The sequence below is a fragment of the Clostridium sp. OM02-18AC genome (genome assembly GCF_003481825.1).
Classification (GTDB): Bacteria; Bacillota; Clostridia; order Lachnospirales; family Lachnospiraceae; genus Brotaphodocola.
Window position 1 is genome coordinate 1 of record NZ_QULW01000013.1, and the last position, 113,422, is coordinate 113,422.

Sequence of the window (113,422 nt, forward strand, 5' to 3'; positions counted from 1 at the left end):
GTTTTAAACACTGTTGAATCTTTGATAAAAAGGTTCCAAGATTTCCGGTGCCGATGCGCTTAGGGGAAACACCCGTTCCCATCCCGAACACGACGGTTAAGACTTAAGCGGCCGATGGTACTATGCTGGAGACGGCATGGGAGAGCAGGTGGGTGCCGGAATAAAAATGAAAAAGTGCTTGACAAAGCAAAGAAAACCTGATAAAATATTTACTCGCTGAGTTAATTTACCAGTGATTAGAGAGCTTAAAAGACTTTGAGTTTTCTAATGACTGATAAAACATCAGTCAGACATGTACCTGTACATTGCAGTTCGAAAGCTTCGCTTTCTCACTCACGTGCAGGCACGTTATGAAAACAAAATATTCCGAAAGCTTATGAAAGCAAGCTTTCAACGCATTCGAAACATTTTTGTTTTCGCAATGTACCTTGAAAACTGCATATTGAATATATCTAGAATAAATTCTTTAAGAATAATTATTCAAGACATCCGAGGTGTTACATCGCAAGATGTAACCAAACAATAACTCGTTTTAAATAACGAACCTAAGACCAGCGATACAACGCTATGTATCGTAGATAAGTAACCCGCACCCGCAGGTGAACATCAATTGGTTAAGCTATAAAGAGCGCAGGGTGGATGCCTTGGCACTAAGAGCCGATGAAAGACGTGATAAGCTGCGAAAAGCTTCGGGGAGGAGCAAATATCCATTGATCCGGAGATATCTGAATGGGGAAACCTGGCTGAGAAGACCTCAGTCGTCGTATGGTGAATCCATAGCCATGCGTCGGGAACCGCCTGAACTGAAACATCTAAGTAGGGCGAGGAAAAGAAAGAAAACTCGATTTCCAAAGTAGCGGCGAGCGAAATGGAAAGAGCCTAAACCGGAGCGCGTGCGTTCCGGGGTTACGGACTGCAACAAGTGAGTCGATTTGTTAGTGGAACGGTCTGGGAAGTCCGGCCACAGAGGGTGAAAGCCCCGTACACGAAAGCAATAGACAGCGAGCAGGATCCAAAGTACCACGAGACACGAGAAACCTTGTGGGAATTCGGGGGGACCACCCCCCAAGGCTAAATACTCCTTAGTGACCGATAGCGCATAGTACTGTGAAGGAAAGGTGAAAAGGACCCCGGGAGGGGAGTGAAAGAGAACCTGAAACCCTGTGTTTACAAGCTGTGGAAGCACTTTATATGTGCAACCGCGTACTTTTTGTAGAACGGTCCGGCGAGTTACCTGTACTGGCAAGGTTAAGCACTCAAGGTGCGGAGCCGAAGGGAAACCAAGTCTTAATAGGGCCAAAGTCAGTATGGGTAGACCCGAAACCGGGTGATCTATCCATGTCCAGGTTGAAGCTGCCGTAAAAGGCGGTGGAGGACCGAACACACATCCGTTGAAAAGGGTGGTGATGAGGTGTGGATAGGGGAGAAATTCCAATCGAACCCGGAGATAGCTGGTTCTCCTCGAAATAGCTTTAGGGCTAGCCTCGTGTTAGTCTCCTGGAGGTAGAGCACTGAATTCTTAAGGGGGCGTCAAAGCTTACCAAGAGATATCAAACTCCGAATGCCAGAGAGATGATGCACGGGAGTCAGACGGCACGAGATAAGTTGGGTCGTCAAAAGGGAAAGAGCCCAGACCACCAGCTAAGGTCCCAAAGTGCGTGTTAAGTGGAAAAGGATGTGGGATTTCGAAGACAACTAGGATGTTGGCTCAGAAGCAGCCACACATTCAAAGAGTGCGTAATAGCTCACTAGTCGAGAGGTCCTGCGCCGAAAATGTCCGGGGCTGAAACACGACACCGAAGCTGTGGACTTGTCATTGGACAAGTGGTAGAGGAGCATTCTTAACTGCGGCGAAGCAGTACCGATAAGGAGCTGTGGAGTGTTAAGAAGAGAGAATGCCGGAATGAGTAGCGAGATGGAGGTGGGAATCCTCCAGGCCGAATATCTAAGGTTTCCAGAGTAAAGCTGATCTGCTCTGGGTAAGTCGGGACCTAAGGCAAGGTCGAAAGACGTAGTCGATGGACAACAGGTTGAAATTCCTGTACCACATATCATCAGAACTGTGGGGACACAGGACGATAACCAGACCCGGGAATGAAAAGACCGGGGCAAGCGAAGAAGGAGTTAAGCTGGCAAATCCGCTTAACAATCCGAAAGCGTGATGCGGACCGAACAAAAGTAGGGAAGCTGGTAATTCGAACTGTCAAGAAAAGCCGCTATTGTGTGATATGTGCCCGTACCGTAAACCGACACAGGTGGATGAGGAGAGAATCCTAAGGCCGGCGGGAGAAGCATTGTTAAGGAACTCGGCAAAATGACCCTGTAACTTCGGGATAAAGGGTGCCTGCGCAAGCAGGCCGCAGAGAATAGGCTCAAGCAACTGTTTAGCAAAAACACAGGTCTATGCAAAACCGAAAGGTGAGGTATATGGGCTGACGCCTGCCCGGTGCTGGAAGGTTAAGAGGAGAGGTTAGAGCAATCGAAGCTTTGAATTTAAGCCCCAGTAAACGGCGGCCGTAACTATAACGGTCCTAAGGTAGCGAAATTCCTTGTCGGGTAAGTTCCGACCCGCACGAAAGGCGTAATGATTTGAGCGCTGTCTCGACAATGCACCCGGTGAAATTGAAATACCAGTGAAGATGCTGGTTACCTGCGCCAGGACGGAAAGACCCCATGGAGCTTTACTCCAGCTTGATACTGGGATTCGGTTATACATGTACAGGATAGGTGGGAGGCTAAGAAATGAGGACGCCAGTCTTCATGGAGCCGCTGTTGGGATACCACCCTTGTGTGACTGGGTTTCTAACCTGCAGCCGTGACCCGGCTGGGGGACAATGTCAGGTGGGGAGTTTGACTGGGGCGGTCGCCTCCGAAAGGGTATCGGAGGCGCTCAAAGGTTCCCTCAGAATGGTTGGAAACCATTTGCAGAGTGCAAAGGCATAAGGGAGCTTGACTGCGAGACCGACGGGTCGAGCAGGTAGGAAACTAGGACTTAGTGATCCGGTGGTATAAAGTGGGATTGCCATCGCTCAACGGATAAAAGCTACCCTGGGGATAACAGGCTTATCACTCCCAAGAGTTCACATCGACGGAGTGGTTTGGCACCTCGATGTCGGCTCATCGCATCCTGGGGCTGAAGTAGGTCCCAAGGGTTGGGCTGTTCGCCCATTAAAGCGGTACGCGAGCTGGGTTCAGAACGTCGTGAGACAGTTCGGTCCCTATCCGGCGTGGGCGTAGGATATTTGAGAGGAGCTGTCCTTAGTACGAGAGGACCGGGATGGACTGACCTCTGGTGCATCGGTTGGGTATCAAACCCATGGCCGAGTAGCCAAGTCGGGACGGGATAAACGCTGAAGGCATCTAAGCGTGAAGCCCCCCTCAAGATGAGATATCCCATACGCAAGTAGTAAGACCCCTTGAAGACGACGAGGTAGATAGGGCAGAGGTGGAAGTGTGGTAACACATGCAGCTGACTGTCACTAATAGGTCGAGGGCTTATCCAATATGGTTTAGGGAGCGGTTCGGACAAGACAGGAAAGGCCGTTGGAAGTTTACTTCCATAAGGACTTGAGTGGATTGGACGAAACATTGGCGAAGCTAATGTTATGAAATAGGTCGAAGACCTATGAATAACCGCGAAAACGAAGAAAACGGATGAAATTCAATATGTGGTTTTGAGGGTACATAGATGAGAGGCTGGAAGAGATTCCAGTCTTTTTTTGTTATGAAGAACAATCGGCGAAAATTCCTCAGTTTTGTTTCTTAGGCAGTCGGCGAAAAAGAAAGCAGTTTATGCGAAAAAACGAAGGAAAGTTTCAATATTTGAAGTATCGTTGACTTTTATTATTTCTTCTCTTAATATACTTAGGAACCGAACTATTACGAAGGCTATTACAACTATCAGAAGCGGAAACGCAACAATTGGTGAAGCAATAAGGTATTGACGAAAAGAAACTACGGACAAACAAAAGTCTGCAAAGGCGGAGTCAGAAACAAAGGCAGAAAGGTGTGACATGGATTTATGGAAACAGGAAAAATGATCAACTGTATTTCGAACCGGCTTCGGAACCGCTCGCAGGAAGTACATACGCAGCTGGGCATCGGAAGTGCGCAGGGGAAAATCCTGAACTATGTTCTGGTTGAGTCAGAGGCACATTCCGTATATCAAAAAGATCTGGAGCGGGAATTTGGTCTGCGACCATCTACGGTAACGGAAATGCTGAATGCATTGGAGCAGAAAAAATTGATCCAGCGGGTATCGGATGAATGGGACGGACGATATAAAAAAATCGTATTTACCGAAAAAGCGAGAAGCATGAAAGACCGGATTCGGCAGGAGGTTGAGGAGACGGAGCATTTGTTATTACAGGGAATCACGGAACAGGAAAAGCAGGAATTTCTGCGTATTGCAGGAAAAATGCTTCAAAATCTGGAGGCAGAAAGGACGAATGAAAAATGAATGCAAATGAGAATGCGGAAAATGAATTAATGGCCCGGATGAAGGTTTCTAAGGCAGTTGCGACGATGGCGATCCCAAGTGTGATCAGCAGCCTGGTTACGGTTGTTTATAATATGGCGGATACCTTTTTTGTTGGTCAGACGGGAGATCCGCTTCAGGTTGCTGCAGTCAGTCTTACGAATCCCATCTTTATTTTATTTATGGCGGTTGCGAATATGTTTGGCATGGGCGGCAGCGCTGTGGCATCTATGGCACTTGGAGAGCAGAATCAGAAGCGTATGAAACAGGTTTCTGCATTTATCACGTATGCGTCATTGGCGGTTGGGATTCTCTTTGCACTTGTGTTAGTGGGATTTATGCAGCCAATCCTGAGTATTTTTGGCGCAAATGAAGAAACTTATGCGCTGGCACGCGGATATGTTTTTCATATTTCTTATGGAGCACCGTTTATCATCTGGTCTGCAGCAGCCAGCTTTGTAGTGCGTTCTGAGGGCGCCAGCAAAGAGGCGATGATCGGCAGCATGATCGGTACCATTGCCAATATTGTTCTGGATCCGGTTCTGATCAGTGGATTTCATCTCGGTGCAGCTGGTGCAGCAGTTGCTACTACTTTGGGAAATATACTGGCGAGCCTGTATTATCTCTGGTATTTCGTGAAAAAAAGTAATAATTTTTCTATTGGGATCCGTAATTTCACATGTCGGTACGGTATTTTCAGCGGCATTTGTTCCTGCGGTCTCCCAACCGCTATTTTTTCAACTTTAATGAGCGTTTCCACAATTGTATTAAATCAGATTTTAGTCGCATATGGAAATGCACCGGTAGCGGCAATCGGAATCGTATTCAAGGCAAATATGTTTATCACATTTCTGCAGATGGGACTTGCAAACGGAGTGCAGCCCCTGCTTGGTTATAATTTTGGATCCGGCGATAAAAAACGTTTTCAGGACATTGCGGCATACACAAAAAAATGCTGTATCGTGATTGGAATTCTGGCGACACTTCTGTTCTTTGTATTCCGCAGACAGATTATCGGCTTGTTTATCCAGGATGAGGAAGTCATCATGTATGGTGTCAGAATGCTGATTGCATACATGCTTTCTGGGCCTGTCATCGGAATCCTTTTTATGAATATGAACTGTATGCAGTCTGTAGGAAAAGCGTTTTGGGCGACTATTTTATCGGTGCTTCGTCAGGGGGTACTTCTGATCCCGCTTTTATTTCTGCTAAATGCGCTTGGTGGTTTAACCGGCGTTATTTACGGGCAGGCACTGACGGATTATATTGCAGTCATTTTATCGGTTTTGATGTGGAGAAAATGCATTGCGCAGTTGCCGTAGAATCATAAATCATTACTTTCTTCCATAGAATTCTGCAAGAAAATCTTAAATCAATGTAAGGGAAAACCTACTTGAACCAAATGGATTCCGTGCTATGATAATGGGGTGAAAATGGCAAGTCGAAATATTTTGCTGTTTATGACATGGATTGACAGAGATTGGAGGCAGAAAATTTGAGAAAAATATGGAAGTATTGTATCTCGTTATGCTGTATGGCTGCGGTATTTGCCGGGGCCGGCAGCGTAACAGCAATGGCAGAGACTGCGGATACAGCTGCGGCGGAAACTCAGGCAGAAAGTCAGGCGGCAAAGCCTGCACCGGCAGAATTTGCCCATATAACAAGCTGCGAAGTGACAGGTGGCAATCAGGTAAGCATCAAAGGTCAGATGGAAGGAAGCTGGTCGGATCCGGCATACTATGATAATTATCTGTATCTTTTTGAAATGAAACCGTATCAGAGGGATTTAAAAGGCCGGACGGATTACGCTGCATGGATCACAAAGGGAGACGAATTATCGTTTCAGCTTCCGCTGAATCATGGAACGCAGGAAGACAGACTGTATTCCAGTTTTGTTGTAGCTGTCTATGATGGAAGTGAATATACCATTGTCAGTAATGAGGCTTATGTGGCAAATCCGGAAAGTGTTGCAAAATACACAGATCCGTATAAGACTGCGCAGACAAAAAAGGGACTTCTGATCCAGACGACACCGGCTATGCTTTCGGATGCGTTTTCCCTTGGCGTAAACCATGTGATCGTCAATATTCCGTTCAACCACATTTTGGGCAGCGGAATTGATTATGAGTATGATGGGAAAACTTACCATTTTAATAAAGATGTGCTTGCCGTATACGATGACACCATTAAGAGAATGTCGGAAAAAGATATGACCGTTACGGCGGTTATCTTAAATGGCTGGAACGACAGCACGCCGCAGTTGTATTATCCGGGGGTTACAAAGCAGCCGGCTTCCGTTGCAAACTATTATGGTTTTCATGTTGCGACGGAGGAAGGATATGAGTCCTTGCGTGCGATTGCTGCATTTTTGGCAGACCGTTACGGAAGCAAATCTTCTCCATATGGGAGAGTGTCCAACTGGGTCATCGGCAATGAGATTAATAATCAGCTTTGGAACTATATGGGACCTATGAGTCTGGAAAGCTATATCAATGAATATCAGCGGGCATTCCGCGTGTTCTACACAGCAATCCGCAGTACCAGCCAGAGCAGCCGTGTCTTCTTCTCAACGGATTATAACTGGATGCACGAAGCGGATGGCTCGTTGACATATAATGCCAAAGATCTGCTGGATACATTTAATAACCAGATGATCCCGGGCGGTTCCATGGACTGGGGATTAGCATATCATCCGTACTCGATTCCGTTAACGGAACCGGAATTCTGGAATGACCGCGAAACCGGACTGATCAAGGATGATGCGTCTTCACCGGTTGTAAATATGCTGAATTTAAGCGTTCTGACAGATTATCTGCAGCAGGCCCAGTTCCGTACCCGTTCTGGTGAAGTACGCCATGTGATTCTTTCTGAACAGGGCTTTACATCCACCAGTGCAACGCGTGGCACGACAGAAGACCTGCAGGCAGCAGCCATTGCTTATGCATATTACATTGCCGACAGCAATCCGTATATCGATGCATTTATCATGAGCCGTCAGGTTGATGCGCCTTCTGAGATGGCAGCATCCCAGGCGTTTGGTTTGTGGCATTGCGATACCAGCAAGACCAATGATATCGTAGCAACGATGCAGAAGCCGTCCTGGCTGGTATATAAAAATATCGACAACAAGGCATCCACCCTGGAGACCACAGAGAAATACAAAGCACTGATCGGAATCAGCAAATGGAGTGATGTGGTTCCGAACTTCCGTTGGAAGAGTCTTGAAAAGTAGATTTTCATACGAGTGAGGATTTTGCTGTAAGCAAAAACAGAATGAATAAACGAACAGAATCGTGGCAAACTAAGAAAGCACCGGAGTTCCTCCTGAAAGGATAGGAACCTAGTGCTTTCTTATTTCGCAGGAAACCGCGCCTCAGTGAAGAAGTATGCCAAGGTATATTCTTTTTATACCAGGTAAATTAAAAAATGTGTCTTTTGAAGTGAAAATGAACGTGTTACTCAAGCAAATAAAAATTTTAAAAATTTTGAAACAAATTGCTTGACAAAAAAGCACCCATATCATATAATACCTTTGTTGCCTGTCAACGAGCAGCGTATTCCTCGATAGCTCAGTCGGTAGAGCACGCGGCTGTTAACCGCGCTGTCGTAGGTTCAAGTCCTACTCGGGGAGCTCACATAGCTTCTATGTGTTAATGAATTTCATATAAGAGGCCCCATGGTCAAGCGGTTAAGACATCGCCCTTTCACGGCGGTAACACGAGTTCGAATCTCGTTGGGGTCATTTATCAGAGAAATCTGATAAGCAATTAAATATGGCGACATAGCCAAGTGGTAAGGCGTGGGTCTGCAACACCCTGATCACCAGTTCAAATCTGGTTGTCGCCTCTGAGGAATCATCGAAAGATGGTTCCTTTTTTTGTCTGGAAAAGCCAGTAAAAATCAAGGCTTCCGGGGTTTTTGCTTACTCAAAAAAGTGTTTGCGTAACTTTTCATGCATTTCACCATAGTCATAATCTTGGATAAACTCAAGCACTTTCCTGACGGCCGGCGCTAGATCATGCGCGTTCCGGACACATGCACCGATCACGCGCTCTTCTGCCGGGACGATGGGCAGCATTTTCACTTCATCCTCAAAGCCGTACATGGTCAAAAGAGGCATGATCGCAAAGCCAAAACCAGCTTTGACCATCTCAATCGTTGTTTTATCATCGACTACGTGGCATACGGTGCGGATGTCGAGATTCAGCTTGTCTATGATGCGTCTGGCATCTGCATCGCAGGATTCACGCTGCATGACAAAGCGCTCGTTTGCAAGGCTTTCAAGGGAAATTCCGGTGTCTGACGCGGTTATCGTTCCTTTGCGCAAAATACAGATCAGCGGATCGGCGAAAATACGGTAAAAAGGAAAATGTGGATTTACTGTCTGGGACAGGAAACCGATGTCAACCACTCCGGTTTTTAGCCAGTCAATGATATTCTCATAGGAGCCTTGGTAGATCTCGAAGGTGATATTGGGATACTGCGCTTTGAAACCATAGATCAGATCGGACAGATATTTGCACATCGAATTGAAAATGCCAAGGCGGACATGTCCTTTCTTCAGACCGTTCAGATCGGACAGATACTGAAGGAGCATATCTTCTTTTTGGATCAGGGAGGAAATCAGGGGCAGGACCTGTTCGCCGGAGGTGGTCAGGACAACGCCGCGCCGGTTCCGGATAAACAGGGAGACTCCGAATTCCTGTTCCATCTGCTTTACAATGTGACTGACGGCAGGTGGTGTAACGTTGTGAAGTTCCGCTGCTTTTTGAAAGCTGCTGTATTGTACGATCGTGAGAAATATACGGTAATTAAATGTGTCCATGCTTTCGTCCTTTTGTCCTTGTTACAATATAAAATGAAAATAATTAAAGTATAAGATAAATAACTTTATATTTATTTATTATAATTTTAGTAATATGATGTGGCTATGTCAAGTGAAGGGATGAAATGAGTGGGATACAATGAAGAAAAAAAGTAGTTTTACAGGGCAGCTGGGGTTTGTTTTCGCGGCAGCAGGAAGCGCAGTTGGTGTTGGTAATCTCTGGCGCTTTCCTTTTTTGGCGGCGAAGGATGGTGGTGGTGTTTTTCTGCTGATCTATCTGGTCCTGATCTTTACGGTTGGTTTTGTGTTGTTGACCACGGATATTGCTATCGGCCGCAGAACTGGTAAAAGTGCGATCTATGCCTATACAAGCATGAATCAGAAATGGAAATTTCTCGGTGTGATCACTTTTTTTGTACCTGTTCTGATCATGACGTACTATGCGGTGATCGGCGGTTGGATTCTTAAATATATCCTGCTGTTTCTTAGTGGGAATGTGGAGGCTGCCGCGCAGGACAACTGTTTCACATCGTTTATTACTGCGCCGGGATCCGTGTGGTATGGGCTGATTTTCATGCTGGTGACAGCGTTTATCGTGTATCACGGTGTCGAAAAAGGAATTGAGCGAGTCTCCAAAACCATGATGCCGATGCTTTTGTTGATCGTGGTTGGAATTGCGGTGTACTCTTTAACGTTGAAAAATACGGCAGATGATGGAAGTATCCGGACGGGTATGCAGGGATTAAAGGTTTATCTGACTCCGGACTGGTCCGGGATGACGGTATCAAGATTTCTGCAGATCACACTGGATGCCATGAGTCAGCTGTTCTTCTCTTTGAGTGTATCGATGGGGATTATGATTACCTACGGTTCTTATGTAAAACCGGAGGTTGATCTGGGAAAATCCGTATCCATGATCGAACTTATGGACACTGGTGTTGCGCTACTTGCGGGAGTTATGATCATTCCGGTTGTTTATGTATTCTTTGGCGTGGATGGAATGTCTGCGGGCCCTGGCCTGATGTTCATTTCTCTGCCGAAAGTATTCTATCGTATGGGCATTACGGGAAGAATCATTGGACTTTTCTTCTTTATCCTTGCAGCATTCGCAGCGTTGACCTCCTGTATTTCCGTTCTGGAATCCATCACTGCAAACTGCATGGAGATTTTCCATACAGAGCGTAAAAAAACAACAGGAGTTCTGTCGGTTATTTATCTGGCTGCAACTGCCGTGATTGCGCTTGGATACAGCATTTTTTACGTTGAGGTCATGCTGCCAAACGGAAGCACTGGACAGCTGCTGGATATCATGGATTATATCAGCAACAGCTTTATGATGCCGTTTATTGCCTTCTTGTCAGCCATCTTTATTGGCTGGATCATGAAACCGGCCTGGATTGTGGAAGAGATGGAACGCGGTGGAAAGAAGTTTGGGCGGAAGTGGCTTTACGTAGTGATGATCAAGTACCTAATGCCGATCATCATGCTGGTGCTGTTTTTGCAATCTACCGGTATCCTGAACCATGTTTGATCTATGGACTGAAAAAGCTGCCTTAAGCAGAACGTGCTGTTGCCGCTGGTGATATAGGAGTTGTCGGATAAGTGCTTGTTCTTAATCAAAAGCAACACGTTGTGGGTACTACAATCTATTGACTTTGAATCGAGCCTGTGATACGATTTGAAAAATAAAAATGCAGGATGAGAACAGGAGGTCATATAGATGAAGAGAACAATCACGGTGTTTAAGGGAGACGGCATTGGACCAGAGATCACAGACTGTGTTCTGGAAATTTTAGAAGCAGCCGGTGCAGAACTGGAGTATGAGGTTTACAATGTCGGTGAGGCTGAATGGAAGAGAAATGGTGCATTGATTCCGGCGGAAGCATATGCTTCGTTTGACCGGAATCATGTTTTATTGAAGTCTCCGATCACAACTCCGATCGGTCACGGATTCCGTTCCTTGAATGTAACCCTGAGAAGTAAATATGACCTTTATGCAAATATTCGTCCTGCAAAATCGAATATCGCAGTGAAAACACCATTTCATGATGTGGATATGGTAATTTTCCGGGAAAACACGGAAGACCTGTATGTAGGTGTGGAAGAGCAGATCGATGAAAATACGGTTCATGCAACGAAAATTATCACCAGAAAAGCCAGCACCCGAATTATCCGTGACGCATTTGAGTATGCACGGGCACATGGCAGAAAAAAAGTGACTTGTGTACATAAGGCAAATATCCTGAAAATGTCAGATGGCCTGTTTTTGAGCATTTTCCATGAGATTGCAAAGGAATATCCGGAGATTCAGCACGATGACAAGATCATTGACAATACCTGCATGCAGATGGTTATGAATCCGAATCAGTTTGATATCATTGTAACACCGAATCTGTATGGCGATCTGTTATCAGATCTGGCAAGTGGACTGATCGGAGGACTTGGACTTTTGCCATCCAGCAATCTCGGAACAGATTATGCCATGTTTGAGGCGGTTCATGGCAGTGCGCCGGATATTGCCGGACAGCACATTGCGAATCCAACCGCATTTTTATGGTCAGCCTGCATGATGCTGGAATACTTAGGGCAGCGTGATTGCGCAGCAAAGATCCGAGGGGCAGTGGATGAGGTACTGGAAGCGGGAATCTGTCTGACTCCGGATCTTCATGGAACTGCGACAACCGAGGAATACCGGGATGCGATCATTCGGAGAATGAACGGTAATAAAGATTGACGAGTTAATCTGAAAACAATCTGCAGGAGTTTCCAAATAAGCAGATAAAACTTCTATCATGGATGTGTAGGAGGTTTATCTGCTTATTTGTTTTTGATAAGTTCATAGTGTGATTTCCTTCTTTCTATAATAATATCATGGCAGGAGTTTGCAGTTTTTCACTGAATTTCTTCATAGTTGAAGTTGCGGATGAACGCCAATGGTTTCATGACAGCCGGAAAAAATTGTATTGCCATGTTGCAATGTACGAGCGTATAATTGAGATAAAAATAATGAGTATGGTTTTTGCAAGGCATAACGGAGACATCATTCATGGGATATCAAAAATGTGATGCAATCCATTGATCGTATAATCTGCGAAATGTGTCTTTTTACAGATCATTGCAAGGGTATCATCTGTCTTGCCAACGAGAAATGGCGCAGTGAAATGAGAGAGGCTCTTCTTCGTGTGGGTACGGTAAACGAGTAAACAGGGAGGATATCGTGAGAAGCTTTATAAAAGAGCAAGAGGAAAGATACATATGAGTGAAAAGCATGTTGCGGTGGTTGTAGGTGGAATTTTACTTCTTCTGGTGGTGCTCTTATTTATCCGGATCCGGCGGAGCATTTGCAGATTCTTAAATTCTGCAGAAATCCGTTTTCTCCGGGAATTCCTGCGGAGTGCGCAGAGCGCAGGAGAAGAGCAGGAAGAACAGCCAAAATCGCTTGGTGGGATGACAAGCATCTACTTGCCGCAGATCCTGCGGGATTTCCCGGAATGGAACTGGGAGGAACTGCGAACGGAAGTGGAACGGGCAGTGAAGGAATTTCTGGAAAAAGAAAATATCCAGACAGCCGGGGCAGTCAGAATCCATAAAACCGTGATCAACCGGTATCAGCGTTATGGCGGCAGTGCGAGTATTTTCTGTGAAACTGCGGCAGAATATTGGAGAGAGGCAGAGCCTGCCGGGAAAAATGGGATGAAGGCGCAGAAACTTTCCAGAAGCCGGACCAAAGAGAGCCATCAGACAGATAGACCGGCACCTTACAAAAGGCAGACGGTCTGCGAGACCGAGCTGGTTTACATTTATGACTCCGGAAAGGCGGGGGCAGCAGCATCGGTGGTATGCCCGAATTGTGGAGCGCCGGTGGAACAGCTTGGGGTAAAACAGTGCCGTTATTGTGGTTCTGCACTGGAAATATCCGGAATGCGGGCATGGAAGGTTCATCAGGTTACAGAAAAGGTCCGGTAGCTGCTGGCTGCTGGACCTTTTCTGAGCAGTAACGAGAATAAATGGTTGGAAATGGGAATTTCGCTATATTGATTCTGGAACGGACTCACGCTATAATAATAAAACGCGAAAGACGTGAAAGAAAGCTTAAGATAAGAAACATGCTGTCTTATCTTATATGGAAGGACTAAAGGAATAGAAATGACAGATTTGAATTTTAAACCAGTAGAAGCAGCAGATATGAAGATTCTGGCACCGTATTTTGGGCTGCGTCCCAATAAGACTTGTGACAGTGTGCCGTTAGACAGTTTCATCTGGCGGAAATATTATCATGTGCAGTATGCCATTCATGAGAACAGGGCACTCTTGTGGCTGATGAAGGAAGAAGGGGTGATGCATAGTGCCATGCCTCTTTGCAAAGAAGAGAACTTAAAAAAGTATTTTGATATGACGGTGGAATATTTTAATAATGTCTTGCATATTCCGCTTAAAATTTATCTGGCCGATGAGGAGGCGGTAGAGTTTCTTCATTTAAAGGAGTCGGATGATTTTGTGGTGACGGAACAGGAGGATTTAAAGGATTATCTGTACGACGGCGAAGCCATGCGCAAACTGTCCGGCAAGAAGCTGCATAAGAAGAAAAATCATCTGAATGCATTTTTGAAGGAGTATGAGGGCCGCTATGAGTTCCGGCGCCTTCGCTGTTCTGACCGGGATGATGTCTGGCGTTTCCTGGACCGCTGGAGAGAAGGCAAGGGCGATGAGGTAGAAGAGCATCTGGATTATGAAGTAGAGGGAATCCACGAGATTTTAAAGCAGTGTCTGGATCTGGATATCCGGATGTCTGGTGTATACATTGATGGAACACTGGAAGCATTTACCATTGGAAGCTATAATCCGGCGGAAAATATGGCAGTCATTCACATTGAAAAGGCAAATCCGGAAATCCGGGGTTTATATCAGTTTATTAACCAGCAGTTTCTGGTGCAGGAATTCCCGGATGTGGCGCTGGTAAACCGGGAGGACGACCTGGGACAGGAAGGCTTGCGGCACGCAAAAATGTCGTATAATCCGTGTGGCTTTGCAAGAAAATATCTGGTGCAGCAGAAGAACTTCAGCAGATAGGGGTTGTGGCGGAAAAGAGAGGCAGCTATGATAAGATATCTGGATAATCAGGAAAAAGTCCTGACAAAGAATTTATGGAGAGAAGCTTTCCCGGAGGATTCTGAGGAGTTTCTTACTTATTATGATCAGGAAAAAATGACAACAAACCAGGTTTTGGTCCGTGAGGAGGATGGAATTCAGGCGATGCTCCACCTCAATCCATACCGGCTTTTGGTGCGGGATGCCTGTTGGAATGTGGACTATATCGTGGCCGTAGCGACGAAGAGTACGATGCGTCACCGGGGATATATGCGCAGTCTGCTTCTTCGGATGATGCAGGATATGCGGGAACGCCAAATGCCATTCTGTTTTTTGATGCCGGCGGCAGAGGCAATCTATACGCCGTTTCAGTTTACGTTTATTTATGACCAGCCAGTCTGGAAACTGAGTGGAAATAAAGATTTGAAACGTGTCTGTGTGGAAGAAGACACCGTAGAGCTGGCAGCGGACTGGATGCAGCATTGGCTGGAATCGCGCTATGAGGTATTTGCCAAGCGGGATGCAGCGTATGTAAAAAGTCTGGTGCGTGAGGTTCAGAGTGAGCTTGGCAAGCTGGAACTGTTGTATGACGGGGAGCAGCCGGTTGGAATCCAGGGCATCTGGGGACGCGAAAAGAAAGAACAGCGCCTTTTGTATACAGAAACTGGTTACTCGGAACTGGAGACCAAGAAACCGGCGATCATGGCCCGGATCGTAACACCGGAAGCGTTTGTACCAGTGATCCGCTTAAAACAGGATGCCCAGACGGAACAGCTTCGGATCTGCCTGGAACTGGAAGATCCGCTGATCCCGCAAAATGCGGGACGCTGGGTGTGGACACTAAATCATACGGAATCCGAACTGGAAAAACTGGACGGTCCGATCGATACGATGGAGGAAGCATTGGCACGGACCCAGTGGGATGAGCGTCGGGTGCTGCATCTGCGGATTGAAGCGTTTACGGCATGGCTGTTTGGTTACCGGATTCCGGAGGCAGTCCGGGCCTATCCGGGAGCGGAGCAGATCGATGTGCTGAGCCGTGTTTTTCTGGATGAGGTTGTATAAAGAAAAGTGCCAGGCTGCCAGTTGATAAATAGAAGAAAATATAGAAAAGAACTACATGGAATGAAACTGGAAAGGAGCATGCAGGATGGATCAGAAAATGTCAGAGCGAGTGGATCTTTTGGAACAGTGGATCAAAGAAAGCGACAATGTGGTGTTCTTTGGCGGTGCGGGTGTTTCAACCGAGAGCGGAATCCCGGATTTCCGAAGTGTGGACGGACTTTATAACCAGCAGTACGATTATCCGCCGGAAACCATCATCAGCCACAGTTTTTACCGGAAGAACCCGGAAGAGTTTTACCGGTTTTACAAAAACAAAATGCTGTTCCCGGATGCGCAGCCGAATGCAGCACACAAGGCACTGGCTAAACTGGAGCAGCAGGGCAAGGTGCGTGCAGTGATCACCCAGAACATCGACGGCCTGCATCAGGCAGCCGGAAGTAAAGAGGTTTTGGAACTGCATGGATCTGTCCACAGAAATTACTGCACCCGCTGTGGGAAATTCTTCGGACTTTCCGATATTTTGGGGATGAACGATGTGCCGCGGTGCGAGTGCGGCGGCATCATCAAGCCGGACGTGGTTTTATATGAAGAAGGACTGGACCAGGAAACGCTGCAGAAGGCGGTGCGCTACATACAAAATGCGGAGATCCTGATCATTGGCGGTACTTCCCTGACCGTTTATCCGGCAGCGGGCCTGATCGATTATTACCGGGGAAAGAAACGGGTGCTGATCAATAAAACAGCAACGCCGATGGATGAACGGGCAGATCTGGTGATCAGTGCGCCGATCGGTGAGGTGTTTGAGCGCTTTTTGACGGAGGGAAAATAAATGTATAGAGCAGACGAGGCGAGATACGACAAAATGAGCTACAAACGCTGTGGGAACAGCGGCATTCTGCTTCCGAGGGTATCTCTGGGCATGTGGCAGAATTTCGGTGCGGAAAAGCCGTTATCCGAGCAGAAGGAGATCATTTTTAAGGCATTTGATCTGGGAATCACGCATTTCGATCTGGCAAACAATTACGGTGCTCCGAATATCGGAATGGCAGAGGAAAATTTTGGAAAGATCTTTCTGGAGGATCTGAAGTCTTACCGGGAGCAGATCCTGGTATCCACCAAGGCGGGCTATGACTTCTGGCCGGGGCCTTACGGAAACTGGGGCTCCAGAAAATATCTGATGTCCAGTCTGGATGCAAGCCTGAAGCGCATGAATCTGGATTATGTTGATATCTTCTATCATCACCGCCCGGACCCGGAGACACCTCTGGAGGAGACGATGGGTGCCCTTTCTGATATGGTTCGCCAGGGCAAGGCATTGTATGTCGGCATTTCCAATTATCAGGCAGATGAAGCTGCGCGTGCCATTGCTATTTTGAAAGAAAACAAAACGCCGTGTCTGCTTCACCAGGCGAGATACAATATGTTTGAACGCTGGTCGGAGCAGGGCCTGTTTGATGTGCTGACAGAGACCGGAACCGGCTGCATCGCATACAGTCCGCTGGCGCAGGGCGCATTGACGGACCGGTATTTAAAGGGCATTCCGGCAGACTCCCGTGCCTCCCGCAAAGGAACTACGATCGGCAAGCGCTACATGAATGAGGAACAGCTTGCGAAGGTAGCAAAGCTGCATGAGATTGCCGTGGAGCGCGGACAGAGCCTGGCGCAGATGGCGCTGGCCTGGGTACTGAGACGGCCGGAGGTAAGCAGTGTGCTGATCGGGGCAAGCCGTGTCAGCCAGCTCGAAGATAACGTGGAGGCACTTGAGCATCTGGACTTCTCAGAAGAGGAGCTTGCAAAGATTGATGCGATCCTGGGAAAAGATCCGGGACATATGATCCGGTAAGCCTGGGAATACAGAAACAGAGTCGGGAAAGATGAAAACGAAAGGAGTGCGATGCATGGACCAGCGCTGGAATTTTGAAGTTGGAGATATCGTAAAATTGAAGAAGCCGCATCCCTGCGGAAGCCATGAGTGGGAAATCCTGCGCGTTGGGGCAGATTTCCGCCTGAAATGTATGGGCTGCGGTCATCAGGTGATGACAGAGCGGAAAATGGTAGAAAAAAATGCCCGTGGACTGACGAAGGCAGGAAATGCGGAAAACGCGTGAAGACGCGAAAAAACCGCAAAAAAACTTGCATAAATCGCAAAAAAGTGCTTGCATTTATGCACCGCTTCTGGTAAAATATTTATCCGTGACACATTAAAATCCTTGCTCTTGAGACTGAAGTCAAGGGCCAGAGACCACAAGGAGGTAAAGCAATGAACAAATACGAATTAGCAGTTGTTCTGAGCGCAAAACTCGAAGACGAAGAGAGAGCTGCAGCACTGGAGAAGGTACAGGGTTATATCACCCGCTTCGGTGGCACTGTAACAGGCGTTGATGATTGGGGCAAGAAGAGACTTGCTTACGAGATTCAGAAAGCAAAAGAGGCTTTCTACTACTTCATCAAGTTCGAGTCTGAGAACTCTGACTGCTCTAACGAAGTGGAAGCACACATCCGCATCATGGAGCCGGTTGTCAGATATCTTTGCGTAAAGCAGGACGAGCAGTAAGTAATAGATAACGACCAGCTTAAAAAAGGAAGAGTGATGGTATGAATAGAGTAATCCTTATGGGAAGATTGACCAGAGACCCGGAAGTTCGTTACACCCAGGGAGAGCGTTCCATGGCTGTTGCGAGATATACCCTTGCAGTGGACCGCAGAGGACGCCGTAACCAGGACGGAAACGAGCAGACTGCCGATTTTATTAACATCGTGGCATTTGACAGAGCAGGCGAGTTTGCAGAGAAGTATTTCCGTCAGGGGATGCGCGTACTGGTGTCCGGACGTATCCAGACTGGCAGTTACACCAACAAAGAAGGTCAGCGTGTTTATACCACAGACATCATCGTGGATGATCAGGAGTTCGCAGACAGCAAGAACTCTGGAAGCGGCAATAACGACAATGGCGGTTACGGCTATCAGCCAACCTCCAGACCGGCGCCGACCAGCGCGATTGGCGATGGCTTCATGAACATTCCGGATGGTGTGGAAGACGAAGGACTGCCGTTTAACTAAATCAGATTTAGCTTAAGACGGCACGAATCATTTGAAGAAGGAGGCAGTACCAATGGCATTCAATAAGACTGATAAAGCAGATGGCGCTAAGGTAAGAAGAGGCGGCATGCGTAGAAGAAAAAAAGTTTGTGTATTCTGCGGCGATAAGAACGGCGTAATCGATTACAAGGATACCAACAAGCTGAAAAGATATGTATCTGAGAGAGGTAAAATTCTTCCGAGAAGAATTACCGGTAACTGTGCAAAGCACCAGAGAGCTCTGACCGTTGCTATCAAGAGAGCACGTCACATCGCTCTGATGCCGTACACCATGGAGTAATCCTAAGATACGGACTTAAGAATTCAGGAGAGGTTTTATGCGAGAAATCGTGTAAGGCCTCTTTTTGCATAAGAACAGTTTGGATTATTGTCCATAAACAGGGATTTTCTGAATTTTGTAGAAAAGCCAGAGACTTATCGCTGGAATAATCAGATTGTATATGCTGTATATAGAGGAGATTGCGTAATATGGAAGTATTAATGGGAATATTTTTAAAAGCCTGTGTAGCGGTGCTGGTCGGTGTGATATGTCTGGTCGGATTGCTTCTTTACTCTAAGAAAAAAGATAAGGAAGAAGCACAGAACGGAAACCGTGCGGATTGCCCGGAAAAAGAAAACGCTGGCGCAGGGCATCTGACCTGCAATGGGGACTGCAGTCATTGTGGCAGCCACCACTAAATATAACAATTTCATGGAAAAAACGATGGACCGTGAAAGTTGCCGAAGGCAACTTTCACGGTCCTATTACGTTAACAATATTGTTATTCTTCTGGAGCAGCCGCACTCGGACTCACCGCAATTCCATTAACTTCGACGCCGCCGTCGATCGCGATGACGAGGCACTGGCGGCCATCAATCTCGCGGGTTTCAATGAGGTCGGTGCGGTCCGGATTGACTTTGATGATGACATCCGGGGTTTTGACCTCGAAGGCGCGGGTGTTGGCGATATTGCTTGCGTAGATCGAGGTTTTTTCTCCTGCGGTCTCATCGAAGTTCTGGTCAAAGGTTTCCAGGTGCTCTTCTTCGACACCGCTTTGCTCTAACAGGCTGCGTACCTGGTATTTGTCAAGTACCAGTGGCTCCGGCTCATCTTTGTGTTCTTCAATCAGTTCGCTTAAATTTTCATGGATTGTTTTTACCGTTTCATAGTTGCAGGCATCTCCCAGGGTGTCTTCGATGATGGTCTGGAAGGATTCTTTCTGGTATCCAGCTGGCAGCGGGAGCGGGCAGCCCAGGAGCTGCTCGATAAAGGCATCGTGCAGGTCATTGCTGTCTTTGGAGTAGTAAAGGGTGCTGTGCAGGTCGGTGGAGCGGTCGTTGAAGGCTGGGAATAAAAAGCCGAGCTCCGGCATCTGTACTACCCAGTCGCGGATGCGGTTCTGGAAGCTGCCTTCCAGTTCGTTGTAGCTGAGCCCTGGTTTGGACAGATCGACCGGGCAGATGGAACACAGGATGTAGCTGTAAACTTCATCGGAGGCATCTTCCATTTCGATGCCGTCGGAGGTCTTGCCCGGAATGTCGTAGGCGTCGTGGATCAGCAGGATGAGGTAGTTGCCGACGTAGTCGTAGTTTTCAATGATCCGGTCGTAGAAAGCGTCTAAAAGAGCATCGTCCTGGAGACGGCTGTTGCGCAGCTTTAACAGGAATTCATGCGGTCCGCCCTCTTCCTCGGCAGCCAGCGGGAACTCCAGGTTCATGAGATTTTTTCCCAGTGTGCCGGACAGATTTTTGCGGAGCAGTTCAAAATACTTGAACATATCCTCTTCCGGAAGAGATAAAAAGGCTTCCTTGAATTCGGCTTTTTTGTTTTTTTCACCATCCACGTAGCAGCCGCAAATGCGGGAAATGGAGCAGTTTGCAGGGGTGAACTGGCGCTTGATTTCAGCGATTTCTTTTTTTATCATAAAGTGAGTCTCCTTTACAGCGGTATCGATCTTACTGCATATGTATGCACAGTGATATGTTAATGTATAACGTGTTATTTCGCGCGTAACTGCTTTAGAAATTTGCAGTTGCTTCGGATTATTATTCTATCACGGAACGACTGTTCTGGAAAGATAAAGTCAAAAAATCTGCAACGACAACGGTGTTGTGCGGAACTATATCATTGCAAAGTGTCGAAGGCTGTGAACGATAAGGCTTACGGGTATGCGCTGTGCCCGGAAGCGGAACGATAGTAGACGAAATAAGTCGGCTATGGTATAATCGAAAGATAAGCGGCGGCAAAATGCTGACTGCAAGCGGCAGATCCCCTGGGGTCTGGGTAACTGTGATGCTGCAGGTTTCTGTCTGCGCAATGCATGGACAGGAACGATTGCAGGAACAGTTGCGAATCGAATAAGGAGAAAACGTATGAAAGAGAACATAAAGGTTCATGGGCAGCTGAAGGGTTATTTGAGCTGGCCCCTGCTTCTTTCCCTGTTTTTAGTCTGCGCCAACATTGCGACCGGGTGTGTCAGTCATATTGGCGGACTGGTCATGCTTCCGTTCACGATCGGCTATCTGGCGGTTGCCATGTGGATCTTTCTTTACAGCAGAAAGCGCATCCTTGGCGGGCTGGTAGACTTTTCAGCGGAATATGCATGGATTCAGAAGCAGCTGCTCACGGGGCTGGCTCTGCCTTACGCGTTAGCCGATGAAGACGGCAGGATCGTCTGGGCGAACGAGGAGTTTCGGGCAGTAACCGCCCTGGAAAAAGGAAACTGGAAAAATCTGCTTTCCATGTTTCCGGAGGTAACAAAAGAGGATCTGGCGACGGATGAAGATCCGGTCAAGGTGCACACTGTTTTTGGTGAGCATCGCTTCCGCATGGAGATCCAGCCGATCTATGTGAGCAGTTCGGAGGAAGAGGAGATTCAGGCAGTTGTCAGCCAGCAGAAGCTGTTGGCGGTTTATCTGTTTGATGAGACGGAGATTTTGCGTTACCGTCAGCAGATCACCGATGAGAAGATGGTGGCAGGTATTATTTATCTGGACAACTACGATGAGGCACTGGAGAGCGTGGAAGAGGTGCGCCGTTCCCTGCTGACTGCGCTGATCGACCGTAAGATCAATAAGTACATCGGCGCGGTGGACGGAATCCTGAAAAAGATTGAGAAAGATAAGTATTTCTTTGCAGTAAAGCAGAAATACATGGAGCAGATGCAGGAGGAGCGTTTCTCGATCCTGGAGGATGTTAAGACCGTCAATATCGGCAACGAGATGGCAGTGACCTTAAGTATCGGTATCGGTATGAATGGAGATGGCTACGCCCAGAATTACGAGTCTGCGCGTGTTGCCATCGATATGGCCCTGGGCCGCGGCGGTGACCAGGCGGTTGTAAAAGATGGCAGCCGTATCCAGTATTACGGCGGCAAGTCCCAGCAGCAGGAGAAATCCACCCGCGTTAAGGCCCGCGTTAAGGCACATGCGATGCGTGAGCTTATGGAGACGAAGGACCGCATCCTGATCATGGGTCATAAGCTGAGCGACAGCGATGCCTTTGGCTCTGCGATCGGAATTTACCGGATCGCAACGGCATTAAACAAAAAGGCGCATGTCATCATCAACGAGGTGACAACATCCGTCCAGCCGATGATGAACCGCTTCCTGGACAATCCGGATTATCCGGAGGACCTGTTTCTGACCGGTGCCCAGGCGGCAGAACTGGTAGATGCCAGTACCATGCTGGTCGTGGTCGATGTAAACCGGCCAAGCATCACCGATGCGCCGGAGCTGTTGAAGCTGGTGAAGACGATCGTGGTGATGGATCACCACCGCCAGAGCAGCGAGGTCATCAGTAACGCAGTGCTTTCGTATGTGGAGCCGTATGCTTCCTCGGCCTGTGAGATGGTCGCTGAGGTATTGCAGTACATTGCAGACGGTATCCGCATGAAATCTGCCGAGGCAGATGCCATGTATGCCGGTATCGTGATCGATACCAACAACTTTACCAACCAGACCGGTGTGCGTACCTTTGAGGCAGCAGCGTTCCTGCGCCGGAACGGAGCCGATGTGACTCGTGTGCGCAAGCTGTTCCGGGATGATATGCAGGATTACAAGGCGAAGGCGGCAGCCATTGCCTCTGCAGAGATTTACCGGGATGCCTTTTCCATCGGCGTCTGTCCGTCGGAAGGGCTTCCGAGTCCGACCATTGTCTGTGCCCAGGCGGCAAATGAACTGCTGGAGATCAAGGGCATTAAGGCCTCTGTGGTTATGACGGAATATCATGGTCTGATCTATTTAAGTGCCCGTTCCATTGACGAGGTCAATGTGCAGGTTATGATGGAAAAACTGGGCGGTGGCGGTCACCGGACCATTGCCGGTGCGCAGCTTTCCGGCATCAGCATGGATGAGGCAAAGGACCGCGTGAAAGCGGTGATTGATGAGATGTTACAGAAGGGAGATATATCATAATGGAAATCGTATTATTAGAGGATGTTAAGGCATTAGGAAAGAAAGGCCAGATCGTAAAGGTTAATGACGGATACGCAAGAAACTTTATCCTGCCGAAAAAGCTTGGGGTTGAGGCAACTTCCAAGAACTTAAACGACTTAAAGCTTCAGAAGGCAAACGCAGCAAAGGTGGCAGCAGAGCAGCTGGCAGCAGCAAAAGAACTGGCAGAGAAGATCGAGGCTGTTTCCGTAACCCTGAAAATGAAAGCCGGAGAGGGCGGAAAGGCATTTGGTTCCGTATCCAGCAAGGAGATTGCAGCAGCGGCAGCAGAGCAGCTGAATCTGGATATCGACAAAAAGAAACTGGTTCTTCCGGAGCCGATCAAGACCTTCGGAAACCATGAGGTGCCGGTAAAGCTTCACAAGGATGTAACCGCGAAGCTGACTGTCAAAGTAACGGAGGCGTAAATTTTTATGGATGAGGCATTGATGAAGCGTGTGCTTCCCCACAGTGTGGAAGCAGAGCAGTCGGTAATCGGCTCGATGTTGATGGACAAGGATGCCATCATTGCCGCATCGGAGATCATCACGGCAGCGGACTTTTACCAGCAGTCGTATGGCATCATGTTTGAAGCCATGGTGGAATTGTTCAATGAAGGCGCTCCGGTCGATCTGATCACGCTTCAGAACCGTCTGAAGGAGAAAGATGTGCCGCCGGAGGTCAGCAGCCTGGAATTTGTGCGTGACATCATCACCACGGTTCCGACTTCGGCCAATGTCCGTTCCTACGCGAATATCGTGTACGAAAAGTCGGTTTTAAGAAAACTCATCAAGGTGAATGAAGAGATTGCCAACACCTGTTATGCAGGAAAGGAACCACTGGAGCAGATTCTGGCAGGCACGGAGAAAACCATCTTCGACCTGCTTCAGAACCGGAACTCTGGTGACTTTGTGCCGATCCGGCAGGTGGCATTAAATGTCCTGGAAAAGATCGAGACGGCGTCCAAGAGCCAGGGAACGGTAACCGGTATCCCGACCGGATTCATCGATCTGGATTATAAGACTTCCGGTATGCAGCCTTCTGACCTGGTGCTGATCGCTGCGCGTCCTTCCATGGGTAAGACAGCATTTGTCTTAAACCTGGTGGATCATGTGGCAGTCCGCAAAGGACTTCCCTGCATGATCTTCAGCCTGGAGATGTCGAAAGAACAGCTGGTCAACCGTATGCTGGCCATGGAGTCCAACGTTGACGCCCAGAAGCTTCGTAACGGTAACCTGACTGATTCAGACTGGGATGCGATCGTTGAGGGAATCGGTGTCATCGGAAATTCCAAGATGATCATTGATGATACGCCGGGTATTTCCATCACGGAGCTGCGCTCCAAGTGCAGAAAGATGAAGCTGGAGTATGGGTTGAGCATGGTCATCATCGACTACCTGCAGCTCATGACGGGCAGCGGAGGAAAGAGCAGTGAGAGCCGCCAGCAGGAGATTTCCGAGATTTCCCGTTCCTTAAAGGCCCTGGCGCGTGAGATCAATGCACCGGTCATCGCCCTGTCACAGCTGAGTCGTGCGTGTGAGACCCGTACCGACCACCGTCCGATGCTGTCGGACCTGCGTGAGTCCGGCGCGATCGAGCAGGATGCCGATGTGGTGATGTTCCTTTACCGTGACGATTACTACAACAAAGATACAGACACTCCGAACATTGCGGAGGTAATCATAGCCAAACAGCGTAACGGCCCGATCGGCACGGTGAATCTGTTATGGCAGCCAGAGTTCACAAAGTTTGTGAACCTGGCAAAATAAAAGTTCTGAGGAATGATGAAATAAAATATCAGGAAACCTTAAAAAGAGATGCAGACATTGTCCAAATGGGATGCGTCTCTTTTTTTGTCCATTTTTAAGCATATTTGGAATTTTGATTTCATAATATTTAAGTAAGCTGAACTGTGAGGATATTGCGCAGTTACATAAATTGTATGAAATAAGGAAGGACCATAAGGAGAGAAAAGGATGGCTGATAGACGTTACTCCATATCCCAGGCCAGCAGGCTTGTGGGGGTGGAGAATCATGTGCTCCGTTACTGGGAGGACGAGCTGCACCTGGAGATACCGCGGGACAGGAAAAATCAACGGTATTATACAAAACTTCATATCGAAATGTTCCAGAAGATCAATGAATTAAAGGAAAAGGGGTATCAGTTAAAGGCGATAGAGCCGGTGCTGAAGCGGATGTTGGCCGGAGAAACGGACTTGAACCTGAGTAAGATCCTGATGGAGAATGCGACCGAGATTTTACGTCAGGCGCACGCCGGGAAAGCCGGAGTACAGATGAAAGCGGAAACGGTATATCGTTATGCGGAAGAAGAACGTTTGGGAGAAAGAAAATCAGAAAAACCAGGCCGGGAAGAAAAAAGCCTGGAAAAAGCAAACCTGAAAGAAGAAAAAACGGGAGAAGAACACCGAAAAGAGACAAAGGCAGAAATGGGAGAAGAGGAAGCAAAGCCGGAAGCACAAGCCTTGGAGGATGCGGATCTGGCTGGATTTGAAGCAGAACGATATACCGATGATTCCAGAAACAAGAAAGAAAGCGTGGGGAACGATATGAACGGGGATGCAGAAACAGGAGCAGTAACAAGCGTGAGAACAGAAGGCGGTGCGCTCTCGCAGCAGGAAAAACTGGAGCAGTTCCAGCTGTTGATGAACCATATTATTGGCAATGCCATTGGACAGGCTATGCGGCAGAATAATGAAGCGCTCAGCGAAGAGATCAGCCGCCAGGTGAACGACCGCATGGTGCAGGAACTGGAGTACATGATGCGGATCAGCGATGAGAAAGAGGAGGAACGGTTTAAGGCGCTGGATGAAGCTTTAAGGGCTCACCAGAAGGAGAATAAGGGCAAAGCAGAGGCAGCAGCGGCCCGGATGCCGTTTTTCCGGAAAAAGAAATTTGGGAGAAGCGGGAAGAAACTATAGGAAGTAATTGTTCGTCGTTCACACGACAGTTAGCAGTTATTTATGCAACAAACGGGTGAAAAAAGAAAAATGAAGGCGGAACGCATTAGCGGGCCGCCTTTACAAATGCCTCGAAAATTGCCCTCATACTCGGATCCTGTTCCCACAGATATTCCGGGTGCCACTGGACTCCCAGAAAGAAGGGGTAATCCGGTTTCTCGATGGCTTCGATCAGACCACCGGAAGCGTGCCCGCAGGCAGTCAGTCCCGGCGCAAGCCGGCGGCAGGCCTGATGGTGCATGCTGTTGACCTGTAGGGTTTGGCAGCCGGTCAGGCGGGCCAGGAGAGTATCTGGAAGTACTTCAACCTTGTGAGATGGGATGACGTAATCGAACGGCTGTGTATGTGCAATTGGAAAATCCTGTGGAAACTGGCTGGGAATATCCTGATAGAGATCGCCGCCGAGTGCAACATTCAGAAGCTGGATTCCACGGCAGATTCCAAGAACCGGTTTTTCAGCCTTCATAACGAGTTTTAACAGGGCCAGTTCCATGCGGTCCCGGCGCAGGCAAACCTTGCTGCAGTGTGCCTGGGTTTCTTCGCCAAAGTAAAAAGGGTGGATATCCGGACCCCCGGTAAATAAAAAGCCGTCACAGGTGTCCACAAGCTGGAGCAGGTCTTCTTCTTCCAGATCCAGAGGGAGGATGAGAGGGATGCCGCCAGCTGCACGGATCGCTTTTAAGTAGGTAGGACGCATGTAAGGTTCTTCCCGTTCTGTATTGAAATTTGGGGTAAGTGCGATCAATGGTTTTTTGCTTGTCATGGAAAACTCCTTTATAAAAAAATGCCTCTTCTGTACCGCAAATACAGAAGAGGCATTTCGATTAATTGTGTTTCAATTAACCCTCGTTGATAGCGCCGGTCGGGCAAACACCTGCACAGGTACCGCAAGAGATGCAAGCATCAGCGTCGATTACGTACTGGCTGTCTCCCTGGGAAATAGCGCTTACTGGGCACTCGCTCTCGCAGGTACCGCAACTAACACAAGAATCAGAAATTACATATGCCATGATAATTATCCTCCTTAAATATTCTATAATCATTTCGATAGCATCATTGTATACTATCTTGAAAAAATATTCAAGAGGAAAATATTGCACTTTTGAATAAAATGAGGTACAATATGCGGTTAGCTTTAGGTAACTATTGTAATTTAAATCCTAGAAAAGCACTATGAATTGGGCATATTGAATAAAATTATCATCTTTCTTTTGTATGAAATGCATGAAGTGTAATCAAACATGTTTTCAGCGTCGTTGTTTTGTGAATACCCCTTGCGCATTTTGGGGAAAAGTATTATAGTGTAGTGTAGTATATCCAAAAGGAGGAATTCAACATGCAGATCAGTAAAGATATGTTAATCGGCGAGCTGCTTCAGAAGAGCGATCTGATTGCCCCGATTTTAATGCGTGCAGGTATGCATTGCCTGGGCTGCCCGTCTTCTCAGGGAGAGTCTCTGGAAGAGGCATGCATGGTTCACGGTATTGACTGTGATTCACTGGTATCCGGTATCAACGAGATCCTGGCTGATAAATAAGACGCATTTGCAATATGGGAACAGACGTTGCCGGGCACGCATGCGTGAACAGTAACAGACAAATAAAAAAGCGAAGACCTTCACAAGAGGGTGCTTCGCTTTTTTGTTGCTTGGCATATCGGGGAGGCGCCAGTGGCGCGTCCGCTGATTGTTTCTTATGCGTTTAGATCAGTGCCAGTTTTTGCAGGGCATCTGCTCCAATGATGACTTCATAGTGCTCCTGATAGTAGGCTTCGCCTGCGGCATCGGTTTTTACCTTTTCGCCGTATTCTGCAAGCAGATTACAGATGCGGCTGAACGCGATCTGATCTGCAGAAGCATTGGAAAGAACCAGATAATACTGACTGGTTCCTGGCTTTTTGTAAAGCTTATTCGGTACAGTTCCAAGAGATGCTGCAGCTTTTGCTGCGTCTGAAATCTCATCCAGGCTGCCAAAACGGTAAATGCGGGTCTGCATAACCGGGGTACTGTCTGCCGGATTTGTGGGATCCGGGGAATCCGGAGCCTGAAGTGCAGCGGTATCTGTGTTTCCGGAAACAGCCGGATTGTTCATGGCAAGCATATTTTGCTTAAACAGTTCCATGAGTCCGTCTGAACCTTCCAACAGCTCGTTTGCCAGACCGCCCAGGAAATTTTCTGCCCCGTCTTCGGAGAGAGGGGAGAATTTGGAAAAACGGGTATCCAGTTCCTCAGGATCCTCTATCTTGGTGATGACAAGCATCACGCTTTCACTGGACAGCGGAATTGCTTCCACCATCAGGGGGATATCTTCAGCGTCAAAGCCAACTTCATTGGAGGCCTTTTGAATCATTTCACGAAACAGACTGCGGGCTTTTTCACTTCCGTAGGCAAGCTCACCCAGATTTAAATTGCGGGAGCTGAGATCCAGACTGGTCAGCGTGCATCGTATCTGGTTTTCATTGATTCGTTCAATTTTCATAAGATCACTCCTTTCGATCTGAAATGGGAAAGCCGGAAAAAGAATCTGCTTTCCTACTCTAATTATAATATAGAATACGGGGAAATATCAATTCCTATGTGAAAATTTTTAGGAATTGTTAAGAAACCGTTACTGTTTGTGCAGTGCGTAAGCAGCAACAAACCGGGATTTCAGGGCGTGTATACGGGATACATATCGCGAAAGTCGAACTTTGTCGAACCTTGAAGATGGATTATGTTGCGGTGTACCGTTATTTTGATTACAATGCAATCACAGAGACAAGTACGAGAAAGGAGGTGCAGGGAAGCGGACACCATTTTATTCGGAAAGTACCAATTATGCCGTGTACTGGGCTGCGGAAGAAGCGGCACCGTATTTCTGGCAAGACACATGGAACTGGATGAATACCGTGCCATAAAAAGGGTTCCAAAGACCTTTGTCAATTATGAACTGTTTAGACGAGAAGCGCTGATACTGAAGGGGATTCGTGACCAGGCGATACCGATCGTATATGACCTGGCAGAAGATGATCAGTACAGCTACCTGATTGAGGAGTATCTCGAAGGAGATTCTTTATATGCCCTGGTTACAGAATCAGGACATTGTTCATCGGCAATGACGATTCAATATGGAATTCAGATTTGCCATCTGGTACATATCATGCATTCTACAATGCCTACCCCTGTCTTATATCTTGATTTACAACCCAAAAACTTATTACTATACGAAAATACAATCAAGTTAATTGATTTTGATCATGCAGTTTATGCGGACGAAGCGGCACACATGGCAGAGCGCTACGGAACAATCGGCTGTGCGGCGCCGGAACAGTATTCGGGAGATGTTTTAGATGGAAGAACAGATATTTATGCCATTGGTGCTGTCCTCCATTACATGCTGACAGGAAATTTCCCGGGAGAAGATATCCGGTCAGACCAGGTGAAATTATCAGGAATCACCGAACGCCGTCTGATGTGCATAATCCGCAAATGTCTGCAGAAGGAAAAAAACAGGCGATTCCAGAACGTAAAGGAACTGGAAGAACGATTACAAAAACTTTGGAACCAGTCGGAATGTGGTGCGTTTCGGTATGGGGTAAAGCGTATGGAGGAGTCTCTGGTAATTGCTGTGGCGGGGAGCCGCCGCGGGGTGGGGACCACCCACATTGCTATGGGACTGACGGCATATCTGCAGCGCTGCGGACTGCCGGCAGTGTACGAAGAACACAATGAATCCGGGGCGGTGCGCCAGCTTATGGAGTGTCGGAAAGCTGCGGCAGATTCCTGTGGAATTGTCCGTATCTGGAAAACGCCTATGCTGCCTTGCTATGGCAAAGCGGTGGAGTGGAAACCGTCCGGGTACCGGATCCGTATCCTGGACTGCGGAACAGATCTGGTTTCATTCAAAAACGAAAATGCAGATGGTTATCTGCTGTTATGTGGGGGAAAACCCTGGGAATGGGAAAATTCCGGAGAGGCGGTAAACGATTGTGACTGCGTGCAGGGACTGACGGTGCTCTACAATTTGTTTTGCGACCGGTTGTCTTTCCGGCGAAAATTTCCAGCCACAGGCGGACTCAGGATGCCGTACTTTTCAGATCCGTTTTTGGGCAGTTACAGATCCGACCATGTATACCGGACAATCTGGAATCGGTGGTTTGGGCAGAGAGGAGAGACGATACGAAACGTATTTTCGGGATAAAGAAGGGTCAGACAAATCTGCCGAATGCACGGATCCGGACGATTGGAATAGCTGGTTGTGGCCGCGGTGTGGGGACCAGCCATCTGGCAATTTCCATGGCGAATTATCTGATGGGAGTAAAACGGAAAAAAACTGCCGTATTAGAGTGGAATGACCATGGTGATTTTGCAAGAATAGAACGGTTTGCCGGGAAAAGCGGAAACAGACAGGAACGACAGCGATACAAGATGGAACAGGAAGAAAACAGACGGAATGTGTTTTCTATCATGGAAGTGGATTATTACAAACAGGCAGATCCATCGATCCTGTCATATTGTCTGGGCCGGGATTACCGGTACCTGATTCTGGATTACGGAGAAGCAGCCCAAAACAGTCTGAATGAGTGCGCACGCTGTGATTTAAAAGTGTTGGTTGGATCTTTAAGTGAGTGGAGGACGGAAGCGTTTTTGGAAATTTTAGAGCAGACAGAAAACCGGGATAAGAGCTGGAAACTGACCGTTGTATCGGGCGGAGAAGAAAACAGAAAAGAAATAGAAAAAAGGTTTGCCTGTCGGCTGTATCGCATTCCAACTTCAGTAGATGCATTCCGTATTACCCATGAGAAGATCCTGTGCTTTGAAACTCTTTTGTCTGAACGATAAAAGAAAAAGCAGCACACAGAGCTTTGAGTATCCGCAGTGGAACGAAAACAAAAACACGGAAAAAACAAATATGCGGACGGCATCTTTCGGGTGTGGATCAGGAAACTGCTCAGCAGATCTGTGCAGTCAGATCAATGGAATGTGTCACGGCAAAGCCTTCCGGGAAAAGATTGCCGTTCTGCAGAAAAGAGGGGTTTATGAAAGTGTGTGAAAAAGAGCGAAAAGAAGGAAATCAGCTTTATGTAGAAGGTTTAAAACGCTATCAGAAAAGAGGAATCCGTGTTTTGATCGATGGGGAAGATGCCAGTGACGCGACGTGGGACAAATTGTTTGAAGTTCGGGAAGACGGAAGTTTTTACATGGGTGATTACATCCTGGAAGACATCCCGCAGGACAATTCAGCGGCAAATCCGGCAGTTGAGGGGGTGAACGAGGAAGAAGCGGATTACATGAAGACCAAACGGTTAAAAGAAATTCATTTTGATATGGTGTATCACAGATAGAAGGATGAGGTCAGAAAGAGCGGAACAAAAAATTTTCAGGTCAGAAAAGAGAATCCCCGATTCAGCCCGGGAAAAGATTAGGAAAATTTAAGAGAAGCTGCGAGGTATTTATGGTATACTGAACGTATGAATACCATAAAGGAGATACGGCAGATGAAGCGATTTCTGACAACAGTACTGACAGTGATCCTGACAATCGTGCTGTTTGTGGGAGCAGCAGCGGGATTTTTTTTATACCGGAAGTACAAACCATCGAAGGAACAGGTAAATGAAAACGAATGGTACCAGGCAAATGGCGATGAAACAGCGGTATTTTTGGATAACGAGCTAGTAGAAGGTACCAAAGGGCGTTATATTGACGGCCAGACTTATCTGCAGCTTGACTGGGTCAACGAAGCAGTGAACGAACGGTTTTACTGGGATGCAGGAAACAGCCAGCTGCTCTATACGCTTCCAGATCAGATCGTATATGCAGATGCGGAAACCCTGGGAAGCAGCGGCAAACCGCTTTTTGTAGAGCAGGACGGCGCAGTGTGGCTGCTGTCCAGTCTGGTAAGTGCATATACCAATGTGCGGATTGAGACGTTTGATACAGACAATGTGCATCGGGCATTTGTAGACACATCGTGGGAACCGCAGCAGCTTGCGGTTATAAAGAAAAACAGTGCACTGCGGATCCGCGGCGGGGTAAAGAGTGCAATGATCACAGAAGTGCCGTCTGGTTCCGAAGTGATTGTGCTGGAAAAACTGGAAAACTGGAGCCGGATCCGGACAGAAGACGGTCAGGTTGGCTATCTCTCAAATCGGCATCTGAAGGAGACAGAAATGAAAACGCTGGTCAGCACATTCGTGGAACCGGAGTATACCAGTATTTCCATGGACGAACCGGTGGTGCTGGTCTGGCATCAGGTGACAAACCGTTCGGCCAACCAGGCTATGGAATCCCTGCTGTCCAATACAAAAGGCGTGAATGTCATTGCACCGACCTGGTTTATGCTGACGGACAATCAGGGAAACTATGAATCTCTTGCAGATAAAAATTATGTGGATCGTGCGCATGCCATGGGACTGCAGGTATGGGCGGTTCTGGATAATTTTAATAAAGGAGAGAATGTTCAGTCGGAAGTCCTGTTTGCCAGTACGGCAGCGAGAAAAAAACTGACAGAATCATTGATGCAGGATGCAAAAACATACGGCTTTGACGGAATCAATCTGGATATCGAGGGAATCAAAGCTTCTGCAGGACCACATTATGTCCAGTTTATCCGGGAACTTTCCATAGACTGCAGGAAGGCCGGACTTGTTTTATCCATCGATTCCTACGTGCCTGCAGCTTACTCTGCTTTTTATAACTGGGCAGAACAGGGACGGGTAGCCGACTATGTCGTGATGATGGGATACGATGAACATTACGCAGGCGGGGAAGCGGGTTCGGTTGCATCCATTGGATATGAGCGCCAGGGAATTGCAGATCTGTTAAAGCAGGTTCCGAAAGAGAAAATCATCAGTGCGATTCCGTTCTACACCAGAATCTGGAAGGAAGATGCATCGGGTACGACATCCCAGTCCATGGGAATTGCAAATGCCAAAGCGTGGGTGGAAACGAACCAGGTAGAGCTTTACTGGCAGGACGAACTGGGACAGTATTATGGTGAACTGGAGAAAGACGGTGCAAAATACGAAATCTGGATGGAAGAAGAGCGTTCGCTTGCATTGAAGATGCAGCTGATTAAGGACAATGATCTGGCGGGGGTAGCCTGCTGGCGCCTCGGATTTGAACCGGCAGATGTATGGGATACGGTAAAGCTGCCGTAGTTTCGGATCGGGGAATGCTGCGTAGACGCATGGATGTGCAGGAACAGCGGACTGCTTCGGGATATCGGCAGAATCTTGTTGCCAGGCGTACATGTTTGCGTGAAAAGATGGTTTGGAAAGGTCGATGGGAATATGAAAAAGAGATCAGATGGCAGAAAGCAGGTGCTTTCTGCTTTTCTGCCTGTTTTTGCGGTGATAGCTGCTCTGAGTGGATGTACAGGCAATCACCCGGCAGACGCCACAGCGGTATCAGAGGAACTCCGGACAGAAAGTCCGGCAGAAGATCCGGAAACGGATACAGGGAAGAACACGGCAGATGGGAATTCTGAAAATATGACGGATGGAGTAGCGTCTGGAGAGAATGGGGACAAAGACACAGCTGGGCAGCCGGATGCAGCCGGAACAGATGCAGATAAAACGACGGGCGAGACGCGTGCGGAAGAAATCATAGAAGATTCCGGACCGCTCCCCAAAGCGGAAGATGGAGGCTGGGTGGAAAACATCATACTTGGCACGGATATTCACTATTTTTCAGATTCCCTGACAGACCAGGGACCACGTTTCCAGGAAATGGTGGAATACGGCGATGGGAAAGTGGTAACGTATATCGATCAGATCACGGATGCGTTTCTGGATGAGGTTGTGAAACTGCGTCCGGATGCGCTGGTTTTAAGTGGTGATCTGACATTGAACGGAGAAAAGGCAAGCCACAAAGACCTGGCAGAAAAACTGCACCGGGTAGAGAATAATGGTATTCCGGTTCTTGTGATCCCGGGAAATCATGACATCAACAATCGGCAGGCAGCGCGGTACGAAGGGGAAGAACGTCTCCCGGCAGAATATATAACACCGGAAGAATTCCGCCAGATTTACCGGGCGTTTGGCTATGATGAAGCTGCAAGCGAAGATCCGAACAGTCTGAGTTACCGGTATGAACTCGATGACAATACCTGGCTGCTGATGATCGACAGCTGTCAGTACAGTCCCATCAACAAGGTTGGCGGTGCGATTTCGGAAGATACCTATGAATGGATCGGGCAGCAGTTAGAAGAGGCCTGGGATGCCGGGGTGGAAATCATCCCAATTGCCCATCATAATCTTCTGGATGAAAGTGAGATTTATGTCGATGAATGTACCATTGAACACAGTGAGCAGTTTGTGGATCTTCTGGAAAACTGGGATGTACCGCTGTTTTTGAGTGGGCATCTGCACGTGCAGCATTGTAAGCGTTCCGATGAAAACCGCGGCATCTGGGAGATGGTGACGGCATCGCTGGCAACACCGTCCTGCAAATATGCAATTCTCACCTACCGGGATGACCGGAGCTTTTTGTACCGGACCCGTTCCCTGGATGTAGAGGGATGGGCAAAGAAAAATAAGCGGACCGAGGAGGATCTTTTGCATTTTAAAAAATTCCAGACTCCGTTTTTACGCCGGGTTTTCTATAATCAGGCGATCGCTGCTCTGAACAACGTATCGGATATCACGGACAGTGAACGGGAGCAGATGGCACAGCTGTATTCGCTGTTAAAATATCATTATTATCAGGGAACAGCGTACCAGGTACAGGATCTGGTACGGAATGATCCGGCCTATGCGCTCTGGCAGGAAGAGGGCATGGCAACCCAGCAGGGAGATTATTTTGAGTATATTTTAAGAGATGGTGTGCAGGACTATAACCGTCTGGAAGTAGACTAGTGAAAAAATCCCGGACTTTCTTTTGCAGATTTATGTGAAAAAAGAAAGTCCGGGATTCTTTTCATCGTCCGGGGGTCATATATTCTATAGGAAAAAACCAGATACGGAGCGGATCAGGTGAAGAATCAGAACTGGACAGGAAAAGAATGGAAAAAGCAGAAGCTGGCAGAGCAGCTTATGGCAGTCATGCTTTTTGCGGCAGTATTTCTGGTATCCCGCCAGGCAGGACTTATGGTATCGAGTCAGAACGTGACCGCAAAGAACCATCAGCCGGTGGTGGTCCTCGACAGTGGACATGGCGGCATGGATCCGGGAAAAATCGGGGTGGACGGCAGCCTGGAAAAAGACATCAACCTGCAGATTGCCAGAAAGTTAAAGGTTTATCTGGAAGCTGCCGATGTGAAGGTGATCATGACCAGGGAAGATGACCGCGGTCTTTATGAAGAAACCGATCAAAACAAGAAAATGGCGGACATGAAAAACCGCTGCAAAATAATCGAAGAAGCGGATCCGGACCTGGTGGTAAGCATCCATCAGAACAGTTATCATCAGGAACCGATATCCGGCGGACAGGTATTTTATTATAAAACATCCGAAAGAGGAAAGCGCCTTGCAGAAATTCTGCAGAGGCGCTTTGATTCTGTCTTGGGAGAAAAGAACACCAGGCAGGCGAAACCGAATGGAAATTATTATCTTCTCCTACATGTGAAGCAGCCGATCGTCATTGTGGAATGCGGTTTTTTGTCCAACTGGAATGAGGCGGCGAAGCTGCAGGAGGAGGAATATCAGGACCGACTGGCGTGGACGATCCATATGGGGGTGATGGAGTATTTGACGCAGAAATGATGCCTCCTGCTGGTAAACTGAAAAAGTTATTCCTTGGTGTAATGTGGCCCGCCAAACAGCTGCTGGAACAGGCTTACGAAATATTTTTCACTCTGGTGGAGCACAAATCCTTTGCGGAAGGCAATGACAACGAACCATTGCACGGTTGGCACAGCGTGGGCGTATACGATGCGGTCTGAGGTGGTCGCACAGGAAATGGGAAGAAAGGTGCTGCCAATGCCCTGCTCGACCATAACCAGGCTGGCCGGGTGAGAGTTGATTTCTGCCACGATCTTCGGGGTGACACGGCAGGCTGCAAAGCACTGGTTTTCCAGTTTGCGGATGGTTGTCTGGCTCTGAGAAAAGATCATGGGTTCATTTTTTAAATCAGCAATGGAAATCCTTGGGAAGCTGCCGTCTGCGTTCTGCAGATTGAGCTTTTTGGCATGTGTTTTCGGAATTGCGAGAATCAGTTCTTCTGCTTGAAGCAGCATGCTTTCCAAAGGAAGGGAAGAGTTTTCGGCAAGCGGAATAATGGCCATATCCAGTTCGCCATCCTGCAGCATACGGATCAGGGGAGAGGCAGTTTCTTCCGTTACCTTTACGGTGACATTGGGGTAGGATTCATAAAATTTTCCGATGATGTGGGAATATGCCACAGCGCCCCACTGGGGCGTGATCCCGACCGAAAAGCTGCCTGTTTTTGCCTGCCCCATATCGGATAACTGGTTGTAGAGTTCCCGCTTCTGCTGGAGCATCTGCTCACAGGTAGCCACATACAGTTTCCCGGCGGGAGTCAGGGTCATTTCGTTACGCCTGCGTTCAAACAGGCTTACGCCGAGTTCGGATTCCAGACGGCTTAGGTACTGGCTTAAGGTGGACTGGGTAATGAAAAGATTTTCTGCCGCGCGGGAAATGCTGTGCATGTTCGCAATCTCAATGATATATTCCAGATAATGCAGGTCCATGAATGTCACCTTCTCTTTTGAAAATTGCAGATCGGTCGGAACTTACCGCTCAATCCGAGCTGTTGTTATCCTTTTATTCTATGAAATGTCTTCCTTTAAGTCAAATAAAAATATTGTCTAAATAAAATTCCTGAACATTAATTATTTTAATTCCCGGATTCAAATTTACCAATTTGGCATAACGTGGCGGCTGTGCTACGATAAAGTCAGAAAAAGGAAGGAGAATTCGCATGAAGATCACGGCAGTAAAAACGATAGGTCTGCGCTGGGAATGTCCGGTCATGAGCGATGCCATGTCCGTGTGCAGAGCCCGCCAGGCGCTTTGGATCCGGATTGAGACGGATACGGAGATTTACGGTGTTGGAGAGGCATTCTGCTATGGAAGTCCTCTGGTGATCGCCAAACACATTGTGGAAGACCAGCTGGCACCGGCCATTATCGGGGAAGATCCACAGAATATTGAACTGCTCTGGCAGAAAATGTACTGGAGAAATGTTCCGAATGGCCGTACCGGTCTGGTGATGGGATGCATCAGCGGCATTGATATTGCCCTCTGGGATATCCTCGGAAAGGCAGCGAAGATGCCGGTAAGCAGGCTCCTCGGGGCACATTCCGACCGTGTTCCGGCGTATGCAAGCGGCGGCTTTTATGCACCGGGAAAAGACCTGGATGGTTTAAAGAAAGAGATTGAGGGATATCTGAAAAAAGGATATCAGGATGTCAAGATTAAGATTGGACGGAATCCGGAAATTGCAGGAAATGCAGTAAACTATACGGCAAGCACGGAATTTGCAGTCAGCTACGAGGAAGACATCCGCCGTATTGCAGCAACCCGCGAACTGGTTGGTCCGCGTGGCCGGGTGGCAGCCGATATCAACGCAGCATGGTCGGTCGAGGCAGTGCTGAATGCGGTACGTGATTTTCGGAGTGCCGGCCTTAGCTGGCTGGAGGAGCCGATCCTCTTTGAAGATGAGGAAGGATTAAAGCAGCTGCGCACAGAGCTTATGGAGATTGCGCTGATGGGTTATGAGACAACCCAGGGGTGCAAGAATTTCACCCGTCTGATGAAAGAAAATGCAATGGATATTGTTCAGCCGGATATCGGCTGGGGCGGCGGTTTCTCTGAGCTGCGCAAGATTGGTCTTGCGGCACAGGGCTTTTCCAAACCGGTTTCCCTGCATTCGTTTGGTTCCTGTATTCATTTTGCAGCAAGCCTGCAGTTGGCAGGAAGCCTTCCGAATACAGAGGCGATCGAGAGTGAGGAAAACCAGAACATATTAAAGACCGGTGTGCTGAAAACACCGTTTGAGCATGATGAACATATGAATTTCTATGTCCCGCAGCTTCCGGGTCTTGGCATTGAAATTGACTGGGATGCAGCAGAAAAAATCCGGGTGTTCTAGAGAATGATAGGATAAATTTAGGGGGAATTACTATGACAATGACACCACTTATTTACATGCTTGCATTGATCATATCGATCGTGATCTTGCTTGTATTGACTTTGAAACTGAAAATGAACAGCTTTATGGCGCTGTTCTTTACTGCAATGGGCCTTTCCATTTTCTTTGGAACCTCACCGATTGAGAGTTTAAACAACATTACCGGTTCGTTCGGAAAGAGCCTTGGAAGCATTGGTCTGCCGGTCCTTTTCGGTGCGATCCTTGCCATGGGTGTGCAGGATTCCGGCGCAGCCGTTGCAATCAGTAACTTCTTTGTAAAGCTGTTCCGTGGCAAACACCTGGAACTGGCACCGGCATTAACCGCATTTGTTATGGCAATTTCTGTATTCGGTGATATTTCACAGCTTTTGACTGCACCGATCGCAGCGACCATTGCAAAGCGTAAAAACATGAACATGGCTGTAGTTACTCCGTATGTCATTACTGCTGTATGGTTCACACATGGTGTTGTTCCACCATCTGCAGCAATCCTGGCAGTAGCAATTCTGCTTGGTGCAGATGTTGGTATGGTAATTCTCTGGGGCCTGGTAATCTGTCTGGCATCCCTTATCATCATTTATGCGCTGACCATCCGCTGGATGACGGAGCATGCTTCCTATGCAGCACCAAAGCCAGAGTATACCGTTGGTATCGAACCGGTCAAAGATGGCGATGACAGCGTAGAGAGCCTGCTGATGAAAGAGCCGGATATCCCGAATGCACTGATCGCATTCCTTCCGCTGATCGTTCCGGCAGGTTTGATCGCGGCAGCATCCATCTGTGCGATGGTTCTTCCAGAGGACAGCGGTGTACTTCAGGTCATCAATTTTATCGGAAACAAATCGATCGCAATGCTGGTTGGCATCATCATTCTGATCCTGACCAATGGAAAGATCAAGGCAAAAATGCTCCGCAATGCAAACCGCACAGAAAAGATCAGCGAGAATGCAAGCCTTCTGGAGCTTGGTATGGGCAACTGGGTAAAACGTGCGATCGATGTTTCTGCAATGGTTCTTATGGTTACCGCAATGGGTGCAGCATTTGCATCTGTACTTTCCAGCCAGCCGGTTGTATCTGAGATCGCAGAGGTTGTTGCAAAATCCGGCATTCCGATGATTCTGATCCCGTTCATCATTGCAGCTGTTATGCGTGCAGCAGCAGGTTCCATGGCAACTGCATCCATGGCAGCAGCAGGTATCTGCCTGCCAATCATGAACATGCTTGGTCTGTCACCGGTAGCAGTTACCCTGGCAATCGGTCTTGGCACCGTTCTGTTTGGTCATGTCAATGACTCCGGATGCTGGATGTGTCAGGAGGTATTCAACGTAGACCTGCCGCAGTATCTGAAATATGTCAGCCCGATGGCAGCATTTGGCGGATGTGTCGGCATGGTACTGCTGATGATCTTAAGCATGATCGGTCTTGTATAAATTTACTTGATTTTTTGAAAAAGATGTACTATAGTTAAGGCAATGATAAGTTCTTCGGGGCGGGGTGCGATTCCCCACCGGCGGTTACAGTCCGCGACCTGCTTTGCGCAGCTGATTTGGTGAAATTCCAAAACCGACAGTATAGTCTGGATGAGAGAAGAAATTGTGTGAAAGCTTTTACAGCAAGACCTGTAATGGCAGCATGAACGACTCAAGTCCCCCGGGTAGCGATATCCGGGGGATTTTTCGTTGTATGGTATATCGAGGCGGTATGGCAGCGCATCTGCTGATTTTCACATTTCACACGATTCCTCTGAATGATGAACTTACACGTTACTGTTTGCGCAATGCATGAACAGTGACACGACCAATCTATTTCAGGAGGGAAAAGACATGAAAGAAAAGTTACTGACTACGAAAAATGTTGTATTGATGGGAATGTTTGGTGCTCTTGCAGGTGTGCTGATGCTGTTTGAGTTTCCGCTTCCGTTTCTGGCACCAAGCTTTTACGGACTGGATGTCAGCGAGGTACCGGTGCTGATCGGAACCTTTGCCATGGGACCGGCAGCCGGTGCGATCATGGAAGTCGTAAAAATTCTGGTAAAGCTGGTATTGAAGCCGACCAGTACCGGATTTGTAGGAGAGTTTGCGAACCTGGTGATCTCCTGTGCCCTGGTCATTCCGGCAGGTCTGATCTATAAAATTTCCCACACCAGAAAAGGTGCCATGACAGGACTTGTGGTGGGAACCATCTGTATGGCAGCGGTTGGTGTGGTAGCAAATGCTCTGGTTATGCTTCCGTTTTACTCCAACTTCATGCCGATGGAAACCATTCTGGCAGCAGGCGCAGCCATCAACCCGGCGGTTGGAAGTGTATGGACCTTTGCATTGTTCTGCGTCGGACCGTTCAATGTGGTCAAAGGAATCATTGTGTCCGTGGTGACTGCACTGGTTTATAAACGCGTCAGTGTGCTGATCCATAGTATTGGAACACATAAAACTGTAAAAAATGAGAAACGCGTGAATGCATAAATAATATAGAAAACTTATAGTCAGACACCCTGCGGTCTATCTTGCACCGCAGGGTGTCTTGTGTTATGATAAGGCAGAAACAGACCGGCAAAAAGGTAAGGTTTTATGCCGGAAATAATCATGTGGACACAGCCTTGGCAGCACACCGGTATCATGTTGCTGCAGGATTGCAAAGAAGGTAAACGTATGAATACAAAACTGGTAAAAATAGAAGATACAAAACAGATCAAAGATGAGGAACTGGCTGAGGCAGCTGAAATTCTAAGAACCGGCGGTCTGGTGGCATTTCCGACCGAGACGGTTTACGGTCTTGGCGCGAATGCACTGGATGAGACTGCGGCTAAGAAAATTTACGCAGCCAAGGGCCGCCCGTCTGACAACCCACTGATTGCGCATATTTCCTGTCTGGACGAACTGGAACCGCTTGTAGCGTACATTCCGGAGGCGGGCAGGAAGCTGGCGGAGGCATTCTGGCCGGGACCGCTTACCATGGTATTTCCGAAAAGTGACATTGTGCCTTACGGAACGACCGGCGGGCTGGATACGGTGGCAGTCCGTATGCCGAGTGACCCGGTGGCAAACCGCCTGATCAAACTGGCCGGGGTTCCGGTGGCAGCACCGAGTGCGAATACTTCCGGCAGACCAAGCCCAACCACGGCACAGCATGTATGGCAGGACATGGAAGGCAAGATTGAGATGATCCTGGATGGCGGTCCGGTGGGAATTGGGGTAGAGTCTACGATCGTGGACGTATCCGGTGATGTGCCGACTTTGCTTCGTCCGGGTGCAATTACCATGGAGATGCTGCGCGAGACCGTAGGACAGGTAGAGATTGATCCGGCAATCCAGGCACCGCCAAGTGCGGATCTGCGGCCGAAGGCACCGGGCATGAAATACCGCCATTATGCACCGCATGCAGATCTGCAGCTGATAGAGGGTGAGACTGGTAAGGTGGTGGAAACCATCAACGAACTGGTGAAAGAGAAGCTTGCGGAGGGCAAAAAGGTCGGCGTAATCTGTACCGATGAGACAAAGGCGCGTTATCCGCAGGGAGAGGTTCGCAGTGTGGGACTTCGCGCGAAGGAGGAGACGATCGCCCATAACCTGTTTGCGGTATTGCGTGAGTTCGATGATCTGGACGTGGACTGCATTTATTCCGAAAGCTTTTCGAAGGATCATCTGGGACAGGCGATCATGAACCGGCTGACGAAAGCCGCTGGATACCATGTGCTGAAGGTGTGAGAACAGGAGGAGCGATATGAGCAATTCAAAGAAACGTGCAGATTACATTTCCTGGGATGAATATTTTATGGGTGTGGCGGATTTATCCGGCCGCCGCTCAAAGGATCCGAATACCCAGGTGGGCGCCTGCATTGTCAGTGAAGATAACAAGATCATGTCCATGGGCTACAACGGTTTCCCAAAAGGCTGCTCGGACGATGAGTTCCCGTGGGGGCGCGAGCAGGAGGATGCTGATCCGTACAGCACCAAATATCTGTATGTGACACACAGTGAGCTGAACGCGATTTTGAATTACCGCGGCGGAAGCCTGGAAGGCAGCAAGATCTATGTGACACTTTTCCCCTGCAATGAGTGCGCGAAAGCAATCATTCAGGCGGGAATCAAAACCATTATTTATAAGGAAGATAAATATCCGGATTCTCCGTCCGTGCGGGCTTCCAAGCGCATGCTGAATGCAGCAGGCGTGCGGTATTACCAGTATGACCAGACCGGAAGAAAGATTGAGATTGACGTATAAGATATGAAGTTTTTACTGACGGCGATCAATGCCAAATATATTCACTCCAATCCGGGAGTGTACAGTTTAAAAATGTTTGCCGAGTCCCAGGGCGCGGCAGAATCCGTACAGGGAGACCAGAATCGTTTCGAGGATGGTCTCCCTTGTGTGCCTGAGACGGAAGCGCCAACGAGTTCTGCTGCAGCAGGTCTGACGGCGGCTGCAAAAGAAAAACGGGGAGCCGGATGCAGGATGCAGGTGGAAATTGCAGAGTACACCATCAACAACCAGATGGAGCTGATCCTGGAAGACATTTACCGGAGAAAACCGGATCTGATCGGGATTTCCTGTTATATCTGGAACATTTCCTATGCGCTGGATCTTGTGCGGGATATTCATAAGGTGCTTCCGGAGACCGATATCTGGCTTGGCGGTCCGGAAGTTTCCTACGACGCGCCGGAGCTTCTTTTGCGGGAGCCGGAGGTGTTTGGCATTATGAAGGGCGAAGGTGAGGAGATGTTTGCCGGGCTCTTGAATTGTTACCGGACGCTGGGATGCACGGTGCGGAGTCTCAGGAGAGATTCGCAGAATGGAGGGGCTCATACAGACGCGAAGACAGAATGTAAAATGGAAAACAGCAATCAGGGTACACAATCAGATTCAGAGCATGAAATTTCATCCCAGGCACGGAATGGCAGAGAGATTGACTTCTGGCAGCAGATGAAGCAGGTTGCCGGTCTGACTTACCATGGTGCAGACGGAACAATCTGTGACCAGCCGATCCGCCCGGTCATGGATATGAGCCGGATCCCATTTTTATATCCGAGCCTGGATGGTTTCGAGAACCGCATCGTTTATTATGAGAGCAGCCGTGGCTGTCCGTTTTCCTGCAGTTACTGTCTGTCTTCGATTGACAAATCCGTCCGATTCCGGGACGTAAAGCTGGTGCTTCAGGAACTGGATTTCTTTCTGGAACGGAAGGTGCCGCAGGTAAAATTTGTGGACCGGACCTTTAATGCAAAAAAGAGTCATGCCATGGCGATCTGGAAGCATATTCTGGAACATGATAATGGTGTGACCAATTTCCACTTTGAGATTGCGGCGGATCTTCTGGATGAAGAAGAACTGGAACTGATCAGCCGGATGCGTCCGGGACTGATCCAGCTGGAAATCGGTGTGCAGAGCACCAATCCGGATACGATCCGGGAAATCCACCGGAAGATGGACTTAGACCGCCTGCGCTATGTGGTGGAGCGGATCAATGCCGGAAAAAATGTGCATCAGCATCTGGATCTGATTGCAGGACTTCCCTATGAAGACTACGATTCGTTCGGACGTTCTTTTAATGAGGTGTATTCCATGGAACCGGAGCAGTTCCAGCTGGGCTTTCTGAAAGTCCTGAAAGGTTCTTACATGCATGAAAAGGTGCAGGATTACGATTTGCAGTACCGGGGAAAAGCTCCGTACGAGGTGCTGTCGACCAAATGGCTGCCCTACGGCGATGTGCTCCGCTTAAAGGGCGTGGAGAATATGGTGGAGGTGTATTACAACAGCCGCCAGTTCTTAAAAACGCTGAAGCTGTTTGAACAGGAATTTGAGAACGCGTTCTCCATGTACGAATATATGGCGCGGTATTATGATGAAAACCATCTGACCGGGTTAAACCACAGCCGCCTGGCGCGCTATGAAATCTTCCATGCGCTGATCCGCCAGAAGGTGGGAGACGACAGACTGGGAGCCTTGGAAGATGCACTCATGTGTGATCTGTATCTGCGGGAAAATGCAAAGAGCCGTCCATCGTTTGCACTTGTACAGACTCCCTATAAGGAAGAAATCCGCAGACTGCTTCCGGAACTTAGAACATTGGGGACACAGGTTCATGTTGAGGTCCTGCGGTCTGGAGAAATCCTGCTGTTTGATTATCGGGAGAAAGACCGGTTAAATCACAATGCGAAGCTGACGGTGCTTGGGAGGATCTGAGTATGAGCGGAGAAAACGTGACGCTGGATGCAAAAAATAAGAAGGCTGCCGCAGCAGATCAGGCGGTTGGGAAACAGATCCAGATTCCGAACAGTTACATTGCCCTGGATCTGGAAACTACCGGTCTGAATCCGAAGCAGGATAAGATCATTGAGATCGGGGCAGTGCGGGTGGAAGACGGTCAGGAGACCGGACGGTTTCATACGATGCTCGATCCGCACCGGGATCTGGAAGCGCGGATTACGGAGCTGACGGGTATTTCCGGGGATATGTTGGAAAATGCCCCGGACCTTGTGGATATCCTGCCGGAATTTCTGGATTTCTGTGGAGAACTTCCGCTTCTTGGCCACCGGATCATATTCGATTTTAGCTTTTTAAAGCGGGCGGCGGTCAACCAGGGCCTGACGTTTGAAAAGAACGGGATCGACACGCTGACGCTGTGCCGCCGTTTTATGCCGCCAGAGGAGAGCAAACGGCTGGGAGCGGCCTGCGCTTTTTATGGACTTACGCAGGAGAGCGCCCACCGTGCACTGGGCGATGCCCTCGATGCCCACAGGCTGTATCAGAAGCTAGCAGAACATCATGCAAATCAGGCACCGGAGGCATTTGTGGATGCACCTTTGCTCTACAAGGTAAAGCGCGAACAGCCCGCTTCCAAAAAGCAAAAAGAGGACTTGCGGTATTTACTAAAATATCATAAAATAGATTTACCTGTGCAGATTGACTATCTGAGCAGGAATGAAATCTCCCGTATCACCGATAAGATCATATCCAAATACGGGCGGATCTCAAGGAAGTAAACTTAAAAACAGCCCTTGGAACAGGGCTGATCCTATTTTAAAAAGAGGTGATTCATTATGATGAATATGCATAACAATAAAAAAGCCCGCATTATCATGGGCGTGGTAATCGTGATCCTGATTGTGGCTATGGTAGCTCCGATGGCACTGTCTGTTATGATGTAATGTTATTATGTGAACAGCAAAGGGAGAAGTTTATGAAGATATGGAATGTGCTCGGGCGGCTGGCACTGGCGGCGGCTCTTGGAAGTGCATTGACATTTCCTGCTTATGCAAAAGAAAAAGCATATCCGGATGGAATCTATGTGGGTGATTTTTCCCTTGGCGGATTGACGAAAGAAGAAGCCGAAGCAGGATTTTCAGAGTATCTGGCAGAACTTGAGGCGCGCACCGTAACACTGAAGGTAGACGGTGCCGCGGTCAAAACAACGGCCAAAGAACTCGGGTATGCCGCTCAAAATGAGGATGCCCTGAAAGAAGCAGAAGATTATGCAGCTGGTGGCTGTCTGATCCGGCAGTATATGGAGCGAAAGGATCTGGAAAAGGAACCGGTCCATATTTCTCTGGACGCGCAGGTTGACGAGGCAGCAGTCCAGACCCTGGTCGATACAAAGTGCTCCGGTCTGATCGACGAGCCGAAAGATGCGGCGATTACCCGGAAAAACGGAAAATTTGAAATTACACAAGAGCAGATTGGAAAAGCGGTAGACACAAAAGCCACTGTGGAAAAGCTGAATGAGGCGCTTGCGGCAGAGTCGGCGGAGATCACAGCCGATGCCGTGATCATTACCAAAGAGCCGAAGATCAAAAAAGAAGATCTCGCTACCATTTCCGATGTGCTCGGTACTTGCACGACGGCGTATGCAAGCAGCGGTGCATCCCGCTCCGGAAACATTGCGAATGGAGTTTCCAAGATTAATGGTCATGTGTTAATGCCGGGAGAAACGTTATCCGGTTACGAGTGCATGCATCCGTTTACCATCGAGAATGGTTATTTTACGGCAGCGGCATATGAGAATGGTCAGGTTGTGGACAGCGTTGGCGGAGGTGTCTGCCAGATCGCAACTACGCTTTATGATGCATCCCTGGAAGCGGAACTGGAGATCACCCAGCGGCAGAACCATTCCATGATCGTTACGTATGTGAAACCGTCTATGGATGCGGCAATCGCCGGAACCTATAAAGATATTAAGGTTACCAATAATTACAGTACCCCGATCTATATCGAGGGAACGACAGCGGGAAAAACGCTGACCTTTACGATTTACGGAAAAGAAACCCGTCCGGCAAACCGGAAAGTAGAGTATATTTCCGAAACCTTAAGCAAGACCGATCCTGGGGAACCGCAGCGGAAAGTAGATAATTCTCTCCGCCCTGGACAGACAAAGCAGATCCAGTCGGCACACATCGGTTACAAATCCAGACTCTGGAAGGTTGTTACGGTCGATGGTGTGGAGAAAGAGCGCACCGTTCTGCACACGGATACCTACAATCCGTCTAAGGCCATTGTTCTGGTAGGTCCGGCAGCACCGGCGGAGACACCGGTCCAGCCGACGGAAACTCCAGCAGAACATAAACCGGCGGAAACTCCGGCAGAACATACACCTGAGACAGCCGCACCGCCGGAAACAGCCGCACCGGCAGCTCAGCCAGAGCAGAGCCAGGTGGTGGGACCGGGAGCAGGAAGCGCGTCTGCGGGCGAAGCTTCAACCGGAGGACCTGGTGAGGCAGCAGCACCAGCTGAAAATGCATCGCAGCCGGAATAATCCGGAGTCTTGCAAGGCTTTTGTTGCTGGGCACGCACGCGTGAACCGGAATGAGGATTGGAATGCAAAGCATCGGCAAAATCCCGTTGCCAGGCACGCGTGCGTGCACAGTAACAATGGCATGCTTCCGAACAGAAAAAGGATTGAAATATTATGATGCGAAGAATTGAGCGCGAGAACACAGGACTTCTGCACCCCGGACAGGATCTGGTGGTTGCCGGTTATGCGGGTCTCGCGGGAACGTTGAAGCTGGTGGAGGCGAAGAAAGAAGAGCTTTCCCACTGGTTTTCCGATGAATATATGGATGAGATCGCGGAATGCAGTCAGTATCTTGTGTCGGTGACAGCAGCGGCTGCACAATCGTCTGATGCATCTGTGGAACAGAAACAAAGGTCAGAAACCGGGACAATTCTGGATGGGACTTTTTGGAAAAGTCTTGGTGCCACAGAGTGGGAACCGGCGGGAGATGGAGGCATCTTAACTGCCATCTGGAATCTGACCGGTGCCTATGAGACCGGCGTGGAGTTTTATCTGCGCCAGATCCCCATCCGCCAGGAGACGGTGGAGGTCTGTGAGCGCCTGGAGTTAAATCCGTACCGGCTTTACAGCCAGGGCTGCATCCTCCTGACTGCTCCAAATGGCGGTCAGCTGGTGCGTACACTGGCAGAAAAAAATATTCCGGCACAGGTCATCGGCCGGGTGAACAAGGGCATTGCACGGGAAATGGTCGTGCAGGAAGGACGGGGATTTTTAGAGCGTCCCCAGCCCGATGAAATAACGAAAGTGATTCCCGGTTTTTTCGATTGAAAAGATCGGGATTCCCTATATATCTACACAATTATACAAGGAGGCAATCAAAAATGAGAGAGAAAATTTTGGCGGTAATCGAAAAGAACAGCAGAATCGATATCCATGACCTGGCGATTCTTTTAGGGGAGAGCGAAGTCGCGGTCGCCAATGAGATTGCCGAGATGGAGAAAGAACATATTATCTGTGGTTATCACACCCTGATCAACTGGGACAACACCAGTGAAGAGAAGGTCGTTGCGCTGATCGAGGTAAAAGTAACTCCCCAGCGCGGCATGGGATTTGACAAGATTGCAGAACGCATCTACCAGTACAGTGAGGTGAATGCCGTGTACTTGATGTCCGGAGCATTTGATTTTACCGTGTTTATTGAGGGCAAGACCATGCGCCAGGTTGCACAGTTTGTATCCGACAAGCTGGCACCGCTTGATTCGGTCTTAAGCACTGCAACGCACTTTGTACTGAAAAAATATAAGGACCACGGAACGATTCTCTGCGACGAGGTCCAGGATGAAAGGATGCTGATTACACCGTGAGAAACCCATTAAATGAAAAGATCGTTTCCATCCCGCCGTCCGGGATCCGTAAGTTTTTTGATATCGTCAGTGAGATGAAAGATGCCATCTCCCTTGGTGTGGGCGAGCCGGACTTCGACACGCCGTGGCATATCCGCGAGGAAGGCATTTATTCCCTGGAAAAGGGACGTACCTTTTACACCTCCAATGCAGGTTTGAAGGATTTAAAGATTGAGATCCACAATTATCTGGAGCGCCGCTGCAATGTCTGCTATGATCCGGACCATGAGATCATGGTAACTGTGGGTGGCAGTGAAGCGATCGATGCGGCTATGCGTGCCATGATCGATCCGGGCGATGAAGTACTGATCCCGCAGCCAAGCTATGTTTCCTACACTCCGTGCTGTGTTCTGGCAGACGGTGTTCCGGTCATCCTTGAACTGGAAGAAAAGGACAACTTCCGTCTGACTCCGGAAAAACTGTTAGAGAAGATTACGCCGAAGACCAAGATCCTGGTACTGCCGTTCCCGAATAACCCGACCGGTGCGATCATGGAGCGGGAAGATCTGGAGAAGATCGCAGAGATTGTCATTGAGAAAGATCTTTACGTCATTTCCGATGAGATCTATTCGGAGCTGACCTACGCAAAGGAAGACCATGTGACGATCGCGTCCCTGCCTGGCATGAAAGAGCGCACCGTTCTGATCAACGGCTTTTCCAAGGCATTTGCCATGACCGGATGGCGTCTGGGCTATGCCTGCGCACCGGAGCTGATCTTAAAACAGATGTTAAAGATCCACCAGTATGCGATCATGTGTGCACCGACGACGAGTCAGTACGCGGCAGTGGAAGCGCTGCGCAATGGCGATGAAGACGTACAGCACATGCGGGAATCCTACGACCAGAGACGCCGTTATCTGATGAACGCCTTTGCGGAGATGGGGCTGGACTGCTTTGAGCCGCAGGGCGCATTCTATATGTTCCCGAGCATCAAACGCTTTGGCATGACTTCCGAAGAGTTTGCGACCCGGCTTTTGCGCGAAGAAAAAGTAGCAGTGGTCCCGGGAACTGCATTTGGAGACTGCGGAGAAGGCTTCCTCCGTGTGTCCTATGCGTATTCCTTAAAGAGTTTAAAGGAGGCCCTTAGCCGTATCAAACGGTTTGTGGACCGCCTGGACGGAAAAACGGAGTAAAACGAAATGAACATTGTATTATTTGAGCCGGAAATGCCGATGAACACCGGAAATATCGGGCGTACCTGTGTCGCAACGAATACCCGCTTACATTTGATCGAGCCGCTGGGGTTTAAGCTGAATGAAAAGGCAGTAAAGCGTGCCGGACTGGACTACTGGGATAAGCTGGATGTTACCGTGTATTCCGATTTCCAGGATTTTCTGGACCGCAATCCGGGCGCGAAAATCTACATGGCAACGACCAAGGCACCGAAAACCTACACGGATGTGGAGTACGAACCGGACTGCTATATCATGTTTGGCAAGGAAAGCGCCGGAATACCGGAAGAAATTTTGGTAGAGCACAAGGAAAACTGTGTGCGGATCCCGATGTGGGGAGACATCCGCTCCTTAAATCTTTCCAATTCCGTGGCGATCGTGCTGTATGAGGCACTGCGTCAGAATGGATTTGAGAAGATGAACATGGAAGGACATCTGCACCGCCTGCACTGGAAAGATGAAGTGTAAGAACGTTGCCGGATACGCATGCGTGGACGGAAGCGGAAAATGATAAGAAAACTGCATATCGAAAGAGAAAAAGGAGATCTGCCTGGTGGCGGGTCTCTTTTTTCATAGGAAATTGTGCATGGAAGTGTTTTGTTTTGTATGGCAGAGATACAGAAAATGAATGGAAAAGCATGTGTAAAAATGCACAAAAGAGAAAAAGAAACAACAAAAATAATATACAAAGTTCAGAATAACAAAAGAAAAGTCAGAAATACAAATGGAAAAACGCACAAAGACAGCATATAATAAAGATATCTGGAACGGGAAAATGCACACTGCTGACCGGTGCGGACGATTATGACCGGACGCACAGCGTAAGCAGGAGCGGACCTTTCCCATGGAACGTGATAACCCAGGAACAAAAACAAAGAAAAGGAGAGGGTATTATGAAAAAACGTTGGTTAGCAGCATCATTGGCAGCACTGATGGCACTGAGCGTAACCGCCTGTGGCGGAGGAAAGGCAGCAGAGACAACGGCAGCACCGGCAGAGACCAAAGCGGAGGAGACAAAGGCAGAGGAAACCAAAGCAGAGGAAAAGGATGCTTCCAAGGAAGAAAAGGCAGAGAAAGCGCCGGAAGATTATACCGGAAGCGTTGTTGTTTACTCCCCGCACGATGCAGATCCGCTGAATGCAGGCGTAAACCTGTTCATGGAGAAATATCCGAATGTCAAGGTTGAGGTAGTAGCAGCCGGAACCGGCGAGCTGTGCAACCGAATCGCAGCAGAGTCTGCAAACCCGATCGCAGATGTACTCTGGGGCGGTGGTGCTGACTCCCTGGCAGCATTCAAGGAATACTTCGAGCCGTATGTATGTGCAAACGACGAATTCATCGGCGACGCTTACAAGGATCCGGATGGTTACTGGATCGGTGAGAGCCCGCTTCCGATGGTTATCTTCTATAATAAGGACCTGATCGAGAAAGACGGACTGACCATTCCGGAGTCCTGGGAAGACTTAACCAAGCCAGAATGGAAAGGCAAAATTGCATACTGCCTGCCGTCCAAATCCGGTTCCGCATACACCCAGTTATGTACCATGATCCTGGGTCACGGCGGTAAGGAAAAAGGCTGGGATTTCATCAAACAGCTGTACGATAACCTGGATGGCAAGATCGTTGACTCTTCCGGTAAGTGCCACAAGATGGTTGCAGACGGTGAGTTCTATGTAGGTATTACCATTGAGAAATCTGCGATCAAATACGCAGACGATCCTTCTGTAGGATTTGTATATCCGAAAGATGGTACCAGCGCAGTTCCGGATGGTGTAGCACTGGTTAAGGGATGCCCGAACGAAGAAAATGCAAAACTCTTCATCGATTTCGTTACTTCCAAAGAATGCCAGACCGAGCAGAGCCAGAACTGGGGACGCCGTCCGGTACGAAGCGATATGGAAGTTGGCGAAGGTATGGCAAAACTGGATGATCTGGTATTAGTAGATTACGACTTTGACTGGGCAGCAAATGAGAAGGAAGCCAATATCGAAAAGTTCAACGATATCATGGTAGATTAATTGTTACTGTACACGGGTAGGAATTTTCTGAACTGAAAATTCCGTACGATACCGTTGTGGCAGCAGATTTTGCCGATTTGGAATGCGAAGCATCGGCAAAATCCGTTGCTGTTTGCGCAACGCGAGAACAGTAACGATTAATTTTGCCGGCGTGCGTCAGCCATATGTCAGCTGCAGCAGAAAAACGCAGCTTTGTGCACGATTAAAAGGCAATATGGAAATCAATAGAACGTGAACATCAAAAAGACTGCCTTGCCCCAAGCGGGCGGGCAGTCTTTTCCTACCCGCTTCACAGGAACGTTCTATCGTATGAAAATGCCCTGCAAGGGCGGAGCGCCGGAGAGGCTTGTAAAACACCGGTCGGATTCAAACGGCCACAGGTGGACAGGAATGGAGGAATGAATATGAGTCATGCAGTGATCATAAAAAAGGCCGTAAAGAAATACGGAAATTTTACCGCATTAAATGGAGTGGATCTGGAAATTAAACCGGGGGAATTTTTTACGCTGCTGGGACCGTCCGGCTGCGGCAAGACAACACTGCTTCGTATGATCGCAGGATTCAACAGCGTGGACGGCGGTGAGATCTGTTTTGATGACAAGGTGATCAACAACCTGGAAGCGCACAAGCGTGATATTGGTATGGTGTTCCAGAACTATGCGATCTTCCCGCACCTGACGGTAGCGGAAAACGTGGCATACGGTCTGAAAGCCAAGAAGTGTCCGAAGGAGCAGATCCCGGGCAAGGTGGAAGAGGCACTGGAGCTGGTTCAGATCGGAAAATTAAAAGACAGAAAACCAAATGAACTTTCCGGTGGTCAGCAGCAGCGTGTGGCGCTGGCGCGTGCGTTTGTCATTGAGCCTGGCGTGCTTTTGATGGATGAGCCGCTTTCCAACCTGGATGCAAAGCTTCGCGTACAGATGAGAACTGCGATCAAGAAACTGCAGCGGAGACTGGGCATTACCACCATTTACGTTACCCACGATCAGGAGGAGGCCCTGGCAATCTCAGACCGGATCGCGGTCATGAAAGAGGGCAACATCATGCAGGTGGGAACGCCGGAAGCAATCTATAAGAAACCGGAGAATACGTTCGTTGCAGGCTTTATCGGCGTTTCCAATTTTGTGGAATGCGAAGTGGACGGCAAAAATCCGGAGGCAGCCGTTTTGAATATTAAGGACGAATGCAGCATTACCTGCAAATTAAAGAAACCGTACTCGGGCAAGGGCATCATCTCTGCAAGACCGGAGCAGCTGTTCTTCGATGAGACAAATGGACTTCCGGGCAAGATCGTGATGTCGACCTTCCTGGGCGATTTCATTGAGTACGAGATCGAGTTAAATAACGGTCAGACTCTGCAGCTCAATGAATACACCAAGGATGTGCAGACCGTCCGCCCGGATGGAGAGAACGTGAAAGTAAACTTTGACATCAATGCGGTAGGCGTTTACGATGCGGCAACCCAGGAGGTGATTTCATGGTAACATCCCGCAAAAAACTGGACTTCTGGTTCTGGGTCAAGGTGGTAGTCATTGGTTTTATGCTGATCTTTCTGATCTACCCGTTCTGTACCCTGATCACCCGAAGCTTTTTCTCAAATAAGACAGCCGGGTTTACTTTTGAGAACTACATTCGGTTCTTTACGAAAAAGTATTACTATTCGGCACTGGGACGAAGCCTGTTTGTGTCGATCGTGACGACCTGTACCACACTTCTTGTGGGCGTGCCGATCGCTTACATCATGTCCCGCTACAATGTATTCGGTAAGAATTTTATTCATATCTTCATTATCATGAGTCTGATGAGCCCGCCGTTCATCGGTGCTTACAGCTGGATCATGCTGTTTGGCCGCGCGGGATTTATCACCAGTATGTTTGCGAAGATCGGGATCCATCTTCCGAGTATATACGGGAAACTGGGGATCATCCTGGTATTTACGTTTAAACTGTTCCCTTATGTGTACCTGTATACGTCGGGTGCCATGGGAAGCATCGATTCCAGTATTGAGGAGGCAGCGGAAAATCTGGGAAGCAATAAGCTGCGCCGCCTTCTGACAGTCACTCTGCCGGTTGTGGCTCCGTCCATTGCGGCAGGCGCCATTATGGTATTTATGACCAGCCTGGCAGATTTCGGTACCCCGATGCTGATCGGCGAGGGCTACATGGTCCTTCCGGTTCTTGTATACAATGAGTACATGAGTGAGATCGGCGGAAATGCACATCTGGCGAGCGCTTTGTCCGTGGTTGTTGTACTCTGTTCCACCACAGTGCTTCTGGTTCAGAAATACTTTGTGAGCCGGAAAAACTATGTCATGACTGCCATGCGTCCGCCGAAGGAAGAGGTTCTTCACGGAGGCAAACGTGCACTGGTGACCCTGCCGGTTATGCTGGTGACCCTCATCGGCATTATGCCGCAGATCGTAGTGATTGTCAGCAGCTTTATCAAGTGCGATTTCACCGGCTTCCAGAAAGGCTTCAGTCTGGAGAGTTATGTGACGATCTTCAACCGCCTGTGGACCAACATCCGCAATACCTTCGTATTCTCTTCGATTGCGATCGTGTTCATTATCATTCTGGGCATGCTGATCTCTTACATCGTCGTGCGTCAGAAAGGTCTGGCAGGACAGCTGATGGATCTGCTGATCATGTTCCCGTTCGTGATCCCGGGTGCTGTTCTTGGTATCAGCTTGATCGTTGCATTTAACAAGCAGCCGATGATCTTAACCGGTACGGCCATGATCATGATCATTGCGTTTATCGTCCGGAAACTGCCTTACACAGTCCGTTCCGGCAGTGCATTCCTGCAGCAGATGGATGTAAGTGTGGAGGAGGCTTCCATCAGCCTGGGTGTTTCCCCGATGAAAACCTTTGTAAATGTGACTGCAAGACTGATGGCACCGGGTGTTCTTTCCGGCGCGATCTTAAGCTGGATCACCTGTATCAACGAGCTGTCTTCCAGCGTGATGCTGTACGGCGGCAAGACCAGCACCATCTCCGTGGCTATTTATACGGAGGTTGTAAGAAACAGTTTCGGTACCGCGGCAGCGCTGGCATCGATCCTGACCGTCAGCACAGTCATCTCCCTGCTTATCTTTTTGAAAGTCAGCAAGGGCAGGGTATCCGTCGTCTGAGTGGTGAACGCATACTGGGACAAGTGCAAAAAATGAGGTGTGGCTATGATAAAATTTGGCACTGGTGGCTGGAGAGCCATCATTGGGGAAGAATTTACAAAAGAAAATATCCAGAAGCTCTCGCTTGCGATGGCTTTAAAAATGAAAGCAGAACATGTGGAGGACAAGCCGGTGGTGATCGGCTATGACCGCCGGTTCCTTTCCAAGGAAGCGGTCATCTGGTCCTGCGAGATCTTTGGGCAGCAGGGAATCAAAGTGCTGTTTGTGGACCGGAGTTCTCCGACACCGCTTGTAATGTTCTATGTGATGAAACATGACCTGGATTATGGCATGATGGTGACAGCGAGCCACAATCCGGCCATCTACAATGGGATCAAGGTCTTTACGAAGGGCGGAAGAGATGCGGATGAGCATCAGACCGCAGATATTGAACGCTATTTAAAACAGGCAGATGAGCTTTATGTCCCGGATCCGGAGGAATACGGGCAGATGCCGCCGCACGCTTACCAGGAACTGGTGAAGAGCGGCCAGGTGGTGGAGATGAACCCCATGAACGAATATCTGGACAACATCATCTCCCTGATCAATCTGGATGCGATCCGGGAACGCGATCTGCGCATTGCGATCGATCCGATGTACGGGGTCAGCCTGACGGCACTCTGCACCATCCTTTCCATTGCGCGCTGTACGGTAGAGACCATCAATGCCCAGCATGATACCCTGTTTGGCGGAAAGATGCCGGCTCCGACCGAGAATACCCTGCGCAATCTGCAGAACTACGTGCTGGACCGTTACTGCGACATCGGCATTGCGACGGACGGAGATGCAGACCGGCTTGGCGTCATCGATGATAAAGGACATTATCTCCATGCAAATACCATTCTGGTCATGCTGTATTACTATCTGCTGAAATACCGCGGCTGGCGCGGCCCGGTGGTGAGAAATCTTTCTACCACGCATGTGCTGGACAAGGTGGCAGAAAGCTTCGGACAGAAGTGTTATGAGGTGCCGGTCGGCTTTAAGTACATTTCCGCAAAGATGCAGGAGACCGATGCGATCATCGGCGGCGAGTCTTCCGGAGGTTTGACCGTGAAGGGACACATTCACGGAAAGGATGGCATCTACGCGGCGTCCTTGCTGGTCGAAATGATGGCAGTCAGCGGCAAAAAACTGTCGGAGATCGCGGAAGATATCCGCAAAGAATACGGCGAGATCCATATGGAGGAGCGGGCATACCGCTTTACCGCAGAGGAGAAAGAGCGGATCCATAAGACGCTGATGATCGACCAGGCATTGCCGGAGATCCCGTTTGAGGTGGATCATATTTCCTACATGGACGGCTGCAAGGTTTACTTAAAAAATGGTGGCTGGGTCAGCACGCGTTTCTCGGGAACAGAGCCGCTTCTTCGGATCTTCTGTGAGATGGAGACCGAGCATGAAGCCGTGATGATCTGCGAGATCTTTGAAAAATTCCTGGGACTGTAACGGAAACCGGAATTGTCCTGCCGCTTTCTGGACTGTCCAGATGCGAAAATGGCAGCGGAACGAGACGGTTTCGCTAAGGAAGATGTAAAATAGAAAATCCCCGTTTTCCAGTGTTTTCTGCTATAATGAAAAGCAGAAACATGGGAAAACGGGGATTTTTTCAGAAGTAACGGAAATGGGGAGAACACGAGTGAAGATCAGGAGAAGAATATGGATTCTGGCGGCAATACTGCTGTTACTTTCTGCCTGCGGGAAGAAAACGGCAGGGCCGATGTTTGCGCAGACACAGGTACCAGCTGATCTGGTGATCTGTACGGACCAGGAGCCATTGGTTTACGAGCCGGTGGTAAAAGAGTTTGAGGAGCGCACCGGTCTGAGCGTGGAAGTGAAGGCAGGAACATCGGAAAACGTGCGGCAGATGTTTGAACAGGCGAAAGACTGGGATCTTGCATTTGGGGTGAGTACCGAACTTCTGGATGAGTATGCGGCGCTTTGGATGCCTTACGAAAGCGCCCAGGAGGCAGCGGTTGCAGAGACATTCCGTTCGGTAGACCACAGCTGGAGCGCATTCTCAGTCCTTCCGCTGGTCATTATGTACAACACGAATGTCGTGACTTACCGGGAACTCCCGGTTGGGTGGGCAAGTCTGCTGGAGCCGAGGTGGAAAGGCAGGGTAGCATTTGCGGACCCGGAAAAATCGGATATTTCTCTGACTGCCCTGGCAGCCGCAGCCCTGGTCAGCCCGGAAAAAGAACAGTACGTGCAGGAACTTGCCGGCAATCTGGATCATAATCTGCTGGAAAACATCGCCCAGGTAAAGGAAGAAATTCTGGATGGCCGCTGCAGTGTAGGCGTGACGACGGAGGAAACTGCGCAGGCACTTCGCAGCAGCGGAGCTGATGTAGATTATATTTACCCGGAAGAAGGCACACTTCTGGTCCTGGAAGGAACAGCCATCCGCCGGGGAGCTGTGCATGAAGAAACTGCAAAACAGTTTCTGGAGTTTACGCTCAGCAAAGATGTACAGAAAATCCTTATGGACAGTCAGAGCCGAAGGTCGGTACGGCAGGATGTGGAGACACCAAAGGGGATGGATGCTCTCGAAAGGCTGCCGCTTCCGGATGCTGATTTTGAAACCATTTCTATGGAAAAAAGAAAAATCCTGGAATCGTGGAAATCCATATCGGATGCGGAAGCAGGAATGGGAGGTGCATCATGAAAAAAATCCACCTTTCATTCCGGGGACGGGTGTTCCTGGCGTGCCTGGCGGTCGCCCTGGTGCCGCTCTTTCTTTCCAGTATTGTGATGGTCCGGCTGTTTACCGCATCCTTAAACCGGCAGAGCGAACAGGAAGCACAGCGGCAGATCTCAGAGATCAGCAGCCGGTTTACGGCACTTTTGGAGGACTGCGAGAATGTCTGCCGGGAACAGACAAAGGATGGTTCCGTGGCCCGCTATATGATCGATACGACTACGGTGGAAATGCAGCGCGGCATGTATGTGTCGCTGTATCAGGCATCCAAGGAAATATACGGGCATGCGCAGATCAGCGTTTACGATGTCGGGGGAAGGCTGCGTTTTACGACGGATACGATGACGCGCGGGGACCGTCTTCCGGTTTACTGGGGACTTTTGAAAAAAGCTTCCGGGAAAAAACAGATGACCTGGTACCGGACAGACCCGTATCTGAACCTGACGGACAGCCGTGTGCTGATGCAGGGCGCTTATCCAATCGAAAATTCAGAAGGAGCCAGAACCGGATACCTGGTACTGGACTTCACAAGGGAGAATTTCGACAGCATTTTCAGCGGTTTTTATTCCCTGACCGATACCATTTTACTTCTGGACGCGCACCAGCGTCCCATTTACTGCTCCAGACCAGATTACGATGCTGAAAAAATGGAAGAGATCGCAGCCGGAATGGAGAAGCAGACGAACACGGAGGATGATACACAGTATCTGCGGGCGAACGAGCCGGAACGCGGCTTTTCCGTGATCCTATGCAGGCAGGCGCCGATCAGCGCACCGGCCATGCAGACCATGGGCACGGTGATCCTTGCCATGTCCCTGTTAAGTCTGTGCCTGTGCTTAAGCATTTCCGGCATCCTGACGCGGAGCATTGCAAGACCAGTCAGCCAGCTGGATAAAGCTATGGAAAAGGTGAAAGCAGGAGATCTGAGTATCCGGGTCCGCAGCACGCGAAACGATGAACTCGGGCGGCTGACCGAAAGCTTCAACAGAATGGTAATCGATTTAAACAGTTACCTGGAAGAAAGAGTGCAGAAACAGAAGGATTTAAATGAGACAACGCTGCGTCTCTACCAGACACAGCTGAACCCGCATTTTCTGTACAATACGCTGGATACCATCAAATGGAATGCCAGGATTAGGCAGATTCCGGAAATTGCGGTGCTGGCGGAAAACCTGGCAGTCATTTTGCGAAAGAGCATATCCAGCAAGCCCTTTATTCCATTAAAGGAAGAACTGGACACCATAGACAGTTACATCCGAATCCAGAAGATCCGGTTCAGCGGACGATTCCTTTATGAGACAGAAATTCCGGACCAGCTGGAAGAATGTATGATTCCGAAGATGATCCTGCAGCCGCTGGTGGAAAATGCCATCATTCACGGGCTGGATGGCTGTGACAATGGTTATATCTGTATCTATGCAGCGCAGAAAGACGGAGTATTAAGTATCTCCGTGACCGATGACGGATGTGGAATGAGTGCGGATATGGTGGACTGGATCAACAGCCCGGCACCGGCAAAGCGGGACGGACATCTGGGACTTTACAATGTCATTCAGATCTTGAAAATCTATTATGGGGAAACATACGGGATGCATGCGCAGGTAGAGGAGGACGGGACTACCGTGACGCTGCGTCTGCCGTTTCGAAAGGATGAAAACAATGGATAGAGTCGTAGTCGTGGAAGACGAAACCATGGCAAGAAAGGGAATTATCCTGACGATCGACTGGTCTGCGTTAGACTGTGTGATCGTGGGGGAAGCTGCCAATGGGGAAGAAGGGGCAGAGCTTGTGAAGCGGCTGTCACCGGATCTTGTGGTAACCGATGTCAAGATGCCCAGGATGGACGGTGTGGAGATGATCACAAAGCTGCGGGCGGAGGGCTGTCAGGCGCGCTTCATTATCCTGACGGCATACAGTGATTTTAAATATGCCCAGAGTGCACTGCGTCTTGGTGTCAGTGATTACCTTTTAAAGCCGCTAAAAGATGGAGAGCTTGAGGCAGCGGTCCGCCATATCCAGGGACTTCGGGATGCGCGGGAAACCCAGACAGATGCCAGTGCCGATGCGCCGGTCCTTCGCTTAAGTCCGGTCAAAAATACAAAAAATAAATATGTAGAGCAGGCTGTGCAGCTGATCCGGGAGCATTACCGGGAAGATATCAATATCAGCACGGTAGCAGGAAATCTGGAAATCAGCGAAGGATATTTAAGCCGCGTATTCAAAAAAGAGACGGACTACACGTTCACCAACTATCTTACCTGGTACCGGATGAAGAAAGCCATGACCCTGTTAAAAGACTGCCGGGTGAAGGTTTACGAGGTGGCGGAGCAGGTGGGATATTCCGATACGGCATATTTCAGCGCCCAGTTCAAAAAGGTGACGGGGATCTCCCCGTCGGAGTATCAGGACCGGAGCCGGTAAAAAAATTTAAAAAAATTGAAAAAAGGGGTTGCAAAATAAGTTAGCCTATGCTAATATAATGACAGTTAGCCGCAACTAACTACATGTGAATATTCTATACATTTCGTCTGGTTTCATCTGACCCGTGAAATCAGAAACTCAACTCCTAAACAGAAAGCACGCGCGAGCGTGCTTTTTGTCGTCTGTGGATCAGGATGGCTTTGTTGGAGCATCCGCTGAGGCTATCTGCCCCCTTCGTTCTTGAAAAAAAGAAAACCATCCAAATTAGTTGTCTAATTTTCGTGCCCTCATTGAAGACTCTGGATAAAAATGTTAAAATTATATAATATTATGAATTCACGAGTAATTGATAAAATATAAAAAGGGTTGGATGGGTATGTCAGAATTTTCGGAAGCAATCAAAGAAGAAATCAAAAAATCCGGGCAGACTTTGCTTTATTTATCCGATGCAAGCGCTCTTTCCCTGGACCATATTTCCAAGATGCGGCAGGGAAAGCGCCTGCCACAGGATGCAGAAAAAGTAAGAAAGCTGATCATGGCGCTGCAATGTTCGGAAAAGGTGTCCCAGACATTGTTTTCACTGTATAAAAAAGAACGCATGGGCCGCGAAGAGTGGGACTGCATGCAGGAAATCAAAAAACTGCTGGAAGCTCCGAACAGCTTTTTGGAGTCATCGGCAGAGCCTGCGAAAAAACCTCCGAAACAGGAATCAATGCGGAAAGTACGTGTGTTAAACAGCCGGACAGAAGTTCTTTCTTTTTTACAGAAAATGCTTCCAACGTGCAGCTCGGTTTTGCGCATGGCAACCGAAGAAATACCGGAAGCGGTAGTGGAGCTGCTGGCACTTTCCCTGAACCAGTTCCAGATCCGCTGCGAGCACCTGTTTTCCTTAAAAACAATCCGCGTAGCAGACGGAAGTCTTTACAATCTGCGATTCATCAACCGGATCATGCCGCTGATCCGATCTGGAAAGAATTATCTTCCGTATTACGATTATGAAGAAAAAGCAGATGATCTCCTTCCAAACTGGCTGATCTGTGACCAGTGGGCAGTTGGCCTGCAGCGGGATATGGAAAGCGGCATTGTAATCTGGGAAGAAGAGCAGATTTCCTATCTGAGAAGACGGTATGAGCGCAAGAAGAAAAACAAACGCAGTCTTTTGCGGCATTTTTCCGATATTGACCAGTGGGCGGTCTGGATTACCGAAAACCGGAAGCATTATCTTGCTGAGATGCAGACTGCAGGCTTCCGCCAGCAGGATGTAAAGAACTACTATATGGAGTACGGACCGTGTTTCTTAAATGTGCTGTCGGTAAAACTTTTGGAGAAGCACCTGCTTCTGGGCGAACCGGAAAAATCAGGGCTGATCCAGTACTGGATCTTACGCAAACAGCAGATTGACCAGGAAAAAGCAGTTCATTTCTTTACGCGGGAGGGGCTGGAGTATTCCATTTCCACCGGCCGTTTATCGGAAATTCCGGAACAGATCTATACGCCGCTTACCATTCCAGAGAGAATCGAACTTTTGGAAAAGTTTTTGGCGTGGGTTAAGGAACCGGACGCAAAAGTCTACATGCTTGACGACCGGCAGCTCAACCTCCCAATCGGAACCTTTGTGTATTCCACCGTGTCCATGGTAGATAATGAGCTGATCTTGTACCTTGGACGTGAGGATGCGACATACTGTTCTGTGATTGAGCAGGGAATCGCCGATAAATTAAACCGCTTCTGCCATATGCTGGAAGAAGGGGAAATGATCTGCCCGCAGGAAGAATGTGAAAGAATCATTGGTGAGATGATTGAGAAACTGCGGGGGGGGATTTTAAAATAAATTCATATATGAAAAAAAGAAACTTCAAATCGGTACGATATTTGATAACCGGTTTGGAGTTTTTTTGTTGTAAAGCATATAAAAATAAGTTACAGATAGATTTCTCAATGTAGGTAGAAAGGACAGGTTATTTATATGAAATGTAAATTAGTTTGTCTAAAAATGACGCCCTAATTGTTGGAAAATTGGGGAAATGGTAAAATATTATGAAATCAATATAAAAAATATGTGCAATATATCCAGTTTTGGGGCGCATGAGGGGAGGAAATGAAAGTGAAATGTCCAAAATGTGGTACGGAAAATGCGTGTGGCTCAAAATATTGCAAACGCTGTGGTAAGCCAATAAGAGCAGATATATGCATGCAGGAAAAAGAAAAGTATGCATCTGAACAGGTGGCAGGTAAGCAAGGAAAAGAGACACTTATGAGATATATGTCATCTCTGAAAGCCTTAATGCCTAAATTTACAGGTATAAAAAAGCATATATCGAAAAAGAAAATAGCGGGTGTAAGCGCAGTGATTGTGATAGCGGCAGTTGTCGGGGCAGTTGTTGTAAATACAGGAAAAACCATTCAACTGGATGATTACCTGGTGATAGAAACAGAAGGATATGAAGGTTATGGTAAGGCCACGGCTTTTATTGACTGGGCTGCAATAAAATCAAAATATGGTTCAAAATTATCGTTTACCAAAGCTGCGAAAGAAGAATTTGGACGTTCATTACGAGATATGAATCTATTGGAATTTTTGAAAGATGAAATTAAGGTCTCCTTAGATGAAAGTACAGATCTTTCTAATGGTGACAATATTGCTTACACTTGGGAACTTGAAGATGATCTGCCTAAATATGTGGGATGCAAGTTCAAATATAAAAATGGGGACTATCAGGTATCTGATCTTGAGGAAGTAGGTACATTTGACGCATTTGCTGACGTGACAATTGAATTTTCAGGAACTGAGCCACATGGGAAAGCAGGTCTTAATTATACAGGACTTGAACTTTACAGTGCTGATTTCAATTGTAGTAAAACAAATGATTTAAAGAACGGTGATGTAATTACAGTCCAGATTAAAGAAAACTCTATTGAGAATTGTGCAAAGACAAAAGGAATTGTTCCAAAAGAAACAAAAAAAGAGTATATCGTAACTGGGCTTGAACATGTACTTTCGAAAATTGAAGAGCTCGATGATGAAACATTGCAGAAAATGATACAACAGGGTTTTGATGAATATAATGCCCAGGTTGCACGTGATTGGACTGACGAGGGAGAAAAACTGGAGAAAATAACCTATATTGGTAATTACCTGTTAACACCAAAGAATAAGGATTCACAGGAAAATTTACTGTATTTGATTTATAAAGCCCAGATTCATAACAGTAATACAGAAGATGGTCGGAACTATGATCAGATCAATGATATTTATTGGTATATCCAGTATAGTAATTTGTTGGTTGACGGTGAGTCGAAAGTTAAGGCAGAGGTGACAAAATACAATGCTTTGCGTTATGGTCATAAGACTACATTTGAAACGGGAGAAGAATGGTGGGAAAAACGATGGACTTATGATGGATACGCAACCTTGGACGATTTATATAAAGATGTTGTAATTGCCAATATAGATTCTTACAATCATGAAGATAATATAACTGAGAATGGAACGTCAGCAGAACCAACCATGAAAAATGAAACAGCGGCTTCAGACAAGGGAGAATATATCTTACCATTAAGCAATACAAAAGTGCTGACAAGGGAGGATATTGAAACTTTGTCTGCGGAAGAACGAAAAATAGCATTAAATGAAATCTATGCCCGTCATGGAAGAAAATTTAAAGATGCTAAGCTGCAGGCGCATTTTGATGCATGTAGCTGGTATACTGGAACGATTGAACCGGAAAATTTCAAAGAAGCTGGTCTTTCGGAAATTGAGATAGCAAATAGAGATCTTCTTGTACAGTATAGGGAAGAAATGGGTGAGTGATAAGGGGGAATTTCTATGTTATGCGTACATTGTGGAGCAAAAAACGACAGCGATGCGATTTATTGTAATGAATGTGGTCGGTTGGTGGATAAAAAGGATACGGAAAACAAACACATAGACTTAAAGAAAATAATGAAAAACAAGCTTGTTAGGGCAATAGCAGTAGTTGCTTTGATTGTGGTTGCTGGAAGCTTGGTGTTTGGGGGAAGAAGTTATAAAAAAACTGTCAATATGTATATGAAGGCATCTTTTGAGGGAGATGCGACAACGATATTCAGCCTGATTTCGTCAAAAATGTTTGACTATGGTTTGGAAGAGAGTGGTTATGAGCGTTCAGATAAAAGACAGATTATCAAAGATACAAAAGAAAGTATGAAAAAAGATATAGAACGAATGGAATCCCAAACTGGAATTAAATGGAAAGATATAAAAAAGTCTTATAAAATTACAAGTGTTGAAAAGATAAAAGGTTATGAATTGGATGATCTGAAGGATCGGTATCAAGAGGCTGGCGTAAAGATATCTGCTGCAAAATTTGTAGAAGTAGAAGTAAATATTCAAACCGGGGAAACCGAAGGAACAAATACGATAGATTTATATTTGGTTAAAATTGGGAAATCCTGGTATTTGGAACCAGAGAGCATGGGCAGTGTGTATTAAGAGTTATATCAAGTTTAGAGTTTTGAAACATATATAGTGAAAAGGAGGGGTTCACGGAGTTTGCCGTGGAGCCCTTCTTGAATATATGCGGTAGATAATCTAAGTTGCTGATGTGTATCTGGGATTGGTTGTCATTGAATGTTTGACGATTGAGGAGGATGAGAATGAAAAAAATAATGAGTATTTTTTTAGCTGTTGTGATAGGATTTACAGCTTGCCCGGTTTCGGTTTATGCAGCGAAAGAGAATAAAGCGTATGAAGTATACCTGGAAGCAAAAAACGCTACAATGGCAACTGATTCTTGGGTGGAAAATATAGTCATGGATGCTGATGTGACGATGAATAAGGATCGAAGTACGATAAAAACAAAAGTGAAACTCATGTCAGATATGAATATTGCAGATTATTCAGAAGAAAATCCTGCGAATATTAAATTATCCGGTTCTGTTGAAGCAAATATGATAGGGCAAACGATTGCGTATGATGTTTTATATGAAAATGGGATTGCGCACTATGAATATACAAAACCAGAAGAGAAAGAACTGGATTTGAAATTGCAACCAGAATATTATGATTTTCATACACTAGATGAATTTATACTAAAAAAAGCAAAACTTTCAGGAAATGAGATTACTTTTAAAATATCGGGAAATGAAAGATACTGGCAATGCTGTAATGAAAATGCTACCCGGTTTAGAAAACGTAGATTACGACGATGCAGAGGTTGAACTGATTTTAAACGAAGAAACAGGCACGATTGAAAGTATGATTATTGATGGAAAAGTATCATTGACTTATCAAGGATATGATGCAGAAATGAATTGTCACATTACGTGTACGTTTCAGTACGGTGAAAATGAAAATTCTGCAGATCGCGGGAAGATTTTGAATGGGGAAGAAGTGCAATTGGAAGATGGCATGTATCTATATTCTGATTGTACCAATCTTAGCATCCGGAAAGAAGAGACGATAGATCTAAGTGCAGGAATTGTGATATCTGGAAAATGGAATGATGATGTTTCCGGAGTTACAGTTACAGTGAGTGATGCTTCTATTCTTGACGTAGAAAAAGCTGATACGATAGACGGGAAGCGGTGTGTGAGGTTAAAAGGAAGAAGTGTTGGTACGACAGAGGTTACTTTTCAGGATGCGATAAGTGGATATGCAGCCAGTATACCTGTGACGGTTTATCAGGATAATAGCCTTTCTTATACACTTCAGACAGTACCGGGAAAAGATGCAAATGGAGAGTATGCCAATTTTTATAATATTAATGGACTTTATATCGACAGTTACAAATATGAAATCAATGAAAATAAAACGGCAGAGGTTTCTTTTGATGTATATAATACGAATTATGCGCATGGTGCTGTAGAGGTGTACAGGGAAGATGGAACTATAGAGAAAGCAATTTTGATTCAGAAAATGAAATCCAATAATACAGATATAAAAGGTGCCCTGTTGGATAATACGGCAATGTTGATTCGTGATAGATTTATAAATAAAACGATTGGAACTTATAAGCAGGAAACTGGATTTTCAAAAAAAACTCCCGTTACTGTAGAAATTCCAGAAAATGGATATATCAGGATTTCCAATGATCCCAAAATATCATTGGTGGTAGCACTGGTTAATGAAGGAAGTATGATTGTGTCATTTGGAAAAATGGTAAAATCTGCCTTGAAAACGGAGGAAGAAAAGAAATTTACAGAAAAGATAACATTAAACTTGATTGCAGAAGAAGAAAAAAAACAATATGCAAAAGTTGAGAAAGAACTGACAAAGAAGTTGTGCGAAAATGTAACGAAAGAATCTCTATTTTCTGAAAAAGGAATCGGAAACTATTTTTCAACTTTAGAAGAGAATTTGGAAGAAGAGGGATGGGAGGAGATTATTTTTGATACAATAAAAGAGGTTTGGAGGGATACAGAGTGGAAAACATTAAAGCAATTTATGGGACCTGCCAAAGCAGGATTTGATATCATCTTTAATACAGGAAAATTAGAAAATTTGAGCCTGCAGGCTATGGATTTTTGTGATGCCATGGATACAGGGGCTATTTATATACAGAACCCAAGCGAAAACATCCGAACTTCTCAACAGATTAAGGTTGAGTGTGGTAAAGGTTTTTCTGATGATACAGCATTGAACGTTTTCCGAGTTGAATTGGCACAGGATACACTGGACAAATTGCAAGAATGTGCACCTGCATGGTATCAGGAACTTACCAATGACTCTGTTTATACGTATGATATCTCGTTGTTGAAAAATGGAGAAAAAATACAACCGGATGGAAAAGTAAAAGTTTTTATTCCGATTCCGGAAAAGATAAGATTTTTTGCCGAATTTGGAGGAGCCAGAGTGTACCGGGTAGAAACAGATGGAAGCCTGAGCAAAATGGAAACGCAAATAGAAGGAGATTGCTTGGTATTTGACACAGAGCATTTCAGTGTATACACGCTTATAGGAAATGAAAAAATGAAAACATATATATTGGCTGCGGGTATTGTATTGGCTTTTTTTGGTTTTTTGCTAGTGTTAAGAGCGATGCTTCGGAAACGAAAAAAGAACAGCAAATTATGATTTACAAAACCAAAGTGAAGGAGTAGTGAAGCGGAAAATGGATGCAGGTACAGTGATAAGTGGTTTATTGTTTTTAATTGTTGTGGGATTTATCATGGCGTCAGATGCAGTTTTACCAATAATATGGTTTGCCTTACGGGTATTGTTCTGTTGTGGAGCAGGCTTAGCATGTTTGGCATCTGGAACAGAACATGATAAACTGCTGCCGAAGTTGTTAATGTCTGTATCAGGAGCATGGGCTCTTTGGATTGCATGGAATGCGTTGCCTGACTGGGAATTGTATGTTCTGTTTTTCCCATGTTATGTTGGATTTATTTATCTTATGACCATGCGTGAATGGACAAAAGGACGGCTGTTATATATTGTCATGCCTTTGCTTTTGTTTTATTTTATAGGATTTGATATTAGCAATGTTGGAATTAATGATACTAATGTTGCTTATGTAGAGACAGAAACGGGAGGATATTTTTCTGATCATACATATGCAGACTTAGATAAGGTTGTTAATGAACAAAAAATTCCGTATAGGCAGGGGGCAATTTTTCAAGTTTTGGATGAAAGCGGAACAGGGCATGCTATAGATTATTTCCATGTGAAATCAGAAGACAATCAGGTTGGTTATCTGGAAAATAATAAAAATTTGAAAAAAACATATAGAATGAACTCTGAATTTGCAAAGGAAAAACAGAAAGAATATATTTCATCGAAATGGTATTATCGCTATGTCCCGCGTCCATTGCTATATGCTTGCCAGTTTGTGTATGAGCATTCCGGTATTTTATGCTATTATAAGTTTATAGATTAAATGATGTGCAGTCTGTGCTGTAGGAGAAATGTGATGAAAAGCGATGAGAAACATAATTGGTTAAAAATGGTATTTCTTTGTATAGGATTTTCAATTGGAATAACGGGATGTAAATCACAAAAATCCGTTATTCCGACGGAGATATCCGAAACATTTGCAGAAAAATCAGATCAGCCGGAACCTGAAACAATTCAGGCAGAGCAGCAAACAGACCAGTCGGAAACAGAAGCTTCCATCTCAGACTCTCCAGATAATCTGAATGAAAATTACACATCCAATGGTGTTTTTCTGGAATGTGCAGGAACGACGGTTTTTGGTCCATGTAAATTTATTTATGACGATTATTATAATAGCAGGTTTTTTCGCTTTATCGATCAGGAAAATGGTCTGATTGGTTATGCAAAGAACGAGAAAGGGAATATTTCAGTCCTTGTACCGGGACGTTATTCGCAGGCTTTCAAATTTTCGGAACGTCAGGATGAATTTGCAAGAGTGCAGAATCCAGATGGGACGTGGGCGCTCATTAATGAGCATGGAGAAACTATTTTTGATGGTTTTGATTCTATTAACCGACTGCCGTTGGTTGATAATCTTGCTACTGGAGTAAAGGATGGACAGGCGGTTTTGCTGGATTTGGATACCGTTAATTTTCAGACCGAGCCAACGATTAAAAAAATATATCCTGAGTATAAGGAAATTTCAGAACTGTATGATGGATTTGCCGTAGTTACCGGAAAAGATGGAAAACAGGGTGTGATTCGTGTTGACCATGATGAAATGGTTATTCCGGCTAAGTATGAGACGGTGGAATGGAGAAATGCCTTGGTGGAGGAAATGGAAGGCATGACAAGAACGGTATTTTTATGCAGGAAAGCGGATGGAACCTATGATGTCTTTAGCCGGATTCATGAAAGAATAATAAAGTTTGATAGCGCAGAGCGTATAAATATTAAATACGTTCTGCGATATTGTTTCGTTTCTTTCCCTCTTATTTTGTGATAGAATAGATACATTAAGATATTTATCACAAAATAAGAGGTTTTCTATTATTATGAAACATTCACTCTACTATAAATTTATATTAGGCTACCTGGTGTTTGGCTTACTGGGCTTTGCGTCCATCGCGACATTTTCCGCGCAGCTGATGAACCGAAATCAGGTGAAAAACCAGGCGGAGGCCATGTACGATGAAGCGAATCTGATTGCATCTGCTTACAGCAAGGTGTATCAGGGGAATAAGCAGGATCTGGATTCGGTTTATCCGCAGCTTCAGGCGGTGGCAAAGTTTGTGCGGGCGGAGATCTGGGTGGTCAACCGGCAGGGAATCATTGTGGTGGACAGTGAGCAGAACAAGCGGGCGGGGACGACCATAGACGGGTTTGATCCGACTGCAACGGGAAACAAATCGTACTCGACCGGATCTTATTATGATTTGTTTCCATATGATGTGCTGAGTGTTTCGGCACCGATTACCGGAAATTATAATACATACGGCTATGTGCTGGTGCATCTGCCCATGAGTGTGATCTGGGAGATGAGCAATTCGAACCTGAATGTGGTTTACATAACAGCAGGACTTTTGTTTATCCTGTCGCTGATCATTCTTCTGGTGTTTACCAAGACGGTGTACTTCCCGCTGAAAAAGATCACGGAAGGTGCCAATGAATATGCGCAGGGAAATCTGGATTACCAGATTGACTTAAATACCCGGGACGAGATGGGATATCTTGCCGGTACGCTGAACTATATGTCCAGTGAACTCAACAAACTGGAGGAATATCAGCGAAACTTTATCGCCAATGTTTCCCACGATTTCCGGTCGCCTCTGACTTCCATCAAAGGGTATCTGGAGGCGATCATCGACGGGACCATCCCGCCGGAGATGTATGAAAAATATTTAACCAGGGTCATTTCCGAGACGGAGCGTTTAACGAAGCTGACGCAGGGCATGCTGACTTTAAATTCTTTAGACAGCAAGGGCTATCTTTCCCGGTCCAGCTTTGACATTAACCGCGTGATCAAGGACACGGCGGCATCGTTTGAGGGAACGTGCGGCAGGAAAAATATTAACTTTGAGCTGACTTTTTCCGATAACATTCAGATGGTTTACGCGGACCTGGGCAAGATTCAGCAGGTACTGTATAACCTGATCGACAATGCCATCAAATTCAGCCATCCGGATTCCACCATTTACATTCAGACCCGCATCAAAAACGAAAAGATTTTCGTTTCGGTGAAGGATACGGGCATCGGAATTCCAAAGGACAGTGTGAAGAAGGTATTTGACCGTTTCTATAAATCGGATCTGTCCCGCGGAAAAGATAAAAAAGGAACCGGTCTGGGACTCGCCATTGTGAAAGAAATCATTCAGGCGCATGGGGAGAATATTGATGTGGTCAGCACCGAGGGCGTGGGATCGGAGTTTATCTTTTCGCTGCCGCTGGCGACGAATCTGTAACGGCATGGAAAACTATTTTGCATGTATAAGCTGCTTTTTCTTCTGCGAAACGCAGAGGTGTGAAAAATTAAAAAGGCAGCTACAGGAGCGATTACGAGAGTATTTGTAACGAGAAGGGAGCAGAATTATGGGGAACAGCAGTGAAGCAAAGAAAACGAATCAAAACAGGAAAACAGGGATGCATCGAATCGCAGCAGTTATACTGGCAGCAGTTTTTGTCTGGGCGAGTGTCGGAACCGCTATTGCCGCTGAATCCCGCACAAAGATTAACAGTGTCAGTCTGACTGTGCATTCTTCCATTCAGGCGGGAAGCAGCAGCGGGAATGTTTCAGTGACTGCGGATGGTGGAAATTACCGGGTTGGCGGAACAGAGATCACGAACGAGGACGATGACTGGAAAGGCGGTATGACCCCAAGAGTAGAAGTGACCTTGTATGCGGACAGTGGTTATTATTTCAACTGTACCAGCAAGAGTGATTTTTCTTTCCACGGGGATGATGCTTCCTATGTGACCTGCAGACGGGAAGATGACAAAGAAACGCTGGTTCTCGTGATCAAGCTGGATAAGCTGGACAACGGTGATTTAAGTGTCACGGGTGCCAGCTGGGATGGCTCCTCCGGAACCGGGGCCTGGAATGAAAATAAGGCAGCGCGCTATTATCAGGTGAAGCTGTACCGGGATGATTCTACCGTCATGAGTACCACTTCGGTATACGATACTTCGTACGATTTTGCCGGTCGTATGACCCGCAAAGGCGACTACTATTTTGAAGTGCGCGCTGTGGGAAGCGGCTCAGAGAAGGGTGACTGGGAAAGTTCTGACACGATCTATCTGACCTCTTCAGAGGCGGATGACATCAGCTCCGGTTATCATAGCTCTTCGTCCTCCAGTGGTGGTCCTGGCAATGGAAAATACATTTCCGGCGGCCCTGGAGATAACGGCAGAAGCAGTGCCAGCACCGGAGGTCCGGGCTCGGCAGGAGCAAACGGACAGAATGTTTCCACTGCACAGGGCAATCACTGGTGCATCGATCAGGGTGGAAAATGGTTCCAGTTTAAGGATGGAAGTTACCCGGCAGGTCGCTGGGTACTGATCGACGGAATCTGGTATTGCTTCGGACAGAACGGATATCTGCGCTGCGGCTGGATCAATGAAAATGGAAAGTGGTATTATACGGACAGCAATGGCGCGATGCTGGTCAACACCCGGACACCGGACGGATATTATGTCGGAGGAGATGGAGCGTGGATCCAGTAATAATTTGGCATAGCCAATAAAGTAGGGCGTGTGCGAGGCTGGCTTCCGGAATTTTCAGCATATCAGTTGTTTCGCCTCTTGAGCACACATGTCCGATTGCAGCGGATGTAATCCGATGCAGGCGAACATGTGTTAGCGAAAGCAAGCGAACAACGATATGTGAAAATGTAGGAAGTCAGCCTCGCACACGCCCGGCCTTTATTTCCGCACCTCAAATTTATATCCGATGCCCCACACCGTGGTCAGCGCCCAGTTGGCGTGATCCTTGATCTTTTCGCGCAGACGTTTGATATGTACGTCGACGGTCCGGGTGTCTCCGATGTATTCGTAGCCCCAGATATGGTCGAGGAGCTGCTCTCGGGTGAATACCTGGTTTGGTGAAGAAGCCAGGAAGTACAAAAGCTCCAGTTCCTTCGGCGGCATCTCCACGGAGTGACCGCAGTAGGTGACCGCGTAGTTTGTGAGGTTTACGGTCAGGTCCGGGTATTCGACATACTCGCCCTGCTGGGCTGGTTCCGGTATCGTTGGAGCGGGGGCAGCCTGGTAGCGGCGCAGCACAGCTTTGACCCGGGCTACCAGTTCCTTGGAATCGAACGGCTTGATCATATAGTCATCGGCGCCAAGTTCCAGTCCCAGGACCTTATCGAAGATTTCGCCTTTGGCGGACAGCATGATGATCGGCACCTGGGAGGTGGCACGCAGCTCGCGGCACACCTGGTAGCCGTCGATGCCCGGAAGCATCAGATCCAGAAGGATCAGGTTTGGCTTGAACTCCGGGAAAATTTTTAAGGCTTCCTCGCCGTCATTTACAATATAAGTTTCGTAGCATTCTTTCATCAGATAGAGCGAAATCAGCTCTGCAATGTTCTCGTCATCGTCTACGATTAAAATCCGCTGTTTCTCAGCCATGTCGTTTCCTCCTGATATTTCCTGTGCTGTGTTTGTCTGCAGCAGCAGCTGCGTCTTGTGCAAAAATCCGGCTGCCCGGATTTTTCTTATTTGAATACTACAATGGTTACGCCTGCGTCGCCTTCGCCGAAGCCGCCCAGGTGGAATTCTTTGATGTATTTTAAGCGCTTTAAGTGCTTGTGGATACCGGCGCGCAGGGCTCCGGTGCCTTTGCCGTGCACGATGCGTACCTGCGGCAGATGGGCAATGTAGGCATCGTCGAGGTATTTGTCAAGCTGCGCAACGGCCTCGTCTACGGTCATGCCCAGAACGTTGATCTCCGGGGAGATGCCGAAGGACTTGGACATCTTGATGTTGCTGCTTCCGCTTCCTTTGCGGCGGGATTCCATGCCCGGTCCGCTGACGGAATTTTCCTGCAGAAGTTCCAGGTCGTTTAGGTTGACCTTGGAGCGCAGGATGCCCATCTGGACAAATAAGTTGCCCTGTGCATCCGGAAGACTGCTGACGGTGCCCTTTAAGTTCATGGAGAGAACGCGCACGCCGTCTCCGAGCTTTAAGGATTTCGGATTGATGGCCTTGTGCGGTTTTTTGGTCTCCTGTTTTAAGGACAGATTGCCGTCGACTTTCTTTAAGTTTTCGCGCAGCTTTGTGCGTTCTGCCTCCAGGGCTCTGGTATCGATGCCGGAGGAAGCCGCCAGCTTGTTGATGTTTTTGATCGTGCGGTCAGCGGTCTCCTTTGCCTCGCGCAGGATGCGCTGCGCTTCTTCATTGGCTTTGCGGATCATCTGATCCTTGCGCTCGTCGAAGCGCTCTTCTTTCTTTTCCAGACCGGATTTCAGCCGTGAGATCTCGGCTTTATAGGATTCAATCTCAGCACGTTCTTTCTCGATGGTGACACGGTTTTCCTCCAGACGGCTGATGACATCCTCAAACGTTTCATCCTCGGATTCCAGATGGGTCTTTGCATCGTCAATGATGTAGTCTGGCAGTCCCAGCTTTTTGGAAATGGCGAATGCATTACTCTTTCCAGGAATGCCAATGAGCAGGCGGTAGGTTGGGCGCAGGGTTGCCACATCGAACTCGCAGCAGGCATTTTCCACGCCTGGGGTGCTGAGCGCGTAGATCTTTAACTCACTGTAATGGGTGGTGGCCATGGTGCGGCACTTCATGTTGTGCAAGAAGTTTAAGATGGCAATGGCCAGAGCCGCGCCCTCGGTCGGGTCGGTTCCGGAGCAGAGCTCATCGAACAGGCAAAGAGAATGGCTGTCTGCCTGATTTAAAATGTGCACGATGTTGGTCATGTGGGCAGAGAAGGTACTGAGGCTCTGCTCAATGCTCTGCTCATCTCCGATGTCAGCAAAGACTTCCTCAAATACAGCCAGCTCTGATCCCTCGAATGCCGGAATATGCAGACCGGCCTGACCCATCAGCGTGAAGAGTCCGACGGTCTTTAAGGAAACCGTCTTACCGCCGGTGTTTGGACCGGTGACCATAAGAAGGTCAAAATCGGTGCCCAGCCAGACGGTGATCGGAACAACTTTCTGCGGGTCTAAGAGCGGATGACGGCCATCCTTGATGTGGATGCGGCCTTCGGTGTTGAACTTCGGCTCGCTGCACTTGAAATGGCGGGACAGCGCTGCTTTGGCGAAAATGAAGTCCAGTCTGGTCAGGATCTGCAGGTTGATGGCAAGCTCCTCGGTGTAAGGCATCAGCTGGCCGCTTAGATTGGCAAGAACTGCCTCGATTTCTTTCTGCTCCTGAATCTCCAGGGTGCGCAGTTCGTTGTTTAACTGGATGACGGCCATCGGTTCGATGAACAGGGTGGAACCGGTGGAGGACTGGTCGTGGACCATACCGTTGACCTGGGATTTGTATTCTGCTTTGACCGGCAGGCAGTAGCGCCCGTCGCGCATGGTAATGACAGCGTCCTGCAGGTAAGAACGGCAGCTGTTTAAGATGCTGTTCAGCTGGGTGTGGATGCGGTCGTTGATGCCGTGCATGGAGCGGCGGACCTTGTGAAGCCCCGGGCTTGCGTTGTCGCTGATCTCATCCTCGGAGAGGATGCAGCGCTTGATCTCGTTGTTGACGGAGGTTAACGGCTCCAGACTCCGGAACATGGAGTCTAAGGAGTCATCCGGGAACTCTTCGGATTCCTCGTGGTGACCGTAAGTTTTGGCACGCGCGGCAACCGTCAGCAGGGAACTGATGGATAACAGCTCTAAAATGCTGAGGGAGCTGCCAATCTCCAGGCGTTTTAAGGAATCCCGCACATCGCGGACACCGCTTAAGGAAAGGCTTCCCTTCATGCGGACACGGGTGAGCGCATCACTTGTCTCGGTCTGTGCCTGTACGATCTCGTGGTAATCGCTCATCGGGAGCAGGTTCTGGCATAACAGCTTTCCGGGGGTGGAAGCAGCATAGCTGGTCAGCTGGGTGATGATCTTGTTATATTCTAATGTCTTTAATACTTTCTGGTTCATAAAAATCCTCGATTTACTTTATATATAGTGAAAATAAACAATTCGATTATAACATGAAATGAATTCCTGCGAAAGGGCGGGGCACATACTTTTTTAGTTGCGTAAATCGGGTCAGAACCTTATAATAGGAGATAATGCATACCATCTGCGCAGAATTGCAAGATGGGAAAAGCGCTGCTGGACACATGTGCGTGTACAGGAACGGAAAGTCTGCGCAGGCATGCATCAGGGGAGGATTTATTATGAAGTAAGGAGGACGTGAATGTCTGAGGTACGGGATCCAGAAAAGAAACCTGAACATGAAAAAAAGAATGACCGCGATTTCATCAGCGAAAAGATCGTAAGACCGGCTCCAAGCAAAAAGCAGGTTGGTACCAGAATGGCAACAGCTGCCTGTGCCGGAATCATTTTTGGTGTCGTCTCTGCAGTCTGTTTTGTTTTGACCCGTCCGATCATGGAGCAGTTATCCGACGGAAACAAGCCGACGGCATCGGCGGTATCTATCCCGAAGGATGAGCTGGAGTCATCCGCAGAAGCGCAGGAGACGGAGCGTGCGTCTGAGACAGAAACTGAGCCGGTGGAGGAGATGGTCCAGAGTGCACTGGAGCATTACCGCTATACGGTAGATGATCTGAATTCCCTGTTAAACAGTCTGCGTTCCAAAGCATTGGCTGTGGATAAAAGTGTGGTGGTCGTACATTCTGTCCAGCAGAACACGGACTGGTTCGACAATCCGGTGGAAACAACGGGGTTATATGCCGGAGTCATCATCGCGAAGACCAGCCAGGAGTTGCTGATCCTGACACCAGAGGATGCAGTCGAGCAGGCGGATTCCATCAAGGTAACCTTTGAGAATGGAAACGATGTGAGCGGTCATATGAAACAGAAGGATACCACATCCGGTATGGCGATCGTCAGTGTCAGCGCGGGCGACATCAGCACGTCTTTGTTAAAAGATTTAGAGCCGGTTCCGCTCGGAAACTCCTATCAGGTGTGTCAGGGCGATATGATCGCATCCATCGGCAGTCCGGCCGGAGTCGTTCATTCGCTTGATTACGGATTTGTTTCCTATGTGGTGCGCAGCAATCCGATGGTTGACCAGCATTGCCGGATGCTGTATTCCCATATTTTAACGGATGCGGACCGCGGCACATTTTTGATGAATACAGATGGAGAGCTGATCGGCTGGGCCGTTTCCGCTTCTGACAGTTCGGCGGCAGGCAGCAATATGGCGGAGATCTTTGGTATTTCCGATTACAAGGGAATTCTGGAAAAGCTGAGCAATGGCCAGGGCGTTCCCTGCGTCGGCATTGTCGGCCAGGAGGTAACCGAAGTGCAGATGGATGGCGGAATGCCGGCGGGCATCTATGTCATGAATGCTGTTACCGAGAAACCGGCGTACAATGCGGGAATCCAGAACGGAGACATCCTCACACAGATCGATAAAACGCCAATTACATCGATGAAGGAATACCAGGCAGCGGTAGAAAAGATGACCTGCGGCCAGACGGTGCACATTACCGTGCAGCGGAACGGGCGCGACAGCTACACGCAGCTGGAGTTTGACGTAACGGTGGGAAGCAGGTAGTGGTCAGTGCAGATTTGATCTGCACTGGAAATAAGAATCACAAGCAAGATAGAAAGAAAAGGAAGAGATATGAAGTATATTGACAGTTTCAGAGAAGGCATGCATGTTTCCGACGTGTATCTGTGCAAAAATAAGCAGATCGCGCTGACCAAGAACGGAAAGGAATACGGAAACCTGGTCCTTCAGGACAAAACAGGCACAGTAGACGCAAAAATATGGGATCTGGGATCACCGGGCGTCGGAAATTTTGAGACGCTGGATTATGTTTACGTCGATGCAGACGTGACCATGTTCATGGGTGCAAAGCAGCTGAACGTAAAGCGGATCCGTAAAGCCGATGAGGGTGAATACATTCCGGCAGATTACCTTCCGGTCTCCTTAAAAGATGTAAAACAGATGTATTCCGAGCTGCTTGCGTTTATTGCATCTGTAAAAAACCCATATCTGAAACAGCTTTTGGACAGCTACTTCCAGGATCCGGAATTTGCGAAGGCATTCCAGTTCCACAGCGCAGCCAAGAGCGTGCATCACGGATTTGTAGGCGGTCTTTTAGAGCATACGTTAAGCGTTACCAAGATGTGCGATTACTTTGCGTCTGCCTACCCGATGTTAAACCGCGACCTGCTCTTAACTGCAGCCATGTTCCACGACATCGGTAAGACCAAAGAGCTGTCAACATTCCCGGCAAATGACTATACCGATGACGGTCAGCTGTTAGGCCATATCATCATCGGAACGGAGATGGTTGGCGAGCGCATGCGCACCATCGAAGGCTTTCCGCCAAAGCTGGCAAGCGAGTTAAAGCACTGCATTCTCGCGCATCACGGAGAACTGGAGTACGGTTCCCCGAAAAAACCGGCTCTCTTAGAAGCGATGGCTTTAAACTTCGCGGACAACGCAGACGCAAAGATGGAGACGATGATCGAAGTGCTGCGCGGTGCGGGGGACAACCAGGGATGGCTTGGATATAACCGGCTGCTGGAGACGAATATACGGAAGACAACAGAGTGTTAAAAGAATAGAAAAAATCAGAAAACGCGCCAAAACCGGCGCGTTTTCTGATTAAAAAGGGGAAAGAGGTAATGTATTGTGTACCAATATATAGGACCGTTCATCCGGTGTGTCATCCGGGAAACGGGTTGTTGTTTGACGACCCCGGCAGCGGTTGCGCGCTTGGTGCCGCCGGGCTCTTTTATAACAGGTGCATAACGAACATGTTTGTTAGTTGCTGTCCATTATGATGATGGGTTCGTTTGGTTTTCTCTCCCTCACATCATGCTTATATGATACTGGAAAAATGTGTCTAAAGTTTGAGGAGATTGTGAAGAAAGCGGAAAGTTTCTAAACAAAATCTTACGGAAAAGAATGGAAATAAAAGGAAAGTCCTTACGGAAAAAGAAGATGCCAGTAAGGCCGGATTGGCAGAAATCGTGACAAACAAAAAGGGAAGACTTGCACAGTGGTAAGAAAACCCGTAAAATGATAGGAAAGAATCAGGGTTGGAACTGGATGAAAGGATAGAGCGAAACATGGATTGGAAAAAGAATGATGTATTTCAGGTTCAGATAGAAGATATGAGCGATACCGGGGAAGGAATCGGCAAAACCGACGGCTTCACCTGGTTTGTGAAGGATGCCGTAATTGGGGATGTGGTGGAAGCCAAGGTTATGAAAACAAAAAAATCATATGGTTTTGCCCGTCTGATGCAGGTGGTAAAGCCATCGGACTGCCGTGTCACTCCACACTGCCCGTCTGCCCGCCAGTGCGGCGGATGTCAGCTTCAGGCCATGAGCTACGAGGAGCAGCTGAAATTTAAAGAAAATAAGGTGCGCAACAACTTAAGCCGCATCGGCGGACTCACGGAGATTCCCATGGAGCCGATCATCGGCATGGAAGAGCCGTGGCGTTACCGCAACAAGGCACAGTTTCCGTTTGGAAAAGACAAGGATGGCCGTATCATCACCGGCTTTTATGCAGGCCGCACCCATGCCATCATTGAACAGGAGGACTGTCTGCTTGGCGTGGAAGAAAACCAGCCGATCCTGGACTGCATCCGCGCTTTTATGGAAGAATTCCATATTGCGCCGTATGAGGAGGAAACACACCGTGGTCTGGTGCGTCATGTACTGATCCGAAAAGGCTTTACCACGGGTGAACTGATGGTATGTCTGGTACTGAATGGAGGGGTGAAGAAGCTGAAAGCGGCGGAGGTGCTGGTGGAGCGTCTTGTGAAGCTGTTCCCGGAAAAACATGTGGAAACAGCTGAGGGCGCAGAGACAGATGACGCAGGAATGGAAGCACAGGCAGCAGGAAACAGGGCAAACACAGAGATTCCGGCGCCGCATATGGTCAGCATCTCCTGCAGTATCAACCGCGAAAAGACCAACGTCATCATGGGAAAAGAAATCGTAAATCTGTATGGACCTGGTTATATTACCGATTATATCGGCAATGTCTGCTATCGGATTTCTCCATTATCCTTCTATCAGGTCAATCCGGTCCAGACCCAGAAGCTTTACGGAACGGCACTGGAATATGCCGCTTTAACCGGGGAAGAAACCGTATGGGACCTGTACTGCGGCATCGGAACCATCTCCCTGTTCCTTGCCCAGAAGGCAAAAAAAGTGTATGGAGTCGAGATCGTTCCCCAGGCCATCGACGATGCGAGAGCCAATGCAGAATTAAATCATTTCGAAAATGTGGAATTCTTTGTAGGAAAGGCAGAGGAGGTGCTGCCGGAGCAGTATGAAAAGAACCAGGTCTATGCTGATACGATCGTGGTGGATCCGCCGCGCAAGGGCTGTGACAGCGTGTGTCTGGATACCATCGTGAAAATGGCACCGAAAAAAGTGGTTTATGTCAGCTGCGACTCCGCGACCCTTGCAAGAGATGTGAAATATCTGGGCGAGAGAGGATACCAGGTAGAGCGGGTGCGGACGGTGGATATGTTCCCGTGGAGCGGGCATGTGGAGACGGTAGTCTTGATGTCAAGGAAATAAAATCAAGTGCCAGAAAGTGGTGTATTTCCAGGCTTTTTCGGAAGTTGGGATTAGAAGCCTGACTCCTGAAAAAGCCCGGTTTTCTTATATGGAAACATATTTACTGCAAAATGTGTGTCAGGTTGTAACCTCGGATTAGATGTCGCGATTTGGGACAGTGGATTAGATGTCAGGCATTTCGGGATGCTTTTGGGAAAATGAAAACGGATGACAACCAATCCGGCAACTCGACCATTTTGGGTGGTTGTAGGCAGTAGATTAGATGTGAAGGAAAAATTCGGTAAGTCGGAATTTGTGTAGATAACATAGGTATTCTTCAAGATACCAAGTATCAAAAATAATCGTACTTGATGCATTACTTTATCAGTCATATAATTAAACCAGTTCAAAAATATGACTATATAAACAAGGAGGATACCAATATGACAAATATTGAAAAAGTAAATCAATTTTTAGATGAGGCAAAAATATTTTATTTTTTGACTACAGATGGAGATAAACCAAAGGGACGTCCATTTGGATTCCATATGTTAGATGATGGTAAATTATATTTTGGATGTGGTACGTTCAAAAATGTTTTTTTGCAGTTAATGCAAAATCCCCACGTTGAAGTGTTAGCCGTTAATGGCAACGAGTTTATGCGTTATGATGGAACTGTAAAGATTGTGAAAGATGAGGCTCTTTTGAAAAAGGTGCGTACAGCAATGCCACAGATTATGAATCTGTATGATAAAAATGGCTGGGAGATGGGAATGTTCTATCTTGAGAATGGTCATGCAGAGATTCGTGGAATGATGGATTTAAAAGATGAATTTGATGTATAAGAGGTAATGATATGGAAAGATTATTTGAAACGGATTCGACAATGGAAGATCGTTTTGGGAAATGTCCTTATGCGACAGCACAGAGTTTGATTTCAGGAAAATGGGCTGTCTTAATTATGCATTATCTGGAAGATGATCCCATCCGTTTCAATGATCTTTTGCGTCTTATGCCAAAGATGACACATGCGACTTTATCTGTTCAATTAAAGACATTGGTGGAAAATGGTCTGGTGGAGCGAAAACAATATGAGTCGATTCCGCCTAAGGTAGAATATTCGCTGACAGAAATTGGGAAAAAATTTCATCCGGTAATAGAAGCGATGCATAATTGGGGGCAGGAATATATTGAATTCATGAAAAAGGATAATGAATAAGTCTATGGAAATAAAAAGGATTGAGCAAGACTTTACAGTGTGTCAGGTAAAAGATTATTCACTTGTAAATTTAGATTCTGAATATAGCTTTATTGAAAAAATGCACGCCGCATTCTCGTTACTTTAGTGATGAGTTAGGCGTGCAAAAAATATAAATAAGAATCGAACATACATTTGCATCTTGGCAATACATATGGTATACTATAAATATGGATAATAATATATTTAATATTAAGGAAAATAGTCTTTCGTATGGTAGAGGTTATGTTTATTCTTTACAGTATCATTTGGTATGGTGTACAAAATACCGTAAAAAAGTTTTAGCAAATGGAATCGATGTGGAATGCAAAGAAATGTTACAAGGATTGGCGGAAGAGTATCACTTTCAGATTTTGGCTATGGAGATAATGCCGGATCACATTCATCTGCTTGTGGATTGTCGCCCACAGTTCTTTATTTCTGACATGATTAAAATCATGAAAGGAAATATTGCCAGACAGTTATTTCTTTCACATCCGGAATTAAAACAGCAGTTGTGGGGTGGACACCTTTGGAATCCTTCCTATTGTGTAGTGACAGTGAGTGAGCGCAGTAAAGAACAGGTTTTGTCGTACATAGAAGGGCAGAAGGAGAAAGAAAAGCGAAAGTAGGAAAATCTTATGAAGACGGTATCCAGTTATGGTGTAGAAATTAAAAAACAGAATATTCCCCTTCACCATACACTGAGGATTTATCGTCAGGCAGTTTCTTATCTGACTAAAGTTTATCATGAAGTATGGGAAGAACTTTCAGAAATTGAGAATGCCCAAAAGCGGTTTAATGAAGCGGAACATCTTGTACATAATACAAAGAAAAATGTGGCCAGATTTGATTTTGATCAGCGCTTTGTTAAAATGCCATCTTACTTGAGGCGCGCAGCGATTCAGCATGCACTTGGAAGTGTATCTTCTTATAAAACACGAATGAAATTATGGGAAAACGGCGATTTATCAGGGAAGCCGAAGCTCGTATATGAAAATCATGCGATGCCGGTATTTTACAGAGATGTCATGTACAAACCGAGCGAGTCAGGGGAAGATGTTGCATATCTAAAATTATATGATGGTTATGACTGGAAATGGTTTCGCGTTTCTCTGCTGCATACAGATATGGAATATCTGAGAAAACATTGGTCAGGAGTTTGCGCTATGGCCCCAGTTCTGGAGAAGAAGCATCAAAAATATTTTCTGAGATTTTCTTATACGGAGGATGTGATATTGACGAAACATGCTGTAAATGAGCAAATCATTTGTAGCATAGATCTGGGAATCAATACGGATGCGGTTTGCACAATCATGCGTTCAGACGGAACTATTCTGGGACGAAAATTTATAGATTTCCCCAGTGACAAAGACCGGCTGTACCATGTGTTGGGCAGAATTCGCAGATTTCAAAGAGAACATGGTTCCGGGCAGATAAAGAGCAGATGGACCTATGCCAAGAGACTGAACATGGAATTAGCCAGGAAAATCGCAAATGCAATCGTAACCTATGCGGGGGAATATCAGGCAGATGTACTGGTTTTTGAGTACTTAGAGATAAATGGGTTTATTTCTGGAAAGAAGCGTCAGCAGCTTCATATGTGGAGAAAACGGGATATTCAGAATATATGCGAGCATCAGGCTCACAGACATGGAATAAGACTGGCGAGGGTCTGTGCCTACAATACCAGTAGGCTTGCTTATGATGGAAGTGGTATGGTAGAGCGAAGCAAAAAGAATCACAGCTTGTGTGTATTCAAAAATGGGAAAACATACAACTGTGATTTATCTGCATCCTATAATATTGGAGCAAGATATTTTATCAGAGAATTATTAAAACCCTTCCCGGAAACGGAAAGGTCTTTACTGGAGGCAAAAGTTCCTTCAATAAAGCGTAGAACCTCATGTGTTTATGCAGATTTGAGAGTGTTGCACGATGTATTGGCAGACTCTAAATCCGCATGAATGCAGGCAGATATTCAGTGGACTACCTGTAATGTGGAAACCTGCCGTATCCGGCATGGACATTGCGCATAGTTGCGCTGTTCTAAGTTACAGGCGTATCCGCCGATATTTAGTCTTGTCGCTTAAAGCGGCTGAGAAGCACGTGACTTTAGTCATGTGAGGTTCACAAACAAGTATGTTCAAGCGGTTTTGCGTGGTCTGAAGCCCTGTGTGATCGGCATTGTTCTTGCAACGGGTATTTATATGGTCTTTGGAAACTGCTTTGGAGCGATTTCAGCAATCCAGATTAATTTGCAGGCAATCATCCTTACGGCAATTCTGGTTGCTTCGATGTTTGGGTATAGGCATTTTGCAAAGAAGAAGCTGTCGCCTATTCTTTTAATCGTATTATCCGCAATAGTGGGCATGGCAGTGTACGGAATATAGAATTAAGACAATACAGCGATAGCGATATGGACGCAGTGATGCAGATATGGCTTAATACGAATATTCAAGCACATCATTTCATACCGTCTATCGGCTGTTCTTTTTTTGGTTTTCAGGCGTTAAAACGGTAATGTTTTTCTTGTGTACAGTAGAGCGCTATAGTATAATAAAACCAGTTTTTTACATAAGTTTAAAAGCTATAATAAGGAAATCGGCAAACCAGATGAAAGTCTGGGACGCAAAGCTACAGGGCCTTTAAAATGGCAGCCAGTTGCATGAAATGAGGTACACTGTCTGTCTGACAGTGCTTTTTTATGGAGTTATTTCACAGACGTAACAATAATGATTTTACCAGGAAAGAAAGAGGTAAAGTATGAAAAAGGCAAAACGTTGTCTGATAACAGTGGTGTCAGGTGTACTTGTAGCAACTGCTGTCTTGTCTGGATGTGGACAGTCAAAGAAAGAAGTATCTAAAAACGATGATCATCTTACCGTTTATCTGTGGGAAAATCGTTTGATGAAAAATATTGCACCCTATATCCATGAACAGTTTCCTGATCAGGATATTGAATTTATTATTGGTAACAATGATACCGATTTATACAGTTATTTTAAAGAACATGATGAATTACCGGATATCATAACAGTACGTCGATTCTCTGGAACAGATGCACAGGACTTACAGCCTTATCTTATGGATTTTGCTTCTTATGATGTTGTTTCCAAGTACTATTCTTATGCGGTGCAATATTATAAGAATGAGGAGGATGAAATCCAGTGGCTGCCAATCTGTGGTATTCCGCAGACGATCATTGCCAACAAAACACTGTTTGATCAGTATGGCGTAAAGATTCCAGAAAATTATGAGGAATATGTACAGGCCTGTCAGCAGTTTTATGATAATGGCATAAAACCGTATTCCATGGATCTTGGGGAAGACTGGTCTAATAATGAAATCATCCAGGCGGCGGCAATCGGTGAGTTTACAAGCCTGGATGGTATTGAATGGCGAAACGGTGCAGAGACTGCAGCGGATGAAGTGAAGTTTGATGATACATTATGGAAACGTATTTTTTCAGAAACCAGTCAGTTTCTTAAGGACTCGCACTTTGGTAAAGAAGATATCAATATTGACATCGATACAGGAACCCAGATGTTTGTCGAGGGAAAATCAGCAATGTTTCATGGACATCCGACGGTTATGCAGCAGCTGCAGAACCAGATGGATGCGGAGCTGATCCGTATTCCCTACTTTTCACAGACATCGGATGAATCCTATGTATACATGACTCCGTCCTTAAACATTGCATTTAACAAAAATCTGGAAAAAGACCGGGAGAAACTGGATACTGCACTGGATGTGCTGGATTGTATGATTTCAGAAGAGGGGCAAAAGCTGATTGCGGATGGAAGCGGCGTCATTTCATTGAATACAGATGTTCCAACCATGATGCAGGATGTGCCTGGAGTGGAAGAGGAAATTAATAATAATGCTGTTTATATCCGATATTCCGCTCAAAAATCTTTTTATGCAAGTCTTGAGGCTGTTCACGGATTACTGTCAGGGGAAATGGATGAAACACAGGCTTATGATACTTTTTGCAGTGTAATGAATCGTAAAGCTCCAGAAGAAAAAGCAACGGTGAATTTTGAAAATGAATATTCCATTTCGCTGAACGATAGAAATGGCCGTGATGCAGCATCTTCCATTTTAACTACGATCAGAGAAGAAAATGATGCACAGCTGGCTCTGGCGCCATATTATTATTTCACTTCTTCTATGTACAAAGGAGAATGCACCAATAGCCGGGTTGGCATGATGACAGCGAAGAGTTCAGATACAGCATTATATGTTGCAAAAATCAATGGTAAACAGGTTTATGAACTCGTGAAAAATTATCTCGCCGATGCTGATGAGAATTTTTACATAACCAACAAATACGAATTACCAATTGCATCCGGTATGAAAATGATCGTCAATCAAGCGGAAGGTGGATTTTCATTAAAGGACTTGACAGTGAATGATAAGAAAATAGACAAAGAAAAGGAATACTCGATTCTTCTTACAGACACCACAATGTCTGTTTTGAAAAAAATAAATCCGAAATGTGAGATTGAGCAGCTTAAAGATACAACATTATCAAGTGCATGGATCGCAGCAATGTCAAAAGGACAGCAGCCGTCAGCACCGGAAGACTATATAGAGGTTGAACAGTAAAAGTGGAGATAGAACAAACGGTAAAGAAAAGAAAAAAAATAACAAGGCTGTTGCTTATACTGCTTATGATTCTTTTAAGCTTAGGTTGTATCAAGTATCTTATAAGTAAGTCTAGCAAGTATATCAGCGAAAATGGAAAAAGCAGTATGGGAGCTGTTGTTGAACAGATACAACAGACCTATGATCTTCAGGTGAGTGGGTACTACAGCCAGCTGCAGTTGGTTGAGGAATTTTTACTTCGTGAGAGGAAGCTGTCTCTTGAAACGGATACGAACAAAAGTTTCTTTGAAGCATGGGAAAAAGAATCGGAAAGTACCCTTATATTTCTTCGGGAAAATGGTCAGGCAATATCCGCAGGTGGAACAAAAATGCGGATTGATATGCCAAGTAAATTTCTGCTGGACTTAAAGAATGGATACAATATTGGAAAACTGGTGCGTCTTGATTATGATCAGAAGAAAAAAGACGGTTATCTGGTTGCGATCCCATGTCAGGAATATACGATCAATGGGGAAACTTATACGGCAATTGGAACGGTGTATGATCATTCGAAACTGGATTCCATGTTAAAACTGAAAGGTTATGATGGGAAAGCATATTTGTTCATGCTGGATGATGACGGAAATATTACGTATACGAACCTGAGTGGTGATAAATATCAGCGTAATTATTCTTTGTTAAAACATTTAAAAGGGGAACAGGCCATTACAGAAGAAGAGGCTGATTTGCTCAAAAAGAAGTTTGATAACAGAGAATCCGGAGTTGCACTTTTGGGAAAACAGAACCCCTATTATCTGGGGTATTGCCCGATAGAAAGCAACAACACCATTTTGGTATGCATTGTGACAAAGGGAGTTATTGACAATGTGCTGAGGGATTACCAGAAAACGGTGCTGTGTACAACAACACTCATGGCAGGTTTTATACTTTTACTTTTTGCTGGATTATTCTACAGTATTTCCAGACTTAGTCTTGCAGATCAAAAAGCAGAATATGAAAAAAGAAAGAATGAACTTCATTTGCAGACAATGAAGGAAATGGAAGCAGTCAATCAAAAACTGAAAAAGGCAAAGAACGTTGCAACAGAGGCTTTACAGACAGCGGAAAATGCAAATAAGGCGAAAACAGATTTCCTGTCTAATATGTCACATGATATTCGTACACCTATGAATGCAATCATTGGTATCACGTCTTTGATCAGACATGATGCAGGTAATAAAGCAAAAGTTATAGAGTATGCAGATAAAATAGATATTTCATCACAGCATCTGTTAGGAATCATTAATGATGTTTTGGATATGAGTAAGATTGAAGCAGGAAAAACAGTCTTCAAGTATTCTGACTTTTCTATTCTGGATCTTATGCAGGAACTTGACACTATATTTCATACTCAAATATATGAAAAGCAGCAGACCCTTACAATCATAAAAGAAAATATTCAGCATGAGTGGGTGAATGGGGATCAGGTTCACCTGATGCAGATTTTCAGCAACCTGCTTTCCAATGCAGTGAAGTATACCCAGGAAGGTGGGGAAATTCAGTTCTTTGTAGAAGAATGTGAGACAAAGTCATCTGTCTATGCAAAGTACCGTTTCTTAGTTAGTGATAATGGTATGGGAATGTCGGCAGATTTCAAGGATACAATTTTTGATGCGTTTACCCGTGCGGAAAGTTCCCTTACAAATAAAATACAGGGAACCGGACTTGGAATGGCGATTACTAAGAATCTGGTTGAGGCAATGGGAGGTAGCATTGACGTGGACAGTGAATTGGGACAGGGAAGCTGTTTTGAAGTTCTCTTGGATCTGAAAATTGCAGAGGATAGAACGGCTGCTCTGGCGGCACAAGAAGAAACAGATGAGCAGGATGGGAATATCCTTCAAGGAATGAGGTTCCTGTGTGCAGAGGATAATGAACTGAATGCGGAGATCCTGACGGAACTGTTAAAGATTGAAGGTGCGGAATGTATCATCTGTGAAAATGGTGAAGAGATTTTGAAAGCATTTGAACAGTCTGCCCCAGGTGATTATGACATGATCCTGATGGACATACAGATGCCTGTTATGAATGGTTATGAGGCAACGAAAGCAATCCGCAGAAGCTCCCATGAACTGGCACAGACGATTCCGATCATTGCCATGACTGCGAATGCATTTTCAGAAGATATTCAGCATTCCCTTGCGGCTGGCATGAATGCACATGTTTCAAAACCGGTTGAGATGAAGGTGCTGGAAAAGACGATCAGAAGCATAAAATCTGGTGGGGGGGGGTACCGAACCGCAGGTCACTGTACAGTGACGAATGGAAAGTAACCGGATATAGAAGAATCAAAAAGGATAGTTAGGGATAGACAGAAAATGAAAGGAAAAAGAGTAATTGCAGGCATTCTGCTTGCGGGAATTTTAGCAGTCACCCTGGCAGGGTGTAAAAACACAGATAACACGAAAGAAGAAACCGAAAAGCCTGTTATTACCCTCGGCAGTGACAACTATCCACCATACAATTATCTGAATGAGGATGGTGTACCGACGGGAATCGATGTAGAACTGGCTACAGAAGCTTTCAAAAGAATGGGATATCAGGTGGACGTTGTCCAGATCAACTGGGAGAAGAAAAAAGAACTGGTGGAGAGCGGAGAGATTGACTGTATCATGGGCTGCTTTTCCATGGAAGGGCGTCTTGATGATTACCGCTGGGCGGGACCATACATAGCAAGCCGTCAGGTGGTTGCTGTAAATGAGAATAGTAATATCTATAAACTGAGTGACCTGGAGGGAAAGAACCTGGCTGTTCAGTCAACAACCAAACCGGAAGGTATCTTTCTGAATCGGACGGATGAAAGAATCCCAAAACTGGGCAATCTGATCAGCCTGGGACACAGGGAGCTGATCTATACATTTCTGGGAAAAGGATATGTAGATGCAGTTGCAGCACACGAGGAATCTATTGTTCAGTATATGAAGGATTATGATGCAAGCTTCCGTATTCTGGAAGAGCCTCTGATGATCACCGGAATAGGTGTCGCTTTTGCAAAAGATGATGACAGAGGAATCTGTGAGCAGATGAGCCAGACACTGGAAGAAATGCGTCAGGATGGCACATCCCTGAAAATCATTGAAAAATATCTGGATGATCCCCAGAAGTATCTGGAGGTGGATGATCGTGGATATTAAGAGAAAGAAAAAAGAAAAACGAATCCAGCTGTTCGGCGGTCTGATTGGAGTCTGTGTGGCTGTAGCCTCTCTGTTTTATTTCTTCCACGCAGAAAAAGCGGAAGCAGAGAAAAGAATGGTGGAGATTGTAAACTATGTGAAAGTGCAGTGCTCCACCTACACCCATTTTAATGAATCTTCGGAATCAAAAAGCCTCCTCCGTGCCATTGAAAGTGCCAGACAGATGAGTACAAATATTAAAATGGAAATAGAAAACGGCGGTCAGCTAAGCCGGGATTTCCTGAAGGAAAACCTGCAGACTCTCTGGGTGGATGGTATCATTGTACTGGATGCAGAAGGAAAGACGGACTGTGAATACAGCACGGATGAATCTCTTGCCAATGAGATTACGGAGTATCTGCAAAAAGAAATTATCATGGATTTTGCCGGATATGAAGAAAGATCTTATTCGGAACGTTTTATCAGAGAAGACGGGTCACGTATCGACATTGCAGCCTGTGCCAGAAAAGATGCACCGGGTATCGTTGCTGTTTATTATTATACATCTCCAGAATTTGTCAGAAACTACACATTGACGATACAGGGGCTTTTAAACGGCTATAGTGTCCAGAAGGATGGAACGATTATTGTTGCAGATGATGGAACAGTTGTTGCCAGCAATGATGAGAGTATGTTAGGGCAGAATACAGCCGGCAACGAGGTCGTTCAGGCAATGAAAAAGCATACAGACAGTCAGCACATTTATCATTTCAAGAATGAAGGAACCGGATGTTATGGAATCATGCTGAAGCAGCGGGATTATTATATCTATGCGTATCTTCCGGATACGGAAGTGTTTCATAACCTTCCATTAAGTGTAGCAGGTGTTATTCTTCTTTATTTTCTGATATTCAGTATATTTTTGTTCTGGGGTCACAGAACCAATCAGGCACATCAGAAACAGGAGCAGGAAAAAGATGAAAAATATAAAGCAGAACTTCTGACAGTAGCAAAAAAGGCAGAAGCCGCCAATGAGGCAAAAACAGAGTTTCTTCAGCGGATGAGCCATGATATCAGGACTCCGATTAATGGAATCTACGGTTTGATCAATATGGCAGACCATTATGCAGATGATATGGAGAAGCAGAAGGAATACAGAACAAAGGTTAAAGCGGCATCCAATCTGTTGCTGGAACTGGTAAATGATGTTCTGGACATGAGTAAGCTGGAGTCGGGTGAAGTTGTTCTGGAAGAGAGTCCATTTAATCTGAGCAAAATCTCTGAGGAAGTGCTTGTTGTAATTGAACAGATTGCTGCAGAACAGAATATCCGGATTGTATGGGAGAAAAAAGAAATCATACACCGTGATCTTATTGGAAGTCCGGGGTATGTAAAACGTGTGATAATGAATATCCTGTCCAATGCAGTGAAATATAACAGAGAAAATGGACATATTTATCTTAGCTGCATGGAAATCCCATCCGAACAGCCAGGAATGACGACAATGGAATTTATCTGCCGGGATACAGGAATCGGAATGACTGAGGAGTTCCAGAAACATATTTTTGAACCATTTGCACAGGAATATACGGGAAGCCGCACAAAGTTTGTCGGAACCGGACTGGGAATGGCCATTGCAAGGAAGCTGGTCGAGAAAATGGGTGGAACCATTACTTTTGAAAGTGAAAAAGGCGTAGGGACAACATTTGTGATCCGGGTCCCATTTAAAATAGATCCGGATGCGGATAAACGTGAAGAACAGAAGGATGTATCCGAAAAATCTATAAAGGGATTGCATATTCTTCTGGCGGAAGATAATGAGCTGAATATGGAAATCGCTGAATTTATGCTTCAGAATGAGGGTGCGGACGTGATTAAAGCGTGGAATGGGCAGGAAGCGGTTGAGCTGTTCAGAAAAAGTGAACCTGGTGAATTTGATGTCATTCTTATGGACATTATGATGCCGGTAATGAATGGTTATGAAGCTACAAAGATGATCAGGTCTCTGGACAGAGAGGATGCAAAGGAGGTACCGATCATTGCAATGACAGCAAATGCGTTCACGGAGGACAGAATAAGAGCAAAAGCAGCAGGGATGGATGAACATGTTGCTAAGCCAGTTGATGTGGAATTACTGATAAAAGTAATTCATAAATTGGTGAATGATTGATAGAGCAGTGTCAAATAAGCGGTGAAATATAGACAGGATAACTAAAATATGACATGGATACATTGGAATCATTGGATATTTTGACACTGTAAAATAGAAAAATGCAAAATTAGAGTAATTACAATGCCACGTAAAGGGATAAAAATGAATAAATCAGTATTGCAAAGAGGTATCATTTTTATATTGTGCAGCTGCATCCTTTTTTCAATCTGTCCGGTTTATGCTTTTGCAGCAGAAAATCAGAAAGAGAGAGTTGTCAGGATTGGTGTACCGGATGATACATATGATAAGATAAATGGAAATGGAAAAAGAAGCGGATACGGCTATGAATATCTGCAGAAAATCGCAGGTTATACCGGGTGGAACTATGAATATGTAGATTGTACATGGGAAAATTGTTTCGACAAATTAAAAAATGATGAGCTGGATATGATAGAAGGAATCTCTTATACGGAGGAACGGGCAGAGACTATGCTTTTTTCCGCTATTCCAATGGGAGACGAAAGATATTATGTCTATGTAAAACCCGATCATACAGACATCTCATCCTCTGACACTGCATCTTTCAATGGGAAAACGATTGGGGTGCTTATGGGTTACCTGTCGGAAATGGTATTGAACGAGTGGGAAAAGAAATATGATCTGCATACACAGCATGTCAATGTTTCAAATAATGAAGATGCTTTGAAGAAAATTGCAGACGGAGAAATTGACGTTTTTGTATCGTTAGAGGATTCCAGTCTGGATGGGTACGGAATGGTGGCCTTAACGAATCTCGGAAGTTCAAAAATATATTTTGCAATCGGCCAGAGTCATTCTGATTTAAAGACAGAGCTGGATAATGCTATGAGAAGGATCACAGATGATGATCCTTATTATGCAGATGAACTGCATAAGCAGTTTCTGTCAGTGGACAGGGTATATTTTCTGACGGGAGAAGAACAGAAATGGCTGTCAGAGCATGGAACAATCAAAATCGGTTATTTGATAAACGATGGCGGGGTCAGTACTCTTGATACAGAAACCGGAAAAGTGAGCGGCCTGATCATGGATTACAGCCAGCTTGCACAAAACTGCCTGGAAGGACAGACTTTGAAATTTGACCTGAAGGGCTATGATTCACAAGAGGATATGCAAAAAGCGTTGCATGATGGAGAAATTGATATGATTTTTCATGTGATGCAAAATACGAATGCTGCCGAAGACCTGGGCTATGATTTAACAGATACTGTCTGGAAGTACAATATGGCGGCTGCAACGGTTAAAAAGAGTTTTGATGAAAATGCTGAAAATACGGTTGCGATACCAAGAGAAGACAGTGATTTGAAGTCTTATGTTTCCTACAATTATCCACAGTGGCATGTGAAGGAATATGCTACATGGAAGGATGCAAAGAAGGCTGTTTATAATGGAAAAGCAGACTGCATGATTATGGACTTAGGCAAGTTGGAACAATATTCTGATGATAATAAACTGCATAGTGTTTTTCTGGAAAAGTACGATATGGTGTCATTTGCAGTCAGACGTGGAAACAGCATGCTGCTGTCTGTCCTGAATAAGACTATAAAAACAATGTCTGTTTCAAAATTCTCCAATGCTGTGTATATGTATGACAGTAATCTGAAGAAAGTTACGGCAAAGGAGTTTATAAGGGACAATTTCTGGGGCTTTACGGTGCTTGTTGTATCTGTTTTTTTGATCGTGCTGATACTGATACTTGGATTACTCCAAAAAGCCAGAATTGCAGAGAAAAAGGCAAAAGAGGCACAGAAGCAGGCAGAAAAGGCGAACAGTGCAAAGACAGATTTTTTGAGACATATGAGCCACGATATCCGGACACCTTTAAATGGAATTATTGGGATGATCAATATATCAGAGCGTTATTATGGCAATAAAGAAAAATTGGATGAATGTAAAGCAAAGGTAATGCAATCGATGGACTATCTGCAGTCCCTTCTGAATAATGTTCTGGATATCGGAAAAGTAGAATCTGGAACATTACAGTTGGTAAACAAGCCATTTGATCTGGTTGCAATGCTCGTAAAACAGATTTCGATTGTTGAGACAAATGCAAAGGAGTATGGTATCAGCTTTGAAGGCGGAGTTTCCATGAGTACTTTTCATCACAGATATGTTATTGGCAGTGAGGAATATCTAAACCGTCTTCTTATGAATCTTGCCGGAAATGCCGTTAAATATAACCGAAGCGGTGGTAAAGTAATCCTGTATTTCAATGAGATTTCAAGCGATGGCAAGACGGCGGTTTTTGAATTTGTATGTTCTGATACGGGACTTGGTATGAGCGAAGAATTTCAGAAACATGCATTTGAATCCTATGCCAGGGAAGGAAAAGAAACAACGAATGGATATAGTGGTGCCGGACTTGGACTTTCTATTGTAAAAGATATTGTGGACAGGATGAACGGAACAATCAAACTGGAAAGTAAAGAAAATGTAGGTACAACGTTTACCGTCACGATACCACTTGAGATTGATCATAATGCTGAGAAGGAACAGCAAAAAAAAGTGGAAAAGCCTGATCTGTCCGGTAAGAGTGTATTATTAGTTGAGGATAATGAGCTAAATCTGGAAATTGCAAAAATGCTGCTGGAAGATGAAAAGATGGTTGTGACTACGGCAGAAAATGGCGAGAAGGCTGTGGATATTGTTTCCCAGTCAGTTCCGGGCAGATTTGATTTTATTTTTATGGATATCATGATGCCGGTAATGGATGGATTAGAAGCAGCCAGACAGATAAGGACATTGAACCGTAAAGATACAAAAGAGATACCAATCATTGCGATGACAGCGAATGCATTTCAGGATGATATCAGGGACTGCATAGATGCCGGAATGAATGCACATATTGCAAAACCCATTGATAGTAAAAAAATAGAGGACACTTTGCTATTGGTTTTAAAACAGAAAATGCAGTAAGACAATTCTTTGTGTTGTGTTTCTGGCAGCCCCGGTCAGGGCGGCAGATTCAGATGAAGATATTGATGCGGCAGTGCAATTTTATGAAACCAGGAGGTTGACAAGGAGATTTAATATGATTTCGAGAGCAAAGAAATATGTGGCAGTGTTACTGGCTTTTGTATGCGTGTGTATGATATTTTCTCCCCAGACTGCATACGCAGCCGAGGACAGTTCGCAGCATGAAACTGTCAAAGTCGGTTTCTTTGCCATGGATGGTTATCATGTGATGGATGAAGAAGGCAACCGCAGCGGTTATGGCTATGATTTCCTCCGGTTGATGGCTCGTTATTGGAATGTAGATTACGAATATGTCGGATACGATCAGAGCTGGGATGATATGCAGCAGATGCTTGAAGATGGCGAGATTGACATGGTAACATCTGCCCGCAAAACACCGGACAGAGAAGAAAAGTTTGATTTTTCACGTCCGATCGGAACCAATTATGGGATGCTGACCGTCCGCAGTGACAACAGCACGATTGTGGACGGCAATTACAGCACTTACAACGGTATGCGTGTGGCGCTTTTGAACGGAAACACCCGGAATGAAGAGTTTGCGGATTTTGCAGACGACAAAGGATTTACATATGTTCCATCTTATTTTGATACGACCACAGAAATGGATGAAGCCCTTCAGAGCGAAAAAGTTGATGCGATTGTTACCAGTTCTCTGAGAAAAACAAACAATGAGCGAATCGTGGAGAAATTTGGCAGCAGCGATTTCTATGTCATGGTTAAAAAGGGCAATACAGAATTGCTGAATGAGATCAATTATGCGATCGATCAGATGAATGCGGTTGAGGGTGACTGGAAAACGACGCTTTACAATAAAAATTATGAAAGCATCGAAACTAAGAATCTGGAATATACGGAGAAAGAAAAAAGTATTATTTCACAGTATTCCAAGGACAACCCGCTTCATGTTCTGTGTGATCCGACCCGTTATCCATATTCTTATAATGAAAATGGTGAGATGAAGGGTATTATCCCGGATTACTTCCGGAAAATTGCAGACTATGCCGGGATTTCCTATGAGTTTCTTACACCTGCTACCAGAGATGAGTATATTGCTTATCAGAAAAATACGGAAACCACAGATATGAGCATCGATGCACGCCTGGAAACAGATAACTATGCTGAGACGAAAAAATGGGGGATTACTGCACCTTTCATTACGATGCAGCTGGCAAGGGTGACACGGCGTGACTTTGATGGAAAAATGAATGTTGTTGCTACTGTTGACCAGACAGCATCAAATTCAATTGAAGATGCAATGGCACCCGGTGCAGAAAAACTGATGTGCAGTACCCGACAGGAAATGATGGAAGCTGTCCGTGAGGGTAAAGCAGATGCTGCCTTCGTCTACTATTACATGGCACAGGCGTTTGTGAACAGTGACACTACGGGCACCATGACATATACTCTGCTGGAACAGCCTACATTCACCTACCGCATGGTAATTTCATCAACTGAGAACCATGCGCTGGCTGGTATTCTGACGAAAGCAATGTATGCCATGCCCCAAAATCTTGTTGAAGATCTTGCAGCACAGTATACCACATACAAAGCAACAGAGCTTACATTTGTTGACTGGATCCGTCTGCATCCTGTTGTTACTGTTTGGGTTCTTCTTATTTTTGGATGGCTGCTGACTGCTATGGCTGGGACAATGGTGCGTCTCAGTGCAAGAAAAAAAGCTCAGAAGGCGGCCCAGGAGAAAGCTGAGGAAATGGCGGAACTGGCAGAGCATGCACAGGATGCAAACAAGGCAAAAACAGCATTTCTATCACATATGTCCCATGATATGAGGACACCGATGAATGCAATCATAGGATTTACCGGTATTGCAATGAAAAACAATCCGTCAGACGAAGTGAAAAATTGTCTGGAAAAGATTGACGAAAGCTCAGAGCATTTACTGTCGCTGATCAATGATGTATTAGATCTGACCCGCATCGAAAGTGGAAAAGTGAAATACAATCCGGTACCGGCGGATGTGAAAAACATTACAGATTATGCATTGGATATTATAAAAGGCTTTCTTACGAACAGGGATATCAACTTTAAGATTCAGCGTGAAGAAGCAAAGATTCCAAATGTACTTGTGGATCCTGCACGCCTGCGTGATGTGCTGGTCAATATTTTGAGCAATGCCGTGAAATTCACTCCGGATGGAGGGACGATTACCTTTGAAGCCCGGTGTCAGGAAAAGAGCGGGGATGGATATATAAATATGCGTTACCGCATTTCGGATACTGGTATTGGCATGAGTGAGGAATTTACAAAAGAAGTTTTTGAGGAATTTGCACAGGAAGATTCCGGTGTGAGAACGCAGTACCATGGAGTTGGACTGGGGATGGCTATCGTAAAGAAGTATGTAGATATGATGGGTGGAACCATTTCCGTGCAGAGTAAAAAGCATGAGGGAACCACATTTACTGTGGATATTCCTTTGGAAATTACAGATAAGGAATGTAATAAATCAGACACAGGTTTTTCGGAAAAGGTAAATCTTACAGGTGTGAATGTCCTTCTTGCAGAGGATAATGAACTGAATGCAGAGGTTGCTGCCGTGCAGTTGGAAGAGTTCGGGATGAATGTAGAAAGAGCTGTGGATGGAAAGAATGCTGTTGAGATTTTCAGAAATCATCCGAAAGGCACATTTGATGTAATCCTGATGGATATCATGATGCCTGAAATGAATGGTTATGAAGCGACAAAAGCAATCAGGGCAATGAATGACAGACCGGATGGAAAAAACATTCCTATCATAGCAATGACAGCTAATTCATTTGCAGAAGATATTCAGGCATCACTGGATGCAGGCATGAACGCACATTTGTCAAAGCCGATTGTGATTGATGAAGTTATAAAAACGATTTTAAGGTATGTATATAATTGATTCGCAGAGGTTCATGAATTAGTGGAATACAATTGACAGGAGAACTAAAATATGACAATGCGAGAGTGCTATGAAGCTATTGGAGAAAGTAACGGAAGTATAATCGTTTTTTAACTCCGAAATTAGAATGTCACCGAGTTGACCTTGGAAAAAATCATTGAAAAATCATCGGAAGCATGCATCCACCTGGGCAACAATATCTGCATCGATCCAGCCCCTGGCTGCAAAATGGGTTATCAATGCCGGAACAGGAGGAAACCTGAAGACGATTTCAACGAACGGTATTAAGGCAACTGTAAAAGCGACACAGGCAGACTAGTGTATTAACAGATTTTCTCTAGATACCAGAAGCAATATTGTGTATAATAGACTTAACTGTTTGTGTTAACAAAGCATACAGGGGTTGAATGATACATAGAAAACCGTTGTTGTTCATGGAGCGGGAAATCCTGGATTGAAGCTCCCGTTGCCGGAGCCCTCTGGCATGTGAACAATACCGGAAAAAAGCTTTACGGGAAAGAAGGAGGATCTGTCTGTGCTAAAGGAATGGATCCCGGTCAAGATGCCGGAAGAGAAGGAACTGAAGACGAGACTTGAGGCAGCCAGAGAGAAACTTGCGGTACAGCAGCTTCAGATGAAGGAGAAGAAAGTTCCGGTTCTGGTGCTGGTAGAAGGCTGGGGAACCTCGGGTAAGGGCTCTAGCATCGGACGGGTCATCCAGAATATCGACCCGCGTTTCTTCAAGGTTTTCGATATGGAGAAAAAAAGCGAGGAGGATGCCCGTAAGCCATTTTTATACCGCCATTTTGCAAAGATTCCGGAAGCGGGAAAGTTCGTATTTTTGGATTCAGGCTGGATGAGTGAACTGACCTCTGCTTATCTTCAGGGCGAGCTTTCGGAGAAAGAATATGAAAAACGGCTGGAGAGTGTGCGCCGTTTTGAGCGCCAGCTGACGGATAACGGCTATCTGGTGGTGAAGCTGTTTTTGAATATTTCCAAAAAGGAGCAGGGGAAGCGCATCAGCCATCTGACTGAAGAGAAGGATACGCAGTGGCGCGTCAGCAGCTACGATCTGTGGCAGCATGAGCACTATGAAGATTGCGGGGAAGTGTTCGCGGATTATTTAAAGCGGACAAGCATGCCATCGGCTCCATGGTACATTATTGATGCGAAATCGAGAAAGTGGACGGAACTGCAGATCATGGAAATCCTGACCCAGGGAATCGATGTTGCCCTCAGCAACAGCCAGATGGCAGTGCCGCTGTTACAGAATGTGTTCCCGCTGGAGCGCATGCCTTTGCTTTCCGAGATCCCGCTCGATAAGACCATTACTGACGAAGAATACAAAAAAGAGTTGAAGCAGTTAAAGGAACGCCTTGGGGAGCTGCACAACCGCCTGTACCGCAAGAAGGTCCCGGTGATCATTGCTTACGAGGGCTGGGATGCCGCAGGAAAGGGTGGAAATATCAAGCGCATCACCAGTGCGCTGGACCCGCGTGGATACGAGGTGCATCCGATCGCAAGCCCGGAGCCGCACGAGAAAGCCAGACATTACCTGTGGCGTTTCTGGACCAGACTGCCCAAGACCGGTCACATTGCCATTTTCGATCGTACCTGGTATGGCCGTGTTATGGTAGAGCGGCTGGAGGGCTTCTGCAGCGAGAATGACTGGAAGCGGGCTTACCATGAGATCAATGAGTTTGAGAAGGAGCTTCATGACTGGGGCGCTGTCATCATCAAATTCTGGGTACAGATCGATAAGGATACACAGCTTGCACGTTTCACTGAGCGTCAGAATACGCCAGAAAAACAGTGGAAGATCACCGATGAAGACTGGAGAAACCGGGAAAAATGGGATCAGTACGAGCAGGCAGTAAACGAGATGATCGCGAAGACCAGCACGACCTACGCACCGTGGCACATTCTGGAATCCGTCGATAAAAAATATGCCCGCATTAAGGCAATGAAGATTGTGATCGAGGAGCTGGAGAAAGTGCTGGAAGTTCATGAGTAAACTGAACGAAAATTTTATTTATGAAATTCTGTCAGTAGTGGAGGAAATTCCAGAAGGGCGTGTTGCTTCCTATGGACAAATTGCAAAACTTATCGGTCGGGATAAAAATTCCCGGCTGGTGGGGAAAGTGTTGAGTCGGGCTGAATGGTATGGGGAGTATCCCTGCCATCGGGTTGTTAACCGTGCGGGGCGTACCGCTCCTGGCTGGTGGGAGCAGAGGCTTCTTCTGGAAGACGAGGGTGTACAATTCAAGAAAAATGGCTGTGTGGATATGAAAAATTACCAGTGGAAATGTGGAACAGAGTGAAGCCTGACTGAATGTACGGAAGCAGTTTACTCGGAGTGCAAGTGAAATATCAGAAAAAATCCATGAAAAGAGGAAGCATAATTGTATGAATATACTTGTGATTGATGCGCAGGGCGGCGGCATTGGAAAACAGATTGTGAGTGCTTTGAAAAAACGTTATCCGGAGCAGTATATCACCGCGGTGGGAACCAACAGTCTGGCTGCTTCTTCCATGTTAAAAGCAGGGGCGGATGCGGCAGCCACCGGCGAAAATCCGGTCATTGTGTGCAGCCGTAGAGCCGATGTGATCATCGGACCGGTCGGAATTGTGATTGCGGACGCACTTCTTGGCGAGATTACAGCTGCCATGGCAGCGGCTGTCGGACAAAGTCCGGCAAAGCGCATCCTGGTCCCGGTAAACCACTGCGATAACTATATCGTGGGTGTGACGGATCTGAGCATGACAAAGCTGATCGAGGGTGTGGTTGCGGAAGTCGGGAAGCTGATGGAAAGTGGAAACTGTGTTCGTAAATAAATATTTTGGGATATATAATGCCATAGAATATAAGCTGAAGTTAACTTCACATTCAACTTCTAGTTGCCATATCGGCAAAGTTATGCTATAATTCTTCTCAATTGGACAGCACGAAGCTGTTTTACAGAGGCAGAAGCTTCTGAATGGTGTTTGATTTTACGACGTATTTTTTGAAGAATGTATGCACAGGAAGGCATACGGCTTTTCCAGGAGAAGCCGCTTGCCTTCCTTTATTATTTTTTGAGAAAGAGAGGACTGGATACGATGGACTTACAGGAATTTTTCAAAGAAAACCCGAAGGTGGCACTTGCTTTTTCCGGCGGTGTGGATTCTTCTTACTTACTTTACGCAGCTATGAAATATGGGGCAGATGTGAAGGCGTACTACGTAAAGGCGCTGTTCCAGCCGCAGTTTGAGATGGATGACGCAATGCGTCTGGCAGAGCAGTTAAAGGCTCCGGTCCGTGTGCTGCGTGCGGATGTGCTGTCTGACCCGGTGGTGGTTTCCAACCCGTCTAACCGCTGCTATTACTGCAAGAAGGTCATCTTTAACATGATCATGAAGGCAGCTGCGGAAGATGGTTACACGGTATTGCTGGACGGAACCAATGCTTCTGACGATGCAGGAGACCGCCCGGGCATGAAAGCCCTGCAGGAGCTGCAGGTAAAATCTCCGCTTCGTGAATGTGGTCTAGTAAAATCCGAGATCCGCAGACTTTCCAAAGCGGGTGGTCTGTTCACCTGGGACAAACCGTCTTATGCATGCCTGGCAACCCGTATCCCGACCGGCTGTGAGATTACGGCGGAGAAGCTTCAGAAGACCGAGGCAGCAGAGAATTTCATGTTCTCCCTTGGCTTCAGCGATTTCCGTGTGCGCATGATGCCAAACGGTGCGGCAAGATTGCAGGTTCCTGCCGCCCAGCTTCCGCTTGTAATGGAAAAGCGCGAAGAGATTCTGGCAGAGCTTAAGAAAAGCTATCCGGCAGTGCTTCTGGACCTGGAGGTTCGCGGATGAATAGTGAGATCAGAAAAACATTAGAGGCCGTGAAAAACGGTGAACTTTCGGTTGATGATGCGCTCCTTGCCATCAAAAAGGAGCCGTTTGAGGATATCGGTTATGCCAAAGTAGACCTGCACCGTGGAATTCGCCAGGGTGCCGCAGAGGTGATCTACGGAGCCGGAAAGACACCGGAGCAGATGATCGGAATTATCGGAGCAATGCTGGAGCATGAGGTGCAGACCATCCTGATCACCCGGCTTTCACCGGAAAAGGCAGAAGAAATCCAAAAAACTTATCCTCAGCTGGATTACCGGAAGGATGCAAAGATTGGTACGATCGGACAGTTCCCGGCAGCAGACGGCATGGGAAAAATCGTGGTGGCAACAGCAGGAACCTCGGACATTCCGGTAGCTGAGGAGGCTGCACTGACTGCGGAAGCACATGGAAATGAGGTTGTGCGTCTGTACGATGTAGGCGTAGCCGGACTTCACCGTCTGCTGGCTCATATGGATGATATCATGAGTGCGTCGGTGATCATTGCCATTGCCGGAATGGAAGGCGCCCTGGCCAGCGTGATCGGCGGTCTGGCAGACTGCCCGGTCATTGCTGTGCCGACCAGCATCGGATATGGTGCGTCCTTTGGCGGTGTTTCTGCACTGTTATCGATGCTGAATTCCTGCGCCAGCGGGGTATCGGTGGTAAATATCGATAATGGTTTTGGTGCCGGATACCTGGCAAGCATGATCAACCATATGGCTGAGGCGAGGAAATAGAGAGTAATCGGGAAACGAGGAAAGACAGATGAAAACATTATATTTACAGTGCAACATGGGCGCTGCAGGGGATATGCTGACTGCTGCGCTGTTAGAACTGATGCCAGATCCGGATGCCGTAGTAGAGGAATTAAACGGTCTGGGAATTCCGGGTGTGGAATTTGTGAAGGAGCCGATGAGCAAGTGCGGCATTGGCGGAACCCATATGAGTGTGCTGGTGCATGGAGAAGAAGAGTCGGAGGAGATGTTCCACCACCATCATGAGCATGAACACGAGGGCCATGAGCACAGCCACGAGGGCCATGAGCACAGCCACGAGGAGTATGAGCATAGCCACGAGGGCCATGAGCACAGCCACGAGGGCCATGGGCACAGCTGCGAGGAGCATAAGCATCATCACGACCATGCACACATGCACGAAGACCATGCACATGATCACGACCATACTCATGAGCATACACACGATCACGCACACCATCATCACCACAGCAGTCTCCACGACATCGAGCACATTGTGTGCGACCACCTGAATCTTTCAGAGCAGGTGAAACAGGATGTTATGGCAGTCTACGGTCTGATTGCTGAGGCGGAGAGCCATGCGCACGGGGTTCCGGTAACGGAGATCCATTTCCACGAAGTAGGTACCATGGATGCCATTGCGGACATTACGGCTGTCTGTCTGCTGATGAACCGCATTGCTCCGGATCAGGTCATCGTTTCCCCGGTTCATGTGGGAAGCGGACAGGTGCGCTGTGCGCACGGCATTTTGCCGGTTCCGGCTCCGGCCACTGCCTATATTTTAAATGGAGTGCCGATTTACGGCGGAGCGGTAAAGGGAGAACTTTGCACACCGACCGGCGCTGCGCTCTTAAAGCATTTTGCAACCCGCTTTGGAGACATGCCGGTGATGCGTACCGAGGCAATCGGTTATGGCATGGGCAAGAAGGATTTTGAGGTGGCAAACTGTGTCCGTGCAATCCTTGGCGAGACAGAGGATGCCGGCGATACCATTGCGCAGCTGGAGTGTAATGTAGATGACATGACTGCAGAAGAACTGGGCTTTGCCATGGAAACCATTCTGGCAGCTGGTGCGCTGGAGGTTTACACCGTGCCGGTTGGCATGAAGAAATCCAGACCGGGTACGCTGTTGAGTGTACTGTGTCATGAGGATCAGAAAGAAAAGCTAGTGCAGGTGATCTTTAGAAATACAACAACCATTGGTGTGCGGGAGCACAGCTGCAGCCGTTACACGTTACAGCGAAGTTTTGAAACCGTGCGTACACCATATGGAGATGTTCAGAAAAAAGTTTCTTCCGGTTATGGTGTAAAGCGGGAGAAATATGAATATGAGGATCTGGCACGGATCGCCAGAGAGCAGGGCATGTCTCTTGCTGAAGTGAAGAAGCAGATTTTATAAAACAGACTTACAGCTGTGGAAAGCAGCCGCGGGAGCGAAACGGCAGAAAGCAGCCGCAGGAACGAAACGGCAGAAAGCTGCCCAAAAGAAGGAAGGCAGCAGAAGCAGCTGCAAAAACAAAACGGCAGCAAGGCTGTCAGGAGAACGGGAGAACAGGAATTGTGCAGGATCAGATGAATCAGGATACCATATTGGATGCGCTGACGTCGTATTGGACGGACCGGGCGCAAAGCTACAGTGCACAGAATATTGCGGAGATGAATGACTGGCGGAGGCAGGCATGGAGAGAGCTGATTCTCTCCAACGCACCGAAAAAGGAGTGTCTGCGTGTGCTGGATATTGGGACAGGACCAGGCTTTTTCGCCATCAATCTGGCACTTGCCGGACACAATGTGACCGCGGTCGATGTGACGGAAGAGATGCTTGCGCACGCGAAAGAAAATGCAAAAAGTTATGGCGCTAAGGTGGATTTTGTCCTTCACCGGGGCGAGTTTCTTCCTTTTGAGGATAACAGCTTTGACTTGATCGTCAGCCGAAATGTGGTCTGGAACCTGGAATACCCCGGGCAGGCGCTTTCCGAATGGGCGCGAGTGCTTGCGCCGGGCGGTCGTATGGTTTATTTTGACGCGAACTGGTATCTGTATCTTTACGATGAAGATCTTTGCGCACAGAAGAAAGCAGCAGAGAAAGCGTTCCGCGCCAAATATCCGGTGCACAATTATGCCGGAAATCTTCCGAAATCACGGATTCTGGAACTGGAGCAGACCGCGTATTCCCTCCCTCTTTCCAGAGAAAAAAGACCGGAATGGGACAGAGTGGTTTTAGAAAAGCTGGGCATGCAGATCGTGACGGTGATCGACGATATCGGTCCGGGGGTACAGGATCCGTTGGACTGGGAACGCGATCATCCGATCCATACATTTATGGTCTGTGCAGAAAAACCAGAAGCCTAGACACAATTATGGCTGCTTATTCCTGTTTTGTCGGGTTCTAAGGTCAAAGCAAGCAAGATTGCATCGGATTTGCCGACTTTTTGACCCTGGTATTATCCGATTGTACTGGGACGATGAAAGATAGGAGAAATTGCCGGGAAAGGGGGAATGGCTATGTCAGTTTTACACAGTGTACGGGAAAAACATCCTGCATACGGATATGCGTTGAGACGAATCCTTGCACTTATTCCGGTGCTGCTTGGAGTAACATTCCTGACGTATGGACTGATGTACCTCTCCCCGCAGGATCCGGTTGAGATGATGCTCCAGGGGCAGGGCACGGCACCGGCTCCGGAGGTCGTAGAAGCAATGCGGCATCAGCTTGGCTTAGACCGACCATTTCTGGTTCAGTATGTGGACTGGCTCTCTCACTTTGTCCGCGGTGATATGGGAGTATCGTATCTGGATGGTGCTCCGGTGGCGGGGAAATTGTTGTCCGCGCTGCCGAATACCTTGAAACTGACGGCGGCATCGGTGCTCGTGACGGTTCTTTTTTCGGTTCCGCTTGGTGTCCTGACTGCTGTGAAACAGGGAAAACCGGCAGATATCATCATTCGTTTTCTGAGTTTTATCGGCAACAGCCTGCCCAACTACATTGTATCACTGTTGCTTTTGTATGTTCTGGCGCTGAAGCTGGGCTGGTTCCCGATCCTTTCTACCGGTTCCTGGGACAGTATGGTGCTTCCAACGCTGGCGCTGGCGCTTCCAATGACCGGAAAGTATATCCGGCAGGTGCGGGCAGCTGTATTGGAGCAATTAAAAAAATCGTATGTGGACGGCGCCTATTCCCGGGGCCTGGCTCCGGGAATCGTACTGTTTTCCTATGTGCTGCGCAATGCCATGACAACGATCCTGACGTTACTGTCCATGTCGGTGGGGGCACTTTTGGGAGGAACCGCTGCCATTGAGGTGATCTTTTCCCTGCCGGGAATGGGCTATATGGTAACCAGCGCGGTCACCGCCCGCGATTATCCGGTGATTCAGGCATTTGTTGTCTGGATGAGTGTGATCTATCTGCTCGTCAATCTGCTGACAGATCTTTTTTATTTTTATATGGATCCGCGGATCCATGCCGGAATGGAGGGCGGATCATGAGACATTCAACAACGTGGGCAAAGCGGAAGATGCTGTTTTATCTGTTTTTATTTATAGTGCTATGCCTGTTTAGTCTGGTTTCCGTCCATCTGGCCCCGCATGATGCGGAACTGGTCGATCTGCTGGCGGCAAAACGATCTCCGGATGCAGAGTATCCGATGGGAACGGACGGGTTGGGACGATGTATTTTATCCCGGATCCTGGCGGGCGCGTACAGTTCCATCTTTGCGTCACTTTTGATCGTGGCATTATCCATGCTTATCGGATGCGCCGCAGGGATGATCAGTGGATATGCGGGCGGCATAACGGATGAAATCCTGATGCGGGTCGTCGATGTTTTTCTGGCATTTCCTGGTATTGTGTTATCGATCGCAGTAGCTGGGATGTTAGGACCGGGGCTGAAAAACGGAATTTTTGCGCTGGCAGCGACAGGCTGGACGCAGTATGCGCGCCTGACACGCAGCTATGTGCTTTCCATCCGGCAGGAAAATTATGTAAAGGCGGCAATTTTAAATGGACAGAGCAGTGTGTCCATTTTGCTGCGGCATGTGTTCCCAAATGCGATCCGTCCGGTGGTTGTGACCGGAACACTGCATTTGAGCAGCGCCATGCTGAGCATTTCCGGACTGAGCTTCCTTGGTCTTGGCGCCTCCACTGCAGAGTGGGGAAGCATGCTTTCGGAAGGACGCAGTCTGATGCAGCAGTGCCCGTGGGTTGTGCTGTATCCGGCGCTTGCGATTTTTCTGGTTACGATTTTGTTTAATCTGCTGGGGGACAGTGTGCGGGATGCGCTGGATCCGGAAATGAAATAAAAAGAAAGAATTGTGTGAAATGGAGAAATGCATATGAAAAAAACAATCGCAGCAGGTTTGGTAATCCTGGCAATCATAAGTCTCACAGCCTGCGGATCGAAAACGGCCACTGGAACCGGGAATGCGGCAAATACTGCAGTGGTTTCTAATGCAGCAGGTTCTGGTGCGGACATCCGTCCAGATGCTGCAGCTTCTTCGGATACAGGCGCAGACACGCGCGGTAATTTTGTTTTTGGTGATTATGTCGGAAATGTCGATCCGGCTTCAGGGGCCTATGCCTGGGTCGGCATGCGCACCGGTGTCATGGAATCGCTGTTTCGGTTCGATGAAAATTTAAATGTGGAAAAAAATCTGGTAGAAGAGTATTCCGTTTCCGATGATGGACGGACCTGGACCATCGAACTGCGTGACGGCGTTCTTTTCCAGAGTGGAAATCCCATGGATGCGGAGGCGGTAAAGGCTTCCCTTTTGCGTACCTGTTCATTGCAGAGCCGTGCGGCACAGGAGCTGAACATCGCGTCCATCGACACAGAGGGCAATACATTAAAGATCACAACCAACATGCCGAATCCGGTTTTGCCAAATTGTCTGTGCGACCCGTATTCCGGCATTGTGGATGTGAAGAGCCTGGATGATGCGGGTAATGCCACAATAGGAACCGGACCATTTAAGCTGGTAGAATATGTTGAAAATCAGCGTATGGAGCTAGATGCTTTTGACGATTACTGGGGCGGAAAACCGGCAAGTAAGCATGTGACGATCCGCGCCATCAACGATCTGGACGCATCTGCCATGGCGCTGCAGAAAGGGGAACTGGATGCCTGCTATGGTCTGTCTTACGATGCCCGTGATCTGTTTGACGGAACAAAGGGGTTTAAGATTTCCCAGGCTGCAACTTCCCGTGTATACAAGATTTACTTTAACCTGGAGCATGAATTTACCGGCGATGCGGCATTCCGGAAAGCTGTCTGCATGGCAGTGGACCGTGAGAATTATGCGAAAGTGCTGGTGAATGGAGCGGGAACCCCGACAAAGACCACATTCCCTGCGGTTACGGCGTTCAGCGATGAAGCATCCCTGACGAATGTGCCGGATTTTGACATGGATGGCGCAAAAAAGATGTTGGAGGAAAATGGCTACACGGACTCAGATGGAGATGGAATTCTGGATAAAGACGGAAAGAAGGTTTCGCTCCAGATCATCACCTATGGACGTACCGGTCTGCCGCAGAGCAGCCAGGCGCTGCAGTCTGCTTTAAGCCAGCTTGGCATCGAGGCAAGCGTAGAGCAGTTAGATAGCACGGAAGATCGCGGTCATGCAGGAACCTTTGACTTGAGTGTTTACGCAGAGGTCACGCTTCCGACCGGCGACCCGTATTCGTATCTGATGAACAGCTACGGAACGGATGGCACCAACAATTTCGGAAACTATTCCAATGTCGAGGTCGATGAGCTGCTTGGAGAGCTTGCCGTGGAATTTGATACCGGCAGGCGTGCAGAGCTGGCAAAGCAGATCGACAAGATCGTGCTGTCGGATCATTCGTATTGCAATCTATTCCATTTAAATATGTATATGGCGATGAAGGATACGGTCGAGGGACTGGAGCAGTCGCCGGTGGATTATTACCATATTACGGCGCAGACATGTGTGAAGCAGTGAGAGCAATTGTTTGTGTCTGACAGATCTGTGCATCAGCGGAGTGTCAGGAAGCAGAGAACGAACGTCTTGTTGAAAAAGGAAAAGAGAGTAGATACCGGTTGAAAGGGGGAATTCTGTGGAGCAGGAACAAAATGCACTGTTGGAATTAAAGAATTTGTCGGTGCGCTATGCAGACGGCTCCGATTCTGTTCTGCAGGGAATCAGCCTTTCACTGCATGCTGGTGAAATTATATGTGTGATCGGGGAGAGCGGTTCTGGGAAGAGTACGCTGTTTCAGTCGATCCTTCAGCTTCAGGACCGGGTGATGGTTACGGAAGGAAGCGTGGCATTTCGGGGAGAGGTTTTGTGCGAGGCTTCTGCCGGGGAGTCCATGCCTAGAAAGTCACGACAGTTTCCGGGCGGTGCTCCCGTGGTTGGAATGCAGAGCAGGCTTTCGGTCAGAAGTTTTTGGGGCAGGAATCCCTCCAAATTGGTAACGCGCAGACTCCGCAGCATCCGAGGCACCGGAATCGGCGTTGTGTTTCAGGAGCCGGGCGCATCACTCGATCCTACCCGAAAAATCTGGCGGCAGTTTTACGATGCCATGCATGCGCATGACAAAAGCGTGCGGAAAATGGACGCAAGGAGCAAAGCAGAACAATTGCTGAAACAGATGGAATTTTCAGATCCAGACCGCATTCTCGACAGCTACCCGGTGCAGTTGTCTGGCGGGATGAATCAGCGCGTGGCGATCGTACTGGCGATGGCATTAAAACCGGATGTGCTTCTGGCAGATGAACCGACCAGCGCCCTGGATGTTACCGTACAGGCACAGGTAATCAAAGAATTGATGGAGCTGCGCAGACAATATAACACGGCCATACTTCTGATCACGCACAATATGGGTGTCGCTGCGAAGATGGCAGACCGGATCGTGGTGATGAAGCGCGGGCAGATCGTAGAGTGTGGCACCAGAGAGGAAGTTTTGAAACATCCGAAGCATCCGTACACACGGAAACTGCTGGAAGCAGTGCCAAAGATCGCGAAGATGAAGAGTGAAAATATTTTGCAGTCAGACATGCAGCCGATACTGGAAGTATCTCATATCACAAAAACATTTCATGAGCATGGAGGCAGACAGTTCCGTGCAGTCAACGACATTTCCCTTACCGTAAGAGAAGGTGAGTGCGTTGGAATCGTCGGCGAGAGCGGTTCGGGAAAATCAACCCTGGCGCGCATGGTGACCCGTTTGCTTCTGCCGGATAGCGGTTCGGTAAAGCTGTGCGGGACGGAGCTGACCACAGCAAAGGGAGCTTCCCTGCGTGCGGCTTACCGGAACATAAAGATGATCTTTCAGGAGCCGCGGAGTTCGTTTGACCCGCGCCTAACACTGGGAGAGAGTATCTGTGAAGCCTTAGAGCCAGTTATGCCAGGGAAAAAAGCGCGCATGGAAGAGGCCGGGCGGCTGCTTTGCAGTGTCAGCCTGGATGAAAGCTTTCTTGGCCTTTACCCGGGGCAGGTCAGCGGCGGGGAGTGCCAGCGTGCAGCAATTGCGCGTGCGCTTGCGCAAAAACCAAAGCTTTTGATCTGTGATGAGGCAACCTCTGCACTGGATGTGTCCGTGCAGGCACAGATCATAGTGCTTTTGAATGAGATCCGGCAGAATCAGCAACTCTCAATTTTATTGATTTCTCACGATCTCGCACTGGTCAGTAGTTTTTGCGACCGGCTTTATGTTCTTTATGAAGGAACGGTTGTAGAAGAAGGGGAGACTGCGCAGGTGATCCAAAACCCCAGACAGCCGTATACGAAAAAACTGATCGATTCGGTGCTGTCTATATAACAGAAAGGAAATTTTGTAATGTTAACACAGGAACAGATCAACAAAGACTGGACCGTCCGGTCTGATAATTATAACAATTATGTGGAAGAGGAATTTGCCACGGACCGCCCGCGAAAATGGCTGGAACTGATCGAGTCCCAGGCACCGGACAGCCGACCGCTCCGGATTCTGGATGCCGGATGCGGTCCAGGCTTTTTTTCTGTCCTGTTATCAAAGGCCGGACACCAGGTGACGGGCATTGATGGTTCGGAAGGAATGCTTAAGCACGCCAGAAAAAATGCGGAACATTACGGGGTGTCACCGCAGCTTTTGAAGGGCGATTTTGGTGCTCTGCCATTTCCAGATGATACCTTTGATCTGGTGGTCAGCCGGAACGTGACCCACATCATAAGAGAGCATCTGAAAGTATACGGGGAGTGGCTGCGGGTCTTAAAACCGGGCGGGGTACTCCTGATCTTTGATGCCAACTGGCATTTGCCGTATCAGCCGGGACCGGTGCGGGACGAGGCAATCCGCCGCGAACGCGAAGGTCTGGAAAAATACGGGAGAGGCTATACCCACGACGGTTCCTACGAATACATTGACAGCGAACTGGAACCGGAAAATTACCGGGTATTCGGAAATGCACAGCGCCCGGATTTCGATATGGGTGTGCTCAGACAGCTCCCGTGTACCGATATCTCCTTTGTGCGGGATGTCACGAAAGAACTCTGGAGTGAACGCGAGAAATTCTTTTACGCCGCAACGCCGCTGTATATGCTGCGGGCGGTGAAAAAGAAATAGCAATACCATAGAATCGGAGGAGAATACCAATGGCCTGAAGACGGACACCATTAATGTTGGAAAACCGGACAAAACAGGGCGATATTTATTTGGAAAACCGGACAAAATAAGCAGGAAACAGTATGGAAAAGCACAGGGAAAAATCTGGTGGAAATCAACTTTCTGGAGAATGAAAATGCCAGAAAACTGTTTCAGGGAGCTGCAATCAGTAAGGATATCTTAATCCGTATTTCCGCATTAACGGATGTGCCATTGGAAGCAGGAAAAACGATTATCCTTTTCGATGAGGTACAGGAATGCCCGGAAATCGTAACAGCAGTAAAATTTCTTGTAGAAGAAGGCAGTTATCGGTATCTTTTGAGCGGATCACTTTTAGAAATCAAATCCGGAAAGGGATATATAAGACATGCGGCGTTGAGCAATGTACTTGCAGCAGAAAATTATCAGATTCCCCATGGATTGGTTTTGTGTAATGAAAATGTCAGTGCAGATGGTAAAGTCATATATTACCCCATTTATATGATCATGTTTTTGGAGAAAGAAGAAAGCGACGATATGATTTATACACCAGACTTTTCTATTCTTCGCCAGTAAGTAACAATATCGCACGATAACAAACGAGGGGCGAAAGTTCCCGCAGCCGCCATGCATGGCGGCTGTGGAAACTTTCGCCCCTTTGATTTACTGTTCGATATTGTTTATATTGATGAATGTGAATATTGCCCGTCTACGATTTTCTGGAAATCGAAAAAAAGATCGATATACCTGTTTACAATTTCGTGACAAAATGATTTGATGATTTCCCCATCATATTTTCGTAGCGTTTATAAAATTTTGCGTCCATAGGTTCGGATATCCTCCAGTAACAGTTCATTTTTGCAGGTGTCGAGATTGATAACATTGAAAGAATATAAGGTAGGAATGGAATCAATCGCTTCTTTCAGTGCATCGAAGGAAGCAACACCGGATACAGCAATATCAAAATCACTCCGTGCAGTGGCACAGCCTTTTGCCCGCGAGCCAAACAGGAGCACTTCTTTCGGATGAAAAGCTGCACAGATGGAAGTAATGGACTGTAAAATTTCTTCTGTGGTCATGGTATTGTCCTCTTGGAATATGGATTATATGCTATCAGTATAGCCAATCTGGCGGCAGATTTTGCCGATTTGGAATGCGAAGCATCGGCAAAATCCTGTTGCTGGGCACGCATGCGTGAACAGTAACGACATTCCTGCTGTATGCGGCTGAAAATAGTGGGAAATAACTGTTCACAAAATCTTCACAAAAAAATTAGCACTCACCTCTTGACAGTGCTAATAATACGTGCTATATTACACGTAGAACAAAGGAAAGGGATACAGAGGGAACAAAGAAAGAAGAAAGAGGTTCCCGGGAGTCCCTGAAAAATCCTGGTTCCAAAGAAACAAGGTTAAGCATAGAGAGACTTAGATAGAAAAGGAGAGATGACTTATGTTAATGCCGAGTATTTTTGGTGAGGATATGTTTGATGATTTTATGAGAGATTTTCCATTCTTCGATGAGAACGCTGGAAATAAGATAGAGAAAAAACTTTACGGACGTCATGCAAAGAACATGATGAAGACCGATATCAAGGAGCTGGAAAGCGGTTATGAGCTGGAGATGGATCTTCCGGGATTCACCAAAGACGAGATCACCGCAGAGCTGAAAGATGGTTACTTAACCATCAGCGCATCCAAGGGACTTGATAAGGATGAGCAGGAGAAAGAAACCGGTAAGTACATCCGCCGCGAGCGTTATGCAGGTGCCTGCCAGCGTAGCTTCTATGTTGGCGAAGACATTACCGAGCAGGACATCAAGGCTGAGTTCAAGCACGGTATCTTGAAACTGTTTGTCCCGAAGAAGGAAGCACAGCCGAAGGTAGAAAATAAAAAATACGTAGCCATTGAAGGCTAATACAAATGACTGAAACTTCCCCGGAAAACAGCAAGGCTGCTTGGCCGAGGAAGAAACCGCAGCCATAATATAGAAGACTGAATTTGATAATAAGTAAATTTTAGGTAACTATTCAGTAGGTCTGCGCATTTACTGCGCTGACCGTAAGAAAACATAGGATGGCAGGCAATGGGATTTTTGCTCGTGACTGTGAAGATACTGAACAGTTACAATTTTAGATAGAAAAGGAGAGATGACTTATGTTAATGCCGAGTATTTTTGGTGAGGATATGTTTGATGAATTTATGAGAGGTTTCCCGTTCTTCGATAACAGCGCAGAGAACAACGTTGAGAAGAAACTGTATGGTCACAACGCCAAGAACATTATGAAAACCGATATCAAGGAGCTGGAAGGCGGCTATGAGCTGGAGATCGATCTTCCGGGATTCACGAAAGAGGACGTCACCGCAGAACTGAAGGATGGCTATTTAACCATCAGTGCCGCTAAGGGACTTGATAAGGATGAGCAGGAGAAAGAAACCGGTAAGTATATCCGCCGTGAACGTTATTCCGGTGCGTGCCAGCGTTCCTTCTATGTAGGTGAAGATGTGACAGAGCAGGACATTAAGGCTGAATTTAAGCATGGTATGCTGAAGCTGTTTGTTCCGAAGAAGGAAGCAAAACCAGCGGTAGAAACCAAGAAGTATGTTACCATTGAAGGTTAATGCGTAAGCAGGCTGAGATGGCTGCAGAACCGCATGAAAGAAAGTAAATAAAAAGTCCACGGGTCAGTAAATTGCTGGTCTGTGGACTTTTTGCCTGTATGATAGGAAATTGCGTCCTATCATACAAAAACGCTCCGCGAGGATGCGCACTCGGCGCAAAGGCAGATGGTTGCCGAAGCAACCGCGCCTCGGCGCGAGAATGTGCAAAGGCACATTCTTTTTTCACCTGTAAAAGCCAGACTCTGGTTGCTGTCCCATATCTGCAGTCTCCATACTTTTATCTTAAGAAAAAAGTTTCCTTTCTTCATAAAATGATGACAATTTGGACACAATTTTATTGTTTAATAGGAGTGGCTGTGGAGATAGACACAGTTACAGATCGCATATGCATCAGTAGCCGGAAATGCTTTCAGATCGAGAAAAAACAGATTCCGTCTGCTGAAAAAAGAAAGGTGGTTAAAATGAAAAAAAGAGCATTGATTATGATGAGCACCGCAATGGTCATGGTATTTGCAGCAGCTTGTTCTTCAAAAAATACCCCGTCTGCTACAGCAAGCGAGACAACGGCTGCAGTGGCAGAGACAACACAGCAGGAGACTACAAAGGCAGAAAGCACAGCCTCTGCTGAGAGTCTGAACACAGATGAAGCAAAGGATTCAGAGGAATCTAAGACAGATTCTGCCGCAGAGCAGGAAGAAGCAAGCATGACAGGCACGATCAGCGATATCAAGGATTTCATGTTTACCATCACATTTGATGGTCAGGATTACGGCTTCAGCTTTGATCAGAATGAGAAGCCGCAGGGGTTAGACAGTGTAAAGGATGGTGATACCGTGATGGTAACCTATACCGGTACGGTAAATACCGTGGATGCCTTCACGGGAAAAATCCTTTCTGTTGAAAAAGTAGACTAAGAGGAAACCGTTTGGCAGGTCTGTAAAGTGAATGCGCAGACTTGCCAAATAGCATTATATGCTTCAGGAAGCACTGTAGGAATCTACCGTAATGGTATAGCAGCTGCTTCCTTTTTTATTACTGTTCCATCACTCTTTTTGATGGTGACGTTTGCACTGCCCTCACCGCCGTTGCCTGCGTTGGTCTCATCATTTACAATAGCGCCGGTCAGGTCGCAGTCGGTGAGCTTCAGGTGGTAAGACCTTCGATGCCTCCGGATGTGTCCTGTTTGGTGGTATCGTTGCCGCCTGGACCACCCTTGTCATCCGGGCCGCTCTTGCCGTCCGGCGCTTCTTTGCCATCCGGCGAACCATTCCCGTCATTGTTTTTATTCTGTCCGTCCTGATCTTTGTTTGATGTGCTCAGTATAAAGAACAAAGCGTGACATACTCCCACCACTTAGCTAGCGCCTGAAGTGGGGGCTTCTCGTTCGATTGCCC

The 113,422-nt window shown here is 46.9% G+C and carries 96 protein-coding genes, 3 tRNA genes, 2 rRNA genes and 2 riboswitches; of the genes, 91 read left to right on the top strand and 10 right to left on the bottom strand.

Annotation, left to right across the window (positions count from 1 at the left end):
- The first annotated feature begins 43 nt into the window (after positions 1–43).
- The 8 genes from rrf (at position 44) to DXB18_RS10025 (ending at position 8,323) form a co-directional block, all read left to right on the top strand.
- Positions 44–161: ribosomal RNA gene (gene rrf, locus DXB18_RS09990) — 5S ribosomal RNA — on the top strand.
- A 451-nt stretch (positions 162–612) separates the two neighbouring features.
- A 23S ribosomal RNA gene (locus DXB18_RS09995) occupies positions 613–3,503 on the top strand.
- A 518-nt stretch (positions 3,504–4,021) separates the two neighbouring features.
- Positions 4,022–4,459, top strand: a complete 438-nt coding sequence (locus tag DXB18_RS10000) for a MarR family transcriptional regulator (RefSeq protein WP_118707564.1) — start codon at positions 4,022–4,024, stop codon at positions 4,457–4,459.
- Entirely contained in the window at positions 4,456–5,799 is a 1,344-nt protein-coding gene (locus tag DXB18_RS10005) for an MATE family efflux transporter (RefSeq protein WP_118543909.1), read from the top strand. Before DXB18_RS10000 ends, DXB18_RS10005 begins: the two co-directional genes overlap by 4 nt.
- A gap of 212 nt (positions 5,800–6,011) precedes the next feature.
- The gene (locus DXB18_RS10010) at positions 6,012–7,709 is read left to right on the top strand and encodes a DUF5722 domain-containing protein (RefSeq protein WP_118707576.1); all 1,698 of its coding nucleotides are present in this window, start codon (positions 6,012–6,014) and stop codon (positions 7,707–7,709) included.
- A 326-nt stretch (positions 7,710–8,035) separates the two neighbouring features.
- Positions 8,036–8,108 (top strand) — tRNA-Asn (locus tag DXB18_RS10015).
- Positions 8,109–8,147: 39 nt separating this feature from the next.
- Positions 8,148–8,219, top strand: a tRNA-Glu gene (locus DXB18_RS10020).
- A gap of 33 nt (positions 8,220–8,252) precedes the next feature.
- Positions 8,253–8,323 (top strand) — tRNA-Cys (locus tag DXB18_RS10025).
- Positions 8,324–8,399: 76 nt separating this feature from the next.
- Here DXB18_RS10025 and DXB18_RS10030 read toward each other — a convergent pair.
- Complete coding sequence (locus DXB18_RS10030; RefSeq protein WP_118543907.1) at positions 8,400–9,302, bottom strand: LysR family transcriptional regulator; 903 nt, start codon at positions 9,300–9,302, stop codon at positions 8,400–8,402.
- Between the two features lie 139 nt (positions 9,303–9,441).
- Here DXB18_RS10030 and DXB18_RS10035 point away from each other — a divergent pair, with 139 nt between their 5' ends.
- From DXB18_RS10035 to DXB18_RS10090, 12 genes are all read left to right on the top strand, one after another.
- Complete coding sequence (locus tag DXB18_RS10035; RefSeq protein ID WP_118543906.1) at positions 9,442–10,833, top strand: sodium-dependent transporter; 1,392 nt, start codon at positions 9,442–9,444, stop codon at positions 10,831–10,833.
- A gap of 189 nt (positions 10,834–11,022) precedes the next feature.
- On the top strand, positions 11,023–12,036 hold the full coding sequence (locus tag DXB18_RS10040; RefSeq protein WP_118543905.1) for an isocitrate/isopropylmalate family dehydrogenase: 1,014 nt from the start codon (positions 11,023–11,025) through the stop codon (positions 12,034–12,036).
- 521 nt (positions 12,037–12,557) lie between these two features.
- Positions 12,558–13,268: a zinc ribbon domain-containing protein gene (locus DXB18_RS10045; RefSeq protein ID WP_118707578.1), complete on the top strand. Its 711-nt coding sequence runs from the start codon at positions 12,558–12,560 to the stop codon at positions 13,266–13,268.
- Between the two features lie 180 nt (positions 13,269–13,448).
- On the top strand, positions 13,449–14,372 hold the full coding sequence (locus DXB18_RS10050; RefSeq protein ID WP_118707580.1) for a phosphatidylglycerol lysyltransferase domain-containing protein: 924 nt from the start codon (positions 13,449–13,451) through the stop codon (positions 14,370–14,372).
- A 27-nt stretch (positions 14,373–14,399) separates the two neighbouring features.
- Positions 14,400–15,455, top strand: coding sequence for a GNAT family N-acetyltransferase (locus tag DXB18_RS10055; protein ID WP_118707582.1), 1,056 nt, complete (start codon positions 14,400–14,402; stop codon positions 15,453–15,455).
- Positions 15,456–15,540: 85 nt separating this feature from the next.
- Complete coding sequence (locus DXB18_RS10060; protein WP_347560111.1) at positions 15,541–16,284, top strand: NAD-dependent protein deacylase; 744 nt, start codon at positions 15,541–15,543, stop codon at positions 16,282–16,284.
- The gene (locus DXB18_RS10065) at positions 16,285–17,298 is read left to right on the top strand and encodes an aldo/keto reductase (RefSeq protein ID WP_118707583.1); all 1,014 of its coding nucleotides are present in this window, start codon (positions 16,285–16,287) and stop codon (positions 17,296–17,298) included.
- A 55-nt stretch (positions 17,299–17,353) separates the two neighbouring features.
- Complete coding sequence (locus DXB18_RS10070; RefSeq protein ID WP_118543900.1) at positions 17,354–17,563, top strand: DUF951 domain-containing protein; 210 nt, start codon at positions 17,354–17,356, stop codon at positions 17,561–17,563.
- A gap of 152 nt (positions 17,564–17,715) precedes the next feature.
- A complete protein-coding gene (gene rpsF / locus DXB18_RS10075; protein WP_118534144.1) occupies positions 17,716–18,009 on the top strand; it encodes a 30S ribosomal protein S6 in 294 nt (97 codons plus the stop codon).
- 41 nt (positions 18,010–18,050) lie between these two features.
- A complete protein-coding gene (locus tag DXB18_RS10080; protein ID WP_118543899.1) occupies positions 18,051–18,515 on the top strand; it encodes a single-stranded DNA-binding protein in 465 nt (154 codons plus the stop codon).
- Positions 18,516–18,567: 52 nt separating this feature from the next.
- Positions 18,568–18,834 (top strand): 30S ribosomal protein S18, encoded by a 267-nt coding sequence (gene rpsR / locus DXB18_RS10085; RefSeq protein WP_118534146.1) that lies wholly within the window; start codon positions 18,568–18,570, stop codon positions 18,832–18,834.
- Between the two features lie 188 nt (positions 18,835–19,022).
- Positions 19,023–19,232, top strand: coding sequence for a hypothetical protein (locus DXB18_RS10090; RefSeq protein WP_118543898.1), 210 nt, complete (start codon positions 19,023–19,025; stop codon positions 19,230–19,232).
- Between the two features lie 83 nt (positions 19,233–19,315).
- On the opposite strand, the gene DXB18_RS10095 is transcribed toward DXB18_RS10090, so the two are convergent.
- Positions 19,316–20,458, bottom strand: a complete 1,143-nt coding sequence (locus DXB18_RS10095) for a DUF4317 domain-containing protein (RefSeq protein WP_118543897.1) — start codon at positions 20,456–20,458, stop codon at positions 19,316–19,318.
- Between the two features lie 448 nt (positions 20,459–20,906).
- Here DXB18_RS10095 and DXB18_RS10100 point away from each other — a divergent pair, with 448 nt between their 5' ends.
- The 4 genes from DXB18_RS10100 to DXB18_RS16565 all read left to right on the top strand — a co-directional run bounded on the left by DXB18_RS10100 (position 20,907) and on the right by DXB18_RS16565 (position 25,906).
- Positions 20,907–22,949 (top strand): DHH family phosphoesterase, encoded by a 2,043-nt coding sequence (locus DXB18_RS10100; RefSeq protein ID WP_118707584.1) that lies wholly within the window; start codon positions 20,907–20,909, stop codon positions 22,947–22,949.
- Entirely contained in the window at positions 22,949–23,395 is a 447-nt protein-coding gene (gene rplI, locus DXB18_RS10105; RefSeq protein WP_118543895.1) for a 50S ribosomal protein L9, read from the top strand. The genes DXB18_RS10100 and rplI overlap by 1 nt, the downstream gene beginning before the upstream one ends.
- 6 nt (positions 23,396–23,401) lie before the next feature.
- Complete coding sequence (gene dnaB, locus DXB18_RS10110) at positions 23,402–24,736, top strand: replicative DNA helicase (protein WP_118543894.1); 1,335 nt, start codon at positions 23,402–23,404, stop codon at positions 24,734–24,736.
- Positions 24,737–24,943: 207 nt separating this feature from the next.
- Positions 24,944–25,906 (top strand): helix-turn-helix domain-containing protein, encoded by a 963-nt coding sequence (locus DXB18_RS16565; RefSeq protein WP_243103326.1) that lies wholly within the window; start codon positions 24,944–24,946, stop codon positions 25,904–25,906.
- 85 nt (positions 25,907–25,991) lie between these two features.
- Here the strand turns inward: DXB18_RS16565 and DXB18_RS10120 are convergent, their stop codons facing one another.
- Positions 25,992–26,708: a gamma-glutamyl-gamma-aminobutyrate hydrolase family protein gene (locus DXB18_RS10120; RefSeq protein WP_118707585.1), complete on the bottom strand. Its 717-nt coding sequence runs from the start codon at positions 26,706–26,708 to the stop codon at positions 25,992–25,994.
- Positions 26,709–26,784: 76 nt separating this feature from the next.
- Entirely contained in the window at positions 26,785–26,955 is a 171-nt protein-coding gene (locus tag DXB18_RS10125) for a 4Fe-4S binding protein (protein WP_118534155.1), read from the bottom strand.
- Positions 26,956–27,281: 326 nt separating this feature from the next.
- Between DXB18_RS10125 and DXB18_RS10130 the strand changes: the two genes are divergently transcribed.
- A complete protein-coding gene (locus DXB18_RS10130) occupies positions 27,282–27,482 on the top strand; it encodes a DUF1858 domain-containing protein (protein WP_118543892.1) in 201 nt (66 codons plus the stop codon).
- Between the two features lie 163 nt (positions 27,483–27,645).
- Here the strand turns inward: DXB18_RS10130 and DXB18_RS10135 are convergent, their stop codons facing one another.
- Entirely contained in the window at positions 27,646–28,422 is a 777-nt protein-coding gene (locus tag DXB18_RS10135; protein ID WP_118707586.1) for an adaptor protein MecA, read from the bottom strand.
- A 264-nt stretch (positions 28,423–28,686) separates the two neighbouring features.
- Here DXB18_RS10135 and DXB18_RS10140 point away from each other — a divergent pair, with 264 nt between their 5' ends.
- The 6 genes from DXB18_RS10140 (at position 28,687) to DXB18_RS10170 (ending at position 35,626) form a co-directional block, all read left to right on the top strand.
- Entirely contained in the window at positions 28,687–30,123 is a 1,437-nt protein-coding gene (locus tag DXB18_RS10140; RefSeq protein WP_207665780.1) for a serine/threonine-protein kinase, read from the top strand.
- Positions 30,075–30,764, top strand: a complete 690-nt coding sequence (locus DXB18_RS10145; protein ID WP_147355236.1) for a hypothetical protein — start codon at positions 30,075–30,077, stop codon at positions 30,762–30,764. Before DXB18_RS10140 ends, DXB18_RS10145 begins: the two co-directional genes overlap by 49 nt.
- Before the next feature lie 197 nt (positions 30,765–30,961).
- The gene (locus tag DXB18_RS10155) at positions 30,962–31,267 is read left to right on the top strand and encodes a hypothetical protein (RefSeq protein ID WP_118543887.1); all 306 of its coding nucleotides are present in this window, start codon (positions 30,962–30,964) and stop codon (positions 31,265–31,267) included.
- A gap of 153 nt (positions 31,268–31,420) precedes the next feature.
- Complete coding sequence (locus tag DXB18_RS10160) at positions 31,421–33,082, top strand: glycosyl hydrolase family 18 protein (RefSeq protein WP_243103329.1); 1,662 nt, start codon at positions 31,421–31,423, stop codon at positions 33,080–33,082.
- Between the two features lie 132 nt (positions 33,083–33,214).
- Positions 33,215–34,780: a metallophosphoesterase gene (locus DXB18_RS10165; protein ID WP_182430543.1), complete on the top strand. Its 1,566-nt coding sequence runs from the start codon at positions 33,215–33,217 to the stop codon at positions 34,778–34,780.
- 117 nt (positions 34,781–34,897) lie between these two features.
- Positions 34,898–35,626: an N-acetylmuramoyl-L-alanine amidase gene (locus DXB18_RS10170; RefSeq protein ID WP_347560110.1), complete on the top strand. Its 729-nt coding sequence runs from the start codon at positions 34,898–34,900 to the stop codon at positions 35,624–35,626.
- 26 nt (positions 35,627–35,652) lie between these two features.
- Here the strand turns inward: DXB18_RS10170 and DXB18_RS10175 are convergent, their stop codons facing one another.
- Positions 35,653–36,573 (bottom strand): LysR family transcriptional regulator, encoded by a 921-nt coding sequence (locus DXB18_RS10175; protein ID WP_118707595.1) that lies wholly within the window; start codon positions 36,571–36,573, stop codon positions 35,653–35,655.
- A gap of 230 nt (positions 36,574–36,803) precedes the next feature.
- On the opposite strand from DXB18_RS10175, the gene DXB18_RS10180 reads away from it, so the two are divergent.
- The 29 genes from DXB18_RS10180 (at position 36,804) to DXB18_RS10315 (ending at position 71,196) form a co-directional block, all read left to right on the top strand.
- On the top strand, positions 36,804–37,976 hold the full coding sequence (locus DXB18_RS10180) for a mandelate racemase/muconate lactonizing enzyme family protein (RefSeq protein ID WP_118707597.1): 1,173 nt from the start codon (positions 36,804–36,806) through the stop codon (positions 37,974–37,976).
- Between the two features lie 32 nt (positions 37,977–38,008).
- Positions 38,009–39,445, top strand: a complete 1,437-nt coding sequence (locus tag DXB18_RS10185) for a hypothetical protein (RefSeq protein WP_118543882.1) — start codon at positions 38,009–38,011, stop codon at positions 39,443–39,445.
- A gap of 46 nt (positions 39,446–39,491) precedes the next feature.
- A riboswitch (FMN riboswitch) is annotated at positions 39,492–39,611 on the top strand.
- A gap of 227 nt (positions 39,612–39,838) precedes the next feature.
- A complete protein-coding gene (locus DXB18_RS10190) occupies positions 39,839–40,477 on the top strand; it encodes an ECF transporter S component (RefSeq protein ID WP_118707599.1) in 639 nt (212 codons plus the stop codon).
- Positions 40,478–40,663: 186 nt separating this feature from the next.
- Complete coding sequence (locus DXB18_RS10195) at positions 40,664–41,719, top strand: L-threonylcarbamoyladenylate synthase (protein ID WP_118543916.1); 1,056 nt, start codon at positions 40,664–40,666, stop codon at positions 41,717–41,719.
- 16 nt (positions 41,720–41,735) lie between these two features.
- Positions 41,736–42,236, top strand: a complete 501-nt coding sequence (locus DXB18_RS10200; RefSeq protein WP_118543880.1) for a dCMP deaminase family protein — start codon at positions 41,736–41,738, stop codon at positions 42,234–42,236.
- 3 nt (positions 42,237–42,239) lie between these two features.
- Entirely contained in the window at positions 42,240–44,195 is a 1,956-nt protein-coding gene (locus DXB18_RS10205) for a B12-binding domain-containing radical SAM protein (protein ID WP_243103332.1), read from the top strand.
- Positions 44,196–44,197: 2 nt separating this feature from the next.
- The gene (locus DXB18_RS10210) at positions 44,198–44,995 is read left to right on the top strand and encodes a 3'-5' exonuclease (RefSeq protein WP_118707601.1); all 798 of its coding nucleotides are present in this window, start codon (positions 44,198–44,200) and stop codon (positions 44,993–44,995) included.
- A gap of 197 nt (positions 44,996–45,192) precedes the next feature.
- Positions 45,193–46,761 (top strand): VanW family protein, encoded by a 1,569-nt coding sequence (locus DXB18_RS10215; RefSeq protein WP_118707603.1) that lies wholly within the window; start codon positions 45,193–45,195, stop codon positions 46,759–46,761.
- Between the two features lie 153 nt (positions 46,762–46,914).
- Complete coding sequence (locus DXB18_RS10220) at positions 46,915–47,568, top strand: AIR synthase-related protein (RefSeq protein ID WP_347560879.1); 654 nt, start codon at positions 46,915–46,917, stop codon at positions 47,566–47,568.
- A 53-nt stretch (positions 47,569–47,621) separates the two neighbouring features.
- Positions 47,622–48,104, top strand: a complete 483-nt coding sequence (locus DXB18_RS10225) for an Lrp/AsnC family transcriptional regulator (protein WP_118543877.1) — start codon at positions 47,622–47,624, stop codon at positions 48,102–48,104.
- Positions 48,101–49,276 carry an aminotransferase class I/II-fold pyridoxal phosphate-dependent enzyme gene (locus DXB18_RS10230; RefSeq protein WP_118543876.1) on the top strand — a complete coding sequence of 392 codons (1,176 nt, stop codon included), beginning with the start codon at positions 48,101–48,103 and terminating at the stop codon, positions 49,274–49,276. Before DXB18_RS10225 ends, DXB18_RS10230 begins: the two co-directional genes overlap by 4 nt.
- A 6-nt stretch (positions 49,277–49,282) precedes the next feature.
- Positions 49,283–49,783, top strand: a complete 501-nt coding sequence (locus DXB18_RS10235; protein WP_118543875.1) for a tRNA (cytidine(34)-2'-O)-methyltransferase — start codon at positions 49,283–49,285, stop codon at positions 49,781–49,783.
- A 138-nt stretch (positions 49,784–49,921) separates the two neighbouring features.
- Positions 49,922–50,068 (top strand): hypothetical protein, encoded by a 147-nt coding sequence (locus tag DXB18_RS16190; protein ID WP_154106751.1) that lies wholly within the window; start codon positions 49,922–49,924, stop codon positions 50,066–50,068.
- A 140-nt stretch (positions 50,069–50,208) separates the two neighbouring features.
- Positions 50,209–51,333 (top strand): ABC transporter substrate-binding protein, encoded by a 1,125-nt coding sequence (locus DXB18_RS10240; protein WP_118707605.1) that lies wholly within the window; start codon positions 50,209–50,211, stop codon positions 51,331–51,333.
- Between the two features lie 404 nt (positions 51,334–51,737).
- Positions 51,738–52,817: an ABC transporter ATP-binding protein gene (locus DXB18_RS10245; RefSeq protein ID WP_118707607.1), complete on the top strand. Its 1,080-nt coding sequence runs from the start codon at positions 51,738–51,740 to the stop codon at positions 52,815–52,817.
- Positions 52,811–54,463: an iron ABC transporter permease gene (locus tag DXB18_RS10250; protein ID WP_118543872.1), complete on the top strand. Its 1,653-nt coding sequence runs from the start codon at positions 52,811–52,813 to the stop codon at positions 54,461–54,463. The genes DXB18_RS10245 and DXB18_RS10250 overlap by 7 nt, the downstream gene beginning before the upstream one ends.
- Positions 54,464–54,508: 45 nt before the next feature.
- Positions 54,509–55,948: a phosphoglucomutase/phosphomannomutase family protein gene (locus tag DXB18_RS10255; protein ID WP_118707609.1), complete on the top strand. Its 1,440-nt coding sequence runs from the start codon at positions 54,509–54,511 to the stop codon at positions 55,946–55,948.
- Positions 55,949–56,138: 190 nt separating this feature from the next.
- Positions 56,139–57,167, top strand: a complete 1,029-nt coding sequence (locus DXB18_RS10260; RefSeq protein WP_243103335.1) for an extracellular solute-binding protein — start codon at positions 56,139–56,141, stop codon at positions 57,165–57,167.
- Positions 57,164–58,867, top strand: coding sequence for a histidine kinase (locus DXB18_RS10265; protein WP_118707613.1), 1,704 nt, complete (start codon positions 57,164–57,166; stop codon positions 58,865–58,867). Before DXB18_RS10260 ends, DXB18_RS10265 begins: the two co-directional genes overlap by 4 nt.
- Complete coding sequence (locus DXB18_RS10270) at positions 58,851–59,621, top strand: response regulator (RefSeq protein WP_347560880.1); 771 nt, start codon at positions 58,851–58,853, stop codon at positions 59,619–59,621. The genes DXB18_RS10265 and DXB18_RS10270 overlap by 17 nt, the downstream gene beginning before the upstream one ends.
- Positions 59,622–59,997: 376 nt before the next feature.
- A complete protein-coding gene (locus DXB18_RS10275) occupies positions 59,998–61,452 on the top strand; it encodes a hypothetical protein (protein WP_147355237.1) in 1,455 nt (484 codons plus the stop codon).
- 360 nt (positions 61,453–61,812) lie between these two features.
- Positions 61,813–63,432, top strand: a complete 1,620-nt coding sequence (locus DXB18_RS10280; protein WP_182430544.1) for a YARHG domain-containing protein — start codon at positions 61,813–61,815, stop codon at positions 63,430–63,432.
- Between the two features lie 15 nt (positions 63,433–63,447).
- Positions 63,448–64,092, top strand: a complete 645-nt coding sequence (locus tag DXB18_RS10285) for a zinc ribbon domain-containing protein (RefSeq protein ID WP_118707621.1) — start codon at positions 63,448–63,450, stop codon at positions 64,090–64,092.
- Between the two features lie 164 nt (positions 64,093–64,256).
- On the top strand, positions 64,257–64,820 hold the full coding sequence (locus DXB18_RS10290) for a hypothetical protein (RefSeq protein ID WP_118707623.1): 564 nt from the start codon (positions 64,257–64,259) through the stop codon (positions 64,818–64,820).
- Complete coding sequence (locus DXB18_RS10295; protein ID WP_118707625.1) at positions 64,744–66,675, top strand: hypothetical protein; 1,932 nt, start codon at positions 64,744–64,746, stop codon at positions 66,673–66,675. The genes DXB18_RS10290 and DXB18_RS10295 overlap by 77 nt, the downstream gene beginning before the upstream one ends.
- Positions 66,676–66,712: 37 nt before the next feature.
- Entirely contained in the window at positions 66,713–67,480 is a 768-nt protein-coding gene (locus DXB18_RS10300; protein ID WP_118707627.1) for a hypothetical protein, read from the top strand.
- A 33-nt stretch (positions 67,481–67,513) separates the two neighbouring features.
- Positions 67,514–68,479: a hypothetical protein gene (locus DXB18_RS10305; protein ID WP_118707629.1), complete on the top strand. Its 966-nt coding sequence runs from the start codon at positions 67,514–67,516 to the stop codon at positions 68,477–68,479.
- Positions 68,480–68,531: 52 nt separating this feature from the next.
- Complete coding sequence (locus tag DXB18_RS10310; RefSeq protein ID WP_118543866.1) at positions 68,532–69,938, top strand: HAMP domain-containing sensor histidine kinase; 1,407 nt, start codon at positions 68,532–68,534, stop codon at positions 69,936–69,938.
- 178 nt (positions 69,939–70,116) lie between these two features.
- Positions 70,117–71,196 (top strand): hypothetical protein, encoded by a 1,080-nt coding sequence (locus tag DXB18_RS10315; RefSeq protein ID WP_243103338.1) that lies wholly within the window; start codon positions 70,117–70,119, stop codon positions 71,194–71,196.
- Between the two features lie 198 nt (positions 71,197–71,394).
- On the opposite strand, the gene DXB18_RS10320 is transcribed toward DXB18_RS10315, so the two are convergent.
- Complete coding sequence (locus tag DXB18_RS10320; protein ID WP_118707633.1) at positions 71,395–72,105, bottom strand: response regulator transcription factor; 711 nt, start codon at positions 72,103–72,105, stop codon at positions 71,395–71,397.
- Between the two features lie 86 nt (positions 72,106–72,191).
- Entirely contained in the window at positions 72,192–74,585 is a 2,394-nt protein-coding gene (locus DXB18_RS10325; protein WP_118707635.1) for an endonuclease MutS2, read from the bottom strand.
- Between the two features lie 262 nt (positions 74,586–74,847).
- Here DXB18_RS10325 and DXB18_RS10330 point away from each other — a divergent pair, with 262 nt between their 5' ends.
- From DXB18_RS10330 to DXB18_RS10465, 28 genes are all read left to right on the top strand, one after another.
- Positions 74,848–76,173: a PDZ domain-containing protein gene (locus DXB18_RS10330; protein WP_118707637.1), complete on the top strand. Its 1,326-nt coding sequence runs from the start codon at positions 74,848–74,850 to the stop codon at positions 76,171–76,173.
- Between the two features lie 69 nt (positions 76,174–76,242).
- Positions 76,243–77,187, top strand: a complete 945-nt coding sequence (locus DXB18_RS10335) for an HD domain-containing protein (RefSeq protein ID WP_118707639.1) — start codon at positions 76,243–76,245, stop codon at positions 77,185–77,187.
- A gap of 515 nt (positions 77,188–77,702) precedes the next feature.
- On the top strand, positions 77,703–79,172 hold the full coding sequence (gene rlmD / locus DXB18_RS10340) for a 23S rRNA (uracil(1939)-C(5))-methyltransferase RlmD (protein WP_118707687.1): 1,470 nt from the start codon (positions 77,703–77,705) through the stop codon (positions 79,170–79,172).
- A gap of 422 nt (positions 79,173–79,594) precedes the next feature.
- The gene (locus tag DXB18_RS10345; RefSeq protein ID WP_118543856.1) at positions 79,595–79,996 is read left to right on the top strand and encodes a pyridoxamine 5'-phosphate oxidase family protein; all 402 of its coding nucleotides are present in this window, start codon (positions 79,595–79,597) and stop codon (positions 79,994–79,996) included.
- An 11-nt stretch (positions 79,997–80,007) separates the two neighbouring features.
- Positions 80,008–80,370, top strand: a complete 363-nt coding sequence (locus DXB18_RS10350) for a helix-turn-helix domain-containing protein (RefSeq protein WP_243103340.1) — start codon at positions 80,008–80,010, stop codon at positions 80,368–80,370.
- 209 nt (positions 80,371–80,579) lie between these two features.
- Positions 80,580–81,020, top strand: coding sequence for an IS200/IS605 family transposase (tnpA, locus tag DXB18_RS10360; protein WP_118707641.1), 441 nt, complete (start codon positions 80,580–80,582; stop codon positions 81,018–81,020).
- A 9-nt stretch (positions 81,021–81,029) separates the two neighbouring features.
- Complete coding sequence (locus DXB18_RS10365) at positions 81,030–82,355, top strand: IS200/IS605 family element transposase accessory protein TnpB (RefSeq protein ID WP_118707643.1); 1,326 nt, start codon at positions 81,030–81,032, stop codon at positions 82,353–82,355.
- A gap of 156 nt (positions 82,356–82,511) precedes the next feature.
- Positions 82,512–82,781, top strand: coding sequence for a chromate transporter (locus DXB18_RS10370; protein ID WP_118707645.1), 270 nt, complete (start codon positions 82,512–82,514; stop codon positions 82,779–82,781).
- Positions 82,782–82,984: 203 nt separating this feature from the next.
- Positions 82,985–83,060: riboswitch (cyclic di-GMP riboswitch) on the top strand.
- Between the two features lie 94 nt (positions 83,061–83,154).
- A complete protein-coding gene (locus tag DXB18_RS10375; RefSeq protein WP_118707647.1) occupies positions 83,155–84,999 on the top strand; it encodes an ABC transporter substrate-binding protein in 1,845 nt (614 codons plus the stop codon).
- Positions 85,000–85,145: 146 nt separating this feature from the next.
- Complete coding sequence (locus tag DXB18_RS10380; protein WP_118707649.1) at positions 85,146–87,311, top strand: ATP-binding protein; 2,166 nt, start codon at positions 85,146–85,148, stop codon at positions 87,309–87,311.
- A gap of 45 nt (positions 87,312–87,356) precedes the next feature.
- Positions 87,357–88,172 carry an ABC transporter substrate-binding protein gene (locus DXB18_RS10385; RefSeq protein WP_118707651.1) on the top strand — a complete coding sequence of 272 codons (816 nt, stop codon included), beginning with the start codon at positions 87,357–87,359 and terminating at the stop codon, positions 88,170–88,172.
- On the top strand, positions 88,156–90,321 hold the full coding sequence (locus DXB18_RS10390; RefSeq protein ID WP_118707653.1) for an ATP-binding protein: 2,166 nt from the start codon (positions 88,156–88,158) through the stop codon (positions 90,319–90,321). Before DXB18_RS10385 ends, DXB18_RS10390 begins: the two co-directional genes overlap by 17 nt.
- Before the next feature lie 144 nt (positions 90,322–90,465).
- Positions 90,466–93,258: a transporter substrate-binding domain-containing protein gene (locus tag DXB18_RS10395; RefSeq protein WP_182430545.1), complete on the top strand. Its 2,793-nt coding sequence runs from the start codon at positions 90,466–90,468 to the stop codon at positions 93,256–93,258.
- 115 nt (positions 93,259–93,373) lie between these two features.
- Positions 93,374–96,202: a transporter substrate-binding domain-containing protein gene (locus DXB18_RS10400; RefSeq protein ID WP_118707657.1), complete on the top strand. Its 2,829-nt coding sequence runs from the start codon at positions 93,374–93,376 to the stop codon at positions 96,200–96,202.
- 157 nt (positions 96,203–96,359) lie between these two features.
- Positions 96,360–96,521: a hypothetical protein gene (locus tag DXB18_RS16195; protein WP_182430546.1), complete on the top strand. Its 162-nt coding sequence runs from the start codon at positions 96,360–96,362 to the stop codon at positions 96,519–96,521.
- A 216-nt stretch (positions 96,522–96,737) separates the two neighbouring features.
- Positions 96,738–98,216: a polyphosphate:AMP phosphotransferase gene (gene pap / locus DXB18_RS10405; protein WP_118542131.1), complete on the top strand. Its 1,479-nt coding sequence runs from the start codon at positions 96,738–96,740 to the stop codon at positions 98,214–98,216.
- Positions 98,209–98,523, top strand: a complete 315-nt coding sequence (locus DXB18_RS10410; protein WP_118542133.1) for an MGMT family protein — start codon at positions 98,209–98,211, stop codon at positions 98,521–98,523. Before pap ends, DXB18_RS10410 begins: the two co-directional genes overlap by 8 nt.
- An 85-nt stretch (positions 98,524–98,608) precedes the next feature.
- On the top strand, positions 98,609–99,037 hold the full coding sequence (locus tag DXB18_RS10415) for a DUF3842 family protein (RefSeq protein WP_118542135.1): 429 nt from the start codon (positions 98,609–98,611) through the stop codon (positions 99,035–99,037).
- A 240-nt stretch (positions 99,038–99,277) separates the two neighbouring features.
- Positions 99,278–100,051 carry an ATP-dependent sacrificial sulfur transferase LarE gene (gene larE, locus DXB18_RS10420; RefSeq protein WP_347560881.1) on the top strand — a complete coding sequence of 258 codons (774 nt, stop codon included), beginning with the start codon at positions 99,278–99,280 and terminating at the stop codon, positions 100,049–100,051.
- Positions 100,048–100,809, top strand: coding sequence for a nickel pincer cofactor biosynthesis protein LarB (larB, locus tag DXB18_RS10425; RefSeq protein WP_118542137.1), 762 nt, complete (start codon positions 100,048–100,050; stop codon positions 100,807–100,809). Before larE ends, larB begins: the two co-directional genes overlap by 4 nt.
- A gap of 28 nt (positions 100,810–100,837) precedes the next feature.
- A complete protein-coding gene (larC, locus tag DXB18_RS10430; RefSeq protein WP_118707659.1) occupies positions 100,838–102,226 on the top strand; it encodes a nickel pincer cofactor biosynthesis protein LarC in 1,389 nt (462 codons plus the stop codon).
- A gap of 161 nt (positions 102,227–102,387) precedes the next feature.
- A complete protein-coding gene (locus tag DXB18_RS10435) occupies positions 102,388–103,179 on the top strand; it encodes a class I SAM-dependent methyltransferase (protein WP_147355239.1) in 792 nt (263 codons plus the stop codon).
- Between the two features lie 153 nt (positions 103,180–103,332).
- Positions 103,333–104,313 (top strand): ABC transporter permease, encoded by a 981-nt coding sequence (locus tag DXB18_RS10440; protein WP_118707663.1) that lies wholly within the window; start codon positions 103,333–103,335, stop codon positions 104,311–104,313.
- A complete protein-coding gene (locus DXB18_RS10445; protein ID WP_118707665.1) occupies positions 104,310–105,125 on the top strand; it encodes an ABC transporter permease in 816 nt (271 codons plus the stop codon). The genes DXB18_RS10440 and DXB18_RS10445 overlap by 4 nt, the downstream gene beginning before the upstream one ends.
- A gap of 33 nt (positions 105,126–105,158) precedes the next feature.
- Positions 105,159–106,784, top strand: coding sequence for an ABC transporter substrate-binding protein (locus DXB18_RS10450; protein WP_182430547.1), 1,626 nt, complete (start codon positions 105,159–105,161; stop codon positions 106,782–106,784).
- Between the two features lie 115 nt (positions 106,785–106,899).
- Positions 106,900–108,606 (top strand): ABC transporter ATP-binding protein, encoded by a 1,707-nt coding sequence (locus DXB18_RS10455; RefSeq protein WP_118707669.1) that lies wholly within the window; start codon positions 106,900–106,902, stop codon positions 108,604–108,606.
- Between the two features lie 18 nt (positions 108,607–108,624).
- Positions 108,625–109,389: a class I SAM-dependent methyltransferase gene (locus DXB18_RS10460; protein WP_118707671.1), complete on the top strand. Its 765-nt coding sequence runs from the start codon at positions 108,625–108,627 to the stop codon at positions 109,387–109,389.
- Between the two features lie 147 nt (positions 109,390–109,536).
- Positions 109,537–109,983, top strand: coding sequence for an AAA family ATPase (locus tag DXB18_RS10465; protein WP_243103345.1), 447 nt, complete (start codon positions 109,537–109,539; stop codon positions 109,981–109,983).
- 230 nt (positions 109,984–110,213) lie between these two features.
- Here the strand turns inward: DXB18_RS10465 and DXB18_RS10470 are convergent, their stop codons facing one another.
- Positions 110,214–110,486 carry a nucleotidyltransferase domain-containing protein gene (locus tag DXB18_RS10470; protein WP_118707675.1) on the bottom strand — a complete coding sequence of 91 codons (273 nt, stop codon included), beginning with the start codon at positions 110,484–110,486 and terminating at the stop codon, positions 110,214–110,216.
- 373 nt (positions 110,487–110,859) lie between these two features.
- On the opposite strand from DXB18_RS10470, the gene DXB18_RS10475 reads away from it, so the two are divergent.
- From DXB18_RS10475 to DXB18_RS10485, 3 genes are all read left to right on the top strand, one after another.
- On the top strand, positions 110,860–111,324 hold the full coding sequence (locus DXB18_RS10475; RefSeq protein WP_118707677.1) for an Hsp20/alpha crystallin family protein: 465 nt from the start codon (positions 110,860–110,862) through the stop codon (positions 111,322–111,324).
- 239 nt (positions 111,325–111,563) lie between these two features.
- The gene (locus DXB18_RS10480) at positions 111,564–112,028 is read left to right on the top strand and encodes an Hsp20/alpha crystallin family protein (protein ID WP_118707679.1); all 465 of its coding nucleotides are present in this window, start codon (positions 111,564–111,566) and stop codon (positions 112,026–112,028) included.
- A 461-nt stretch (positions 112,029–112,489) separates the two neighbouring features.
- Entirely contained in the window at positions 112,490–112,942 is a 453-nt protein-coding gene (locus DXB18_RS10485; protein ID WP_118707693.1) for a hypothetical protein, read from the top strand.
- A 229-nt stretch (positions 112,943–113,171) separates the two neighbouring features.
- Here DXB18_RS10485 and DXB18_RS10490 read toward each other — a convergent pair whose 3' ends face one another.
- Positions 113,172–113,360 carry a hypothetical protein gene (locus tag DXB18_RS10490; protein WP_118707681.1) on the bottom strand — a complete coding sequence of 63 codons (189 nt, stop codon included), beginning with the start codon at positions 113,358–113,360 and terminating at the stop codon, positions 113,172–113,174.
- Positions 113,361–113,422 lie beyond the last annotated feature (62 nt).

Excerpts from the sequence above, each read along its gene's own strand:
- DXB18_RS10060 (WP_347560111.1), top strand. The coding sequence starts at position 15,541 with ATGGATCAGAAAATGTCAGAGCGAGTGGATCTTTTGGAACAGTGGATC.
- DXB18_RS10125 (WP_118534155.1), bottom strand. The coding sequence starts at position 26,955 with ATGGCATATGTAATTTCTGATTCTTGTGTTAGTTGCGGTACCTGCGAG.
- dnaB (WP_118543894.1), top strand. The coding sequence starts at position 23,402 with ATGGATGAGGCATTGATGAAGCGTGTGCTTCCCCACAGTGTGGAAGCA.
- DXB18_RS10070 (WP_118543900.1), top strand. The coding sequence starts at position 17,354 with ATGGACCAGCGCTGGAATTTTGAAGTTGGAGATATCGTAAAATTGAAG.
- DXB18_RS10480 (WP_118707679.1), top strand. The coding sequence starts at position 111,564 with ATGTTAATGCCGAGTATTTTTGGTGAGGATATGTTTGATGAATTTATG.
- rplI (WP_118543895.1), top strand. The coding sequence starts at position 22,949 with ATGGAAATCGTATTATTAGAGGATGTTAAGGCATTAGGAAAGAAAGGC.
- DXB18_RS10205 (WP_243103332.1), top strand. The coding sequence starts at position 42,240 with ATGAAGTTTTTACTGACGGCGATCAATGCCAAATATATTCACTCCAAT.
- DXB18_RS10200 (WP_118543880.1), top strand. The coding sequence starts at position 41,736 with ATGAGCAATTCAAAGAAACGTGCAGATTACATTTCCTGGGATGAATAT.
- DXB18_RS10335 (WP_118707639.1), top strand. The coding sequence starts at position 76,243 with ATGAAGTATATTGACAGTTTCAGAGAAGGCATGCATGTTTCCGACGTG.
- DXB18_RS16190 (WP_154106751.1), top strand. The coding sequence starts at position 49,922 with ATGGCAGAGATACAGAAAATGAATGGAAAAGCATGTGTAAAAATGCAC.
- DXB18_RS10215 (WP_118707603.1), top strand. The coding sequence starts at position 45,193 with ATGAAGATATGGAATGTGCTCGGGCGGCTGGCACTGGCGGCGGCTCTT.
- DXB18_RS10120 (WP_118707585.1), bottom strand. The coding sequence starts at position 26,708 with ATGACAAGCAAAAAACCATTGATCGCACTTACCCCAAATTTCAATACA.
- DXB18_RS10310 (WP_118543866.1), top strand. The coding sequence starts at position 68,532 with ATGAAACATTCACTCTACTATAAATTTATATTAGGCTACCTGGTGTTT.
- rpsR (WP_118534146.1), top strand. The coding sequence starts at position 18,568 with ATGGCATTCAATAAGACTGATAAAGCAGATGGCGCTAAGGTAAGAAGA.
- DXB18_RS10275 (WP_147355237.1), top strand. The coding sequence starts at position 59,998 with ATGTCAGAATTTTCGGAAGCAATCAAAGAAGAAATCAAAAAATCCGGG.
- DXB18_RS10255 (WP_118707609.1), top strand. The coding sequence starts at position 54,509 with ATGATAAAATTTGGCACTGGTGGCTGGAGAGCCATCATTGGGGAAGAA.
- DXB18_RS10300 (WP_118707627.1), top strand. The coding sequence starts at position 66,713 with ATGGATGCAGGTACAGTGATAAGTGGTTTATTGTTTTTAATTGTTGTG.
- DXB18_RS10180 (WP_118707597.1), top strand. The coding sequence starts at position 36,804 with ATGAAGATCACGGCAGTAAAAACGATAGGTCTGCGCTGGGAATGTCCG.
- DXB18_RS10400 (WP_118707657.1), top strand. The coding sequence starts at position 93,374 with ATGATTTCGAGAGCAAAGAAATATGTGGCAGTGTTACTGGCTTTTGTA.
- DXB18_RS10235 (WP_118543875.1), top strand. The coding sequence starts at position 49,283 with ATGAACATTGTATTATTTGAGCCGGAAATGCCGATGAACACCGGAAAT.
- DXB18_RS10365 (WP_118707643.1), top strand. The coding sequence starts at position 81,030 with ATGAAGACGGTATCCAGTTATGGTGTAGAAATTAAAAAACAGAATATT.
- DXB18_RS10325 (WP_118707635.1), bottom strand. The coding sequence starts at position 74,585 with ATGAACCAGAAAGTATTAAAGACATTAGAATATAACAAGATCATCACC.
- DXB18_RS10390 (WP_118707653.1), top strand. The coding sequence starts at position 88,156 with ATGATCGTGGATATTAAGAGAAAGAAAAAAGAAAAACGAATCCAGCTG.
- DXB18_RS10375 (WP_118707647.1), top strand. The coding sequence starts at position 83,155 with ATGAAAAAGGCAAAACGTTGTCTGATAACAGTGGTGTCAGGTGTACTT.
- tnpA (WP_118707641.1), top strand. The coding sequence starts at position 80,580 with ATGGATAATAATATATTTAATATTAAGGAAAATAGTCTTTCGTATGGT.
- larB (WP_118542137.1), top strand. The coding sequence starts at position 100,048 with ATGAATAGTGAGATCAGAAAAACATTAGAGGCCGTGAAAAACGGTGAA.
- DXB18_RS10415 (WP_118542135.1), top strand. The coding sequence starts at position 98,609 with ATGAATATACTTGTGATTGATGCGCAGGGCGGCGGCATTGGAAAACAG.
- DXB18_RS10285 (WP_118707621.1), top strand. The coding sequence starts at position 63,448 with ATGTTATGCGTACATTGTGGAGCAAAAAACGACAGCGATGCGATTTAT.
- DXB18_RS10055 (WP_118707582.1), top strand. The coding sequence starts at position 14,400 with ATGATAAGATATCTGGATAATCAGGAAAAAGTCCTGACAAAGAATTTA.
- DXB18_RS10290 (WP_118707623.1), top strand. The coding sequence starts at position 64,257 with ATGAAAAAAATAATGAGTATTTTTTTAGCTGTTGTGATAGGATTTACA.
- DXB18_RS10000 (WP_118707564.1), top strand. The coding sequence starts at position 4,022 with ATGGAAACAGGAAAAATGATCAACTGTATTTCGAACCGGCTTCGGAAC.
- DXB18_RS10225 (WP_118543877.1), top strand. The coding sequence starts at position 47,622 with ATGAGAGAGAAAATTTTGGCGGTAATCGAAAAGAACAGCAGAATCGAT.
- DXB18_RS10030 (WP_118543907.1), bottom strand. The coding sequence starts at position 9,302 with ATGGACACATTTAATTACCGTATATTTCTCACGATCGTACAATACAGC.
- DXB18_RS10100 (WP_118707584.1), top strand. The coding sequence starts at position 20,907 with ATGAAAGAGAACATAAAGGTTCATGGGCAGCTGAAGGGTTATTTGAGC.
- DXB18_RS10095 (WP_118543897.1), bottom strand. The coding sequence starts at position 20,458 with ATGATAAAAAAAGAAATCGCTGAAATCAAGCGCCAGTTCACCCCTGCA.
- DXB18_RS10320 (WP_118707633.1), bottom strand. The coding sequence starts at position 72,105 with ATGGCTGAGAAACAGCGGATTTTAATCGTAGACGATGACGAGAACATT.
- DXB18_RS10385 (WP_118707651.1), top strand. The coding sequence starts at position 87,357 with ATGAAAGGAAAAAGAGTAATTGCAGGCATTCTGCTTGCGGGAATTTTA.
- DXB18_RS10220 (WP_347560879.1), top strand. The coding sequence starts at position 46,915 with ATGATGCGAAGAATTGAGCGCGAGAACACAGGACTTCTGCACCCCGGA.
- DXB18_RS10065 (WP_118707583.1), top strand. The coding sequence starts at position 16,285 with ATGTATAGAGCAGACGAGGCGAGATACGACAAAATGAGCTACAAACGC.
- DXB18_RS10010 (WP_118707576.1), top strand. The coding sequence starts at position 6,012 with ATGGCTGCGGTATTTGCCGGGGCCGGCAGCGTAACAGCAATGGCAGAG.
- DXB18_RS10195 (WP_118543916.1), top strand. The coding sequence starts at position 40,664 with ATGAATACAAAACTGGTAAAAATAGAAGATACAAAACAGATCAAAGAT.
- DXB18_RS10475 (WP_118707677.1), top strand. The coding sequence starts at position 110,860 with ATGTTAATGCCGAGTATTTTTGGTGAGGATATGTTTGATGATTTTATG.
- DXB18_RS10135 (WP_118707586.1), bottom strand. The coding sequence starts at position 28,422 with ATGAAAATTGAACGAATCAATGAAAACCAGATACGATGCACGCTGACC.
- DXB18_RS10080 (WP_118543899.1), top strand. The coding sequence starts at position 18,051 with ATGAATAGAGTAATCCTTATGGGAAGATTGACCAGAGACCCGGAAGTT.
- rpsF (WP_118534144.1), top strand. The coding sequence starts at position 17,716 with ATGAACAAATACGAATTAGCAGTTGTTCTGAGCGCAAAACTCGAAGAC.
- DXB18_RS10380 (WP_118707649.1), top strand. The coding sequence starts at position 85,146 with ATGGGAGCTGTTGTTGAACAGATACAACAGACCTATGATCTTCAGGTG.
- DXB18_RS10045 (WP_118707578.1), top strand. The coding sequence starts at position 12,558 with ATGAGTGAAAAGCATGTTGCGGTGGTTGTAGGTGGAATTTTACTTCTT.
- rlmD (WP_118707687.1), top strand. The coding sequence starts at position 77,703 with ATGGATTGGAAAAAGAATGATGTATTTCAGGTTCAGATAGAAGATATG.
- DXB18_RS10090 (WP_118543898.1), top strand. The coding sequence starts at position 19,023 with ATGGAAGTATTAATGGGAATATTTTTAAAAGCCTGTGTAGCGGTGCTG.
- DXB18_RS10470 (WP_118707675.1), bottom strand. The coding sequence starts at position 110,486 with ATGACCACAGAAGAAATTTTACAGTCCATTACTTCCATCTGTGCAGCT.
- DXB18_RS10240 (WP_118707605.1), top strand. The coding sequence starts at position 50,209 with ATGAAAAAACGTTGGTTAGCAGCATCATTGGCAGCACTGATGGCACTG.
- DXB18_RS10305 (WP_118707629.1), top strand. The coding sequence starts at position 67,514 with ATGAAAAGCGATGAGAAACATAATTGGTTAAAAATGGTATTTCTTTGT.
- DXB18_RS10155 (WP_118543887.1), top strand. The coding sequence starts at position 30,962 with ATGAAAGTGTGTGAAAAAGAGCGAAAAGAAGGAAATCAGCTTTATGTA.
- DXB18_RS10035 (WP_118543906.1), top strand. The coding sequence starts at position 9,442 with ATGAAGAAAAAAAGTAGTTTTACAGGGCAGCTGGGGTTTGTTTTCGCG.
- DXB18_RS10130 (WP_118543892.1), top strand. The coding sequence starts at position 27,282 with ATGCAGATCAGTAAAGATATGTTAATCGGCGAGCTGCTTCAGAAGAGC.
- DXB18_RS16565 (WP_243103326.1), top strand. The coding sequence starts at position 24,944 with ATGGCTGATAGACGTTACTCCATATCCCAGGCCAGCAGGCTTGTGGGG.
- DXB18_RS10350 (WP_243103340.1), top strand. The coding sequence starts at position 80,008 with ATGGAAAGATTATTTGAAACGGATTCGACAATGGAAGATCGTTTTGGG.
- DXB18_RS10395 (WP_182430545.1), top strand. The coding sequence starts at position 90,466 with ATGAATAAATCAGTATTGCAAAGAGGTATCATTTTTATATTGTGCAGC.
- DXB18_RS10140 (WP_207665780.1), top strand. The coding sequence starts at position 28,687 with ATGCAATCACAGAGACAAGTACGAGAAAGGAGGTGCAGGGAAGCGGAC.
- DXB18_RS10160 (WP_243103329.1), top strand. The coding sequence starts at position 31,421 with ATGAAGCGATTTCTGACAACAGTACTGACAGTGATCCTGACAATCGTG.
- DXB18_RS10175 (WP_118707595.1), bottom strand. The coding sequence starts at position 36,573 with ATGGACCTGCATTATCTGGAATATATCATTGAGATTGCGAACATGCAC.
- DXB18_RS10450 (WP_182430547.1), top strand. The coding sequence starts at position 105,159 with ATGAAAAAAACAATCGCAGCAGGTTTGGTAATCCTGGCAATCATAAGT.
- DXB18_RS10315 (WP_243103338.1), top strand. The coding sequence starts at position 70,117 with ATGCATCGAATCGCAGCAGTTATACTGGCAGCAGTTTTTGTCTGGGCG.
- DXB18_RS10050 (WP_118707580.1), top strand. The coding sequence starts at position 13,449 with ATGACAGATTTGAATTTTAAACCAGTAGAAGCAGCAGATATGAAGATT.
- larC (WP_118707659.1), top strand. The coding sequence starts at position 100,838 with ATGAAAACATTATATTTACAGTGCAACATGGGCGCTGCAGGGGATATG.
- DXB18_RS10440 (WP_118707663.1), top strand. The coding sequence starts at position 103,333 with ATGTCAGTTTTACACAGTGTACGGGAAAAACATCCTGCATACGGATAT.
- DXB18_RS10270 (WP_347560880.1), top strand. The coding sequence starts at position 58,851 with ATGAAAACAATGGATAGAGTCGTAGTCGTGGAAGACGAAACCATGGCA.
- DXB18_RS10445 (WP_118707665.1), top strand. The coding sequence starts at position 104,310 with ATGAGACATTCAACAACGTGGGCAAAGCGGAAGATGCTGTTTTATCTG.
- DXB18_RS10280 (WP_182430544.1), top strand. The coding sequence starts at position 61,813 with ATGCAGGAAAAAGAAAAGTATGCATCTGAACAGGTGGCAGGTAAGCAA.
- DXB18_RS10190 (WP_118707599.1), top strand. The coding sequence starts at position 39,839 with ATGAAAGAAAAGTTACTGACTACGAAAAATGTTGTATTGATGGGAATG.
- DXB18_RS10185 (WP_118543882.1), top strand. The coding sequence starts at position 38,009 with ATGACAATGACACCACTTATTTACATGCTTGCATTGATCATATCGATC.
- DXB18_RS10345 (WP_118543856.1), top strand. The coding sequence starts at position 79,595 with ATGACAAATATTGAAAAAGTAAATCAATTTTTAGATGAGGCAAAAATA.
- DXB18_RS10410 (WP_118542133.1), top strand. The coding sequence starts at position 98,209 with ATGAGTAAACTGAACGAAAATTTTATTTATGAAATTCTGTCAGTAGTG.
- DXB18_RS10330 (WP_118707637.1), top strand. The coding sequence starts at position 74,848 with ATGTCTGAGGTACGGGATCCAGAAAAGAAACCTGAACATGAAAAAAAG.
- DXB18_RS10295 (WP_118707625.1), top strand. The coding sequence starts at position 64,744 with ATGAAAGATACTGGCAATGCTGTAATGAAAATGCTACCCGGTTTAGAA.
- DXB18_RS10165 (WP_182430543.1), top strand. The coding sequence starts at position 33,215 with ATGAAAAAGAGATCAGATGGCAGAAAGCAGGTGCTTTCTGCTTTTCTG.
- DXB18_RS10005 (WP_118543909.1), top strand. The coding sequence starts at position 4,456 with ATGAATGCAAATGAGAATGCGGAAAATGAATTAATGGCCCGGATGAAG.
- DXB18_RS10210 (WP_118707601.1), top strand. The coding sequence starts at position 44,198 with ATGAGCGGAGAAAACGTGACGCTGGATGCAAAAAATAAGAAGGCTGCC.
- DXB18_RS10245 (WP_118707607.1), top strand. The coding sequence starts at position 51,738 with ATGAGTCATGCAGTGATCATAAAAAAGGCCGTAAAGAAATACGGAAAT.
- DXB18_RS10460 (WP_118707671.1), top strand. The coding sequence starts at position 108,625 with ATGTTAACACAGGAACAGATCAACAAAGACTGGACCGTCCGGTCTGAT.
- DXB18_RS10265 (WP_118707613.1), top strand. The coding sequence starts at position 57,164 with ATGAAAAAAATCCACCTTTCATTCCGGGGACGGGTGTTCCTGGCGTGC.
- DXB18_RS10485 (WP_118707693.1), top strand. The coding sequence starts at position 112,490 with ATGAAAAAAAGAGCATTGATTATGATGAGCACCGCAATGGTCATGGTA.
- DXB18_RS10250 (WP_118543872.1), top strand. The coding sequence starts at position 52,811 with ATGGTAACATCCCGCAAAAAACTGGACTTCTGGTTCTGGGTCAAGGTG.
- DXB18_RS10040 (WP_118543905.1), top strand. The coding sequence starts at position 11,023 with ATGAAGAGAACAATCACGGTGTTTAAGGGAGACGGCATTGGACCAGAG.